This window comes from Mycobacterium asiaticum DSM 44297, from assembly GCF_000613245.1.
In the GTDB taxonomy this organism is placed as follows: Bacteria; Actinomycetota; Actinomycetes; order Mycobacteriales; family Mycobacteriaceae; genus Mycobacterium; species Mycobacterium asiaticum.
This window is the reverse complement of the sequence record NZ_HG964938.1, coordinates 1,536-114,711: the sequence shown is the minus strand read 5'-3', so window position 1 is coordinate 114,711 and position 113,176 is coordinate 1,536. Positions and strand designations below refer to the sequence as shown.

General features: G+C 65.4%; 93 protein-coding genes and 5 pseudogenes. 56 read left to right on the top strand and 42 right to left on the bottom strand.

All coding sequences use genetic code 11. The annotated features are described in order from the left end of the window. The first annotated feature begins 129 nt into the window (after positions 1-129). Positions 130-642 (top strand): P27 family phage terminase small subunit, encoded by a 513-nt coding sequence (locus BN972_RS19400; RefSeq protein WP_158086301.1) that lies wholly within the window; start codon positions 130-132, stop codon positions 640-642. 89 nt (positions 643-731) lie between these two features. Here BN972_RS19400 and BN972_RS19395 read toward each other — a convergent pair whose 3' ends face one another. The 11 genes from BN972_RS19395 to BN972_RS27825 form a co-directional block, all read right to left on the bottom strand. Further along, positions 732-1,802: a PDDEXK family nuclease gene (locus BN972_RS19395; protein WP_235192521.1), complete on the bottom strand. Its 1,071-nt coding sequence runs from the start codon at positions 1,800-1,802 to the stop codon at positions 732-734. A gap of 250 nt (positions 1,803-2,052) precedes the next feature. Next, positions 2,053-2,505, bottom strand: coding sequence for a hypothetical protein (locus tag BN972_RS19390; protein ID WP_051545676.1), 453 nt, complete (start codon positions 2,503-2,505; stop codon positions 2,053-2,055). Between the two features lie 44 nt (positions 2,506-2,549). Then, positions 2,550-3,953, bottom strand: a complete 1,404-nt coding sequence (locus BN972_RS27835) for a hypothetical protein (protein ID WP_051545675.1) — start codon at positions 3,951-3,953, stop codon at positions 2,550-2,552. Between the two features lie 49 nt (positions 3,954-4,002). After that, a complete protein-coding gene (locus tag BN972_RS19375; protein WP_158086302.1) occupies positions 4,003-6,282 on the bottom strand; it encodes a DEAD/DEAH box helicase in 2,280 nt (759 codons plus the stop codon). An 80-nt stretch (positions 6,283-6,362) separates the two neighbouring features. Further along, complete coding sequence (locus tag BN972_RS19370; protein WP_036361493.1) at positions 6,363-7,628, bottom strand: hypothetical protein; 1,266 nt, start codon at positions 7,626-7,628, stop codon at positions 6,363-6,365. Positions 7,629-7,762: 134 nt separating this feature from the next. After that, entirely contained in the window at positions 7,763-8,875 is a 1,113-nt protein-coding gene (locus BN972_RS19365; RefSeq protein ID WP_051545673.1) for a DUF3320 domain-containing protein, read from the bottom strand. Positions 8,876-8,966: 91 nt separating this feature from the next. Next, positions 8,967-9,992 (bottom strand): PD-(D/E)XK nuclease family protein, encoded by a 1,026-nt coding sequence (locus BN972_RS19360; protein WP_036361491.1) that lies wholly within the window; start codon positions 9,990-9,992, stop codon positions 8,967-8,969. Further along, entirely contained in the window at positions 9,989-12,532 is a 2,544-nt protein-coding gene (locus BN972_RS19355; RefSeq protein ID WP_080697019.1) for a UvrD-helicase domain-containing protein, read from the bottom strand. Before BN972_RS19355 ends, BN972_RS19360 begins: the two co-directional genes overlap by 4 nt. A 193-nt stretch (positions 12,533-12,725) precedes the next feature. Next, positions 12,726-13,778: a hypothetical protein gene (locus BN972_RS19350; RefSeq protein WP_235192520.1), complete on the bottom strand. Its 1,053-nt coding sequence runs from the start codon at positions 13,776-13,778 to the stop codon at positions 12,726-12,728. Continuing rightward, a complete protein-coding gene (locus BN972_RS27830; protein WP_051545672.1) occupies positions 13,778-14,395 on the bottom strand; it encodes a protein-tyrosine phosphatase family protein in 618 nt (205 codons plus the stop codon). Before BN972_RS27830 ends, BN972_RS19350 begins: the two co-directional genes overlap by 1 nt. A 160-nt stretch (positions 14,396-14,555) precedes the next feature. Beyond that, a complete protein-coding gene (locus BN972_RS27825) occupies positions 14,556-15,353 on the bottom strand; it encodes a DUF7229 domain-containing protein (RefSeq protein ID WP_051545671.1) in 798 nt (265 codons plus the stop codon). A gap of 150 nt (positions 15,354-15,503) precedes the next feature. Here BN972_RS27825 and BN972_RS19330 point away from each other — a divergent pair, with 150 nt between their 5' ends. Next, positions 15,504-17,636: an N-6 DNA methylase gene (locus BN972_RS19330; RefSeq protein WP_036361487.1), complete on the top strand. Its 2,133-nt coding sequence runs from the start codon at positions 15,504-15,506 to the stop codon at positions 17,634-17,636. Positions 17,637-18,275: 639 nt separating this feature from the next. Here BN972_RS19330 and BN972_RS19325 read toward each other — a convergent pair. The 6 genes from BN972_RS19325 to BN972_RS19300 form a co-directional block, all read right to left on the bottom strand. Further along, entirely contained in the window at positions 18,276-18,713 is a 438-nt protein-coding gene (locus tag BN972_RS19325) for a hypothetical protein (protein ID WP_200869750.1), read from the bottom strand. A gap of 216 nt (positions 18,714-18,929) precedes the next feature. Continuing rightward, complete coding sequence (locus tag BN972_RS19320; protein ID WP_142277051.1) at positions 18,930-19,343, bottom strand: hypothetical protein; 414 nt, start codon at positions 19,341-19,343, stop codon at positions 18,930-18,932. Between the two features lie 811 nt (positions 19,344-20,154). Then, positions 20,155-23,310: a CHAT domain-containing protein gene (locus BN972_RS19315; RefSeq protein ID WP_080697016.1), complete on the bottom strand. Its 3,156-nt coding sequence runs from the start codon at positions 23,308-23,310 to the stop codon at positions 20,155-20,157. A 29-nt stretch (positions 23,311-23,339) separates the two neighbouring features. Next, positions 23,340-26,468 carry a CHAT domain-containing protein gene (locus BN972_RS19310; RefSeq protein WP_142277052.1) on the bottom strand — a complete coding sequence of 1,043 codons (3,129 nt, stop codon included), beginning with the start codon at positions 26,466-26,468 and terminating at the stop codon, positions 23,340-23,342. Further along, positions 26,465-27,229, bottom strand: a complete 765-nt coding sequence (locus BN972_RS19305; RefSeq protein ID WP_036361479.1) for a hypothetical protein — start codon at positions 27,227-27,229, stop codon at positions 26,465-26,467. Before BN972_RS19305 ends, BN972_RS19310 begins: the two co-directional genes overlap by 4 nt. Before the next feature lie 74 nt (positions 27,230-27,303). Continuing rightward, positions 27,304-27,888, bottom strand: coding sequence for an RNA polymerase sigma factor (locus tag BN972_RS19300; RefSeq protein WP_158086304.1), 585 nt, complete (start codon positions 27,886-27,888; stop codon positions 27,304-27,306). A 416-nt stretch (positions 27,889-28,304) separates the two neighbouring features. Between BN972_RS19300 and BN972_RS19295 the strand changes: the two genes are divergently transcribed. Next, positions 28,305-29,294, top strand: coding sequence for a TauD/TfdA family dioxygenase (locus tag BN972_RS19295; protein ID WP_080697015.1), 990 nt, complete (start codon positions 28,305-28,307; stop codon positions 29,292-29,294). A gap of 300 nt (positions 29,295-29,594) precedes the next feature. Here the strand turns inward: BN972_RS19295 and BN972_RS30875 are convergent, their stop codons facing one another. The 3 genes from BN972_RS30875 to BN972_RS19280 form a co-directional block, all read right to left on the bottom strand. Next, positions 29,595-29,720 (bottom strand): hypothetical protein, encoded by a 126-nt coding sequence (locus tag BN972_RS30875; RefSeq protein ID WP_261785922.1) that lies wholly within the window; start codon positions 29,718-29,720, stop codon positions 29,595-29,597. Between the two features lie 309 nt (positions 29,721-30,029). Then, the gene (locus BN972_RS19285) at positions 30,030-30,503 is read right to left on the bottom strand and encodes a hypothetical protein (protein WP_142277053.1); all 474 of its coding nucleotides are present in this window, start codon (positions 30,501-30,503) and stop codon (positions 30,030-30,032) included. Between the two features lie 143 nt (positions 30,504-30,646). Next, entirely contained in the window at positions 30,647-30,955 is a 309-nt protein-coding gene (locus BN972_RS19280; protein ID WP_036361470.1) for a hypothetical protein, read from the bottom strand. Positions 30,956-32,083: 1,128 nt separating this feature from the next. On the opposite strand from BN972_RS19280, the gene BN972_RS19275 reads away from it, so the two are divergent. From BN972_RS19275 to BN972_RS27820, 3 genes are all read left to right on the top strand, one after another. Beyond that, positions 32,084-33,115: an MBL fold metallo-hydrolase gene (locus tag BN972_RS19275; protein WP_142277054.1), complete on the top strand. Its 1,032-nt coding sequence runs from the start codon at positions 32,084-32,086 to the stop codon at positions 33,113-33,115. A 132-nt stretch (positions 33,116-33,247) separates the two neighbouring features. After that, a complete protein-coding gene (locus BN972_RS19270) occupies positions 33,248-33,832 on the top strand; it encodes a hypothetical protein (RefSeq protein ID WP_083041857.1) in 585 nt (194 codons plus the stop codon). A gap of 52 nt (positions 33,833-33,884) precedes the next feature. Continuing rightward, positions 33,885-35,075, top strand: a complete 1,191-nt coding sequence (locus BN972_RS27820) for a helix-turn-helix domain-containing protein (RefSeq protein ID WP_080697011.1) — start codon at positions 33,885-33,887, stop codon at positions 35,073-35,075. 480 nt (positions 35,076-35,555) lie between these two features. On the opposite strand, the pseudogene BN972_RS19260 reads toward BN972_RS27820, so the two are convergent. From BN972_RS19260 to BN972_RS29630, 3 genes and pseudogenes are all read right to left on the bottom strand, one after another. Further along, positions 35,556-35,693 (bottom strand): annotated as a pseudogene (locus tag BN972_RS19260) (adenylate/guanylate cyclase domain-containing protein); the annotation flags it as partial. A 128-nt stretch (positions 35,694-35,821) separates the two neighbouring features. Next, on the bottom strand, positions 35,822-37,171 hold the full coding sequence (locus BN972_RS19255) for a ParB N-terminal domain-containing protein (protein ID WP_036361461.1): 1,350 nt from the start codon (positions 37,169-37,171) through the stop codon (positions 35,822-35,824). Beyond that, the gene (locus BN972_RS29630) at positions 37,168-37,665 is read right to left on the bottom strand and encodes a hypothetical protein (RefSeq protein ID WP_158086306.1); all 498 of its coding nucleotides are present in this window, start codon (positions 37,663-37,665) and stop codon (positions 37,168-37,170) included. Before BN972_RS29630 ends, BN972_RS19255 begins: the two co-directional genes overlap by 4 nt. 449 nt (positions 37,666-38,114) lie before the next feature. On the opposite strand from BN972_RS29630, the gene BN972_RS19240 reads away from it, so the two are divergent. The 13 genes and pseudogenes from BN972_RS19240 (at position 38,115) to BN972_RS19180 (ending at position 47,753) form a co-directional block, all read left to right on the top strand. After that, positions 38,115-38,504 carry a hypothetical protein gene (locus BN972_RS19240; protein WP_036361454.1) on the top strand — a complete coding sequence of 130 codons (390 nt, stop codon included), beginning with the start codon at positions 38,115-38,117 and terminating at the stop codon, positions 38,502-38,504. 122 nt (positions 38,505-38,626) lie between these two features. Beyond that, entirely contained in the window at positions 38,627-38,917 is a 291-nt protein-coding gene (locus tag BN972_RS19235; protein ID WP_142277056.1) for a hypothetical protein, read from the top strand. Between the two features lie 334 nt (positions 38,918-39,251). After that, positions 39,252-39,683, top strand: coding sequence for a hypothetical protein (locus BN972_RS19230; protein WP_142277057.1), 432 nt, complete (start codon positions 39,252-39,254; stop codon positions 39,681-39,683). Between the two features lie 128 nt (positions 39,684-39,811). Continuing rightward, positions 39,812-40,276, top strand: a pseudogene (locus BN972_RS19225) (HNH endonuclease signature motif containing protein); the annotation flags it as partial. Between the two features lie 21 nt (positions 40,277-40,297). Continuing rightward, positions 40,298-41,467 (top strand): CaiB/BaiF CoA transferase family protein, encoded by a 1,170-nt coding sequence (locus BN972_RS19220; RefSeq protein ID WP_036361445.1) that lies wholly within the window; start codon positions 40,298-40,300, stop codon positions 41,465-41,467. An 80-nt stretch (positions 41,468-41,547) separates the two neighbouring features. Then, complete coding sequence (locus BN972_RS19215) at positions 41,548-42,111, top strand: hypothetical protein (protein WP_036361443.1); 564 nt, start codon at positions 41,548-41,550, stop codon at positions 42,109-42,111. A gap of 9 nt (positions 42,112-42,120) precedes the next feature. Then, positions 42,121-42,825 (top strand): hypothetical protein, encoded by a 705-nt coding sequence (locus tag BN972_RS19210; protein WP_036361441.1) that lies wholly within the window; start codon positions 42,121-42,123, stop codon positions 42,823-42,825. Next, on the top strand, positions 42,822-44,030 hold the full coding sequence (locus BN972_RS19205) for a cytochrome P450 (RefSeq protein WP_036361439.1): 1,209 nt from the start codon (positions 42,822-42,824) through the stop codon (positions 44,028-44,030). The genes BN972_RS19210 and BN972_RS19205 overlap by 4 nt, the downstream gene beginning before the upstream one ends. A 1-nt stretch (position 44,031) precedes the next feature. Next, positions 44,032-45,000 carry a zinc-binding dehydrogenase gene (locus BN972_RS19200; RefSeq protein ID WP_036361437.1) on the top strand — a complete coding sequence of 323 codons (969 nt, stop codon included), beginning with the start codon at positions 44,032-44,034 and terminating at the stop codon, positions 44,998-45,000. Next, positions 44,997-45,737, top strand: a complete 741-nt coding sequence (locus BN972_RS19195) for an HpcH/HpaI aldolase family protein (RefSeq protein WP_036361435.1) — start codon at positions 44,997-44,999, stop codon at positions 45,735-45,737. Before BN972_RS19200 ends, BN972_RS19195 begins: the two co-directional genes overlap by 4 nt. Next, positions 45,734-46,123: a nuclear transport factor 2 family protein gene (locus BN972_RS19190; RefSeq protein ID WP_036361433.1), complete on the top strand. Its 390-nt coding sequence runs from the start codon at positions 45,734-45,736 to the stop codon at positions 46,121-46,123. The genes BN972_RS19195 and BN972_RS19190 overlap by 4 nt, the downstream gene beginning before the upstream one ends. Positions 46,124-46,125: 2 nt before the next feature. Further along, on the top strand, positions 46,126-46,845 hold the full coding sequence (locus BN972_RS19185) for an SDR family NAD(P)-dependent oxidoreductase (RefSeq protein ID WP_036361431.1): 720 nt from the start codon (positions 46,126-46,128) through the stop codon (positions 46,843-46,845). Beyond that, positions 46,827-47,753, top strand: coding sequence for an alpha/beta hydrolase (locus tag BN972_RS19180; RefSeq protein WP_036361429.1), 927 nt, complete (start codon positions 46,827-46,829; stop codon positions 47,751-47,753). The genes BN972_RS19185 and BN972_RS19180 overlap by 19 nt, the downstream gene beginning before the upstream one ends. Here BN972_RS19180 and BN972_RS19175 read toward each other — a convergent pair. Next, entirely contained in the window at positions 47,743-48,843 is a 1,101-nt protein-coding gene (locus tag BN972_RS19175; RefSeq protein WP_036363368.1) for an alcohol dehydrogenase catalytic domain-containing protein, read from the bottom strand. The genes BN972_RS19180 and BN972_RS19175 overlap by 11 nt on opposite strands. 14 nt (positions 48,844-48,857) lie before the next feature. Between BN972_RS19175 and BN972_RS19170 the strand changes: the two genes are divergently transcribed. Then, positions 48,858-49,319 carry an acyl-CoA thioesterase gene (locus tag BN972_RS19170; RefSeq protein ID WP_036361428.1) on the top strand — a complete coding sequence of 154 codons (462 nt, stop codon included), beginning with the start codon at positions 48,858-48,860 and terminating at the stop codon, positions 49,317-49,319. Between the two features lie 29 nt (positions 49,320-49,348). Next, positions 49,349-49,786 (top strand): SRPBCC family protein, encoded by a 438-nt coding sequence (locus BN972_RS19165; protein ID WP_036361427.1) that lies wholly within the window; start codon positions 49,349-49,351, stop codon positions 49,784-49,786. Here the strand turns inward: BN972_RS19165 and BN972_RS19160 are convergent, their stop codons facing one another. After that, positions 49,787-50,494: a GntR family transcriptional regulator gene (locus tag BN972_RS19160; protein ID WP_036361425.1), complete on the bottom strand. Its 708-nt coding sequence runs from the start codon at positions 50,492-50,494 to the stop codon at positions 49,787-49,789. A 168-nt stretch (positions 50,495-50,662) separates the two neighbouring features. On the opposite strand from BN972_RS19160, the gene fadD5 reads away from it, so the two are divergent. From fadD5 to BN972_RS19090, 14 genes are all read left to right on the top strand, one after another. Next, positions 50,663-52,327 carry a fatty-acid--CoA ligase FadD5 gene (fadD5, locus tag BN972_RS19155; RefSeq protein ID WP_036361423.1) on the top strand — a complete coding sequence of 555 codons (1,665 nt, stop codon included), beginning with the start codon at positions 50,663-50,665 and terminating at the stop codon, positions 52,325-52,327. A gap of 298 nt (positions 52,328-52,625) precedes the next feature. Continuing rightward, entirely contained in the window at positions 52,626-53,363 is a 738-nt protein-coding gene (locus tag BN972_RS19150) for an MlaE family ABC transporter permease (RefSeq protein WP_390176232.1), read from the top strand. Between the two features lies 1 nt (position 53,364). Continuing rightward, a complete protein-coding gene (locus tag BN972_RS19145) occupies positions 53,365-54,234 on the top strand; it encodes an MlaE family ABC transporter permease (RefSeq protein ID WP_036361419.1) in 870 nt (289 codons plus the stop codon). A gap of 4 nt (positions 54,235-54,238) precedes the next feature. Continuing rightward, positions 54,239-55,567 (top strand): MCE family protein, encoded by a 1,329-nt coding sequence (locus BN972_RS19140; protein WP_036361417.1) that lies wholly within the window; start codon positions 54,239-54,241, stop codon positions 55,565-55,567. Then, positions 55,564-56,604 (top strand): virulence factor Mce family protein, encoded by a 1,041-nt coding sequence (locus BN972_RS19135; RefSeq protein WP_036361415.1) that lies wholly within the window; start codon positions 55,564-55,566, stop codon positions 56,602-56,604. Before BN972_RS19140 ends, BN972_RS19135 begins: the two co-directional genes overlap by 4 nt. After that, positions 56,601-58,163: a virulence factor Mce family protein gene (locus BN972_RS19130; RefSeq protein ID WP_036361413.1), complete on the top strand. Its 1,563-nt coding sequence runs from the start codon at positions 56,601-56,603 to the stop codon at positions 58,161-58,163. Before BN972_RS19135 ends, BN972_RS19130 begins: the two co-directional genes overlap by 4 nt. Continuing rightward, positions 58,160-59,770, top strand: coding sequence for a virulence factor Mce family protein (locus BN972_RS19125; protein WP_036361412.1), 1,611 nt, complete (start codon positions 58,160-58,162; stop codon positions 59,768-59,770). Before BN972_RS19130 ends, BN972_RS19125 begins: the two co-directional genes overlap by 4 nt. Continuing rightward, positions 59,770-60,930, top strand: coding sequence for a virulence factor Mce family protein (locus BN972_RS19120; RefSeq protein ID WP_036361409.1), 1,161 nt, complete (start codon positions 59,770-59,772; stop codon positions 60,928-60,930). Before BN972_RS19125 ends, BN972_RS19120 begins: the two co-directional genes overlap by 1 nt. After that, positions 60,924-62,483 (top strand): virulence factor Mce family protein, encoded by a 1,560-nt coding sequence (locus BN972_RS19115; protein ID WP_036361407.1) that lies wholly within the window; start codon positions 60,924-60,926, stop codon positions 62,481-62,483. The genes BN972_RS19120 and BN972_RS19115 overlap by 7 nt, the downstream gene beginning before the upstream one ends. After that, complete coding sequence (locus BN972_RS19110; RefSeq protein WP_036361405.1) at positions 62,453-63,169, top strand: Mce associated membrane protein; 717 nt, start codon at positions 62,453-62,455, stop codon at positions 63,167-63,169. Before BN972_RS19115 ends, BN972_RS19110 begins: the two co-directional genes overlap by 31 nt. Continuing rightward, the gene (locus BN972_RS19105) at positions 63,166-64,143 is read left to right on the top strand and encodes an RDD family protein (RefSeq protein ID WP_036361403.1); all 978 of its coding nucleotides are present in this window, start codon (positions 63,166-63,168) and stop codon (positions 64,141-64,143) included. The genes BN972_RS19110 and BN972_RS19105 overlap by 4 nt, the downstream gene beginning before the upstream one ends. Then, entirely contained in the window at positions 64,140-64,691 is a 552-nt protein-coding gene (locus tag BN972_RS19100; protein WP_036361401.1) for a mammalian cell entry protein, read from the top strand. The genes BN972_RS19105 and BN972_RS19100 overlap by 4 nt, the downstream gene beginning before the upstream one ends. Next, complete coding sequence (locus BN972_RS19095) at positions 64,658-65,374, top strand: hypothetical protein (protein WP_036361399.1); 717 nt, start codon at positions 64,658-64,660, stop codon at positions 65,372-65,374. Before BN972_RS19100 ends, BN972_RS19095 begins: the two co-directional genes overlap by 34 nt. 16 nt (positions 65,375-65,390) lie before the next feature. Continuing rightward, a complete protein-coding gene (locus BN972_RS19090; protein WP_036361398.1) occupies positions 65,391-66,086 on the top strand; it encodes a YoaK family protein in 696 nt (231 codons plus the stop codon). Here BN972_RS19090 and BN972_RS19085 read toward each other — a convergent pair. The 4 genes from BN972_RS19085 to BN972_RS19070 form a co-directional block, all read right to left on the bottom strand. Further along, a complete protein-coding gene (locus BN972_RS19085) occupies positions 66,060-67,166 on the bottom strand; it encodes a phosphodiester glycosidase family protein (protein WP_172831270.1) in 1,107 nt (368 codons plus the stop codon). The genes BN972_RS19090 and BN972_RS19085 overlap by 27 nt on opposite strands. A gap of 84 nt (positions 67,167-67,250) precedes the next feature. After that, complete coding sequence (locus BN972_RS19080; protein WP_036361394.1) at positions 67,251-68,744, bottom strand: YhgE/Pip domain-containing protein; 1,494 nt, start codon at positions 68,742-68,744, stop codon at positions 67,251-67,253. Between the two features lie 53 nt (positions 68,745-68,797). Then, positions 68,798-69,523 carry a pirin family protein gene (locus BN972_RS19075; protein WP_036361392.1) on the bottom strand — a complete coding sequence of 242 codons (726 nt, stop codon included), beginning with the start codon at positions 69,521-69,523 and terminating at the stop codon, positions 68,798-68,800. A 20-nt stretch (positions 69,524-69,543) separates the two neighbouring features. Continuing rightward, positions 69,544-70,365 (bottom strand): MarR family transcriptional regulator, encoded by an 822-nt coding sequence (locus BN972_RS19070; protein WP_051545669.1) that lies wholly within the window; start codon positions 70,363-70,365, stop codon positions 69,544-69,546. Positions 70,366-70,467: 102 nt separating this feature from the next. Here BN972_RS19070 and BN972_RS19065 point away from each other — a divergent pair, with 102 nt between their 5' ends. Continuing rightward, positions 70,468-71,610 (top strand): NAD(P)H-dependent amine dehydrogenase family protein, encoded by a 1,143-nt coding sequence (locus BN972_RS19065; RefSeq protein ID WP_080697004.1) that lies wholly within the window; start codon positions 70,468-70,470, stop codon positions 71,608-71,610. On the opposite strand, the gene BN972_RS19060 is transcribed toward BN972_RS19065, so the two are convergent. Together BN972_RS19060 and BN972_RS19055 are read right to left on the bottom strand one after the other, a co-directional pair. Further along, positions 71,607-73,022 (bottom strand): alpha/beta hydrolase domain-containing protein, encoded by a 1,416-nt coding sequence (locus BN972_RS19060; protein ID WP_036361387.1) that lies wholly within the window; start codon positions 73,020-73,022, stop codon positions 71,607-71,609. The genes BN972_RS19065 and BN972_RS19060 overlap by 4 nt on opposite strands. After that, a pseudogene (locus BN972_RS19055) lies at positions 73,019-74,133 on the bottom strand (sigma-70 family RNA polymerase sigma factor). Before BN972_RS19055 ends, BN972_RS19060 begins: the two are co-directional and overlap by 4 nt. Here BN972_RS19055 and BN972_RS19050 point away from each other — a divergent pair. Genes BN972_RS19050 through BN972_RS19035 form a run of 4 tightly spaced genes read left to right on the top strand, consistent with a single transcriptional unit; the run spans position 74,081 to position 78,324 of the window. Next, the gene (locus BN972_RS19050) at positions 74,081-74,920 is read left to right on the top strand and encodes an alpha/beta hydrolase (RefSeq protein ID WP_036361386.1); all 840 of its coding nucleotides are present in this window, start codon (positions 74,081-74,083) and stop codon (positions 74,918-74,920) included. The pseudogene BN972_RS19055 and the gene BN972_RS19050 sit on opposite strands and share 53 nt — an antisense overlap. A gap of 43 nt (positions 74,921-74,963) precedes the next feature. Next, complete coding sequence (locus tag BN972_RS19045) at positions 74,964-75,713, top strand: DUF2786 domain-containing protein (protein WP_036361384.1); 750 nt, start codon at positions 74,964-74,966, stop codon at positions 75,711-75,713. Then, positions 75,710-76,222 (top strand): TIGR04338 family metallohydrolase, encoded by a 513-nt coding sequence (locus BN972_RS19040; protein WP_036361382.1) that lies wholly within the window; start codon positions 75,710-75,712, stop codon positions 76,220-76,222. The genes BN972_RS19045 and BN972_RS19040 overlap by 4 nt, the downstream gene beginning before the upstream one ends. A 5-nt stretch (positions 76,223-76,227) precedes the next feature. Continuing rightward, positions 76,228-78,324, top strand: coding sequence for a beta-glucosidase (locus tag BN972_RS19035; protein WP_036363362.1), 2,097 nt, complete (start codon positions 76,228-76,230; stop codon positions 78,322-78,324). A gap of 34 nt (positions 78,325-78,358) precedes the next feature. Here the strand turns inward: BN972_RS19035 and mymT are convergent, their stop codons facing one another. Both mymT and ilvD read right to left on the bottom strand, forming a co-directional pair. Next, on the bottom strand, positions 78,359-78,514 hold the full coding sequence (gene mymT, locus BN972_RS30550; RefSeq protein ID WP_280513775.1) for a copper-binding metallothionein MymT: 156 nt from the start codon (positions 78,512-78,514) through the stop codon (positions 78,359-78,361). A 105-nt stretch (positions 78,515-78,619) separates the two neighbouring features. Beyond that, on the bottom strand, positions 78,620-80,326 hold the full coding sequence (gene ilvD, locus BN972_RS19030) for a dihydroxy-acid dehydratase (protein ID WP_036361380.1): 1,707 nt from the start codon (positions 80,324-80,326) through the stop codon (positions 78,620-78,622). A gap of 123 nt (positions 80,327-80,449) precedes the next feature. On the opposite strand from ilvD, the gene ricR reads away from it, so the two are divergent. From ricR to BN972_RS19010, 4 genes are all read left to right on the top strand, one after another. Continuing rightward, positions 80,450-80,740 carry a copper-sensing transcriptional repressor RicR gene (gene ricR, locus BN972_RS19025; protein ID WP_036361378.1) on the top strand — a complete coding sequence of 97 codons (291 nt, stop codon included), beginning with the start codon at positions 80,450-80,452 and terminating at the stop codon, positions 80,738-80,740. Between the two features lie 82 nt (positions 80,741-80,822). Continuing rightward, complete coding sequence (locus BN972_RS19020) at positions 80,823-82,070, top strand: MFS transporter (protein ID WP_036361376.1); 1,248 nt, start codon at positions 80,823-80,825, stop codon at positions 82,068-82,070. A gap of 118 nt (positions 82,071-82,188) precedes the next feature. After that, positions 82,189-83,250, top strand: coding sequence for a L,D-transpeptidase (locus BN972_RS19015; RefSeq protein WP_036361375.1), 1,062 nt, complete (start codon positions 82,189-82,191; stop codon positions 83,248-83,250). Positions 83,251-83,264: 14 nt separating this feature from the next. Then, entirely contained in the window at positions 83,265-84,182 is a 918-nt protein-coding gene (locus BN972_RS19010) for a L,D-transpeptidase (RefSeq protein ID WP_036361373.1), read from the top strand. A 6-nt stretch (positions 84,183-84,188) separates the two neighbouring features. Here BN972_RS19010 and BN972_RS19005 read toward each other — a convergent pair whose 3' ends face one another. Next, positions 84,189-85,964, bottom strand: coding sequence for a hydroxysqualene dehydroxylase (locus tag BN972_RS19005; RefSeq protein ID WP_235192518.1), 1,776 nt, complete (start codon positions 85,962-85,964; stop codon positions 84,189-84,191). A gap of 189 nt (positions 85,965-86,153) precedes the next feature. Here BN972_RS19005 and BN972_RS19000 point away from each other — a divergent pair, with 189 nt between their 5' ends. Both BN972_RS19000 and BN972_RS18995 read left to right on the top strand, forming a co-directional pair. Beyond that, a complete protein-coding gene (locus BN972_RS19000) occupies positions 86,154-86,735 on the top strand; it encodes a TetR/AcrR family transcriptional regulator (RefSeq protein WP_036361372.1) in 582 nt (193 codons plus the stop codon). Next, entirely contained in the window at positions 86,725-88,971 is a 2,247-nt protein-coding gene (locus tag BN972_RS18995) for a molybdopterin-dependent oxidoreductase (protein WP_036361371.1), read from the top strand. The genes BN972_RS19000 and BN972_RS18995 overlap by 11 nt, the downstream gene beginning before the upstream one ends. 72 nt (positions 88,972-89,043) lie before the next feature. Here the strand turns inward: BN972_RS18995 and BN972_RS18990 are convergent, their stop codons facing one another. After that, entirely contained in the window at positions 89,044-91,029 is a 1,986-nt protein-coding gene (locus tag BN972_RS18990) for a M13 family metallopeptidase (RefSeq protein WP_036361369.1), read from the bottom strand. A gap of 42 nt (positions 91,030-91,071) precedes the next feature. Here BN972_RS18990 and BN972_RS18985 point away from each other — a divergent pair. Both BN972_RS18985 and BN972_RS18980 read left to right on the top strand, forming a co-directional pair. Beyond that, positions 91,072-91,730: pseudogene (locus BN972_RS18985) on the top strand (hypothetical protein). Beyond that, positions 91,727-92,413, top strand: a complete 687-nt coding sequence (locus tag BN972_RS18980; protein ID WP_036361366.1) for a hypothetical protein — start codon at positions 91,727-91,729, stop codon at positions 92,411-92,413. The pseudogene BN972_RS18985 and the gene BN972_RS18980 overlap by 4 nt, the downstream one beginning before the upstream one ends. 11 nt (positions 92,414-92,424) lie before the next feature. Here BN972_RS18980 and BN972_RS18975 read toward each other — a convergent pair whose 3' ends face one another. After that, positions 92,425-92,940, bottom strand: coding sequence for a hypothetical protein (locus BN972_RS18975; protein WP_036361364.1), 516 nt, complete (start codon positions 92,938-92,940; stop codon positions 92,425-92,427). Beyond that, entirely contained in the window at positions 92,937-95,912 is a 2,976-nt protein-coding gene (locus tag BN972_RS18970; protein WP_036363356.1) for an MMPL family transporter, read from the bottom strand. The genes BN972_RS18975 and BN972_RS18970 overlap by 4 nt, the downstream gene beginning before the upstream one ends. A 245-nt stretch (positions 95,913-96,157) precedes the next feature. Between BN972_RS18970 and BN972_RS18965 the strand changes: the two genes are divergently transcribed. After that, positions 96,158-96,682, top strand: coding sequence for a hemophore (locus BN972_RS18965; protein ID WP_036361362.1), 525 nt, complete (start codon positions 96,158-96,160; stop codon positions 96,680-96,682). 9 nt (positions 96,683-96,691) lie between these two features. On the opposite strand, the pseudogene BN972_RS18960 reads toward BN972_RS18965, so the two are convergent. Then, positions 96,692-97,757 (bottom strand): annotated as a pseudogene (locus BN972_RS18960) (lysylphosphatidylglycerol synthase transmembrane domain-containing protein). A 174-nt stretch (positions 97,758-97,931) separates the two neighbouring features. Here BN972_RS18960 and BN972_RS18955 point away from each other — a divergent pair. Next, a complete protein-coding gene (locus tag BN972_RS18955) occupies positions 97,932-99,098 on the top strand; it encodes an AI-2E family transporter (RefSeq protein WP_036361360.1) in 1,167 nt (388 codons plus the stop codon). Between the two features lie 109 nt (positions 99,099-99,207). Here BN972_RS18955 and BN972_RS18950 read toward each other — a convergent pair whose 3' ends face one another. From BN972_RS18950 to trmB, 3 genes are all read right to left on the bottom strand, one after another. Continuing rightward, a complete protein-coding gene (locus BN972_RS18950) occupies positions 99,208-102,048 on the bottom strand; it encodes an MMPL family transporter (protein WP_036361358.1) in 2,841 nt (946 codons plus the stop codon). Between the two features lie 66 nt (positions 102,049-102,114). Further along, the gene (locus tag BN972_RS18945; protein ID WP_036361356.1) at positions 102,115-102,837 is read right to left on the bottom strand and encodes an NYN domain-containing protein; all 723 of its coding nucleotides are present in this window, start codon (positions 102,835-102,837) and stop codon (positions 102,115-102,117) included. Beyond that, complete coding sequence (gene trmB / locus BN972_RS18940; protein ID WP_036361355.1) at positions 102,838-103,563, bottom strand: tRNA (guanosine(46)-N7)-methyltransferase TrmB; 726 nt, start codon at positions 103,561-103,563, stop codon at positions 102,838-102,840. A gap of 127 nt (positions 103,564-103,690) precedes the next feature. On the opposite strand from trmB, the gene BN972_RS18935 reads away from it, so the two are divergent. The 5 genes from BN972_RS18935 to BN972_RS18915 all read left to right on the top strand — a co-directional run bounded on the left by BN972_RS18935 (position 103,691) and on the right by BN972_RS18915 (position 110,799). Further along, positions 103,691-104,689, top strand: a complete 999-nt coding sequence (locus BN972_RS18935) for a hypothetical protein (protein ID WP_036361354.1) — start codon at positions 103,691-103,693, stop codon at positions 104,687-104,689. A 35-nt stretch (positions 104,690-104,724) separates the two neighbouring features. After that, positions 104,725-106,227 carry a hypothetical protein gene (locus BN972_RS18930; protein WP_051545749.1) on the top strand — a complete coding sequence of 501 codons (1,503 nt, stop codon included), beginning with the start codon at positions 104,725-104,727 and terminating at the stop codon, positions 106,225-106,227. Between the two features lie 200 nt (positions 106,228-106,427). Next, positions 106,428-108,248 carry a phosphoenolpyruvate carboxykinase (GTP) gene (locus BN972_RS18925; protein ID WP_036361349.1) on the top strand — a complete coding sequence of 607 codons (1,821 nt, stop codon included), beginning with the start codon at positions 106,428-106,430 and terminating at the stop codon, positions 108,246-108,248. A gap of 88 nt (positions 108,249-108,336) precedes the next feature. Then, a complete protein-coding gene (gene fadD4, locus BN972_RS18920; protein WP_036361347.1) occupies positions 108,337-109,860 on the top strand; it encodes a fatty-acid--CoA ligase FadD4 in 1,524 nt (507 codons plus the stop codon). Between the two features lie 3 nt (positions 109,861-109,863). Continuing rightward, positions 109,864-110,799, top strand: a complete 936-nt coding sequence (locus tag BN972_RS18915) for an enoyl-CoA hydratase/isomerase family protein (protein ID WP_036361346.1) — start codon at positions 109,864-109,866, stop codon at positions 110,797-110,799. Between the two features lie 23 nt (positions 110,800-110,822). Here BN972_RS18915 and BN972_RS18910 read toward each other — a convergent pair whose 3' ends face one another. Continuing rightward, complete coding sequence (locus BN972_RS18910) at positions 110,823-111,950, bottom strand: acyl-CoA dehydrogenase family protein (RefSeq protein WP_167659597.1); 1,128 nt, start codon at positions 111,948-111,950, stop codon at positions 110,823-110,825. Positions 111,951-112,109: 159 nt separating this feature from the next. On the opposite strand from BN972_RS18910, the gene BN972_RS18905 reads away from it, so the two are divergent. Continuing rightward, positions 112,110-113,108 (top strand): MaoC family dehydratase, encoded by a 999-nt coding sequence (locus BN972_RS18905; RefSeq protein WP_036361344.1) that lies wholly within the window; start codon positions 112,110-112,112, stop codon positions 113,106-113,108. Positions 113,109-113,176 lie beyond the last annotated feature (68 nt).

The following is a 113,176-nucleotide window of genomic DNA, read 5'->3' as shown; positions in this document are numbered from 1 at the left end:
GCCGCCGCCGCGGCGGGGGGGGGGGGTTAATCACGGCCCCCACACCACAGCGACCGCCTTGCCAAGGCATCTCGCGCCCGTCAGCGTTTTGCCGTTGTTTTCCCGGATACAGACTGAAAGGAGCTAATTGTGGGCAGAAGAGGGCCGAAACCGGCGCCGACGCACTTGAAGGTGCTGCGGGGTGACCGGGAGCGCAATCTGAACCGTGCCGCGCCGATACCGGCCAACACTGAGGGCATCGATCTGAAAGCACCGCCTCGCGGCATTGGCGCGAAGGCTGCGAAGGTGTGGCGTCAATTGGCGCCGGATCTGGTCGACAAGCACGTACTAACGGAGTGGGATGTGCCGTTGTTCACTGCGTTGTGCCGCGTGGTTGCCCACGTCGAAACGCTGGAGACCAAGGTGCGCAACCCACCGTTCGGTTACTGCCCGGTCGACGGATATACCTGCGTGGGCAGCCAGAAGCAGCTCGTAAAAAGCCCGTACTGGTCGGCTTTGAACGACGCCTACAACCAGCTGGCGAAGCTGGGCAGCCGATTCGGGCTGTCGCCGGGCGACCGGGCGAATCTGGTGGCCGAGGTCGTGCCCGGCCGGCTTGCTCAGGGGCGGCCAATCCTTGGCCCAGAGCGACTTCTGACGTGATAATGGCAATGACGACCCGACATGGCTCAAATTAGTGCGCACCTCGCGCGGATTCAGTGAGCGAAGCTCAGAGGTCGTCGCGTAATGGGTCACTCAGCAAGGGTGGCAAGAGCCGCCAGCGATTGACCCTGGTAGCGCCAGACGTCTGCGCCTGGGATCGCGTCGAGCCCGATGCCGGTGGCTTCTTGCACGATCTTTTTGGCCAAGGTGGTCGGTGTGAACGTGGTGCCGTCTCCTGGATCGGCTGCCCATTGGAGCGGCCGGTCGCGGTGCTTGACCCAGGTGGCACGGCCTCGCCGTGGATCCCCTGCGACCCACTTGTCGACCGCGTGGGCGAGCTCGGCGTTGATCCAGGTGTGCAGATCGAGGTCGACCTGCGCCCCTTCGGGGATGGTGTTCGATTCGTAGAGCAGGAATGTAGAGCGGATGCGGCGCTTCTTTTCGGCGATCTTGGTTGCGACGGAATCGGCTGAGGCAGAGGCGATCCCAGGGGTTAACACGCGGGTGGTCGGGTCAACTGCGGGGTAAAGTCGTCGAAACACGATGCAGGTCTGTGGTGATGTCGGTCCGTTCATGAGGAACGCGTTGACCGTGTGCATCTCGATGGTGAGGTTCGGGGCGAGATCCGATAGCCACGACACAGTGGTGTATGTCTGCGCAGTGAAATCCTCAGCAAGCAAGATGATCTTTGGAACGGTGAGGATGTCGTTGTCCCAAGTACCATCAACGTGGTTTTCGAGCTGCTCTAGGGCCTCTGCGGTCGAAACCGGCTCGGTGGCAACACGGTTGAGATAGTTCGCGTGGGCGTCGGCCAGGGTTTCTTTGCTGAAACCGGCCACGAGTGCCGCGTATGTGATGGCCTGCAGGTGGATACGAGAATCAATGCCTCGTTTGAGTTCGACGACGACCAGTTGGCCGGAGCTGTCCAGTCCGAGGATGTCGAGGCGCTCCCTGGCCAGATCACCGGAATCCGATGACCACTTGTCGTACTGCGTCGTGACGATCTTCACTTGGTCACCCAGCACCTCAGGGTGGTCGATGATCCAGCGTTCAAGGTGGACCGGCTCGAGAATCCCCAATTCGGCAAGTCGTCGCGATGGCATCGGCGCACACTCCGCATCCAGGCTCGCCACCGTAAACATCAACATGTCGGACTGCATGCCGTCAGTCTGGCACTTCGGGCAAACACTGCGGTTGGGGCGCCCCTGCACAGCGCCGTAGGCCACCAGGGCAGACGATCGGTTAGTGCGCAAATCCCCGCCAGCAAGACCGAAAACAGGAGGTCAAATCGCTGTGACTATCGCGAAAAGGGAATCGTGAGCCAAGTCAGGTCTGACGTGATAATGGCAGCTACGACACCGGGAGTGACCTGGGTGGCCTTGTCATCAATGGGTGTTTCTCGCCCCGGTGCTATAAGCACTCGCCGTTGTGGATCATGAAGCACCTGTTGCACCGTGGTTCGGGCTTCTGTGGCCGCGGTGCGTCGTTGGCACCGAGACGGATATCGCCCAGCGGTGTGAGCTTGATGGATGGATCGAGTTGCTGAAGTTGAGCCAAACGGGTGTTAGTGTGCCGCCGTAGTTCGGGGGAGCGGGGGTAGTTGAGCAGTTCTCGGTATAGCCCGGCCTGCATCTCGGCTTCAGAGGGCGTGGCGAGCGTGTCATCAAGCGCCCGTTGGACGTTCCTGCGGACCTCGGTGATTCGGTCGGGCTGCACGGGCTCGCCTGCGGCGGCCGCAGCGGCGGCCATTTCGGTGTCGGTCAGATTCTGCTTCATGCCGATGAGCACCTTGGCGCAGCGCGTGCGCGGGTGTTTGAGAAGGATCTGCTCGATCTCTTCTCGGAAGGGATTCGATTCGATCACTTGCTTACTCCAGAACTAAACGTCGTGTTTGAACATCGTCGATGTCATGCATAATTGAAACGTCCGTCGGCGTCCTGCCAGAGCACCTGAATGTTGTTGGCACGCAGCATCTCAAGAAGCCCTTGTGCTGGCTCTGAAGGGACGAGGATGGTGCGGAACTTTGGTTTGACGATGTGTGCGTAATCGAGAATCTGTCCTAGCGCGAGTCTAATTGTGTTTCGGTCCACGGATGCCTTGACCTCTATGAGCTCGTCCGTGGTCCGGTCGTAAAGATCTACTCTCAAAAGTTGGCCATCGACGGGGATCTCGAGTGAAAAGACTTCATGGTTGCGATTCTCTAAATACTCCTTATATTCGTTCTGCAGCAAGGCTTCACGTCGGGCGCGTTGAGCGTCCTTCATTGCGGGGCCGACTGTGAATGTCTCGGCCGTGTTGTTCTCGACTGGGATCAGTCGATAAGAGGGAAGATTGGACAGTTGCAACCTCTGCAGCAGGTCATCGAGACGAGGGGAGTCTCCGATGATCGCGCGGATGGCGTGGACTGCTCGTCCTGCAAACGTCGGATCTCTTTCGAGAAGATCGATGATCTGCTTGCTCAGGCCGGCCGCCACGTTGGCGTTCGATATCTCAGAATAACGTGTAACCCGCTGTGAGACAGTCCACCACGGTGATTGGTCGAGTGCAAACCATGGGTTCGCTGGGTCTGGGGCCGTATCGGCTATCGCAAAGTCACTTAGTATGCGGGCGACCTCAACCTTTACGTCTTGGAAGGGCACCGGTTCACGATGGCCCGACCGTTGCCGACTGATGGCCCATAGCAAAACCAGGTACTGGTACGGTGCACGCTGACCATCGGTGTGTGTATAAACGCGGATATCTCGGAGCACGGCCAGTGCGGTGTCAGCATCGATGATCTCCTCCGACCAACTGGTTCCCGCTGGCTCGTCATCTTTCTTTGCGCCATCCGTTTTGATGCCTGAGTCTTGCTCCTCCCTGAGTTCGCGCAGGCGAAATACAATGACGTCCCGTTCTTGTTGGTTTATGTCGGGTGCCCGGCGGATTCTGTAAGGCTCGGCTTCGTCGATTTCGAATCGGCCGACGTATCGCTGGATCACCTCGTCACTGTTGGGCTTCGTTCCGGCAGCCTCAAACAGGCGTAGTGCTTTGCCATCTCGCTTGTGGTGCAGGATGGCGGCGTTACCTGTGCTGGTTAGTTGCTGATCACCTTCCTGGCCGTCACCCGTGTAGTTGTAGACCCCGGTGACGTGATCCCAACCGTCGTAGTTGTAGCCGAACTCTTCGGCTGCCGACGGGTCGGAGTAGATGAATACGTTCAGCGTTTGGGCAGAGGGGGCGATTCCGGAGTATTGGCTGCCACCGAAGCGCCGCCGCCGGTCTTCGCGGCTAAGGGTATCGCCGGGTGCGATATCCCAATTCGCGGAATTCATATGCTGCAGTGCTCCTTTCGTGAATCACCGGTTTGCTGGGCAGACGCGATTAGGTGTTGTCCACGCGCTGCCGGTCAAGTCGAAGTAGATGCCGATCCAGTCGCTCGGACCGCAAAAGCTGATGCAGGTGATCGAGTATCCGTACTGGAATTGGGCTTTCAGCTAGCCCTGATCGCCAGGCCGACAGAGCGTCGAGGCGAGCGGACCGCTCCGTCTTCTGGAGTTGTTCGACTAGCTGTTCGTGTTCCCTGAGCAACCACTCGCCTTGTCCCTCGTCCAATAGGAAGCCTTGTGATCCGAACACGGGTATCTCGAGCCTAAGTGCGACTGACCAATGACCTGGTCGTGCGATGTAAGCGGAGAGAAGTTCGTCGCGGTTGTAGGCGTCCGCTAACAAGGTATCTAGGTCGATGGGCACTGTGGGACGGAACTCAAAAGTGACGTACTTCAGCCAACTCGTGGCGCGTCCGATTGTGTAGTTACGGCTATCGTCACCGTGGTAGGGCGTGTTGTGGATCTCGCGGCGCGCGAACTCCATCGCAGCGATCATCACGCCGTACGATTTCCATAGGCTTCCCGCGGAAAGGTCCTGCCGCAGTTGCGCTCCGAGGTAAGCCCGCACGTCCTTGATGTCTTCAACGTAACCTGAAACGTCATTGAAGATGCGCAGGAACCGATCTCGTTCACGAGGGTGGACCAGCACGGCATTCCATGGTGCATCCGTGTCGAATCCGTCGACTGGCCCGTAGTAGTTAAGGCCGGAAAGCAGAATGTTGACTCTGTCACCTGGTTCAACTTCGCTCAGTTCGACGGTGATGCGTTGACGTATCGAGTGGGAAACGTTGTGTCGCTCGAGGAGTCGCTGAACCTTAGCAGCTAGATCGTCGGCTGATGCGTACGCGTAATCGAGCAAATCGGGACGAAGTTCGTCGGATATGTCTTGATAGAGCCAGCGCTGTTCGAAGTGGTACTCGAGTGGCGACCGCCGCACCTGGATGATGTGCGCAGTGACTTTGTTCGGCGTCCATCGAAGCGCACGGCCAGCGACCTGCATTAAATGGCCAATGCTGGACGACGGATAGGTGATGACTGCCGCGTCCAGAGACGGATCGTCGAACCCTTCGCCCACGAGTTGACTGGTTGCGACGAGGATTCCAGCCGGCTTGGCACTGAACTCATCAAGGAACTCACCGCTGTCTGCAAGTCCACGACTGTTAGATCCGCCGTGAACGTATCCGATGTCCTCTGCAGTTAGCGGATGCGACTGCCGTTGGTCGAGTTGATCTTGAAGAGCTTTATAAAGGGATTCAGCGTTTGCCTGCAACGACACGGCAACGAGCGGTTTCGAAAAATCGCTCTCGGTGCGGTCGAGGAGGTAATCAGCGAGTTCGTGTAACCCGGCAGGTGAGGACCAGTCAAGGGTCGGCATTTCCTCGGGCGGGTCGAAGATGGGTTCGATGACGCAGCCACGCTCAATTAGTTGGCGGTAACTGGTCGTGTAGGCGATCTCGTCAATGCCAATAGGAAGCGCATCGGCCCGGTTTGGTGTGGCCGTCAGAAATAAAACGGGCAGATCGCCCTGCTCGACGACCGGGCGATAGCTGGGAGCCGCCGCGTGGTGCGCCTCGTCGACGATAATTAACGATGTCTCAGAAAGCTTTCCCACCGTCTCTGTCAGATCGTGGGCCATGGTGAACTGCACACGTTCGAAGAGTGCGGCCGCTTGTTCGGCAGATAGGTCAGTCGCTCGAATCAAAGCCTGCAACGTACGCCTGGCTTGACGTCGAAGATGGTGCCGATGAGTCACCCACAGCACCATCGCGCTGTTGTCATTCAGCCAGTCCAGCGCAACACGTAGGGCAACTGTTGTCTTGCCAGCACCAGTGGGCAGCACCAGCCCCACCTTGCGACCGGTGCTCAGTCGGAGTCCTTCGAGGCTCTGCTTCACTGCGACTTCTTGCCATGACCAGTCAGGCTTGATCGGCTGATGGTGAGGCTCTGCTCCTGCGACGGTCGTTGTGGTAACTCCCGTTTCGGCTGCGACCCCCTGAACGACGCCGATGGGCACGCCAAACTCGTCCGCGACCCGTTGGAGTCGGCGCGGATCATCAGCGGGGAACATCTCCACTGCTCTTTGAACCGCTTTGGGATCCATAGCCCAATCCGTCGGCTCGTCGACGGCGGCTATCGCGGCCTCTAGTGCTGCCAGGGTTGCACTGTTCACTCCGCGGGACTCATCGTTGGTAAGTAACCCGTGTATGCGATTTGGATAAATGCGCGGAGCGCCCTCGCCGAGAGCTTCGGAAAGCTTCTCAGCCAGAGCGTTCACGCTGCCAAACCTGAGCACCAAGCGCGCCAACTCGGAGGTCGCCGTCTGCACTCTTGGGTCGTGTCGTCCGTGCCGAGGCATCAGTCCTCCGATGCGTCGATCATCTTGATGAACTTCTCGGCCAGGTCATGTACCTGTACGAGTTGTCCTTTCAGGAACGAGCCCTCGGCGGCAAGTTGCTCAGCTTTGAACTCTGAGAGGCGCCGTAGCAGGTCATCAAGCACTGCATGAGGTTTCTTAGTCGCCTTATGCATCAAGTACTCAGCCTCGACCGCATGCATGGTCGGAGCATCTTCTGGATTCTCAACGTCGAAGCGCGATGCGAAACTCGTAGGAGGCGTCTGTGACTCGTCATACCGGTTGATTTGATCCCACAACAGGATGTTCTCATGGCGGAAGAATTTGTTCGGATTGGTGTCCCCATTACCCCGTCCCGGCTCCTTGAAGACCCAGGCGAACAGTGCCTTCTCACCCTGTTCAGGAATCGCAAGGTCGTCCTCTCCGACGCCTAACTTCCCGCGTACCCACGGCTTCTTGCCGATATTTTCGAATAGGTAGTAGTCCGTCTTTCCGAAGGATTCTCCCTCGGGAAGTTCGTCTTCCCACTCCGCCATGAAGTGTGAGAACCATTTGGCTGCGCGGATTTTGCGCTTCGTCACGGTCTCGCCGAGCGACGCCTCCTGGGCAATTTTCTTGATCGTCGCCGAATCCCAGAACAGTTCCGTGCCGGCGCCGTGGGTGTCGGCGAACAAGTGCTCGAACCGGCGCAGCAGCCAGATGTCCTCGGCGTAGTTGCCCCACTCTCGCGCATGAACGATGTGGCGCACGGCCAATACGCGCGGTAACTTCCGCAGCAACTCCGCGGGAGTTGTCGCATCAATCGGCACCACGTCCAGTTTTTCGGTGTCGGCAATGATCTGATTGATCCTCTCGACGACGTCCTCCGCCGTTTCGAGGTCGCGCTTCGAATACGCCGTCGGCTTGGCCTGCATCCTCTGGAGTTTCTTGACGGCCTTATCGAGTTCGGTGGTGCGAATCCGATTGAGTGATACAAGTCGTCGATTGCCTTCGACGACGACGTAGTGGTCGGGATCATCGGGATGCTGCCAGACGACGATCCGGTCGATTGGCATCCAACCCTGACCGCGGATGGCCTCGACGAGGTCATCGATCCCGTAAGACTTCTCGCCGATTTCGTCCAGGATCTCTTTTCGAGTCGCTGGGTCAAACAGCGCATCCGCATCCGCATAGCCGGGAGCGTCTTCGAGTGCCAACCGGGGGTTGTTCGGGTCAGGGAACAGGTTGGCGATCGGCACCTGCACTGGATCCCGCAAGTACTTCTCCATCGGGCGTCCTTTCTTTAGGAGGGTTCACTGCTAGTAAGCATACCATAAAAGTGGAATATCTTAAGTATCAGTCAAAATTATGGAACAGCCAGTCCACGCGCCAGGGTAGCTTCGGACCTACCGTGAGAGACTCGTCAGTGGCCCGATGCGACGCGACTGCCGTCATCCTTCGCGACGATCCCGGCGGACCGGGCGTAGTCGAGCGCCTTCTTCAAGTGGGCCTTAATTGCCTTGGTCCGGCGTGAGCGACCGAACGTTCGCAGCATCCGGTCCTCGAGGTTCTCGAGATCCAGTGGACCTTCGCGGAGTAGGAGTCTCGCAGCATTTGCGATCTCGACCGGGCTCACCTCCTCGAATGGGCGGTCGGTCGAACTCGGGTTTGGTCGAAACTCTGTCCACGTCGACCTGTCGATGGTCGGTGGCCAAACAAACTTGTCGTTGTCGATGTCGTATCCGAGTCCTTTTATCTGCTGCACAATCCGTTTGCTCCGCGCGTGGTGAAGGCGCGTGACACCAAAGGACTGGGCGATCAGGCGCGCCAGCCGATCGAGCTGGATGGGACCTTCGTATTCGACGATGTCGGTGGCAACTGCACGAACTTCCTCCTTTGCGCGTTTGTTGGGAAGCTCGTCGAGCACTGCACTGTCGCCGACATGCACGACGGTCCACGGTTCGAACTGAAAGCGGCTATCGCCGATAACCGGTGTGGCTGCCGTATCGGCCCGCTCAAGAACGGCCGCCTCCGGCGTCACCTCTTGTGCCTCCGAAACGTGCGCCGGAGTTGGCACACGATCGGGGACAAACAGGTGCGACTCTTCGACCACTCGTCCGAGAGAGGCCGAGCGCATCCGTTCCGCTTCGGCTCTTCCTTCTTGATCGCCGATGTGGCTAAGGAGTCGCACCACAAAGTCGTGTGTTCGCCACGCATCGAGTGCTGTGAATTCATCGTTGTGGGCCCAGCGATTTCGAACGATGCGAAGCTCGCCTCCCAGCACGGAGAGGGTTCTTGTTGGGTCACTGAACGGGTATCCAAGCCCGCCCAACCTTTCGGTCAAGATCCGCAGTTGCGCCTGCAGGTCACCTGTTGAGTAGTTCTTGGGTAAGTGGCCCTTGGCGCGGTCAAGTTCGGAGAGCACCGTGGTCCACGGCAGTCCGCCCAGCTCTGGTGCTAGCACCGCGGCGATGTATTGATCAAGCCTCGATGCAAGGTAGTCAAGGGCTGCCTGGACGGAAGCGCGATTGTCCATCGGAACTCCTGTCGTCGTTGCTGGTTACGAATCGTCCCTCGACCGAACCCGAGGTTGTCAACGTCTGACAACCACGGTCGTCGGCGATCGGTCAGTTCTTGAATATGTTGCGGAGGTCAATGTCGGGATTCGTCGTTCCGCCGACGAGGTGTGTCGTGTACTCCGGGCAGTCGAATCGGAATGTGCACGTTGTGCATTGGGCGGTTGTCTCTGCGGTCAGCCGCTGGCCGACGGGGTGGTTGTCACGGGCGATTTCTCCGGCCTGTACGGCGACTGGATCGGCTTCGAAGATGTCGGCGGTAGCTCGCAGGGCCCGGACCTGCTCATAAGTCCAGGCGAGGGCCGCGTCGACGATGGATTCGTTGACGTCGATGGCGAGTAGCCGTCGCTCGCGCCGAGGTTCGTTGATGAAGAACAGGACGCAGCGTGCCGGCAGCGTCCCGGTTCGATCTCGATAAAGTGCCGCATAGGTGAGTAGTTGGCGAACGTAGTCGTCTACGAACGGACTGGTGGCGCGGGTGCCCTTGTAATCCCAGATCTCGATATCGCCGGTTTCGGCGGTCATGGTTGTGGTTTCGACGTGGCCGCGCAGTTCCGCCGTATCATCCCATTCCCAGGTGCGGTGATAGGTGAGCGGCTCCCGCTGCTGAACGACGAGGTCGAGGATTCCGGTAAGCAGGATGCGCGACCTACCGGAAAACATCCCCGGGAGTACTTTCTTGACCGCGCGAAGCTCGTATTCGGTGTGCTGTGCGCCCTCGATAACGGCCTTCACCACCGCATCGATGCGGCCATTGGGGTAGAGATTGCCAATGACGCGGTCGATCGTGCCGGCTTTGGAGAGGAATGCAGTCCTTATGCCGCGCGCCCACAGCACCCGGAAGTAATGGTCGAGCTGCGCGCGGAGTTCGGCTTCGGTGGCGTGTCGTCGGCGGTTGAAAGTTTCGTGGTGCTGGCGGGTCAGCCACTCCATGGCGTGATGGACGAGCCGACCCTCCATGGCCTGCACGACCTCGTAAGGGTGGAAGCCGGCACGCTTCTCGTAGGCCCATGCGCGGCGGCACCTGCGGTGGGCTAGCAGATCACCGGTGTAGGACACCTCGATGACGTCACTCATGGAGTCCACCTCCGTTCGTTGATGTCGCCCCGCAGCGTTCGGCGCGGCGCTGTATCGAAAAGGCTCGCGAGGGCCGGGTTGAGCGCGGTCATCGGCCGCGTGTCGGACGGGTCGTGCAGGAAGGTGAGGCGCTCCTTGGCCCGAGTCATCGCGACGTAAAGCTCGCGTTCCCGGTCCGCCAGCGAGAGTTCGTTGACAGTCCGGTCGGTGCACACCGGTTGTCCGTCTGCGTCGACGCGGTACTGCACCGACTGGCCGCTGAAGAGCATCGTCTGCAGCACCGTGTGCGGCGTGGGGTCGCGGCCGGTGAGTCCGACGTATACGTGGTCGAATTCGAGGCCCTTCGCCTGGTGGAAGGTGAGCAGCATGACGGCATGCTCGGCGAACGCATCGTCCTCGATGTCATCGAGGGCAGTCTCCTCGACGATGGTGCCGAATACGTTGAGAAAGCTCCACATTTCATCCGGCCAGATGATCTTGCCGGCGGTGTTGCGGGTCGGAGCGAGCGGCTGATCGAGAGAGAAGCGACTGCGTCGCGTTGGCGCGATATTCGCCTCGAGCAGCTGCGTGAAAAGCGCCTCGCGGAATAGCGCCGGTGTGAATCCGACGCTGCGGAACGTCGGGAAGGACAGCAACCGTGCCACGACCCCGCTGAGGGTTAGACGGGTAGCGCGCCCATTGCCTCGCTGGTGGGCCTCTGTGGCGCGGACCAAATCGGAGCGCAGCTGGTCAAGGTAGGCAAGCAGCGCGGCAATGTCGGCGCTCGGCCTGCGGATACCGGCCGTACTGCCCCGGAAGCCTTTCTGGATGCCTGCATGCGCCGGACTGACGGCGAAACCTGGCGGGGCGGCCTGCGCGAAACCGGCTTTATGGGCGTCGTTGCAGGATGCCCAAACCATGATTTCTCGACCGCCGGACCCAGCCGGTGCGATGTCGACCGGGTCGATGAGATAGGAAAGCAACGCGGCGAGATCGTAGACGGGGCTGCCTCGTCGGGCCGCTGTCTTATTGCGTGGGTTGTACACGCGCAACCCGCGGTTCTGTAGCGCCCGGCGCAGATCGAGCCCAGGGGTGCCACCGCGCTGACCCTCTCGCTCTGAGGTCGAGAAGAGCAGGACGGCGACCGACGGGGAAACGGTAGGCGCATCAGGTCGGCGGCCTGCACCCAGCACGTCGATCTCGGCGGCCACCTGATCACACACGGACGACCATGGTCCTTGCAGGAGGCGTGGTGCTTCACCCTTCGCCGTGGTGCGCGGGGAGCGCATTCTCTTGGGCATCGAAACGGCAGACAAGACAGTGACGTCGCGGAAAGCGGCGCTGAATGCGGTGATGCTTTTCGTGCTGCGCCAGTTTTCCTCGAGCTTCTCCCGCCGGTATGCGAAGTCGTTCGCCCGGCAGCAGCCCTCGAGTCCGATGAAGCACGCGATGTCGGACCCGCGGAACCGATACAGTGCCTGGTCGTCGTCGCCGACCACGGTGAGCCGGGCTTGCGGCCTGTCCAGCCACCGCAGATGGATCGCCAACTGTATTGGATTGGTGTCCTGAAACTCGTCGACGAAGATGTGGTCAACATGCGGTAGCACGGCGTTCTGCCTGTCGTGGAAGCGCCGCTGGATGGTTGCAAAGTCGAGGATCTGGTGACTGTCGAGGTAGTCCTCCCAGCGCTGCTGAAGCGTCACCAGGTCGTTCGTGAGCCCCGGGGCCACGGCCTCGAGCCCATTGTCGACGCCGGTCGTGCCGCAGCGCGGTATCCAGGTTTCGGTGTGCTGCGCAAGGACCGCCTGCAGAAACGAGATGCGGTCAAAAGTGTTACCCGGCCACCGACCGCCGTCCCACGGGGGCCGAAACACCGCCACCAAGTCGTCGGTGCTGAGCAGTCGGTCCACGACCCGTTGCTGGGCGGTGCCGCTGTATCCCAGCACCATGCGGAGTGCCCGAGTCAGGCGCACCCGCGTCTCCAGTTCGTCGATGACCTGTGTGCCCGCAGTCATATGCGCCGCGTCAAACTCTGCCAGCAACGAGTCACAAAGGCTGTGCAGCGTGCCGATCCGCAGATCGTGAACGTGCGGGTCGGCGGGGTCGAGGCCACGCTTGCGCGCCTGCTCCAGTAGGGCGTCGCTGCGTTCGACGATGCGCACCGACAGTTCTGTCGCCGCCTTGTTGGTGAAGGTTGTCACAACCACCCTGCTGGCCGCGGTGCCGAGCACCATTAGTTCGTACAGCACCCGCCACACCAGCATTTCGGTCTTGCCTGACCCCGCTCCAGCAAGGATTTGTAAAACCCGGTCATCGGGGCGAACCGTGATGATTCGACGCTGTGGTCCTGCAGGGTCCAGGGGCTCTCGGCCGACTTCAACGAGAACCTCGTCCACCAGTTCGAAGAACACGTCTGCGGGAACTAGACCGTTCGAGTCTGATTCTGTAGTCCCCAGGACATGCTTCGCGCTGCGGCCGTCATCAGCAGCGGGACCTCGGTCCCGCGGCGAGGAAACACCGCCGGCGCCGCGAGCCCGCCTCGGACCGTTCCTGCCAGCCATTTCACCTCACTGATCCAATATTACGGCCATAGTAGCAGACTGATCCACTATTTTGGAATTCGCACGCGGCGACCTGGCCGTGTGGACCACTTCGCCGCTTGCCCGATCGAGAGCACTCGCGTCCTTACGGTGAAGGTGGGATCGCGATCCTTTCAGCCACAGCGAGCGGTGGTGCTGGCCCTCGGTGCAACCGTCAACCCCACCGGTCGACGATTGCGCGGACTGCAGAGGTGACGTGCCCTCGGCTGACGATGCGAATATCTAGGCCCCTGCATTCGACGACGGCCAAGGCGCGTTCGATGGCGGTGTCGATCCAGTTGTCTTCGTTGCCGAAGGCGCCACCTCCCAAGCGGGTCAACAGAACGGTGTTGGAGCCGCCTTTGCTGGCCTGGTCGGCCGCGGCCAGTAGCGTCGCTTCATAGGCGGCCTCTAAGACCAAGCGCGCGAACAACTCCCAGTTGGCCCGCGGCAGCTGCGAATAGGCGATCGGAAGTGCCGAGCAGAAGGCCTGCGAGACACGCCGGCGCGGCCCGTCGGCCACGTCGGTGACCTCGACGTCGCGGTGCAGTCCGATCGCTAAGTGGCCGCGCAGCATATCGAGCAGGTCTGCCGAGGCCGTGCTCAGCAGTTCGGTGATCGCCGCGAGACCCTCTCTACTGCACAGGGCGTAGCCGTTTTGCATCCGCCATAGCCTGCTGACCGGCATCCCCACCGCGTCCGACAACGCCGCGCCGAGCCCGGCCAGCGCGTCGACCTGACGCTCGCGCGTTTGACCGATCCCCTCGCCGACCGGAACGCGGTAGTTGCGGTAGATCGTCGCCGCGCCCGCCGCGATCGCGCATGCCGGCCCCTGGGTGGGGTCGTAGGCGTAGCGCGACACCCCCTGCTCGGGAGTGATGTCTTGGGAGGTCATCTCCAGGAGGTTGAACTGCGAGGCGACCTGAAACAGGGCGCCCTGCAATGCGGAATCGCAATGCAGGGCACGGACGTCTCCGACCACGATGCCCACCGAACTGCGTTGCTGTCCGGTCGGATTCACCCGGCCACGAAGCTGCGCCAGCGTCGGCAACGTCAGCTCCCCGATCCCGTAACGGTGTCCGTTGACCGTGGACACCAACTCGTCGCCTTCCACGAGCAGCCGACCCTGGGTGGCGTCATATCCCGCCTCTTCGCGGAATCCCATTAGGCGTTCGAACCAGTCGCCGGAGGCGTAGGGACGTGACGCTGCCCGGTATCCCGGCATCATCACGCCCTGCCTCGTGCGGCCCGGCGCCGAAGAACATCATGCTGCACTGGCTCGTCGGGAACCTGGTGGTCGGCTTCGCAAGTTCCTCGCCGCAGTTCCTGCAGGCGCCGCAAGGTGGAGTCGTAGTCCAGGCCTTCGGTACCGATGAGCCAGGCCCCGATCACGGTGCCGGTGCGGCCCTTGCCGCCCCAGCAGTGGACGTAAACGACTCGGCGGGCGTCGAGTTCGGCCCGGATGTGCCCGAGTATCCGGTCGTATCCCGCATCCTCGATGACGTTAGTGTCGGGAATGGGGTGGCGGCTGTGCCTGGGCAGTGTCAGGCCGCGGGATTCGGCGTCCGCGCGCAGCAGCTCTTCGTAGGGAATCAATCTCTTTCCGCCGCGGCCCCTTTCGCCAGGTTCGGTGAGGTCCACGATGGAGTCCACACCGGCGTCGAGTAAAACCTCCCGCTTGCGGGCGCTGTGGACCGGATCAAGCGCGCCGGGGTACTGGCCGGCCAGCAGGCGTCCCGGCTGCACCCACCAGGCGTGCAGGATCTGGTCGTGCGGCCAGGACGGGGTCTGAAGGTGCGCGACGTTGAGTGTCGGGGTTTCAGAGAGACGGGGTTCGAATGACATTGATGCTTCCTTTCGCTGAATGAGTTGGGTATGCGGTTGTGAATGCGGTCGTGACACCACCCCCGAGCTGGGCTTCAGGGATGCCGTCTACCGCGTCCACGTTGCGCACGCGCTAGACGGCATCTGGTGAAGCAGAGTGCTCGGCGTGATCAGGCCGGGCTCACCCGCGCTCAGCGCGGGACACCTTCGCCAGTACCGCCTTGAGCTGGTCTTGGCTCAAGGTGCCCCGCCGGTAGCACGACCGGGCCATCTCGCGCAGGACCGGTACGCTGAACCGGCGTCGACCGCCGCCCTTGCCGATGCGGATCGGTTCGATGGGTGAACCGTCCACGTGGGTGAAGACCTTCTCGCGCAATCCCCAATAGACCCACTGCACCGACTTGCCGAAAAGCTTCGCGACCTCGCTGGTGCTGAAAAACTTCTCTTCGACGCCGGCCTCATCGGCTGGCTCACCGCTTGATCCGGCGGGCGATGCCGGTGACTGTTCGGCCAGTGCCAGCTCGATCTCGTCGCTCAGCGTCACCATGCCCGCGCTGGCCAGGGCCGCGTGGTCGAGGGAGTCGACCGCACGGACCTCGGACCGCAGGGCGTAGTCGATCTCGTTGTACCCGCCGGTCGTCGGGCACGGCGCAAGGTCGCGGCCCAATAACAGGTCGACTCCGTGGCGCTGCAGAACCAGGCTGAGCCGGCGAAGATGCTGCTCGCGGCCCAAATCCGGCAGCGGGAACGGGACCCAAATGTCGGTCCGGGTGCTGATGGCGCTACGCAGTGCCCCGACCACCGCCTCAACTTGGGTCAGGTCGTCGCGCGAGGCCGCCTCGCCCAAGTCGAAGGCATGCGTCTCGGCGATCACCGCTCCGTGTTCGGCCGCCTTCTCGCTCAGCGTCTCCGCCCGCTTCGCGGTGTCGCGATCCCCCAGGACGATGACGGCCTTGCTGGCGTGGATGGATTGTGTCATGGTTCTGACCTCCCTCTCGATACTGTGTATCGGATATTGACAAGTTACTACTGTGTATCTGATTAACAGATGATATTGACAGATTATTCCCCGTTGATGCAGACTGTCAACTGTGAATCGGGTACACTCATCCCAGGAAGGAGGCCGGCTGTGAATTGGGAGTCCCCCGACGGGGGGGATCTGGTCGCACCGAGTGACATCGCCGACCTCGCCGGAGTCACCCGCGCCGCGGTGAGTAACTGGCGAAAACGGCACGCCGACTTCCCGAAGCCGGTCGGAGGGACGGTCGCTCAGCCCCTGTTCAGTCGCGCCGAGGTCGAAGATTGGCTCCAAACCCACAGACCTGCGCGCCAGCCCCGGGATGCCGGTGGGCTGCAGGTGTGGGCTGTGGTGAATCGCTTCCGCGACGAGGTCTCCCCGTCGGCGGCGCGCTCGCTGGCGCTGGCGTTGTTGTGTGCCCGGAAGCTCGCCGACCGAACACCGGACCTGGAGACCTTGCGCCACGCGGCAGAAGAGGCGCGCCTCATGCCGGCGCTTGACGTCGTCGCCGCGCGCCACGATGAGGACTGGCGGGAGCTGGTCAGTGCAGCGCTACACGATGTCACCCGCCGCGCTTCGCCGCGCACGGACACCGGCGCTACCGAGCGCCTTGCCGAAGCGCTGTTTGACGTGATCATCCCCATCGCAGTCAAAGACCTCGCAGCCGTCAGCGACTTGGTGCTGGAACGCGCGGCGGGAAATGCGGGTCGACTCGCCGCCGTCCACGGGGCGGTGGGAACACGACTGGCGCAACTGCTCGCGCAAGCCGGTGCCACCGCCACCGGAATCGTCTATGACCCGGCCTGCGGAATCGGCGAGGCCCTCGTGAGGTCGTGGCAGCAGAACCCCAACCGCGCCGGTCTGCAGCTAATAGGTGCCGACATCGAGAGTGAGTACGTACGCATCTGCCGGCAGCGCTGCTTCCTTTACGGCGCTAAGGCGACGATCACGGAGGCCGACATCTTGTACCGCGATCCCCACCCGGGGCTACTCGCGGACGTCGTCATCGCCGAACCACCGTTCGGGGACAAGATGCCAGGCGGCTTCAGCGTCACCGATCCACGCTGGGCTCTGGCCGGACCGCCGCCGCCGAACAACTCCGAGACCGCATGGCTGCAGCACGCGATCGCCCACCTGAAGGAGCCCGACGGCCGTGGTTATGTCCTGACTTCGGCCGCCACCACCGCCGCCACGAGTGCGGCCGACACCCGCCGTGCACTGGCCGAGCAGGGCTGCGTGGAAGCCGTGGTGGCGCTTCCCCGCCGATTCCTCACACAAACGGCGGTACCCACGGCACTGTGGGTGCTGCGCACACCGCAGCGAACGTCGTCGTCGGACACGGTGACCTTCCTTGACGCCTCGGCACTGAACCCGCGTCGCAAGGAAAACTTCGAACTGCTCTGCTGGCTCAGATGCCCGGAAAGCCGGCTCGACCCCCAGCTGCGGCGCCGTCACACCTCGATCGGGGACATCCTGTCCGACGACCGGGTCACCTTGGACCCCCGGCATTGGACTCAGACCGTCGACCCCGCGGCGCTCGCCGAGCGTTATCACCGCGCCGCAGCAACGCTCAGCCAAGAAATCGCCACCCTGCACTATCCGAAAAGCCTGACTTACCCGCAGATCCCAGCCTCCGCGCGTCCGGTCACCATGCGTGTGCTCGAACGACAAGGAGCGCTGAACATCGTGCGCACCCGCAGGACACGCCGCCGTGACGCCGGCACCGGCGACGACATCGACGACCCGCGGCTGGTCACGCCCGCGATGATCATCGACGGACTGCTGCAACCGACGGAACTTTCCGACCTGCACACATCTGCTGTCGGCAGCGCCGGAGGCGACGACCGTACAGCGATCGATGACGGGGTCACCCACCCGGGCGACATACTGGTGGCCACGCGCCCCAGCGTCACCGCGGTCGTCGACGAGACCGGCGGGCGCGTGCCGGGGCCGGGGGTGAGCCGGGTGCGGGTCGACCAGCACCAGTTCAACGCACACTATGTCGCGGAATGCCTTGGAGGCAGCTGGAATCAGCGGGCCGACACCACCGCTGACGGCGTGAGCATCCAAGACCTGGAAATCCCGCTTCTTCCGCTCGACGAGCAGGGACGCCTCGTCGCGGCGGTGGCTCACGCGCGCCGACTCGCGGCCGCGGGCCGGCGCATGGCCACCGCCGCGGATGACCTGGCCGCAGCGCGACTCGACGCAATTCGGTTCGGAGTCAACCTGACTGAAGACCGGTAAGCGGCGCCTCATAATCAATACTGTGACGCGGCAGAGATCGCAGAAAACACGACGGAGACGGGGGCGCCGCCGCCAAGATTGCCAAGATTGCTTTGCGGGATTGCAGGAAAAGTTGCCAACGCGAGGCGCCATGTCGGCTGCGATTCTTATTGGGCTGGCGGCACTTTGGACGAATGGGACAAGTGCAGCGAGTGCGGGACGGTCGTAGGAGTGACTCGTGGGTGCGGACGCCGAGGGTGCTGGCTACGGCGCATGCCTTTCGGCCGATGCTGTAACCTCTCGGCCCGGTAAACCGATGTCCGGCGACGGTCGCGCGCAGCACTCGTGGTCGCGCCTCGCATTGATGGGGTCACCACGATCTCAGGCCCGTACGGTCCACTAACCGGATGCTTCCATCACCTGCGCGCCGACAACGTGAAGATCGCACGTCCCGTAGTCACGTGCCGAACGACGAAACCGGCCGGCGCCTATTTTCAGTGGAAAGTCCATTCACGCTTGCCGCTGGTAGTGCGCTCGTGTCTGCAAGTTGCTGGGTCGACTGCAGGTCATGCCTTCAATCGAAGACCAACTTCCCGCGGTCGCCGCGTGATAACACGGGATACCCGGCGACAAGCGTGGTCAACATCCACGGCAGTTCTTTTACGCTTCTCGGCGGCGGCGTCGCCGAGGCCGCCCGTAGTACTCGTGGACCGTTTTGACCTGGCCGGCCCAGAAAGCTAACTTCTGGTCAGTAGTCGCGTCCGTGGGTAGCAACCTCAGCAATTGGGCCAGCTTGTAAAAGCCAGCGCCGGCGTCGTTTCGGTCAATGTAGACGACAATCGCAGACAGCATCGCTCCGCACTCACTCAAGTTCTCCCGAGAGATGTCGCCAAGAATGATGCCCATTGCATCGCGGTCGCGATCTAGCTCGAAGTCAAAAGCAGGTAAGCCCGAGCGCCGCGCGATCGCCCAGTTGACCTCGCTATAAGAGGTGAGGCGGCCTCGTTTCGCCTGCTCCTTGAGGAAGTCGGTTGCCTGGGCCAACAGTTCATCCCAGTCCTCTACCGTGCGTCCGAAACGTTGTGGATCACGGCTCATCAATTACTACGTAAACATCGGTAGTTCGGCGCGCGGGGCGGCGTAGTCCGCCTCAACGACGTCGCGCTTTCAGCGTTCGCCACTTGACGATTCAACGATCCCGGCCCACAGCCGGGGACACCCCCGTAGAGTATGGAACATACCGTGGTCATCGAAACCGGATGACCGGAACGGGGTTCAAAACCGCCGCACATCATGGTCTTGACACGACACCTGCTAGGCGGTCGGCGGCGCATTGTCCGGCGGCGAGCTCTTCGCTTTGCCGAAAATCGCGCCGACCAAGTCACCCATTGCCCGGACGAGGTCGGCGACTGCCTTTAAGACCTCACCGACCGCCGACAGCGGCGTTCCAGGATTGTGCTTGCCGTATACGTCGAGGAACACGGCGGCGCTGGACCCACCGTGCATGTACATCGTGGTGGCCATCCGGTTCGCCATCCTTCGGTCCACGAGCCACCCGATCGTTATCAGGCTGACGATCGCCAGGCTCGCTAGGGCGATGATCAGCACCCCAGTTAGTAGAGGAGGCCAGGATGATTCGGCCGGTGGTGTCTGGGCCAAGGCCCCCTGAGCGGTGCACACCGCGTTTGTGACCGCCGCGTCGGCGATCGGCATCAATTTCGTTGGCATGTCTTCTCCCAGCTACTTGGTGAGTCCAGTAGTGGGATTGGGCTGGTTCGAATCGACCATCAGTCGAAAGCCGAAAGCCTAGCCGGCTCAGGCCAATCCCGGAATAAACCAGCTCGATCGGATCTGCCGACGGCTGGTGTCAGGTAGTGGAAAGCCGGCGGACAGTGTCCTGTCCGGCGGCCGGGTCAGCGGGACTGTCATCCCAACCCGGTGCTGGGCGCAGGCCCGAGTTTTCCGGTGCCTAATCGCGCCATGTATGCGGAAGCGTGACGTCGAGGGTGCTCACCCGGCGGCGCTTCCGCGATTCGAGCTAAGTGCCGGTCTGCCGCTGCTTCATACGTGACGGTTGCATCTTGTGCTGCCCTACGGCCGACCCGCAGTGTGAAGGGTCGGGGGGGTTGTGCTCCACGAACCTTGTGTCAAAGAAGTCGACCCGCGCTGCTCGAATGTTCATTTTTGGCCGGTTGCCTGTCCTCGGGGTGTGGAGAGTCAATGTCGCTATGCGGCTAGCACCCCAACTGGTCGGCGGTATCGCACCAGTGCGGTTTCCGGATTTGGGCACTACTCGATTAATTGCGGGTCCGGCCAAGTCGGTTGAGGAGGTCGGGCGGGTGCTCGTGCTGCCTCTTGAAGCGAGCCATGTCTGGGAGGGGCCTGTCAGCGCCTGTGACCCCGACTTGCCGGCAGTGGACCCCGCCGAGACGCTATTGCAGCGCGCGACTCAAGAACACCATATTTGCTCTTGGCTCTGGGTCGCGATTCGCCGCTTCGCCACGCCAGTATTCCGGCAAACAAAAACGTACAGCATGTGTCACATGCATGCCGATCCGTAAGTTATCAGCCCCGCCCAAGATCGAGGACTGTGTCTATGCTCATCTCGCCAGGCCAATTTGGCGCCACGTAATGCGGTGACCGGGACGGGGTTCTCGGCCAGCTGCTCCCAGAAATACGCCATTACCTCACCGGTGGATTCGTCTTCGATGTTGTACATGCCACCGATGACCGTGGTAGCTCCTCGGGTCATCAACGCCAACGGGAATCCTCCCAGCTCTATACCGTCTGGGCTTTCGATCGCGCTAAAACAAGAGGCGAGCACACACAACTTGGGGACTGCTTTCCAGCAGAGCGCGTCGGCGGCAGTCACGACACTCCCGTCAGGCATGAGTTTCGCCTGCCCCCAACCTTTTTCATCACCTTGACCGTGTACACCCATAGCTAGGACAGCAGTCGTGTACGCCTTTTTCGAGGTCAACGCGGAGTGAAGTTCGGCCGCCGAGAGTACCGGAGTTATCCTGGCCAACTGCTTGCGCATCGCCGCGTAATCTATTGCCGCATGGGGTAACCGCGCGCCGTCGTACACGGCGAACGACGGTTCGGTTGCGGGCGGGATTCGCTCGGAGCGGATCAACGAAAGGGTGCTGGCAAGGGATCCATGCAAACTGATCACCGCCTTATCGATCAACATGTGGTTCGCGCTGATCGGCAGCGCATCGAATGGTACATGGAAGAACCCGGTCGGGACGATCAGCAGGCGGATAGGAGCGTCATCTCCTGCTGCAGCAGCGAGTTTCTGAAGTGGTTCTGGCAGTAAAGCATCCGTGTAGCTACTCGCCCATTGAAAAGTTTCTGGATCACCAGCGCCCGCGCTGATGAGCCGTGAGGAGCACCTCCCTAAGTCGGTGAACTCTGCGACTTGGCCGTTGGAATCTGTTGAGCTGATTGTCAGGCGGCGAAAGACCGTGACGCTGGAATTCTTTCCGCCGGGTGAATCAGGCGAGGCGAACAACTGCAGTAGCGCGGTGGCCGAGGTCTTCTGCGGACCGGGTACCACAGCACGCGCAGCTTCCAGCACCGTGCCGGCGGTCAGCGTCTTGAGTATCTGCGGGTCGGCTAACAGGCTTAAAGGTCCAAGGATCGCTTCCGCTTTTGTCGCGGCGGCCTGGCGGTCGACGAGAATCTGCGCGGAGCGTTCACGCAACGTCGTGGGATCAATATCCTCACCGCCATCTTCATCGGATTCCTCGCCCGAGTCCAGAACCGATGCGGGTGTCGCGCGGCTTGCTGCAAGGACCTCCTGGCCCGCCGAAACGACGTCGTCGTCGCTAGCGCGGGCGACGAGTTCGGTGAGGATCAGACCAATGCGATCACGGCGCGCCGACTCCATGATGATGTCGGCTGATCGGTGATCGCCCAGCGCCGTGGCGAGACCCGCAGCATCGGCAAACAGTGCCGAGAAATCCTTGCTGGCGCTGATCCGGTCCTCGGCGCCAGCAATCACAATCATGTGTTCTGCTACGCATTCGACAGCGCGTAAATAGCGTTGAAGCCGTTCGTCGTCGCGGTCGGGATCGATACTTAGTGACTCGGCGGCGGCCCACCAGACTCTGGCCTCCAGACGAGGATTCAGACTGACGTTGGCCGGTCGCAGCAACGGAACCGCCTTAAGCGCCGCAGCTTCGGCGGTGGCCCATGGCGGTGTTCGTCCGGCCGCCTTCTCGGTCTGGCATACGCGCAACCAGTATTCAGCCAAAAGCCCATGCAAATAGGCATACTCGGGGCTGACTCCCTCATGTGGCGAAAGCGCATCGATGCAGTTGCTGAGTCGATTAAGGACCCCTTCGTGTCCTGGGCTGCCGTGTCGCACAGCATGTTCCAAGGATCGCCGCCGCGTTGTGTAGCGGCGCGCGGCGGCGTTGGCGTCGAGCAATCGATCCGTGATCGCGCGGACATCGGGCGCCTCAGCGAGCAGTTCGATCATTGCCCGCAAAATGGTCACCGACTGAACGCCATTGGTCGTGAAAGTGCGCCATGCCTTTTCCGTTGCGTCTAGGTACGCCAACGCTTCCGCGCGCAGCGTCGCGCCAGTCTCTAACGCGCCGGAGTTGTAGAGGTTCAGGGCGATCTCATACGCGTCGTTTCCGTGGTTAATCAACTGGTTGTTTGAGCCGACGCGATCGTATTCGCCGATCAGCCAACCCAGCGTTGCCGGTGTCACGTCTTCGGCTGCGATCTCATGTCCAAGAAGACGTTTGGCTCGCACGCTAATGCGCTGCTTGAGTAGCGCATTAGAGCGGGCATGATCCCCGAGTCGCTGGGCGTTTATCGCTGCACAGCCCAACGCGTAGTAGGTGTATTGATTGAACTCGTTTCTGGCCGCCAACTCTGCCAGTTCACCTTCGGTGGCTTTGAATGCCCGAACATCGAACTGCTCACGCTCCACCCGCGAGCGCTGCGACAGCGCCCACCCATGGTCGCCGGGATAGTCGCCTTTCAGCGGAGCAGCCAACTCCACTAGTTCGTTCGCTGCTTCAAGGGCGGCCTCGACGTCGTGCATATCGAGGTGGCGCGATTTGATGTACAGCAAGACCCGGAAGGCCATTCGGTAGCCAAACCCTGGCTTACAGTTGGCTGCGAGGAAAGGGGCTACCTCGTGCAGCCAGTGGTCCGCGGAAAACAAGTCGCACCCGTCGAGGTGCTGTTTCGCTCGGGTGTACGCGGCGAGCGCAGCGGAGTGATCCTTCGACAACGAATACCCTCGCCCGAGTTGAAAGTACGCCAACCCGCGCATCAACGCGTCGGCATTTGCCGCAGCTTCCACGGCCGCTACAAGGTTGGTGAGCGCCTGAGGCAATTCGCCACCCGCAGGATCGTCGGGATCAGCCAGCGGCTGGTAGAGCAAATGTGTCAGTGCAAGGATTTTGAGTCCGGCCGCTTGCTGAACTGAATCTGTGGTCGCATCGCATTGCAAGAGCCCGGCCGCGGCCTCGCGAATGATCTCCTTACATGGGCGCCCACGCGGATAGCCGCCAACACGGTCGTCTCGCAGCGATTCTTTGCACATCGGCAAAGCCGCAATACAGATGCACGCTAGGATATTTCGGCGCGTGGATGCGTCTGCAGCTTGTGCATCGGCGAGGACCGATTCCCAATCCGCCCACCTGGCAGGCATTGTCGGCGATGTAGTCATTGGGGTGCTCCCTCGTAAGAATGTGAAAGTCAGTCGCTGATTGCACCGTAAGCGATTAGGCCGGCCCACAGACGGGGGCGCCGGCGTCGGGTCGGATCGTCGCGCAACCAGGCCTGTTTGGCATACCGTAGAGCGGCAAGCGGTGTTTGGCCGCCCGCCAATGCCGGCCAGTAGTAGCGCATGATCTGCGTGGTGGCGAGGTCGTCGATCTCGTATAGGCCTCCGATGACGGTGACGGCACCGCGGAGCATCAGTGCGAGCGGAAAGCCCCCTAGCTCGACACCATCGGCCGCTGTGATCGCCGAATGACACGATGCCAACACGCACAATCGCGGAACATTCCAACCCAATACTTGAGCGGCGGTAATCGCGGTGCCGTCCGGCATCTCCTTTGCTTGGCCCCAGCCTTGCTCGTCGCCACTCCCGTGCACACCCATCGCCAGCACCGCCACCGGTTCGGCCCCGGAACCCGCACGACGCGTGAGATGCGCCGAAAGTTCCGTTGCCGTGTGCACCCGCACCACGCCGTCGAGGTGCTCGGCTAGTGCGCTGTACTCTTCGGCGGCGTACTTGACCCCACCCTTTTCACGCGTGTCATAGACAGCTATCGACGGTGCAGTTGCCGCGACCGATTCGATAGCAGTCAGGGCCGACATGCTCGTCAAAGAGGCGTGCACGGTGACCTCCGCGCGATCAATCAACAACTGCTCGTGGTCGATTGGCAGCGCGTCGAACGGCACGTGAAAGAATCCCGTGGGAACAACAAGTAGCCGCACAGAAGTAATGGCCCGGTCCGCCAACAGTTGACGCAGTGGCGGCGGCAGCACTGCATCAGCAAAGGCGCCGGCCCAGGCAAATATTGCCGGGTCTCCTGCCGCCCGAGTAAGAAGCTGCGCCGGGATGTTGACGGAGTCCTGAAATTCCTGGATGGGCGCATCCATGTTGAGCGCCCACGTCATGCGCCGATACACCTGCACCATATGCGCGGACTTGCCAGAGTCCAGCAGCAGCGGCGCGGTCGAAGGCAATAACTGGAGGAGGACCGCGGGCGTGGTGCTGTTGGGGCGGTTCGCCAGCACAGAGGCGGCCGAAATCTCCTGTAGCAGGTGCGGATTACACAAGTGCGCAAGTGGTCCGAGCACGTGCTCGACCTGCGTTGTCGCGCGTCGCCGGTCATCCAGGATGGCCATCGATCTATGCCGCACCGCCGAGTCACTGTCGTCGTCGGGGCTTTCGGAATCGTCTGAGTCATTGTTCTCCGAGACCGGCGTGGCCGCGGAGCTATCAGCGATAGCTAAAGCTGCAGAACGTATTTCGGCGTCCACTTGCGGGTTGCGCGCGAGCTCGGCCAGGATCAAACCAACTCTGTCGCGTCGAGCGGCTTCCATGATGATGTCGGCTGCCGCATGATCGCCGAGTTGTTCGGCCAAATCGGCGGCGGTGGTGAAAACGTGGGCGAAACGGGTGGCGTGACGGGCTCGATCAGTGGTTGTCGACACGGTCACCATTAGTTCGGCAATAGCCCGTACTGCATGCAGCAGCCGTTGGAGTTTCAGATGCGAGGAACCGCCGTATTCCGTTAGGGATGCCGCCGCGCTTTCCCACACAATGGCCTCAAGCTCGGGGTCCAGACTTACTCCTGCCGGGCGCAACAGTAGCGCGGCCTGCAACGCGGCTGCCTCGCCGGCGCTCCAATCAACCGGCTGGGTCGCGGTGCCGCCGTTTGCATTCACGCGATACCACCATTCCGCAAGTAGCCCGTGCAGAAGCGCATTGTCGCCCGCGGACCGCCGAGGATCGATTGTGGACAACAGTTCGAGCAAGCGGCTATATACGGCGCGACTGCCAACGACCCCGTGCCGGACAGCCAAGATGAGCGCGTTGAACCCGGTGTACCTCTGCAGCGCCTGCGCTTGCACGGAAAGCAAGGTCTCGGTCAGATCAACCAAGGGCGGGTCCGGGTCGAGCAGAGCGATACGTGCTCGGGACAGCCTCAACGCTTCTGCGCCATTGACTGCGAAGCCGGTCCACGCGTCCTCGATGGTATCTAGCAACCGGAGCCCCTGGTGGCGCGCGTCTGCGTTGTCGTCGAACACGCCGCCAAATTGGCGGCCACGCACGATCTCGTAGACCACATTGCCGATATTTGTCAGCGTCTTTTTGCTATCTCGGCGCCGGGCAAGCCGAATTAGGTCAGTGACGGTGTCCGGCGTGATGTCGTCCTCGAAAATCGAAGTGTTAAGCGACGCCGCGGCGCGGGCCACCAGTCGACGCTTGTTCACACGCTCGAGCAACCCGAAGTCCCGTAGCTTCCAGGCGTTGGCACCCGTCACCTGCCACCAGTAACGGTGAACGACACCATTCGGATCCTCTTCGCGGGCGGCCATTTCCTCAAGAACGGCCTGGGTCCCCAGGAACGCCCTCGTGTCGTACGCCGCGCGCTCCGCAGCCGAACGGACCGACAGCGCCCATGCGTACTTGTCCGGGAACGCGTAAACCCCTGGGTCAGCGGCGGCTCGTTTGCCAACGAATTCCACCGCTTCATCTGCAAACTTCAGCGCGTTGGGCACGTCGCCAATGGCTCGAGATTTACGTGAAAGTTGCACGAGGCACCGAAACTTGATCGTGAAGCCAAGACCTGGCGCGGTGGCCGCCCGCAGAAACGGAACATCGTTGTGTAGCCAGTGGTTTGCGCCGATAAGGTCCACGCCGCCGAGGTGCTGTAGCGCATTGCGGTGCGCCTCCAGCGACTGCAGTGACTGCTGTGTGGCCCCGTAAGCCGTACCCAGGCGATGATAGGCCAACGCCGTCACCACGGCGTCGCCACTACTGCGCGCATAATCCAGGGCGGACAGCGACTCGGCCACCACAATCTGCATCTCCCCGTCCTCCCTTAGTGGCTGATCGGTGAGCGCCATCAGCGCAACCGCCCGCCGCCCGAGCGTCTGCGGGTCTATGCTGCCGTCGGTCAAACCGAGCAGTTCTCGGGCGGCCGCACGGACGATTTCTTTTGGAGGACGGCCGCTGGGATAGCCACCCGGTCGCGCTTCGTTGAGTGACTCCTCGACGATCGGCCGCGCGGCGATGCATATCGACACCAATGCACGCAGCGAGCCATCATCTAATACGGATTGCCAGTTTGCATATGGCGCATTCACAGCGTCTCCTCTGGGGTGGAGGGCGCGACCTCAAGATGTATCGAGGTGACCGCGTCCATAGTTTGTAGGTCCCTGTACAACACGCTGGCACTGCCCACAAGGGCATACATCGGTTCACCCCCGGGCAACGCGTAGTTTCTCAGCGCCAGCGGCATGCGGATCGGCGTGGAGCTGCCGCTGACCGCGACCGCTGACACAATCACGACATCAGAGCGCGGCGTTTGAGTTGGGCTGAGGACGATTTCGGCGACCACCCGAGTGATCTCCGGTTCCGGATGCTCCAATGCGACCTTTGCCCATAGTTCCGACATCTCACCCGGTTGCACCCCGAAGATGGCGACAGGGACCGAAGCAATCCGAAAGATCTTCGCCGATGTCGCCGAAGCCGCGGCGCCGCGATGTCCTGCCGGCGTCAGATGGTTTGCTTCGGTCTGTGCCCAGTCGTCGATGACCCCACTTAGCGCCTTGTCGGACAGGGTCGTTTTCATATTCGTCGGCCGCAGACCAAGATTGTCGACAATGCGGTTTATTGCTGCCCGACGCTGTTCCGCGGCAGTGTTGACGCCCTCATCGGAATCGTCGTCGTCATCGGGTTCTTCCCTGGACGCAGCGGTGGCGGTGGTGCCGGTGTTGTCGAGTACATCACTATCGTCTCCGTCGTCATCGGTAATGTGCTCGAGCGCTCGTGAAAGCGCTTCAATCCGCACCCGCAGTTCGTTCTCCGTGAGGTCGCGATCGGGTCGATCAAAATCGTCATGCATTGTCCTTGAAGTCCTTTCAAGATCAGCGCTCACCCAGTCTGGTTGATGCGCTTTAAAGTGGTTGTGCAGCAGGACTATTCAGTTCGTTGTCTAAGTTGGGCCTCAAAGTCACCGAGGCGGTCTCGCCACCCTTCTATGCAGCGGTTGTAGGTCTTCGTTACGGTGACGCGAGGGATTCCAAGGAGTTCCGCTACCTCGTTGTGTGTTAAGCCTTTGAAGTCGAATTCGACCGGGTCCCACAGCAGACGCATGATGCTGCGCGCCTTCGGTCGAAGTTTGTCGATCAGAGATTCGATGACGTCGATGTACTCTTGCTCCCGCCTTAAGCGCGCCACCCAGTCGACGTGCTGAGTTGATGCGGCGGCACGTCTGTGATGTAGGTCATTGAATTCGTCGATAAGTTGCCGACGCTTATCGAGGCGAATGGTGCGGCGCCAGAAGTCCGTAATCACACGCCCCGCCATTGTCTTTAGCAACGCGACGCCGCACCGCACGGGCTCACGGTTAGGTTGGGAGCAATAGTGCAAAGCCTTGACCATGGTCTCCTGGGTAAGGTCCTCGACATCGGCGTAGGTCATGGAGCCCCTACGTTTGTTGATGAAGTCGAACACGACGCTGATCGCCGCGGTGGCGTCGAGGCCCCAAACCTCCTCGAACAACTGGTCACGATATTCCCCGCTCATGGGCACCGGCCTCGGATGCGCGCGGCTTTGCGTCTACGCATGATCGCGTTCCCTTCCAATCCCGATCTCCCCAGCGGCCCCGTGCCGACTGGGCTGGTCAATGTGGTAGTCGACGGTGCTGCCCGCGATGTTCACTTTTGGCGATAGAAGTTTTGTACCCATCCCAGGCGGGGGGTCCACCAGGTCGAGCGATGAAGACGTTCATGCTCCCTGGCGGCTTCGTAGCGATGGCGACCCCGGGACGACGGACATCTGCTCCTGCCCGTATGGACGCATGCATGCACAGGCGATCGCGCCCGCAGGCGAACTGAACATTCCGCCGCACATCGGCGACCTGATGGATGCACACCTCTGCTAGTTCTGGCAGAGCCTCCACACAGAAAGAGGCCAACATGACGCTGGAATTTTCAGCTGAACAGCCCTGGTCGACCGTACATATCCAGTCGGTCGGCAACTTCAAAAACGAGATCGCCCACACAGCTTCGACGATCGCTGCCGACGCCACGTGCGATCCGGCCGGCTTTGCCCGGCAGGCTCGACTGGCCGCGGGTCTGTTGCCCCTGTTTGTTCGAGAAACGATGGAAGACTTCATCGTCAGCGGCGACGGAGCATTACTGTGGACTGACTTGATCGTCGGTCCGATACCGGAAACACCGTCGGATTCGGTCAATGACGCCACGCGCTACACGCTGATGGCAAAACAGACTGCAGCGTTGTTGTCCAGCGTCTGTCACCTCGTCGGCTATCGGGCGGAGTCAAAGGGCGAGATAGTTCAGTCGGTGGTCCCGACCGAAGCCGATCAACAAGAGCAGACCTCGACAGGGAGTCGCAAGGACTTGCTCCCGCACACCGAGCAGGCGTTCAACCGGTTGCGTCCGGACTTCCTAGCTCTGGGAAGCCTTCGCGGGGACCCGAACGCCGTCACGTACGCCATGTCGGCAAGGACATTGGTAAGACAGCTTCCGGGTTACCTCGTCGATCTGCTACGGCAACCTCGGTTTTATTGCGGGGTCGATACATCCTTCGTCCGCGGGGGCGCCTCCGCCGAGATCCGGGGGCCAACGGCCGTGCTGTCGGGCCCGACGTCAGATCCCGTTTTTACGTTCGATGGCGAACTCATGTTCAGCGATAGTTCCGACCACCGAAATGCGCTGGAAGCTGTTACGGCGGTTTGGGCGGAAAACCGCAGCGGGGTCGTGCTCAAGCCGGGTGACGTCTTGATCATCGACAACACTCGCACGATCCACGGGCGCAGCGCTTTCCGGCCACAATTCGATGGCGGAGATCGGTGGCTATGCCGGCTGCAAGGGCGGTGCAACCCGGCAGCCACTCGGCACGCCCGTCCGCCCGGGTCTCCGATCATCGAGATCGCGGGCTGCTGAAGCCATGGTCTTCACACCGGCGGGGGTAGGCAGGAGAAATGCCGACCTCCGCCGGAGCCCTCACCGTATGTCAGTTTCATTTGGTCGCGACCGAACTAACGCGGCACGATTTTGCACTGCCGGCCCCAGACCGGCATCAAGGACAAGTGCACCGTTGGCCGTGCGATCCCCTTCCACCACATAACGGTCGCGCGAGCGGCGCTGCGTTCACGCGGGATCGACAATTCCTGCCGCAACAACAAGTTTCCCGGTGGGGCCGGCGCTCCCCGGCTTAGTCGTCGATTATGTCCGCTGCGGCGTTCAGATCGACGGCCAGTCGGCGCGCTGCCGCCGCGTCCAGGCCGTCAACGGGTCGAGGATCCCGATCTCCGGGGAACTGCGGTACCACTCCCCGTCCTCGATGGTGTCCTCGCACTTGATCGTCACATCTTCGCCGACTCCCTGGAGCCAGAGCAGCGCGGTGCCGTCAGAGGTGGGCCCTTCCATTCGGGTTGGGCGTCGGGCGGTATCCACGGCGGCGGGGTGGGGCCGATGTCGGCGAGGTCGTCGATAACCGCCTATCCGATCACACTGGCCGGCACTGTTCGCAGCTCTGGCAACGACTCCCTCGGGGAATTAGTAGCGGCAGGCGCAACGTCCAAAAACGTTGGACGTCGCGCCAGCGGTCGCGGTTCTAATCAACGACAGAGTTGTGCCGACGCCGCTCGGTCACCCTGATCACCACATCGACTGGTATTACGGGCACTCGCCCGCGTGGACGCAAAAGCATTCTGGGCACATGGCGCTGCGGATATCAGCCTGCTCACGCTCCCGGCGGCCGTCATCGTCAGCCTCGATGGGCCAACTCGGTGGTGCCTGGCGTTCGTACCAGGCCAGGTCGGGGAATGTGTTGTACTCCCCTAGGTGGCTCCCGGTGCGACACCGTGCAACTTCGACTCCCTTCGTTTTAACCACACGCTCGACTGCGGCGGCGTCGCTGGGGTCGATGTCAGGCTCACCCACCGCCTCCTGGAGCAGCGCGTAGTGCGCCCAGATCGCGCGGCGGGCAGCCCCGCGCTTGACGCCGCGGTCCTCGCTGACCACCTCGTCGGGGTACAGTGCCAGCACCCTCCCCAGCGTCCACCCCTTGATGTAGAGGAGCCGGGCGGCCTCAGCGCGAGTCTTTGCGTTGGGCCACAGCGCCAATCGGCGTTCAACTACTTGGTTCACGGTCGCTCCCTTTTGCGCTTACGGGCACACCCCGGATTGCCTTTCGACGGACAGGACGAGAGCGAGACCGGACTGCACAAGCCTCGCGTGGCCTAATGCGTGGCCGCGTTCTATGGCAAGGCTGTTCGGTCGTGCATGTATACCTAGCTGGGGACCATCGCGATGGCACCCGAGGTTTGCGCCATCCCGTCGGGGTCCAATTCGAACGCTTCGATCAGCTTGCTAATCAAAACCGGAGGCTTGGTATTCGGGCTGTTGGGGCACAGGCCCATATGGAACGCCACCACCCAGGCTTGTAGGTAGACGGCTTGTTTGGTTCGGGTGGGGATAAGGCCTTCGTAGTGATCCTCTGGGTGCGCGGGAGCTGGCCCGTTCCAGCGCAGTCCTCGGTGAACCACCACATCATTGATTAGCGGAATGGCCTCGTAAGCCGACCAGGCGTGGTTGGTCATACCTTTCCTATCGAATAGGGATGGGGGCATTGACGAACGCGCGCTCGCTATCTGCCGTTTGAGAGTCCCCCCGGGAACCAGTGTTCGCTACGTTGCCGTGTCCCGAGCAGGTGAGGCGGACGTTAACAGATGACCCCTGGATGACGCTGCGGAATCGAGGGAGCCGTGGCGGCCGGCGCCGCGTCCAACCCAGGTATGGACGATGAAGAACGGTCGGCTCTGTGGGCTGAAGGATTCGACCCCGACGACCCGGCTGTCGTCAGCGCCATAGATATGGTGCGGCGGGAACGGTCGCTTCGGTCGCAACGGTGGCCGCGTTCAGTTGGTGCTGCCCAACGGTGTTACCCTGCCCCGCCACGGCGTGCTGCTCGAAGTTCGGAAGGTCTGTTCCGTCAAGAACAGACCTGGACCGGCTAGACCCCGCGGCGCCCACTGCAGCGCCTGATCGAGCCGTTAATCCACCGCCGGTAAGCTCGCGGTGACGCCGCGGGATAAGGCGCGCGGCCGTCAAACACCATGCTCGCCAAGCTGTTCACGATCTAACTGTCAACGGCGGGCCACTCGTCTCCGACGGCGACTGGGCGTATCTCCCATTTGGGCCGACGCGCCTGAGGATGGGGAGCAATGGCGGATCAGACATCGGCCGCATGGAACCCGCTCGTTGAGCGGACCACTAAGGCCTGGTTTGGCCCGAGGAAGCGCGCACGGGAATTGCTCTCCGTTGAGTCGCGCCCTTCCCCATTGCCTGCGGCCGGGTTCCTCGACACGGTCTGGAAGCTCTTCGGCCAACCAGCGTCCAACATCACAGGGGTTCGCTTCATCGATTTTGTCCACGGCGACGACGGGTTTCGGTACACGATCGCCCTCTGCTCCACCCTCTCGGACCCAGTCCTACGGGACGTGCTACACCATCGTGCATCAGACGTCGTTGCTAAGACTGGGTGGTACCCCTTGGTGACCGGCGAACGCTTAGGGAGTGCTAGGTGGGTTCGCAGCCGCGTGGCAAGGTCAGTCCGCCTCAAGATAGACGGCCCCTCGTCGATCGTATCGGTCGAGTCCGCAGGGTCCGGCGCTGAGGCCGGGACCGCAATCCGGGTGCGATTCGACACAGGGTCAGCACTCCTCGACGTGGGCTTCGGACCCGGACTCGTCAGGGACGCGGACGACGTAGCAGTCCTGCTTTCGCACGGGCACCGCGATCATGCCGGCGCCGTTTTGGAGGGTTTCATTGGTGACCTGCCCATCGTCATGTCGAAGATCACTTGCCTCCTTCTCGGCTCGCGTGTCGACGGGATCGGCCCCCTAACACTGGTCGAACCTGGCCTCGGTTTCCGGATCGGCGTCATCCAGGTTGAGGCGGTCTCGGTGCCGCATGTTCCAGGTTCGGTCGGGTACCTGCTCGACGATGGGCAGCGTGCTCTGCTCTACACAGGCGATGTTGTATTGCGGACCGCGCGTCATTCGGTGGAGCCGGAGCTCCTCAACGTTTTGCCGCAGGATCGTCAATGCACAGTTCTGCTTGACGCCACGATGGCCGGCCGGCCGGCTGGTGCAAGCAACCACGAAGTGGCTAGAGAGGTGTTGTCACTTGGGGCTTCCGACATCGTATTGGTCGGCGCACCAGATCAGCTGACGTACGCGCTCGCTGACCTCTTCCACATCGGGAAGGATGGTCCTCTACGGGGCACGGTCAGTTACCTCGCCTCCGGGACAGTCCGCAACGTCGTAAAAGCCATGCACGACGCCTTCATCCGCCGAGATCATCCGTCCCTTGATCCGCTACTGCGTGCTCAGTACGGCACATCCATGTCAGCGTGGGCAGAGTCTGTTTGGCTCTATTGGCTCGACCACACTCAAGCCCTACCAGCGGGTCGTCGGATTTGGCTCGTCGATCCAAGCGCCTCAGGCGATCGATTCGCCGCGCCACCCGAGGCGCAAGTGCTGTTGATCGGGCGACGTGCAGACCTAGCCGGGCAAGGCATCGATACAAGTCCCTGGACCGCGCATTCCAGCGAGGAGACGCTGATTGACTTCGTTCGCCTCCTTGAGAAACGAGGCGTCCAAGTCGTGCTCTTCCACAACTTCTCCCGTCGGTTGAAAAAGTTCGCCCGCTCGCATGCGCTTGCGGCGAAGGCCCTACAAGGGTCGATCCAGCTCTGATACGAGGTAGCGCGCGACCAGTGGGCGACGTGGGCGGCCGGCGCGGATGGGTTATTGAAGTCGGTGACCCGCCGGTGTGACAAATAGTTGAAACGGTTTCAGGCTTATGTCACACTCACTACCGTGATTCGTATGCACAACCTAGCGGATGAGATTCGCGAAACTTTCGAAGATCGCGGCTGGAAGATCGAGAAGGCCGTGAGATTGGATGACGCGTTCACCCAGTCGCGCAGACCTCAGTCATCCCTGAGCCGGGCTCTTGTCCTCGACGCGATCGAGGAGGCGACCAGCCGAATTGGGCTGGGCTTTAGGACGGTGAGCGGTGGGGGATGCGACGTCATTGACCTCGTGGACGCTTCCGACCGTCGCTTCCGTGTCCGCAAGGCAGAGACCGACCCCGAGACCGGCGACTACATAATCATCGCCGGGTCGGACGCCATCATGACCATTGACGCGGAGCCCGACTCGCTAATCGTCCCGGAGCGATGGGTTCTCGGCTACACGGTCAATGACGAGGGCCTGGTCGCTGACATCTTCGCCGCGAGGATCTATGGAATCACCGACGACGCCGTTCCGCTTCTCGAGCTTGGTCCCGCGACTGCGCTCGGCGGCGGTTTCGCACCTCCGCCGTCCGGTGGCGGCTTTCGGCCCGCCGATGAAGACGACCTGGGCGACGAGGACCTGGGCAACGAGACCGGCGAATCCAACGCCAGCTAGCCGCATCTAGCGGCAAAATCAGCCGACCATTCCCTCCACATCCCACGCTGTCGTGGGGCGCGCCAAGCGAAACGGACGCCTAGTTGTGAACGTTTACCCGAACTACACGCGCATACAACGCCTTCGCACCGCCCGCGGTCTGACGCAAGCTGAACTCGCAGAGCGATTAGACCTACCCGCCAGCGCCTTCTCCCGGGTGCTCAGTGGGCAGCTGTCACTCGACAGCGTTAACGCTCAACGGTTGGCGGACGCACTCGAATGCAGCACCGACTTGTTGAGCCGGCCCCCGTCTGACCCGCTCCATACGCGGCCGTGGCTACGCGCGTACGCCGATGCGCCGAAGAAGACCGTGGAGCAGTATGTTGCCGACACCTTGCTCGCGTTGGAGTTCATCAATGACCTGCGCCTCAAGCGGCTTCCAGAACGACTTCCGGCCTTCGCCGGCGACCTGAACGACGACAACGAGATTGAGGAATTCGCCGCCGCTGTGCGCGAGGCTGCCGACGTGCAGCCCACGGAGGCCGTTCCGAACGCAACGCGCGCTGCAGAGCGGCTTGGATGCGTGGTCTTGCCGATGGAAAACGAGTTGGGTAGGCACCTGGGCATGTCGCTCTCCGTCGACGGTGTTCCTGTGATTCGAGTCAGCCGGCCTTCTGGCAGCGGAGGCGTTCCTGGTGATCGGCAGCGTTTCACGCTGTCCCACGAACTCGGACACGTGACCCTCCACGGCTCGTCCGCCGCGCCCGAGACGGCGGACCAAGCCAAGGCATTCGAGAAACATGCGAACCGTTTCGCGGGTGCTTTCCTACTTCCCGGTGAGTCTTTCCTTGAAGACCTGGACGAAGTAGGAGGAAGAGTCACCCTTGCCACGCTGGCACGGCTGAAGGAGCGGTGGGGGGTGGCGATCAAGGCGATGGTGATCCGATTGCAGCAACTGCATCGCATCGACATGGAGCATGCGCGAAGCCTGTACAAGCAAATCTCTGCTCGTGGCTGGAGGAAGGAAGAACCGGTGGAGGTCGGGAACGAGCGCGCAATTTGGCTCGCTCGGGCACTGTCGCAGCGATTTCCGGGCGACGACCCAAATGCACAGGTTGCCGAACGCACCGGACTGCACCGGTCATACTTCGACTCGTGGACGGACTGGGAGCCGAAGGCGGACGCGACGGTCATCCACCTCCACCCGCGGACCGGTGGTCAAACCTCCAGGGCTCGCGGCTCACGCAGTGTCACTCGCCTATAGGTCTAACGCCGCCCGCGTGGGTGGGCGTATTGCGCCTACCGCCGCGGCCGATCGAGGACGGCGCGTGCAAGCAGTCGGCGGCCGGGCCGCGCAGGCTCGAACCAAAAAGTGCCCGGACTACGCGGAAACCGTCCTCGCCGATGCCAAGATTTGCAGTCGCACGAATTTGGCAGCAGCGCAAGTCGGGCTGAATTCGAAGCCTTCAAGTTTCGGCGGTGAAGGCGCGATAACGGTGGCTGCGCAACCAGAACGAACGCCATGTTGGTAGTGCTGGCTTCGTGCACCACCATCCCGAATGCGGCACGAAGCGAACCGCCGACTTGTCCACAGTCCGAAGTTCAATCACAACCAAGGGCCACACATCCCTGCGGAAGGTGGATACCGCGAAGCAATTCGAATCTGCCCACGTCGCCGCGAGACTTCTGCGAGCGGACGCAGCCCCGGGAAGTCGCGTCAGTTCGACCGAGCACCGTTGCGTGGTTACGACACGACGGCGAGCAAGTGCCATTCACCGGGAACGCCTTTGAGTTCATAGGCGCCGCGCTCCTCGAGCACCAACCCTGACCCGATCACCAGGTCGCGCAGGGTGCTGGACACCAGCACGTCGTTGGGTCCGACTGTGCGCTTAGGCGCGCCGCCGATCCCGCTGATGTCGGCGAGGTCCACGCACAGAGCGAACAGGGGCTTCGTCCACCGCTCGAATGCGGTTCCGCGACCTGCCTGCCTCACCTAGACCAACAACGACACTACTTGGCGGTGCCCTTATCGATAAATGGACCGACTTTCGCCTGTTCAACGAGGTAGCTGTACGCGGTCTCGCGAGTCTGACGTGTGTTGCTGAGCGATGTTCCGGTCACTCCCGCAGGGCCATATTGTTCGATGAGGATCTTGCCCACCCACTGTGGATTGTTCCGACTCATGAAGCCGTACTTGACCTTCTTATCTTTCCCGGTGACCTTATCTTTCTCGGTGACCTCCACTGTGCCAGCAAGGCGTGCAATGGCGTCCTTCCACTCAGTGCGGGTCTTCCAGTCCTGCTTTTGCGCCCGATAGCTAATCCAAAGGTCTTTCGCCAGGCGGAACAACGGGTGGAACATTATGTTCGATACGGCGAACGTCTTCGCGCGCGCCTCCTGCCGGACTTCCTGAGTCGCACCGGCTTTGGCGGCGGGGAAATGGTTGGCGTACTCGTTAAAGAACGCCGCGAAGAACGCCAGGAAATCATCGTAGGCTCCCGTTTTCTCGTTCTCCTTCTCGAGGTTGACCAGGAGCTTCTTGAAGTTGTCAGCGGCGGAGATCAGCGTGTTGTTGGTGACGAGCTTGCGTGAGTCGGAACCGATGTTGTTCGCGCGCATCTCGACCTCTTTGTCGCCGAAGACCGGACTGACGCGCATCAGTCCGCCGAGTACGAACCGGCGCGCCGGTGTCTTCGTCGGGTTGAGCGTGTTGCCCACGGCCTTCTGCGGCGGACGCGCGTCGAAGTTGAATTGGTCGTACAGCCAACCTTCCTTTTCGGGCGAGAGTGAATAGATCTCCAAGAACAGCGAAGCCTTCTTCGGATCGAAGTCGATGAGCATCTTCTGGATCTCGTTCTTCTCCACCGGCACGTCGTTCACCGTCACCCTGGTAGGAATCGTCTTCTCGTCGCGCTTCCATTCGGTGAGCAAGTAATAGGCGAGGTGTCGGTGCGCGGTGTCGGGAATGACGATGTCGCCGAAAAGGCGCAATTCCTCCGTCGTCGGGTCATACTCCGGCGCGGGGTCGTCCTCCTCGATGCGCGCGTTCCAGATCACAGTGCCGGAGAACAGGTCGCCGCGCAGATACTTCACGGCCATCTCCTCGGCCCGATGACGGCTCACCTGCAAGGTCGGGTCGGTCAGCGGAAGCAGGACGCTGTACGTGTTGGGGTCGTCCTGCACCTTCTTGAAGCCGCGCTGGTACTCGGGTGCGTATCGTACGACCGACCTCTTTAGGAGGCGCGCCAGCATGGACACGGGGATGACCGCGCGGTAGATCCGGCCGATCCCCGGCATGTCGACGTAGTCGTGCACGTTCTTGACGACTGCTGTGGTGTCGATTTCGGTTTGGATGCTCATTTCGCTCCTACTCCTGTTCGTTGTGTTCGTTGTGCTGCCAGCGTGTGTGCGTGGCTGAGTTGCTCGAACGACCATCGTTCGATTCGGTGCCTCACCGATGCGAGGTGCCCGTCGATATGGGCATGTGTGCGTGCGAGGTATGCCTGCACGTCGGCGCGCGATGCGCCGTCGCGGACAAGACGACGCGCTATCTCGTCCTCCTGTACCAGGACGATTCCCAAGGCGGCCCCAACACGTTCGAGCGTCGCGATCGACCCGAGAATCGTTTTCGGCGACTCACTCGCTACGACCTCGATCGCGACTACCGGGAGCTCCCCAAAGGCCGGACCGTAGCAGCTGCCCAGCAGCCAAACGCCGTCTGCGGGAAACCCACGGCTGTGCTGCCGGCGCGGCTCAAACCCGTACCACCGACCCAATTCCTCGAACATCCGCTGTGCCTCGTTATGTCCCGCTAACATCTCATCCCTTGGTCGTTCGTCGAACTCCTGATACATCAATATACACTTTTGATGCATCATTATCTTCAGATGATGTGTGGCTTCGCTCGAAGTTGGTACTGGAGACCGCGGGTCGGGACGGCGAGGGTGATCATCGCCTGTCTCTCGATCGCGGCGAGCAGCGACGGGAAGACGTTCGGGGGAGGGTCGCGCTATTTCAAGACGCCGCCGATGCGGCAGCCTTGGACGCTGCGGGGACCGGGTCGCAGATCGGCCTCCACGACTGCAATGGCTGACGTCGCTCGGACCAGGCCGACCGACGGCCTGAGATCACGTGGCCGATGGGCAACGACGTCGGAGCTTTAAATGTTCTTTAGCCAGTCGACGACACCAACGACCCAACACCGCAAAGCAAGTTCGATCCTCAATGCGCCGATTGACGGCGGCCACTGTCATCGCGCTAGGTTGGCGGCCATGGACTCAGACTTAGCTTCGATCCGACGCAAATGACCCCCAACCAAGGCGACTACGGCCTTTGGATGAGTTGCCAGCACTACAGTGGCTGCGGTCGCGACCGCCGCGAACGCGAGCAGAATCTCTCTAGCCGCTGGCCAGGGCAGCGCCCCCGTTACGTCGCGGCCGAAATCGCCACGCTGGTTGCGCTTTGCGACGAGCTGCCCCCGCATCGGGGCCACCCGTTCGTCGCCAGATGGAACGGCGACAGCTGGGAGACCGTTGGCATGGTCTGGCCTGACGGCCACGTCGAGATCAAGGACAAATCGCGACCGGACAAGTACGACCGGTTGCGCCGCGGCGAAGGCAAGTCCGGCTATCCGGCGAGCTATCCCTCTTTCGATTCCATTGCCAGAGATGACGCACCCACCAAGTACGTCTGACTGTCGCGTAGACCGAACGCGGGCACGCAGCGCAGTCGATTCTGATGTGTCCACGCGGAAGCGCTGCCAACACCAAGCTAGCCTTCGGCGTTGGCACCGGCGAGACCCTGAAAGCTGTAACCATGGAACGCATTAAGTGGCACACCACGGAGCTGAACACTCCGGTGGCGGGAATGAAGTCGCAGACCGCCGCTACCACCAACGGCCCGGTGAAGTGGGGCACCACCTCGGTCGGAACCTTCGTCATCATCTGCGACAGCGGCGCGCCAGAGGGGCAGGAGCGCACGGGGCGCGATTACGCGGTCGTACTGCATGAGCGCGGAGGCAAATTGCGGATCATCGCAGAGCGAGTCAGCCTTAACGCTGCCGCCGAGGAGTGTCGCGCAGAGATAAAGCGGCTGCGAGGCCACTGATCGTCCTCGCCTGCTATCCGCGTAATGGCCTGGCCGCGTCGGAAAATGATCTAGAAGGTTCTGAAGCATTTCGCAACAGCTGATCGATAGGCACTTTGACCTTCGTTATATGCCATACGCTCTGGAAGGGCAAAACCGAGAGGTCAGATCACATGAGTGAGCGCCGACGGCGAACAATGGGTGACCGCGGCGCGCTACCCGACCCCATACGCAACATCCGCTACGGGTTTGAAGAGCCGCCCGGCGACATACCCGCGTGGCGGCAGGTCAGATCGGCACTGCCGCCGCCGCCCAAACAACTCAGCTTGTGGGACCGGATTGGAAGTTGGTTCGCATGAGGGCCGACAGGCCATCTCCCGAACCGCGCGTCGTCTACGGGTACAACCTGCTCGTAGACCAGAACGGCGAAAAAACTACCTACAAGGACATGTACGTTGACATGGCGTCGGCGCTTGGATGGCCCGCATGGAAGCCCGGTCATGCGTGGTTCAAGCTGCTGCCGCTCGCGGAGATCGGCACGCTGTGCGGGCTACGGAACGAGCCGTGCCTGTCCGCGCTGGTGCGTGAGCAGGACCGCATCCGCATCGGCAAGGGCTACCAGACGGCGCACTTCAACTGCCACGGCGTGAGCCTGGTGGGCCACACCGTTGGCGGCGACTTCGATTGCCCGCGCTGTGTGGAGGGCGGCCCGCATTGGGAGATCATTCAGAAAGCCGCGAAGGCCGAGACCCGGCTGGTCCGGGCCCACACGTACCGACACTGGTGAACGGCGCATAGGCAGGTAGCGACCCAACCCCACGCCCGAACTGGAGACAGGTCCGCCGTCGCAGCGTCCAACAGGTATGGACAGTATGGCCTCAACCGATTTGGCTTGCAGAGTGTTCTTCGGCCAATCGATGCCACCATTTACTCAAGACCTTCGGCGGCTGGCGTGATCGACAGCTCCCTGACGGAACCGTGATCTGGACTTCGCCGACCGGTCACGTCTACACCACCCAGCCGGCCGGCGCAGATCTGTTTCCGGAATTGAGCGCACCGGTGCGCGCGCTGCCGGTAGGCAACCGATGCAACAGATCCCAACAACGGGCCAGCCGAATCAATCAGGCGCGCAAGCACAATCGCGAGCAGCGCCCGCTCAACGAGCGGCGGCGCCGGCTGGAGGAAGCCCGAAAACGCGAGTTGGAAAAGCGTCGCTTCCGAAACCGCATGCGCGACATGCTGGTCATCTTCAAGGGTGCGCCGAGCACCAGCCCGTTCTGCAAGTGGGTGAACGATCCCCACGAACCCGAGGTACTGCCGGATGACTGGGAGCCGGAATTTCCGACACCGGATCCGCTGCCGGACGATCCACCTTTCTAGTGCGCGGTTAGGGTTTGATTCATGGCCGGACCGGTGGAAGGCATCAAGGTCGTCGAACTCGGGGTTTGGGTGGCGGGGCCGGCGACGGGCGGCATCCTGGCCGACTGGGGCGCGGACGTCATCAAGATCGAGCCGCCGAGCGGTGATCCCGGGCGCCTGTTCGGGCGGATGCTGGGTTGCGACCTGGGCGTGAACCCGCCGTTCGAAATGGACAACCGCTCCAAGCGCAGCATCGTGCTGGACGTCACCACCGAGGCCGGTCACGGTACCGCCCTCGAATTGCTCTCCGACGCGGACGTTTTCATCACCAACGTGCGACCGGGCGCGCTGCAGCGGCTGGGACTGGACTACGAGTCGGTAGCCGCCACGAACCCCCGCCTGGTCTACGGACTGATCACCGGCTACGGCGACAGCGGACCCGACGCCGACCGCGCCGCCTACGACGTGGCGGCCTTCTGGTCGCGGGGCGGCATCGCGCACCTGCTCACCAGGCCCGGTGACACGCCGCCATTCCAGCGCGGCGGCATGGGCGACCATTCGGCCGGCATGACCCTGGCGGCGGCGGTCTGCGCGGCGTTGCTCGCCCGCGAGCGCACCGGCTCCGGCCAACTGGTGACCACGTCCCTGTACCGCCAGGGCGCTTACACCGTGAGCTTCGACCTCAACACCTACCTGCTCACCGGCCAACCCATCGCGATCGGACAGCGCGCGACAATGGGAAATCCGTGCATGAACAACTACGCCGCCGGGGACGGGCGGCGTTTCTGGATCGTCGGCCTCGAGGTCGACCGGCACTGGCCCGCCTTATGCCGGGTGGTGGGCCGGACCGAGTGGCTGGACGACCCCCGGTATGCCGAGGCCCGCGGCCGTGCCGTCAACGCGGCGCAACTGATCGCCGAACTGGACGCAATCTTCGCGACCAAGCCGCTGGCCGAGTGGTCGGAACTCTTCGCGGCCGAACCGGATTTCTTCTGGTCACCGATTAACGCCATCGAGGACGTAGTCGCCGACGAGCAGTTCCACGCCGCCGGCGGGATCGTCGACGTGCCGGACGGCGATGCCAGCGTGCCGATGGTGGCAACCCCGGCGGATTTTCGCGGAACGCCCTGCTCACCGCGGTCCGTGGCGCCGAAACTCGGTCAGCACACCGACGAGGTCCTCGCCGAACTGGCCGCCCGGCGCCGGCCCTGAGCGCCCCGCAATAGCTTTACAAATCTCCCTAAAACTGTCACGCTGTCCAATGCCCTGACAGCGCGGCGAGGAAGGGATCGATGGGCACTCCAACGTTCGACATCAGCGGGCACCCTGCGAACCGTGCTCGCCGGACCTCCGCCGACGGCGAGATTCAGCGGCATCGGCTGGACGTTTTCGCAGTCAGGCCGGATGACGTCCTACAGACAACCGGCGGCTGGCTCTTCGACCGGGCGATGGCGGGCTGGCAGGTGAACGTGATGCTCCCAGGCGGCAGCGGCGACGGCGGCGGCAGTGACGACCGGTCGCTGCGCATCCTCGGCGTGCAGGTGCTGGACCTGGAATCGGAATTGGACCCGTCGGCACCGCTGAGCCAGAGTCTCGCCGTCAGCGGCGAGGCGTTCATCGCCCACGAGTGCCTGCGCGAAAAGATGCGCAAGGCCATGGGCAACCGGCTGGTCGAAGTCGCGCTGTGGGGCCAAGGCTGGCCCCTCGGAATCGACCGCGCCCTCGTCCGCACCGAGTACCAGCTCAGCGCGGCGGCCCGGGCCTTCAAGGGGCAGGCGTTGCGGGCAGCCGGAATCGCCTTCCGGGCAATCGATCCCATCGAAACCTTGTTCACCGACTCAGCCTGGCTGGGCTGACGCATTGCGATGAAGAAGTATTTCGGCCACACCCTGCTCTACCTGCACGAGACGATCGAGCTGGGCTCCGGGCGAAGCGACCGCTTCACCGAGGTCTTCGTTGACACCTATCAGCCCTTGATGGAAGAACTGGGCGCCAGGCTCTTCTCGATCTGGGAAAGCACTCCCTACAACGGGCATTGGCCGCAGGTGACGATCATCTGGGAGATCGACGCGTTCGCCGATTATGCGCGGATCGGCGCCGCGCAGGCGCGCGGCGGCAGCCACGAGGCCGCGGCCGGCAAGTGGTCGGCGTTTCTGGCCGACATCGGCGCCAAGGGCGAGGGCCGGATCATGTACGCCGGACCGAGCAATAGGACCTTGGCTCAGCTGCGCGAAACCAATTTCGATGCGTCGCTGGTGATTCAGGAGATCATGCAGACCAAGCCGGGCCGGCAGGACGACTACATCCGCGAACTGGAACGGCTGTATGTGCCGTGGTCGGAGCGCACCGGCAAACATTGGCTCGGTTCCTTCACCACGACCTTCCGCTTCAACGAAGTGATCCACTACTGGGCGTTGGAGGGAGGTTGGGAATGTTTCGCCAACCACTACCCGTCCTGGAAGGACAGCCCGCCCGCCGAGATCGTCACCTGGATGAGCATGGCCCCGGCGCTACGTGACGGTTGGGAGGACTCCATCCTGCAGGCGCTACCGCCGTCGCCACTGCAGTGAGTTTCTCCTACGACCCGTTCGACGCGCAGGTGATGGCCGATCCGCTGCCGTACTACCGCACGCTGCGCGACGAGCATCCGGTGTACTACATGCCGCAGTGGGACACCTACGCGTTGTCTCGCTTCGATGACATCTGGCGGGTGCTGGAAGTCAACGATGGCACCTTCGTCGCCTCGGAAGGAACGCTACCGGCGGCATCTGTTCTGGCCCAGCATAATTCCGGACCGGTACCCGACCCGCCGCTGCATCCGCTGCCGTTCCATGCGATGTTCGACGCGGACCTGTACGGGGAGATCCGGCGTGCCCACTCACAACCGCTGCGGCCCAAGTCGGTCGGGTCGCTGGAGAGCAGGATCCGTGCGCTGGCCAACGAACGCCTCGACGAGCTGATCCCACGAGGTTCCTTCGATCTGACCCAGGACTACGGCGGCATCGTGGTCGCCTCGATCGTCTGTGAACTCCTGGGTATCGCAACAGATCTCGCCCCGCAGGTATTGGCCGCCGTCAATGCCGGCAGCCTGGCCGAACCCGGCGAAGGGGTCGACACCGCCGAGGCGCGGCCGAATTATCTGGGATTCCTGGTTCCAGTGGTCGAGCGGCGTCGCGCGGCGAAGGACGGCGCCTTGCCCGTCGTCGATGGCCTGCTCGCCTACCGGCTGCCCGACGGCAGCGCACTCGACGACACCGAAGTGGCCACCCAGATGCTCTGTATCTTCATCGGCGGCACCGAAACCGTGCCCAAGATCGTCGCGCACGGGCTGTGGGAACTCAGCCGCCGGCCCGAGCAGCTGGCGGCGGTCCGCGCGGATCCGGCGGCCAACGTGCCGGTCGCCCGCGAAGAGATGATCCGCTATTGCGCACCGGCGCAATGGTTCGCTCGAACCGCCCGCAAGCCGTTGACCCTGCACGGCCACACCATCGAACCGGGACAACGCATCATCACCCTGCTGGCATCGGCCAACCGCGACGAGCGGGAGTACCCCGACCCCGACCAGTTCATCTGGAACCGGCCGATCAAACGCTCCCTGGCCTTCGGACGCGGACAGCACTTCTGCATCGGCTACCATCTGGCCAGACTGGAAGTCGCCGTCCTGATCCAGGAATGGCTGCGCCGGGTTCCAGAGTTCGGCGTACGCGCCCGCGACGCCACCCGGTTGCCCTCCAGCTTCCAGTGGGGCTGGAACAACATTCCGGTGGAGGTGTGACGTGTGGTCCTACCGGATCATCGCTCCCTACCTGTTCGAGCGGCACTCAATTCCGGACAAGACGCCCCAGGGCCTGACGGACGGTCAAGTGCTGCTGAAGTTTCAGGCCGCCGGCATCTGCGGTAGCGACCTGCCCGGGTTCCGCGGCGCCAAGGGAAGGTTGCCCGGCGACGACGGCCGCAGCGCCGCGGACAAGGACGGCTTCCCCATTCACGAAGTGGCCGGCGAAGTCATCGCCAGCCGGCATCCCGAGCACCGGCCGGGTGACCTCGTGGTGGGCTGGGCATCGGGCTTCGACGGCCTGATGGAGCGGGTGATCAGTGACGGCGACGGGCTGGCCCGCTACGACACCGCCCTCACCCCCGCCCAGGCGGTCGGTCTGCAACCGCTGGCCTGCGTGCTGTACGCATGCGAGCAGCTGCCGGACTTCTCCGGACGCCACGTGGCAATCATCGGCCAGGGCTCCATCGGACTGCTCTTCTCCTACGTCGCCAAGGCCGCCGGCGCCCGGAAGGTGACCGGAGTCGATCCGGTGGACCGCGAAAAGCTCTCGTACACTTACGGTGTCGATGACGCGGTGCGCGCCACCAGCGACAGGTGGGTGAGTCAACTGGCAACCGAGGACCGGCCCGATGTGGTGGTCGAGGCGGTCGGCCACCAGGTGGCAACCCTGGGGCACGCCATCGAAGCCGTCGCACCGGGTGGGACCGTGTTCTATTTCGGGGTCGCCGACGACCCGACGTATCCGATCGACATGCGGGCGATGCTGCGCAAGAGTTTGACGCTGAAATCCGGTGTCACGCTGGACCGCCGGCGCGTTCTTGAAGCCGCGGGCCGGTTCGCGGCCGAACACCCGGGCCTGCTCGAGAATTACCTCACCCACACCTTCCCGGTCGACCAGGTCCAGCAGGCGTTCGAGCTGGCCTGCCAACCGGTCCCGGAGCGGGTGAAGATCGCGGTCACGGTATGAGTGTGTTCCGCAATATCTCCAAGTCACCGATCTGGGGCGGTTGGGTGACCGGGCCGACCGAGCTCGGACCGCGGGAATTCGCCCGTGCTGGTTACGATTACGTCGGATTCGACACCCAGCACGGATATCTTGACGATGCCGACGTTGCGAGCCTGCTGCGCCACCTCGAACACGTTCCGATTGCGACCGCGGTTCGGCTGCCCAACGCGGACCCGGCACCCATCGGGCGCGTGCTGGACGCCGGTGCCGACGCCGTGATCATCGCCATGATCGAGTCGGCCGAGCAGGCCGCGGCCGCGGTGGCCGCCACCCGCTACCCCCCGGCCGGCGTGCGCAGCTTCGGTCCGCTGCGGGCCGACCTGGGCCTCGATCCCGCCGCACTCGAATCCCGGGCGAGCGTGTTCGCCATGATAGAGACCAGCGCGGCGGTGGCCGATATCGAAAACATTTGCGCGGTAGCTGGTTTGACCGGTATCTATATTGGACCCGCGGATTTGGCCAGCTCTGTCGGTGCGAATGTCCTAGGGGCTACCAACGATGAACGGGTGCTCAAGGCCATTACCCGTACCCGCGAGGTGGCCACCGCCGCCGGACTGGTCACCGGCATCCATGCCAGCGACGGCAAGACCGGAAACACGATGGCGCGACTCGGCTTTCAGATGATCACCCTGGCATCTGAGTCGCAGGCTCTGCGTCGGGGAGCGGCCGAACACCTACGCGAGGCGACCGGCAAATGAGTGACGTCGAAGCAATCCGCAGCCTGTTGTCCGAGTACGCGCTCGCCCTCGACGCGGGCGACTTCGACGGGGCCCTGCAATTGTTCGCTGCCGACGGCGAATTCCAGGTGTACGGGCAAACCTTCAAAGGCCTCGACGACATCGGCGCGATGTTTCGCGCGGCACCCCATGGTTTGCATCTGACCGGGGCGTCGCGTCTCGAAATCGCCCACGACACCGCCAGGGCACGGTCCCAGGTGTTGTTCGTCAATGCCGTTACCCAGCAACTTCGTTCGGCTCTCTACGACGACGAACTGGTACGCCACGACGGCCGGTGGTTGTTCGGCCGCCGGCGGTGCCGGTTCGTCACGGGCACCGGACTCAGCGACACACCGGAGGCACCGTAACGATGACGCGCGTCGCATTGGTCACCGGAGCCGCCGGGGGACAGGGCCGGGCGATCGTGCAACGGCTGCGGGCCCGCGGCTATTTCGTCGCGGCGGCTGACCTGCGGGCCGACGAACTGAGCGCAGCGGTCACAGGGTCAGCGGACGACGCGGTGCTTGGCATCCCACTGGACGTCACTGATCAGCGGCAGTGGGAGGCCGCCGTCGCCGCTACCGTCGACCGATTCGACGGCCTAACGACACTGGTCAACAATGCCGGCCTGCTGCACCGCGCCGCACTGGCCGACGAGACGGCCGCGGATTTCGAAAACTCCTGGCGGGTGAACTGTTTCGGCGCGTTCTTGGGCATGCAAACTGCGCTACCACATCTGCAGCGGGGGGCGGCGATCGTCAACATTTGCAGCACCGGCGCGGTGCGCCCGTTCCCGCAGCACTGCGCCTATGGTTCGGCGAAGTGGGCGCTGCGCGGCCTGACCCAGACCGCCGCCGCCGAGCTCGGCCCGGCCGGCATCCGCGTCAACGCCGTCCTACCCGGACCGATCGCCACCCCGATGCTTGACGACGACGTCCAGCAGCGGCTGGCCGCGGTGGCGATGTTTGGCCGGCTGGGCCGTCCCGCCGAAGTCGCCGACGCCGTCGCCTTCCTGGTATCTGAAGACGCGTCGTTCATCACCGGGGCTGAACTGGTCGTCGACGGTGGGCAATGCCTCCAGATCCGTTGAGCGTCAGGCAAGTCGACCGGCTGGACCCGGAGCTGCGCCAAGTGGCCTTGACCCGCACCCTCTTCACCGCCGACGCGATCCCGCTGATCCGTGAGTCGATGAATCAGCGGCGCGCGCAGGCGCACCACGACGTCGCCGGTGTGAGCGTTGAACACGAGGTTGCCGCCAATGTGCCGGTGCGTATCTACCGAAGCGGTGACACGGAGGCGCCGGCGGTCGTCTACTGCCACGCGGGCGGGTTCGCGCTAGGCAATTTGGATACCGACCACCGGCAGTGCCTGGAACTGGCCCGCCGCGCGCGGTGCTGCGTGGTGTCCGTCGACTACCGGCTGGCACCCGAGCACCCCTTCCCGGCGGCGCTGGACGACGCGGCCACGGTGCTGAACTGGCTGGCGGACAACGCAGATCGCCTGGTTGTCGACGCAGCAAGGATCGCGGTGGCCGGCAGCAGCGCGGGTGGCGCCCTCGCCGCGGGCCTGGCCCACCGGGCTGCGGACGGCCAGTCACCGCCGGTGGTATTTCAGCTGCTCCATCAACCCGTGCTCGACGATCGCCCCACCTCGTCCAAGACCGAGTTCAGGACAACTCCGGCGTTCGATGGCGAAGGCGCCGAGTTGATGTGGGGCCATTATCTGGCCGGGCAGTCACCGAATGCGCAGTCGGTGCCGGCTCGTCGATCCCAATTGACCGGCATGGCATCGGCGTTGATCACCTGCGCCGAGATCGACCCGTTTCGCGACGAAGCGGTGGAGTACGCGTGCCGCCTGCTGCGCGCCGGTGTTTCCGTCGAACTGCACGTCTTCCCCGCCGCCTGCCACGGGTTCGATTCGCTGCTGCCGCAATGGCATGCGTCGCACCGCCTGTTCGCGCTGCAAGGCGACGCCCTGTCGCGGGCGTTCAGAACGTGATGAGCTGACGCACGGCGATGCCGTCGGCCAAGTGGTCCATTGCCTGATTGATGTCATCGAGGCGGATCGTCGACGACACCAGGGATTCCACCGGCAGCCGGCCCGACCGCCACAGCGCGACGAACCGCGGGATATCGCGACTGGGCACCGCCGATCCCAGATAGCTGCCGATCAATGACCGGCCCTCGGCGACAAAACCCAATGGCGACAAGCTGATCCGGGCGTCCGGCCGGGGCAGGCCCACGGTGATCGTCCGCCCACCTGGCGCAGTGAGCGCGACCGCGGTCTCAAGCGCCAGCGGGTGCCCGACGGCTTCCACCACCACATCGGCCTTGATACCCGCCGCCTGTTCCGGAGTGTAAGTTTCGTGCGCGCCTAAATTGGTCGCGGTGAGCAGCTTTTCGGGCAACTGGTCGACGCCGATGACTCGCACGCCATCGTAGGTGAGTGCGGTCAGCACCGCTGCCATGCCGACGCCGCCCAACCCGACGACCGCCACGGACTGGCCCGGCCGGGGATTGCCCACGTTGAGCACCGCGCCCCCGCCGGTCAGTACCGCACAGCCCAGCAGCGCCGCGACGCCGGGTGGCACGTCGGGCGGCACCGGCACCGCGCTGGCCCGATTGACCACGGCGTGCGTCGCGAAGCCGGACACCCCGAGATGGTGATACACCGGGTGGCCCTCCCGGCCCAGCCGGATTCCGCCGCCGAGCAGCGTGCCGGCGTTGTTGGCGGCGCTACCCGGTTCGCAAGGCGTCATGCCCTCGGTCGCACAGCCCGCGCACCGGCCGCACCGCGGCAGGAACACCAGCACCACCCGCTGACCGACGGCCAGGTCCGCAACGCCCTCGCCGAGGACCTCTACGATCCCCGCCGCCTCGTGGCCCAACAGCATCGGCACCGGCCGCACCCGATTGCCGTCTACCACCGACAGATCCGAATGGCAGATGCCGGCGGCCTCGATGCGGACCGCGACTTCGCCGGGACCGGGCCCGTCGAGGTCGACGTCGACGATGCTGATCGGCCGCGATTCCGCGTACGGGCGGGGCGCTCCGATGCGCTGCAGCACCGCGCCCCGGATGCCAAACATGTTGGAATACAACCATGACGTCAGTGCCGGACGCGAACGATCTCACCAGCGCCGACTTTCCGGTGCACTGGCCGGTTCTCACCCGCTGGGCCGACAACGACATGTTCGGCCACCTGAACAACGCCGTGTACTACCAGCTCTTCGACACCGCGATCAACGGCTGGATCGCCGGCGGCGCCGGTGTTGACCCGCTGACCATCCCGGAGTTGGGCATCGTCGCGGAATCGGGCTGCCGGTATTTCGCCGAGCTGGCCTTCCCGGAGCGCCTCAGTGTGGGGCTGGCCGTGACGCGACTGGGGCGCAGCAGCGTCACCTACCGCCTGGGGCTGTGGAAGGAACAGGCGGCGACCGAGGACGCGCGGCCGCTCGCCGCGCTGGGTCACTGGGTGCACGTCTACGTCGACAGAGTCGGCCGCAGGCCGGTGCCGATTCCCGACGCCATCCGCTCCCTGCTGGCCACCGCCTGCCTGAATTAGGCGGCGTTTGCCGCACGTATGCTTCGCCAATGCCAGTTATGAGCAAGACGGTCGAGGTCAATGCCGACGCCGGCGCCATCATGGGCATCGTCTCCGACATCGAGCGGTACCCGGAATGGAACGAAGGCGTCAAAGGCGCCTGGGTGTTGGCCCGTTACGACGACGGCCGCGCCAGCCAGGTCCGGCTGGACACCAATCTCAACGGCTTCGAGGGCGTCTACATCCACGCCGTTTACTACCCGGGCGAAAACCAGATCCAGACCGTGATGCAGCAGGGTGATCTGTTCGCCAAGCAGGAGCAGCTGTTCAGCGTGGTGGCCACCGGCGCCAGCAGCCTGTTGACGGTCGACATCGACGTCGAACCCAGCATGCCGGTGCCCGCCCCGATGGCGAAGATGCTGCTGAACCAGGTGCTGGACCAGCTGGCCGCCAACGTCAAGCAGCGGGCCGAGCAACTGGCTAGCTGACTATGAACTAAAGATCCCGGTCCGGTCCAGCGTCTCGGTCAACCGGCGGGCGGCGTCGGTGAACTGCCACACCGTGTGTTCGACCACCGCGACGGCGTCCCGGGCCCGCAGGGCGGCGACGAGCCGGCGATGGTTGTCGATCGCTGACTCACCCCACTGCGGATCGGCGGCGTACAGCTGCGCCGGCATGTAGCGCGCGGCGTTCAGTAGGAACCATGCCAGCTTGATCCGGCCGCTGGCCTGGTTGAACACGCGGTGGAAGGAGAACTCGAGCGACGCGATGGCATCGGTGTCGGCGGCTGCCACCGCCGCCGCGAGCAGGTCGTTGATGCGTTCGAGCTCGGCGATGTCGCGTTCGGTGATGCGGTCGGTGGCGGTGACGGCCAGCTCTCGTGCGATGGTGGCCTGCAGCCAGAAGATGTCCTCGATGTCCTGGCGGGTGAGCGGCAGCACCACATGCCCCCGGTGTGGCTCGAGCTGCACCATCCCCTCACCGCGCAGCTTCAGCAGGGCCTCGCGCACCGGCGTGATGCTCACCCCTAGTTGGGCCGCGGTCTCGTCCAACCGGATGAAGGTGCCGGGGCGCAACGTCCCGGACATGATCGCGGTCCGCAGGTGGCCCGCCACCTCGTCGGACAGCTGAGCCCGGCGCAGCGGACGGCGCTTCCGGGACTTGTGCTCCGGGGCAGCCGAAAGAGGTGCGTTCACGTGGCCTGCCAGGCCTTTCAGCGGCGTATCGGGTCTTTATTCGGCTCTTGTTAAGGACTTCCAGGCCCGTTAATGTGACCCAGACAACACATGTTTTATCAAATATCAGCCTGGCGCAAGCGGTGCGTATGTATACGGAAGACAGCTAAGGGACTTGAGGGGAACTAGTTGACCGCGCAACTGGCCAGCCACCGGACCGAGACGTCCGGCCAGGCTCAGGGCCTCGCTCTCGAGCAGCCCTATCGCGCCCGGCGGCAGAACTGGGTCAATCAGCTCGAGCGGCACGCCATGATGCAGCCGCAGGCACCTGCGCTGAGATTCCTCGGGCGCACGGTGACCTGGGCCGAACTGCGGCAACGGGTGGTGGCGCTGGCCGGCGCGCTGAATCGTCGCGGCGTCGGATTCGGCGATCGGGTGATGATCCTGATGCTGAACCGCACCGAGTTCGTCGAGTCGGTGCTGGCGGCCAACCTGCTCGGCGCAATCGCCGTGCCGCTCAATTTCCGGCTCACCCCCAGCGAGATCGCCTTTCTTGTGGAGGACAGCGGCGCCCGGGTGATCGTCACCGAGGCGGTGCTCGCTCCGGTGGCAGCGGGTGTCCGGGGGATCGCCCCGTTGCTGGAATCGGTGATCGTCGCGGGGCATGCAGCCGGGGCGGTGCGCGACGACGATGTCCTCTTCTATGAAGACCTTATGAATGAGGCGGGCGATGAGCCCGCGCCGGTGGACATCCCCAACGACTCGCCGGCCCTGATCATGTACACCTCCGGCACCACCGGACGGCCCAAGGGTGCGGTGCTTACCCACGCCAATCTGACCGGTCAGACAATGACGATGCTGTACACCAGCGGCGTCGACCTGAATAACGACGTCGGTTTCATCGGTGTCCCGCTTTTCCACATCGCCGGCGTCGGAAACCTGCTCTCCGGGATGCTGCTCGGCGTCCCGACAGTGATCTATCCACTGGGCGCGTTCGATCCCGGGCAGCTTCTCGACGTGCTGGAAGCCGAAAAAGTGACCGGCCTGTTCCTGGTGCCCGCGCAGTGGCAGGCGGTGTGCGCGGAGCAGCAGGCCAAGCCACGGGACCTGCGGCTGCGGGTGATGTCGTGGGGCGCTGCGCCGGCGCCAGATGTGTTGCTGCGGCAGATGTCCGAGCTCTTTCCGGGCACCCAGATCCTGGCTGCCTTCGGCCAGACGGAGATGTCGCCGGTCACCTGCATGCTGCTCGGCGACGATGCCATCCGCAAACGCGGCTCGGTCGGCCGGGTCATCCCGACCGTCGCGGCCCGCGTCGTCGACGACGACATGAACGACGTGGCCATCGGCGAGGTCGGTGAGATCGTCTATCGCGCACCGACACTGATGAGCGGGTACTGGAACAACCCGGAAGCCACCGCGGAAGCTTTCGCCGGTGGCTGGTTCCATTCCGGGGATCTGGTCCGGATGGACTCCGACGGCTACGTGTGGGTCGTCGACCGTAAGAAGGACATGATCATCTCCGGCGGCGAGAACATCTACTGCGCCGAGGTGGAGAACGTGCTCGCCGGTCACCCCCGCATCGTCGAGGTCGCCGTCATCGGCCGGGCCGACGAGAAGTGGGGCGAAGTGCCCATCGCGGTGGCCGCTGTAACGGACGGACCCCTGCCGATCGAAGAGCTAGATGAGTACCTGACCGAGCGGCTTGCGCGCTACAAGCACCCCAAGGCGCTCGAGATCGTAGACGCACTGCCCCGCAACCCCGCCGGGAAGGTCCTCAAAACTGAATTGCGTTTGCGGTACGGGGCCCGTTCCGGTCCCGAATTTCGTTCCGCGGCAACGGATTGCGCATCATGAGAGGGAGTCGACGGGCCAGAAAATGTTTGCCAGGTGCTGACGTGACACCATTTGCCGACTTGGTATACACACCTAGCCGACCATCGGGTACATTCCTGTGGTCTCCGTTACTACCTGTCGGTAGGGAGCCGTTGGTCACACACTTTGGGTCGGGGCAAGGAGGAGGCGTGCGACACCATCCGCCGCAGCGCCGTCGCATTTCTGCTTCCGCTGTGAGGGGGCAATCGTGACGACATCCTCATCCTCGCGTCCCCACCTGGTGGGCTATCTACGCGATCAACTCGAGACACCGCTGACAATGATCGGCGGTTTCTTCCGCATGTGCGTTCTGACCGGCGCGGCACTGTTCCGCCGGCCGTTCCAGTGGCGCGAGCTGATCTTGCAGTGCTGGTTCATCATGCGGGTCGCACTGCTGCCCACCATCATGGTCTCGATCCCGCTGACCGTGCTGCTGATCTTCACGCTGAACGTGCTGCTCGCCCAGTTCGGCGCCGCCGACCTATCCGGTGCCGGCGCGGCGATCGGCGCTGTCACCCAGCTCGGTCCGCTGACCACGGTGCTCGTCGTCGCCGGAGCCGGGTCCACCGCCATCTGCGCCGACCTCGGCGCCCGCACCATCCGCGAAGAGATCGACGCCATGGAGGTGCTGGGGATCGACCCGATCCACCGCCTGGTGGTGCCCCGGGTGATCGCCGCAACGGTGGTCGCCACCCTGCTCAACGCGCTGGTGATCACCGTGGGCCTGGTCGGCGGATACCTGTTCGGCGTGTACCTGCAGAACGTTTCGGGTGGGGCCTACCTGGCCACGCTCACCACCATCACGGGGCTGCCCGAGGTGCTGATCGCCATGATCAAGGCGGCGACGTTCGGCCTGATCGCCGGCCTGGTCGGCTGCTACCGGGGCCTGACCGTGCGCGGCGGGTCCAAGGGTCTGGGGACCGCGGTGAACGAGACCGTGGTGCTGTGCGTGGTCGCGTTGTACGCGGTCAACGTCATCTTGACCACGATCGGGGTTCGATTCGGGACGGGGCGCTGACATGTCGACTTCGGCGGTAGTTCGGGCGCGGTTCCCGCGGGCGGTAGCCAACGTCAACCGCTACGCCGGCGCGGTCACCCGGGGAGTCGACGAATCGGGGCAGCTCGCCTGGTTCTTCATGACCAGCCTCGGCCAGATACCGCACGCGATCAAGAACTACCGCAAGGAGACGCTGCGCCTGATCGCCCAGATCGGCATGGGCACCGGCGCGATGGCGGTCGTCGGCGGCACCGCCGCCATCGTCGGCTTCGTGACCTTGTCCGGTAGCTCGTTGGTAGCCATCCAGGGCTTTGCATCGCTGGGCAACATCGGTGTCGAGGCGTTTACCGGCTTCTTCTCCGCGCTGATCAACGTGCGCATCGCCGGGCCGGTGGTGACGGGCATCGCGCTGGCGGCGACCGTCGGCGCCGGTGCGACGGCGGAACTTGGTGCAATGCGAATCAGTGAGGAGATCGACGCCCTGGAGGTGATGGGCATCAAGTCGATCTCGTATCTGACGTCGACCCGCATCGTCGCCGGGCTGGTCGTGATCATCCCGCTCTACGCGCTGGCGATGATCATGTCGTTCCTGTCCCCGCAGATCGTCACGACCGCGCTCTACGGCCAGTCGACGGGAACCTATGAGCACTACTTCCGAACGTTCCTGCGCCCCGACGACGTCTTCTGGTCGTTCCTGGAGGCGATCATCATCGCGGCGATCGTGATGGTGACCCACTGTTACTACGGGTACAACGCCGGCGGCGGCCCCGTCGGCGTCGGTGAGGCTGTCGGCCGGTCGATGCGTTTCTCGCTGGTGTCGGTACAGGTCGTCGTTCTGTCCGCCGCGTTGGCGCTCTACGGCGTCAACCCCAACTTCGCACTGACGGTGTAGCGCCATGACAGGTCCGTTGAAAACCAACAAGATCAAGTCGCCGCCCTACAAGACGGTAGGCCTGGCAGCCTTCCTGGTGCTGCTGCTCATCTTCACGCTGGTCTACTTCCAGTTCCGCGGTGACTTCACCAAGAAGACCAATTTGACGATGTACTCCGACCGGGCCGGTCTGGTGATGGACCCCGGTTCGAAGGTGACCTACAACGGTGTCCAGGTCGGGCGGGTCGGCGATATCCAAGAGGTCCAGCGCAACGGCAAGCCGGCCGCGAAATTCACCCTGGAGATCTACCCGCAGTACCTGGGTTCCAAGGGCGTCATCCCGGAGAACGTGGACACGCAGATCAAAGCGACCACGGTGTTCGGCGGCAAGTACGTGTCGCTGACCACGCCGAAGGACTCGCAGGGAAACATCATCTCTCGCGGTCACCTCTCCGCTAAGAGCGAATTGCACGCCTCGGCCGTGACGACCGAGATCAACACGGTGTTCCAGACCCTGACCTCGATCTCGGAGAAGGTCGACCCCGTCAAGCTGAACCTCACCCTGAGCGCGGCCGCGCAGGCCCTGACCGGGTTGGGTGACAGGTTCGGGCAGGCGATCGTCAACGGCAACGTGATCCTCGACGACATCAACCCGCAGATGCCGCAGGCCCGCCGCGACATCCAGCAGTTAGCGGCCCTCGGCGACGTCTACGCCAACGCCGCGCCCGACCTGCTGGACTTCCTGAACAACTCGGTGCCCACGGCCCGCACGATCAACGCCCAGCAGCGCGACCTCGACCAGGCGCTGCTCGCTGCGGCCGGCTTCGGCAACACCGGCGCCGACATCTTTGAGCGCGGCGGACCCTACCTGGCCCGGGGTGCGGCCGACCTGGTGCCGACCGCCCAGCTGCTGGACACCTACAGTCCCGAGCTGTTCTGCACGCTGCGCAACTACCACGACATCGAGCCCAAGGCCTTCCAGTTCCTCGGCGGTAACGGCTACTCACTGAACAGCCACTCCCAGATCCTCTCGGCGCTGGGCGCGATGCTGAACCCCATCTCGCTGGTACCGCTGTTGCTGTCGCAGGTCGGCGGGCTTGCGGCGGGCCTCATCGGTGGGGCGCCGAACCCCTACACCTACCCAGAGAACTTGCCGCGGGTCAACGCGCGCGGTGGGCCGGGCGGCGCGCCCGGTTGCTGGCAGCAGATCACCCGTCAACTCTGGCCGGCACCCGAGCTGGTCATGGACACCGGGAACAGCATTGCGCCTTATAACCACTTGGACACCGGTTCGCCCTACGTACTCGAGTACGTCTGGGGCCGTCAAGTAGGGGATAACACGATCAACCCATGAAAATCACCGGTACCCTCGTCAAACTCAGCGCCTTCGCGTTCGTGCTGCTCCTATTCAGCATCATGATCATCATCGTGTTCGGTCAGATTCGCTTCGACCGGACAAACTCCTACACCGCCGAGTTCAGCAACATCAGTGGGTTGCGCAACGGCCAGTTCGTCCGGGCGTCCGGGGTGGAGATCGGCAAGGTAAGCAAGGTCGAGCTCATCGACGGCGGCAAGCGCGTGAAGGTGAACTTCAACGTCGACCGCGCGATCCCCCTCTACCAGTCGACCACCGCGCAGATCCGCTACCTCGACCTGATCGGCAACCGCTACCTGGAGCTCAAGCGTGGCGAGGGCGACGGTTCGGACAAGATCATGCAGCCGGGCGGGATGATCCCGCTGTCGCGCACGTCGCCGGCGCTGGACCTGGACGCGTTGATCGGTGGCTTCAAGCCCGTGTTCCGGGCGCTCAACCCGGACAAGGTGAACACGATCGCCGCCTCGCTCATCACGGTCTTCCAGGGCCAGGGCGGCACGATCAACGACATCCTCAACCAGACCGCCCAGCTCACCTCGCAGCTGGCCGAGCGTGATCAGGCGATCGGCGAAGTGATCAAGAACCTGAACACGGTGCTGGACACGACGGTTCGGCACCGCAAGGACTTCGACCAGACCGTCAACAACCTCGAGGTGCTGATCACCGGTCTGAAGGACCACGCCGACCCGCTCGCGGCGGGAACTGCGAACATCAGCAACGCCGCGGGGACGGTGGCCGACCTGTTGTCCGAGGACCGCGCCCTGCTGCACAAGGCGATCAACTACCTCGACGCAGTCCAGCAGCCGCTGATCGACCAGCGTCAGGAGCTGAACGACTTCCTGCACAAGGTCCCGACCGCGCTGAACCTGATCGGACGCGGCATTGGCTCCTACGGCGACTTCGTGAACTTCTACTCCTGTGACATCAGCCTCCGGATCAATGGCCTACAGCCCGGTGGGCCGGTCCGCACCGTCCGGCTCTTCCACCAGCCGACTGGAAGGTGCGCGCCCCAATGAGAACCCTGGAACCACCCAACCGGCTGAAGATCGGCCTCATGGGCATCGTGGTCACCCTGTTGGTCATCGGCGTGGGCCAGAGCTTCACCAGCGTGCCGATGTTGATGGCCAAGCCTTACTACTACGGGCAGTTCACCGACACCGGCGGCATCAACAAGGGCGACAAGGTCCGCATCGCCGGCATGGACGTCGGCAAGGTCGAGGCCATCAAGATCGACGGTGACCACATCGTGATGAAGTTTCAGATCGGCACCGAGAGCATCGGCACGGAGAGCCGGCTGAACATCCGCACCGACACCCTGCTCGGCAAGAAGGTGCTCGAGATCGAGGCTCGCGGCAACCAACCGTTGCGGCCGAACGGCGTGCTGCCGCTAGGCCAGAGCACCACGCCCTATCAGATCTACGACGCCTTCCTGGACGTCACCAAGGCGGCCACCGGCTGGGACATCGACACCGTCAAGAAGTCGCTGCATGTGCTGTCGGAAACCATCGACCAGACCTACCCGCAACTGAGCCCGGCGCTCGAGGGCGTTTCCAGGTTCTCCGACACGCTCGGCAAGCGCGACGAGGAGATCAAGCACCTGCTCGCCCAGGCCAACCAGGTGGCCAGCGTCCTCGGTGACCGCAGCCAGCAGGTGGACCGGCTGCTGGTCAACGCCAAGACCCTGCTGGCCGCGTTCAACGAGCGCGGCCGCGCGATCGACGCGCTGCTGAGCAACGTCGCCTCGTTCTCCACGCAGGTGCAGGGCCTGATCAACGACAACCCGAATCTCAACCACGTGCTCGAGCAGCTACGCACGGTCAGCGACTTGCTGGTCGAGCGCAAAGAAGACCTGGCGAACGGGCTGCTCATGGTCGGCGGCTTCCTGCCGTCACTCAACGAGGCGATCGGTTCGGGACCGTTCTTCAAGGTCGTCATCCACAACCTGGTGCCCGGCCAGATCATCCAGCCGTTCATCGACGCCGCTTTCAAGAAGCGTGGCCTGGACCCCGAGCAGTTCTGGCGCAGCGCCGGGCTGCCGGCCTACCGGTTCCCCGACCCGAACGGCACCCGGTTCCCCAACGGCGCGCCGCCACCGGCACCGCCGGTGCTGGAAGGCACGCCGGAGCACCCAGGACCGGCCGTCCCGCCGGGCACGCCCTGCTCCTACACGCCGCCCGCCGACGGGCTGCCGCGGCCGGAGAACCCGCTGCCATGCCTCGGGCTCAACATCGGGCCGTTCGGTGGCCAGGGCTTCCCGGCACCGCTGGACGTCCAGGCCTCGCCGCCGAACCCCAACGGTGTCCAGCCGGCACCGGGCATCCCGATCGCCGGACGGCCGGGCGATCCCGCACCGGACGTCCCGGGTACGCCCGTTCCGCTGCCGCCGAACTCACCCCCGGGCTCGCGCACCGAGCCGCTTGGCCCGGCGGGACCGGTGGGACCACCGTCGACATTCGCGCCCGGGCTGCCCCCGGGACCGCCGGCACCGCCCGGACCCGGCAACCAGTTGCCGGCACCGTTCATCAACCCCGGTGGCACCGGCGGTAGCGGCGCAGCGGGAGGTAGCGAGAATTGAGCACCATCTTTGACGTCCGCAACATCCGGCTTCCCCGGATGTCCCGGACCACGGTGGTCATCGGATCACTGGTGTTGGTACTGGCGCTGCTCGCCGCTTACTTCGGCTGGCAGCTGTACCAGAAGCTGACCAACAACACCGTGGTGGCGTACTTCTCCCAGGCGCAGGCGCTCTACGCCGGGGACAAGGTCCAGATCATGGGCATGAAGGTGGGCCGGATCGACAAGATCGAACCGGCCGGCGACAAGATGAAGGTCACCTTCCACTACGAGAACAAGTACAAGGTGCCGGCCAACGCCTCGGCGGTGATCCTGAACCCGACCCTGGTCGCCTCGCGGGCCATTCAGCTGGAGCCGCCCTACAAGGGTGGCCCGGCGCTGGCCAACAACGCGGTGATCCCGCTCGAGCGCACCCAGGTGCCGGTGGAGTGGGACGAGCTGCGCAACAGCATCACCAACATCATCTCTAAGCTGGGGCCCACCGAGGCGCAGCCCAAGGGGCCGTTCGGTGAGGTCATCGAGTCGTTCGCGAACGGCCTGTCCGGCAAGGGCAGGCAGCTCAACTCCACGCTGGACAACCTGTCGAAGGCACTGACCGCGTTGAACGAGGGTCGCGGCGACTTCTTCGCGGTCGTCAAGAGCCTGGCGTTGTTCGTCAATGCGCTGCATCAGGACGACAAGCAGTTCGTGGCGCTCAACCAGAACCTGGCGGACGTCACCGGCCGGCTGGCGAGTTCGGACCAGGCGCTGGCCAGCGCACTGCGACAGTTGGACAGCCTGCTGACCACCGTGCGTCCGTTCCTGGACAAGAACCGCGAGGTGTTGGCGCACGACATCAACAACCTCGCGACGGTGACGAACACGCTCCTGCAGCCCGAACCGCTGAACGGGCTGGAGACCGCGTTGCACGTCCTGCCTACGGCCGCGGCGAACGTCAACATGATCTACCACCCCTCGCACGGCTCAGTGGTGGCCGTCCCGGAGATCACCAGCTTCGCCAACCCGATGCAGTTCGTCTGCAGCTCGGTGCAGGCCGGTAGCCGGCTGGGGTACCAGGAGTCGGCAGAACTGTGTGCGCAATACCTGGCGCCGGTTCTCGACGCGATCAAGTTCAACTATTTCCCGTTCGGGTTGAACACGTTCAGCACGGCCGAGATCCTGCCGAAGATGGTCGCGTACTCCGAGCCGCGGCTGCAGCCGCCCAACGGCTACAAGGACACCACCGTGCCCGGTATCTGGGTGCCGGACACCCCGTTGTCGCACCGCAACACCCAGCACGGCTGGATCGTGGCACCCGGCATGCAGGGCACGCAGGTGGGCCCGATCACCGCCGGTCTGCTCACGCCGGAGTCACTGGCCGAGCTGATGGGTGGACCCGACATCGAGCCCGTCCAGTCCACGCTGCAAACGCCGCCGGGACCGCCCAACGCCTACGACGAGTACCCCGTGGTGCCGCCGGTCGCGCTGAACGCGCAAGTTCCGGTACCGCCGCCGGCGCCGGGACCGAACGTGATCCCCGGGCCGGTCGCACCGACACCCGCCGCGCCGGGACCGCCGCCCCCAGCACCGGTCGGCGCACCGCTGCCCGCTGAGGCAGGAGGTCAGTAATGGGCTTGCTAGGTAAGTTCCGCTACCGCAGCTGGCAGGTGCTGGTGCTGTTGGTGTGCGCGGTGCTGCTGAGTTCCTGTGGGTGGAAAGGCATCTCGCAGGTCGCGATCCCGGGCGCACCGGGCAGCGGCGACGGCGCCTACGTCGTGTACGCGCAGGTTCCCGACACCCTGGCGATCAACGGCAACAGCAAGGTGATGGTCGCCGACGTCGAGGTGGGCTCCATCCGCAAGATCGAGCTGAAGAACTGGATTGCGACGCTGACACTGGGCTTGAAGAAGGACGTCAAGCTCCCCAAGAACGCGCTGCTGAAGATCGGCCAGACCAGTTTGCTGGGCTCGCAGCATGTCGAGCTGATCTCGCCCCAGCAACCGCAAGGACAGCTCAAGAACGGCGACACGATCCCGCTGAAGAACTCGTCGGTATACCCCAATATCGAGCAGACGCTGGCCGTTGTCTCGCTGATCCTGCGCGGCGGCGGCATTCCCAACCTGGAAGTGCTGCAGAACGAGATCTACGCGATCTTCAAGGGGCGTGGCGAGCAGATCCGCGGCTTCCTGAACAAGCTCGACACCTTCACCCGCCAGCTCAACGAGCAGCGTGACGACATCACCCATGCCATCGACTCGACCAACCGGCTGCTCAGCTACGTCGGCAACCGCAACGATGTGCTGGAACGGGTGCTGACCGACTTCCCGCCGTTGCTCAAGCACTTCGCCGACACGAAGAACCTGCTGATCAACGCGGTGGACTCGGTGGGCCGGTTGAGCGCGGCGGCCGACCAGTACCTAGGCGAGGCGCGCGGGAACCTGCACACCGACCTGGAGTTGCTGCAGTGCCCGCTGCGGGAACTCGGTAAGGGTTCGCCGTACCTGATCGGCGCACTGAAGCTGATCCTGACGCAGCCGTTCGACATCGACGCGGTGCCGAAGATCTTCCGCGGTGACTACCAGAACGTGAACGCCACGATCGACGTCACGCTCAGCGCGGTTGACAACGCGGTCCTGACGGGCACCGGGTTCAGCGGGGTGCTGCGCGCGATCGAGCAGTCGTTCGGCCGCGACCCCGAGTCGATGATCCCGGACGTCCGCTACACGTCGAACCCCAACGACGCGCCGGGTGGACCGCTGGTGGAAAGGGCGGAGCGAGGCCAATGCTGACACCGTTCATCAAGCGCCAGCTATGGATCTTCCTGGCCCTGACCGTGGTTGCCCTGTCCGTGCTGGGCATCTACTACCTGCAGGTGCCGACGCTGGTCGGGATCGGGCGCTACGACCTGAAGGCCGACCTGCCGGCCTCGGGCGGCCTGTACCCGACGGCGAATGTGACCTACCGCGGCATCACGATCGGCAAGGTCACCGAGGTCGAGCCGACACCTACCGGTGCCCGGGCGATCCTGAGCATCGACAGCCGGTACAAGATTCCGATCGACGCCACGGCCAACGTGCACTCGGTGTCGGCGGTCGGTGAGCAGTACCTCGACCTGGTGTCGGAAGGCAACCCCGGGCAGTTCTTCCGTTCGGGCCAGACGATCACGAAGGGCACGGTTCCCAGCGAGATCGGTCCGGCGCTGGATACCGCGAACCGCGGGCTGGAAGTGCTGCCCAAGGAGAAGATCCCGCAGCTGCTCGACGAAACCGCGCTGGCCGTTGGTGGACTGGGCCCGGCGCTACAGCGGTTGACCGACGCCACTCAGGCGCTGGTCGGCGACTTCCACAACCAGATCGGTGACATCAACGACATCATCCAGCACTCTGGTCCGATCCTGCAGAGCCAGGTCGACTCGGGCAGCTCCATCGAGCGGTGGGCGCGCAACCTCAACACGCTGGCGGCCCAGAGCGCGGCCGAGGATCAGCACCTGCGCAGCGTGCTGACGCAGGCCGCTCCGACGGCTGACCAGGTCAACGAGGTGTTCACCGATGTGCGGGATTCGCTGCCGCAGACGCTGGCGAATCTCGAGGTGGTGTTCGACCTGCTGAAGCGCTACCACAAGGGCCTCGAGCAGGTGCTGGTGTTCCTGCCGCAGGGCGCCTCGATCGCGCAGACGGTAGCCGCGCCGTTCCCGAACATGGCCGCGCTGGACCTGGCGCTGGCGATCAACCAGCCGCCGCCGTGCCTGACCGGTTTCATCCCGGCCGAGCAGTGGCGGTCGTTCGCCGACACCAGCCCGCAGCCGTTGCCGGTGGGGACGTATTGCAAGATCCCGATGGATACCCCGGCCAACAGCGTGCGCGGCTCGCGCAACATCCCGTGTGTCGACGTGCCCGGTAAGCGCGCCGCCACACCGCGGGAGTGCCGCAGCACCAAGCCGTACGAACCCGCGGGCACCAACCCGTGGTACGGCGACCCGAACCAGCTGCTCAGCTGCCCGGCGCCGGCGGCTCGCTGTGACCAGCCGGTGAAGCCCGGCCTGGTGGCCCCGGCGCCGTCGGTGAACAACGGGTTGAACCCCCTGCCGGCCGACCGGCTGCCACCGGGCGGGTTGACACCACCGCCGATTAGCGACCCGTTGACCCGCCCCGGCACCGGGGCAGTGCAGTGCAACGGCCAACAGCCCAACCCCTGCGTCTACACTCCGGGCGGACCTCCTTCGGCGGTCTACAGCCCACAGAGTGGCGAGCTGGTGGGGCCCGACGGCGTTAAATACTCCGTCGAAAACTCAACCAAAACAGGAGACGACGGATGGAAGGAGATGCTGGCGCCAGCCGGCTGAACCCCATCGACGAGGACGATTCACTGACGGCCACGGCGACGGACGAGGATTCGGCGACCACAGCGGCCGAGGCTGAGCCCGACGCTTCGGAGACCGAAGCGTCCGAGGAGACCGAAGCGTCCGAGGAGACCGAGGAATCGCCCGACGAGCAAGCTCCGGCTGAGGAACCGGCTGTGGAACGCCGTCCCTCGCGGGTGAATCGCACCTGGCTGGCGGGAGCGGCGGCGCTGCTCCTGCTGGCCGCCGGCGGGATCGGGGCCGGCGGATATTTCGCGTTGCGGTCACACCAGGAGATCCAGACGTTTGCGCGCAACGATGCGCAGGCGTTGCAGATAGCAAAGGACTGCGTCGCCGCGACGCAGGCGCCCGACACCAGCAGCATGGCCGCCAGTGAACAGAAGATCATCGACTGCGGCACCGACCAGTACCGCACCCAGGCGCTGCTGTACAGCAGCATGCTGGTGCAGGCCTACCAGGCCGCCAACGTGCATCTTCAGGTGTCGGATATGCGCGCGGCCGTCGAGCGCAACAACCCGGACGGCAGCGTCGACATCCTCGTCGCGCTGCGCGTGAAGGTGTCCAACGACGAGGCGCAGAACCAGGAGACTGGCTACCGGTTGCGGGTGAAGATGACGCCGACGGAGGGTAGTTACAAGATCTCCAAGCTCGACCAGGTGACCAAGTGACGGTGGTGGTCGAAGACATCCCGACCACGGACACCGCGCAGGACCTACCCGAGAAGGCCGCGGCGCCGTGGCGGTTGCGGGCCGCCGCGTTCTGCGTGGACGCCCTGCCCGGCCTCGCCGTGATCGCCACCCTGGCGCTGACCTCGTTCGCGCTGCCGGCCCGCAGCCCCTGGTGGTGGACATGCGTGTCGGTCCTGGCGGCCATCGTGCTGCTGGTGCTGGTCAACCGGTTGCTGCTGCCCACCATTACCGGCTGGAGTTTGGGACGCGCATTGTTCGGCATCGCGGTGGTGCGGCGCGACGGCACGCAGATCGGCCCATGGCGGTTGCTGGTCCGCGAGTTCGCGCACCTGATCGACACCGCGGCGCTGCTGATCGGCTGGCTGTGGCCGCTGTGGGATTCCGAGCGCCGCACCTTCGCCGACATGCTCACCCGCACCGAGGTGCTTCGGGTGGTCCCGCACGAGCGGCCCGCGAAGGTTCGGCAGTGGACCGCCGTGACGCTCCTGGTCGCAGCCACGCTGTGCCTGGACGCCACCGGGATTGGGTACCAGGCGGTCTACGCCCAGGCGCAGGCCGGTGACCGCGCCCGCGCCGAGATCTCGACTCAGGGCCCCAAGCTGGTCGCCCAAATGCTGACCTATGACCCGGCCACGTTGCACGCTGATTTCGCCCGCGCGCTGGCATTGACCACCGATCGATACCGTCCCGAGCTGGCCGCCCAGCAGCGGGCCGTGGAGAAGGGCCATCCGGTCATCAACGAGTACTGGGTCTCGGCCAGCTCGGTGCTGTCCGCGACGGCGGATCGGGCCGCGATGCTGCTGTTCATGCAGGGCCGGCGCGGCTCCGGGAACGACGTCCGCTACATCACCGCCAGCGTCCGGGTGAAATTCGCCAGAGATTCCCAGCAGCACTGGCGGGTGGACGATCTCACCGTCCTGGCCAAGCCGAAGCCGCCGGAGAATCCAAAATGAGCCCGCGCCGCAAGTTCAGACCCGGCGAGGAATCGCTGCTTGTCGCCCAGCCGATCCCGCGGCGGCGATGGGAACTGCCGCTTGTCTCGACGTTCGCCGCGTTGGTGATGGTCGCGGCGATCACGGTATCGACCCTGATGTTGGTCGACCATGTCGTGCGGGACCGTACCGCCGAGCGGGAGACCTCGGCGGTCAATTACGTGAAGTGGTTCATGACCGGCTTCACCTCCATCGACCCGTTCCACGCGAACGACTACATCGATCGGGTGCTGGCCCAGGCCACCGGCGACTTCCACAAGCAGTACGAGGAGAAGGCCAACGAGATCCTGCTCCAGGTGGCGCGCGCGGAACGGGCCACCGGCACGGTGCTGGAGGCCGGCGTAGAACGATGGAACGACGACGGCAGCGTCACCGTGCTGGTCGCCACCGACGTAACCTCCAAGTCGCCGGACGGCAAGCAGGTCTTCGAGAACACCAACCGTTGGTCGGCAACAGCTAAGCAGGAAGGGAATCAGTGGAAGATCAGCAACCTGCAGCAGGTGATCTGACCGTCGACAAGGCCACGGAAGCCGAGCCCACGGAAGCCGAGGCCACGGAAGCCGAGCCCACGGAAACCGAGCCCACGGAGGACGGTGCCACCGAAGAGACCACCGACGAGTCTGACGAGGCCGCGGCTACCGAGGCAGCTCCCAAGGAAAAGAAAACTAAGAAGAAGCGGACCGGGCGGCGGCTGGCCGCCGTGTTCGCCCTGATCGCGGCGCTGTTCGTCGGCTCTGCGGCCTTCGCCGGGGCGACCGTCCAGCCATACCTGGCCGAGCGGGCCACCATCGAGGTCAAGCTGAAGGTGGCGCGTGCAGCGGCGAGCGCGATCACCACATTGTGGAGCTACACGCCGGAGAACATGGACAGCCTGGCCGATCGCGCCGCGAACTACCTCGCCGGCGACTTCGGTGCTCAGTACCGCAAGTTCGTCGACCAGATCGCCGCGCCCAACAAGCAGGCGAAGGTCACCAACTCCACTGAGGTGACGGGGGTGGCGGTCGAGTCGCTGGACGGCCCGAATGCCGTCGCGATCGTGTACACCAACACCACCACGACCAGCCCGCTGACCAAGAACATCCCGGCACTGAAATACCTGTCCTACCGGTTGGTGATGAAGCGCGACGACGACCGCTGGAAGGTGACCCGGATGACCACCGTCACCCAGCTGGATGTGACCCCGCACCTGTAGCGATATCGGTTCCGCAATGGTCGTCGCATCCCCGGTGTCCAACCGGTTGACCGTGACGGCGCTGCTGTTGCTGACCTTCTCGACCGGACTCGCCGACGCGATCAGTGTGCTGGTACTCGGGCATGTGTTCGTCGCCAACATGACCGGCAATGTGATCTTCCTGGGCTTCTGGTTCGCCCCGAACACCACCGTCGACCTCACCGCCGCCGTCGTGGCGTTCCCCAGCTTCGTCACCGGCACCATCGTCGGCGGACGGTTGATGCGGCACTTCGGCGAGCGCACCAGGCCGTGGCTGACCGCCGCGTTGGGCACCGAGGTGGTGCTGCTCGCGGCTTTGTCGGTGCTCGCGGGCACCGGGGTGCTGCGCTATCACGACAACACCAAACTCGTCCTGATCGGCGGCATGGCGATCGCGTACGGCGTGCAGCATTCCACCGCCCGGCAGTTCGGCATTCAGGAGCTCACCACCACCGTGCTGACCTCGACGATCGTCGGCCTCGGCGTAGACAGCCGGCTGGCCGGGGGAACCGGACAGCGCGAGAAGCTGCGCTACAGCGTGGTGTGCACAATGTGCGCGGGGGCGGTGGTGGGTGCCACGCTCACCTGGATCACCGTCGCACCGGTGCTGGCGCTGGCGGCGGCCGTCGTGGCGACCAGTCTGCTGATCTTCCGGTACGGGCCGGACTCAGTTGAACGCGAGCCAACTCGGTAGCGCCCGCTCGCGCGAGTCGCACAGCACCTGACGGGTGTCGCACGAGCCCTTCGGTGATCCTGCGCCGGCCCACATCCCACCGGTGTCGCGACGCAGCACGATCGCCGACGAGCCACCGCCGTCGAGCAGCACCGCGGTGTCGCTGCCCAGGCCGCGGAACAGATCCTGGATGTTGTCGGGGGTGTAGCTGCCGCCTTCGAAGACGTACATCTCGTCGCGCTGCTTGGCGTAGGCCAGCGCCGTCCGCGCCGCACTGGGACCACCGTCATGCAGTTGCCCGGTATTGCCCGGCGACAGCAGGCCGATTCCGGCCACCGCGACGAACTTGGCGTTCTTGTTCAGCAGGTCCTCGACGACCGGTGTGGCCAGGTCGTAGTCTTCTCTGCCCTTGGGACGCAACACGTATGGCGCACCACCGACCGGCAGGATCATCGTCGTCAGCGAGGTCCAGGACTCGTTGCCGCCGGACAGACCCTGCTTGCCCGGGTAGGCGGCGGTTCCGGTGACGGCCTGGTTCGCGCGGCCCTGGCCGTTGGTGTTGTCCACGAAGGCGCCCAGCGGGGAACTGCAGCCGGTGCTGCGCCAGGAACCGCCCTTCTGCCCACGGACATCGAAGAAGTTGGCGTTGATGGCGATCGTGGGTTGTCCCATGCGCTGCCACGCCTGCAGCGGCGGATAGATCTCGGATGCCTGGTAGAGCCCTTCGCCGGTACGGGCGCCCGGGTTGTTCTCGCAGCGGGCCTGGTCACCCCGGTGGGTGTCGACCAACAGGTGCGGCTGCAACCGCGACGACGCGTTCTTGATGATCATCAGGTGGCCACCGTTGTTCATCTCGTACCAGTGGCCGGACCCGTCGAGCAGCGGCATCGGGTGGCCGCCGCCGAAGTTGTACACCAGGTAGGAACCCTTGGTGGTGGCAATGGCCTGCTCGAGCAGCTCCCGGGCGTCGGCGGCGTGGGCGACCGGTTGCCCGGTGGTGACGGCCACGGCAACGCAGATTGTCAGCGCGGCGAAGCTCGCCGTCAGCCTGCGCAAGACCGCGGATGGGGTCGGCACGGGGAGCCCTTTCGGCCGCAAAATCCGGAACTACCATCCAAGGATTAGTCACATCTGTCACACTGTCAACTTTAGTAACAGGTGCGTGACGGTTGGGCCGCGCCGGAATTACGTTTGCTTGCTTGAGGATTCGGGCTTAGGGCCGGTTTCGGGTGCCGGTTCGGGCTCGGTTTCCAGCTTGCTCTCGGGCTCCGGCTTGCTCGCGGGCTCCGGCTCGGGCTCGGGCTCCGGCTCGGGCTCGGGCTCGGGCGCCTGGTCGGCTTGCGCCTCCTTGCGCTTGCGCGCCTGATGCTGAGCCTGGTGTTCGGCGGCGATCGCCAGCGCGACTGCTCCCTGGATCCGGTGGAAACCCTTGCGGTCGTACATCACGGTGACGATGCCCCCCAACAGCAGGCCGATGACCAGCCCGATCGCCGTCATGAGCAGCGCCTGCGACAGACCGGCTTCGGCATGGCCATTGAGATACAGCAGCGACCGCACCCCCAGGAACACCTGATGCATCGGCTCGAACTCGGCCAGCCAGCGGAAGAAGGACGGAGTGGCTTCCAGGGGCACCGTCGCGCCCGCCGACGGCAGGCCCAGGATCACGAAGATCAGCATGCTGACCAGCAGGCCCATCGAACCCAGCACCGCGATCAGCGAACTGGACGTGATGCCCACCGCGCTGATCGCGAACACTCCGAACAGCCACAGCTGCCAGCCCTGGGGAATGGGCATGCCGAGCTTGTGGGCGATCGCCATATAACCCCCGGATGTCAGCAACGCCAGGGTCACCATCAGCCCCCACTTGACGAGCAGGGTGCGGAATCGGGAGATGTGCACCTGCTCGGCGAACCGGTAGACCGGACCGAATTCGGCTGGTACGTAACCGAGCATCGAATCGACGAGCGTGCTCACCACGATGCTGCCGGTGAACCCGGCCAGCAACAGCAGGAGGGCATAGTAGAAAGCCGACAAGCCGTTACCGGTGCCGTTGGGTAGCGGGTTGTACACGTTGACCTTGACATCGATCGGATTGGCCAGGGCCAGCATCGATGCGCCGGCCAGTGGCGCACCGCCGGTCTGGGCAGCCACATCCGCCGTAAGCCGTTCGCCCACTTTGCCGTTCGCCACGCCCACGGCCTGAGTGAAGGTCTGGCTTGCGATGCTTGAGCCCAACGTGCCGGCCCGTGGGTTGGTCGAGATGGTGATGAAGGGCCGCTCGGCGCGATTGGCGGTCACCGCGCTCTCGCCGAGATCTCGCAACTGCGACGAGAATCCGGGCGGAATGACCAGCTCGCCGTACACCTGGGCCCGGTCCAGCAGTTGCTTGGCCTCGGCCTGCGTCACCAACCGGACGTCGAACTTCTCCTTGTCCAGGCTGCCCACCATGCCGTCGGCGATCTGTTTGCCGTAGGGGCCGGCGTCCTGGTTGACGATCGCGATCGGGAAATGCCGCAGGTTCGTGGTCGGATTCAAGATGCCGCCCAGGTACAGCGCGGACAGCGCGGACATCAAGGCCAGGGTGATAACGATCGGCGCCAGCCAGAACCGGACCGTGCGAAGCGCCTTGGTGCTCCGGTTGGGTTTGGGCGCCGCGTGCCGGGCGTGTTTCTGAGACATGCGGGGCTCCTGTCTGTCGTGCCCACTCTAATGTCGGTCCGCTCTAGTGTCGGTCAGCCGCCCAGCCTCGCGTGCATCTCCCATGCCAGCACCTCAGCGGGCTCCGTTGCGATCAGGCGTCGCCCGTCGGCGTCGGTCAGTCGGACCGCGTCGCCCGGTCCGAGGTCACCGACGCCCTCGCACGTCACTGTGCCGCGAGCCGCGAACACATGCAGATACGGTGCCGCCGGCAGGTCGACGGTGTCGCCGGTGTCCAGTCGGGCGACGTGCAGCGCCGCGCCCCGCTGGTGAAGTTTGATGGCGGCGTCGTGCCGGGCGATGCCCGAGGCGATGGTGACCAGCCCACCGCGCAGCAGGTGGTCGTCGATCTGCTGTTGCTGATAGCCCGGCGCGATGTCGTACTCGTCGGGCTGGATCCACATCTGCACGAAATGCACTGGCCGCGTGGCTGAATCGTTCTTCTCCGAGTGCAGGATCCCGCTGCCGGCCGACATCCGCTGTGCCAGCCCGGGATAGATCACGCCCTGATGGCCGGCGGAATCCCGATGCGCTAGTTCACCTTCCAATACCCAGGTGACGATCTCCATATCGCGGTGCGGGTGGGTGTCGAAGCCGGTGGCCGGTGCCACGACGTCGTCGTTGTTCACCAGTAACAGCCCGTGGTGAGTGTTGTCCGGGTCGTAGTGGTCGCCGAAAGAGAACGAGTGTCTGGACTCCAGCCATGGTGTTCTGGTGACGGCCCGGTCGGCGGCGCGCCGAATATCCCCGGTGGCAGTCATGGCTCTCACAGTAATGACTGCTACGTCGGCGCGGTCAGTAGCCGCTGGGCATGCCGCAGTGTGGTCTCGAGCTCGACCAGCGTCATGCCGGCGGCGCCGCCGAGGTGGATCTCGATCTGATACTCCGGCTGGCCGTCCCGACCGAAGATCGGCAGCACCACGAATTCCGTTGCGTTCAGCTCGGTTTCGAGTACATCGGTGACCGACCGCAGCGTCATCATCGTCATCAGCGTCCTGAGTTGCCGGGTCACCCACTCGGTAGGCCCCAGCGACGCCAGCACGGCGGCCAGCCGGTCGTGCAGCGATTGGTGGGTGTCGTCGAACCGCCACGCGCCGTAGCCGCGGGCCCGGATGTCGGCCAGCACGCGACGGTGCCCGGCGATCTCGACGGGCGTCGGCGGTGGTGTCACCCTGCGCAACCATGCCTGCACGGAGTCGTCGTCACGCCATGCCATGGCGACCAGCCCGAACGGCGGGTCGATTCCAAAGCGCTGACCGACGGCGTGTTCCCCGTCGGTGCCGTGGCCGACGGTGTCGACGGTGACCAGGTGTCGTTCGCCGATCTTGGACATCGAGCACCCCGAGCCGAGCGTTTCGTGCAGGAAGTTCAGTGCAGCACGGCCCCGGTCCAACAGCGGAAACTGCCGCCGTAACCCATGCACAAGTCCGAACAGTCCACTGCCCAAGGTGTAGCGCCGGTCGTCGCGGCGGGCCACCCAGCCGCGTCCTTCCAGCTCGCTCAGTATCAACGAGCAGGTGGAGGTGCTGATCCGGCAGTGCTTGGCAAGCTCGGCCGAGGACCGGGGCGCGGGCGAATCCGCCAGCGCGGCAAGCACATTCATCACCCTGGTCGTCGGCGGCGATTTCACGGTTGACGTCACCGGTGCCGGCTCCCTACCATCCGTCCAAAATATTGCATTATCAATCCTAATAATAGGAGAACAATGTTGAAGGTGGGGGTGTGGGGGCCGGGCTCGATGGGCCTGATCGCGCTGCGTGGGGTCATCGACCACCCGCAACTGCAATTGGTCGACTTGGTGGTGCACAGCGATGCCAAATCCGGTCGGGACGCCGGCGAGCTCTGTGGCGTGCCGGCCGTGGGCGTGGTGGCGACCCAGGATCCCGCGGCGATGCTGGCCGGCGACGCCGACGTGGTGGTGTATGCCGCCGCCGCCAACCTGCGCCCGGTGGAGGCCATTGCGGACATGGCATCGATCCTGCGGGCCGGCAAGAACGTGGTGTCGTGCTCGGTGGTGCCGCTGGTGTTCCCGGACGCACCGGAACCGGAGCGTCAGGCGCTCACCGAGCCATTACGAGAGGCCGCCCTGGCCGGCGGTGCCTCGTTCTTCACCACCGGCATCGACTCAGGATTTGCCAACGATGTTCTCCCACTTGTGCTTACGGGTGTGTCGCGGGTGATCCAGTCCGTGCGGGTGACGGAGATCTTCAACTACGCCACCTACCCCGACCGGGCCGCGGTGTATGAGATTCTCGGCTTCGGCCAGCCGCCGGAGGTCACGCCGTTCGCCGCCACGCCCGGGATCTTCACCTTCGGCTGGGGTCCGGTGCTGCATCAGTTGGCCGCCGGACTGGATGTCCAGATCGACCGCATCGAGGAAAGCGTCGAACGCCTCGCCAGCCCGACAGCCTTCGATACGCCCACCGGCCACATCGCTGCGGGCACCATCGCCGCGATGCGCTCCACCCTGACCGGGTACGTCGGCGAAACGCCGACACTGGTTGTCGACCATGTGACCCGGATGCGCGACGACATCGCCCCGGACTGGCCCCAGCCGCGCATCAGCATCGAGCCCAAAGACCTGGGCTTCGGGCCGGCCTCCGGGCGCGGCCTGTATCGCGTGGAGATCGACGGATCGCCCAGCATGCGGTGCGAATTCGAGATGGCCGAGGACCATGACCACGATCTCGGTGCCCGCATTGCGGGTGCGTCGCGCATGGTCAACGCGATCCCCGCGGTGTGTGCGGCCAAGCCCGGGCTACTGTCCGCCCTCGACCTGCCGTTGGTCACCGGCGCGGGCCTGGTGCGCGCGGTGGCCGGCCCCCCGCCGGACAGCCGGCTGTTCTAGTTAGTGGGGTAGGCCGCCGCCGCGAGCTGCAGGATCTCCTCGCGGTCTGCGGCCAGGATGAAGCCAGCTTCGATAGCCCGGTCGAGTGCGGCGGTGAAGCCCGCGACGTAGTCCTGAGCTCCGCCCGGGTAGAGGCGTTGCAGTGTCGCGTCGTCGAAGGGTTCACCCGAGCCGAAGATGGCCGCCATGATGTTCTCGTCGGTGGTGACCCCGGTGGTGCGGGCGATCGGGACATCCACCCACGGGGTCCGCACGCCGCCGTCGGCGATGCCGTGGCCATCGAGCACCGGCTCAGGATGTCCGTCGGGATGGCCATCGCGCACGGTGAGCGGCGGGCCGCTCGGCGGCGGGGTGCCGGTGCGCACCCAGGTGTCGAGGGCGGACACCGATGCCTGGACGACGTAGTGGTGTTGCGGGCCGAAGTTGATGAAGTGCCCGAGCTGCTGACCCATCAGGTTGTCGGTCGGCGCCCACGCGGCCACCAGCGCTTCGAGCGGTGCGGAGCCGGAATCGATGGCTGCGACCTGGATCGTGTAGTTGTCGGCGTGCGCCGCGCCGGCGATCTCCCACACCCGCAGCAGGTCGTGGTCGGGTTGGCGGGCCCCGTAATAGCCCTGACGTCCGGCACCGTACAGGTCGGTTTCGGTGATGATCGCCATCAGCGGCACCCGCAGATCCGGCCGGAACCTCACCGCCGGCGCCGCGCTGGCGTTTTGCAGCTCTTCGAAGATCGAGCTGTTGTCGAGCGGCCCGACGGGGCCCAGGCGGGAATGCACCAAGAAGCCGTCGTACGCCTTGGCCAGCGGGTCGACCGCATTGATGTAGGTGGTGAGGAACATGGCCGACTGGGATTCGCCCAGCGCGATTACGCGTTCGGCCCTCAGCCCGCCCAGCACGCCGTCGGCTGCACTGTCCCGGACCAGGCCGCCGATCTGGGAGAAGATGTCGTACGCGAACGCGTCACCGGGATGGCTCAGGGCGGCGTAACGCGTCGGGTTCTGGCTCTTGAGGGAGAGATCGAATCCGAGCAGGTTCTGCCCGCCGTCCACGCCGACCTTCTGCGCGGAAACGGTGATGTAGGTGTAGCCCGTGCGCAGCACCTCGCGGTGAGCCATCATCCACACCGCGGGAGCGTCGATGCCGCCGCTGACGTTGAGCCATTCCACCAGCGCCGTCCCGTTGAACCGGGCCGGATCGGCCGGCGTGAGAACCACCATCCGGGTGGTGTATTCGGCTGTGTCCGTGGCGGTTACGCTCCACCGGCCGTCTTGGCCCGGTTCGGACGCCAGGGCGAAGGACGAGGCGGTCCCGGACACGAAGAACTCCTGCGCGACGTAGCCCACCTCCCCGATGTCGAAGGCGCCCAACAGCAGCGTCGGAGCACCTGCCACCGGCGTAACCTCCGGCTTCACAGCGACTCCGGCAGGCCGAATTTGGCGAACAGGGATCCGTCGAGAAAAGCCACCACGTGGGAGACCCCGTCCGGCCTGATGTCGAGCACGTGCAGCTGGAACGGCACGTGGTGCTCGCCCGAGCGCATGTACATGGCGGCGCCGGGCTGCCCGTTGGCTTCGAACGGGATCATGCGCATGTCGCCGGGCAGCTCGGCCGGGCATTGCTGATGGATGAGCGCGATGATGTCCCGTGCACCCTGGTACCAGCCCGTGTAGGGCGGCATCTCCCAGATCGCCTCGGCGGTGAACAGATCGACCAGCTTGTCGATGTCATAGGACTCGAAGGCGGCGATGTAGCGGGCCAGCAGGTCCTGCGCCTCGGCCGAATCCGGCGCCACTAACCGATCGTCGGCGCTGGGCGCGACAGCGTCCATCTGGGTGCGCGCCCGCTGCAGCAGGCTGTTGACGGCGACCGTGGAGGTGCCGATCGCTTCGGCGACCTCAGCCGCCTTCCACTGCAGCACGTCGCGCAGCAACAGCACCGCGCGCTGCCGCGGCGACAGATGCTGCAGCGCGGCGACGAATGCCAGTCGCACCGATTCCCGGGAGCCGACGATGTCCGACGGGTCCGCTGCCGCTTGCGGAAGTGGTTCCAGCCAGGGCACTTCGGCGCGCTCCACCAACTCGTCCTTGGGGTCCGAGCTGGGTGCGCCGAGCCCCGTCGGCAACGGCCGCCGCTGCCGTCCCTCCAGCGCGGTGAGGCAGGTGTTGGTGGCGATGCGGTGCAGCCAGGTGCGCACCGAGGACTTCCCTTCGAACCGGTCGAAGGATTTCCAGGCCCGCAGCAGCGTCTCCTGCACCAAATCCTCCGCGTCGTGCAAGGAACCGGTCATCCGGTAGCAGTGCGCCAGCAGTTCACGGCGGTAGGGCTCGGCATGGGCGGAGAAATCCCCACCGGCCCCCCCGGGCTTTCGCCAATCGGATTCTCAGCGAGGACACTCACCCGTCTGAGGTTACGCAGCATCTCTGACAAACACAGCGAGAGGAGCGTTCGGCAAACCCGTAAGCTGCCCGTGATGACTACCACCCGTTCTGAACGGACCTTCGATGGCGTCGGTGGCGTGCGCATCGTCTACGACGTTTGGACCCCGGATGTTCCGGCGCGTGCAGTGGTGATCCTTGCGCACGGATTCGGTGAACACGCCCGCCGCTACGACCACGTCACGCAGCGGTTGGGCGCGGCCGGCCTGGTCACCTACGCCCTCGATCACCGCGGCCACGGCCGCTCGGGCGGCAAGCGGGTGCTGGTAAGGGACGTCGCGGAATTCACCGCCGACTTCGACACCCTGGTAGGTATCGCCACCCGGGAGAACCCGGGCGCCAAGCGCATCGTGCTCGGGCACAGCATGGGCGGCGCCATCGTGTTCGCATACGGAGTGGAGCGGCCGGACAACTACGACCTGATGGTGCTCTCGGCGCCGGCGATCGCCGCCCAGGAGATGGTGCCGGGGGTGGTGGCGCTGGCCGCCAAGGTGCTCGGCGTGCTGGCGCCCGGCCTACCGGTACAGGCCTTGGACTTCAACGCGATCTCGCGGGACCCCGACGTGGTGAGCGCCTACAACAACGACCCGCTCGTCTACCACGGCAAGGTGCCCGCCGGGACCGGTCGCGCGTTGCTTCAGGTGGGCGAGACGATGCCGCAGCGGGCCCCGGCGTTGACGGCCCCGATGCTGGTGGTGCACGGCACCGGGGACACGCTGATCCCTATCGAGGGCAGCCGCCGCCTGGTGCAGTGCGTGGGTTCGGCCGACGCCGCACTGAAGGAATACCCCGGGCTGTACCACGAGGTGTTCAACGAGCCCGAGCAGAACCAGGTGCTCGACGACGTGGTGTCGTGGATCAATCTGCGCCTGTGAATAGCGAACTCGAGATGTCCGGGGGCTGCGTTAGTTTGGCGACATGACCGACGACAAGATGTTGTCCCGTATCGCGGCGTTGCTGCGTCAGGCCGAAGGCACCGACAATCCCCACGAGGCGGACGCATTCCTGAGTGCCGCCCAGCGGTTGGCCACCGCCTCGTCCATCGACCTGGCGGTGGCGCGCTCCCATTCGGCGAACCGGTCCGCTGCCCAGGCCCCCACCCACCGCACCATCACCATCGGCGAGGCGGGCACTCGTGGCCTGCGCACCTATGTGCAGCTGTTCGTCCTGATCGCCGCCGCCAACGATGTGCGCTGCGACATCGCGTCGAACTCGACCTTCCTCTATGCATACGGGTTCGCTGAGGACATTGACGCGACGCATGCCCTGTACGCCAGCCTGGTGGTGCAGATGGTCCGGGCCTCGGATGCCTACCTGGCGACGGGTGCGCACCGGCCCACCCCGACCATCACCGCGCGGCTCAATTTCCAGCTGGCCTTTGGGGCCCGTGTCGGCCAGCGGCTGGCCGAGGCTCGCGAGCAGACCCGCCAGGAGGTGACCAAGGACCGTAGTCGCGCGCCCGGCACCGCGATCGCGTTGCGGGACAAGGAACTCGAGCTGCGGGATTACTACAGCAGCGCATCGAAGGCCCGCGGTACGTGGCAGGCGCATCGGGCCTCGGCCGGATATTCGTCGGCGGCGCGCCGCGCGGGCGACCGAGCCGGCCGCCGGGCCCGGCTGGGCGACAGTCCCGAACTGCCCGGAGCGCGCACCGCGCTGGGCCGGTGACGCGGGCCGAACCATCCGGGCGCGACTCGCAGCGCGCCAAGGTCTACGCGGCCGAGGAATTCGTGCGACTCATGTTCGACCGTGCCGCCGAGCGTGGGTCGCCCAGCGTGGAGTTCTTCGGCACCCAGCTGACGTTGCCGCCCGAGGGCCGGTTCGCCTCGGTGGCCTCGGCGCAGCGGTACGTCGACGAGGTGCTGGATTTGCCGGCGGTGCGCGACCAGTGGCCCGCCGTCTCGGCGCTGCGGGTGCGGGCACGGCGGGCCGCCACCGCCGCGCACTACGAAAACCGCGGCGGCGCAGGCGTTATCGCCGTCCCCGACCGGGTGACCGCCCGCTGGGCGATGCGCGAGCTGGTGATCCTGCATGAGGTGGCGCATCATCTGTGCCAGGAACCCCCGCCGCACGGACCGGCCTTCGCGGCGACCATGTGCACGCTGACCGAGCTGGTGATGGGGCCCGAGGTGGGCCATGTGTTGCGCGTCGTCTACGCGAAGGAAGGGGTGCGGTGAACGACCTGGCCGATCCTGATGCGCGGGCGCGCGAGGTGGAAGCCGAGCTGACCGACGACGAGCGCCTGTCCCTGCTGGTCGGCGTGATGGGCGCCGGAGACTTCTGGCCGCTGCGCGACGAGCGGATACCGCCGGACGTCCCGATGAGCGCCGCATACGTGCCCGGGGTTCCTCGGCTGGGGGTGCCCGCGCTGCGGATGAGCGACGCCGGCCTGGGCGTGACCAATCCCGGTTTCCGCCCCGGCGATACCGCCACCGCGCTGCCGGCGGGGTTGGCGCTGGCGGCCACCTTCAATCCGGGCCTGGCGCGGGCCGCCGGGGCGGTGATCGGCGCGGAGGCACGCAGTCGCGGGCTCAACGTACAGCTGGCCGGCGCCATGAACCTGGCCCGTGACCCGCGCAACGGACGCAACTTCGAGTACTTCTCCGAGGACCCGTGGCTGACCGGGCTGCTGGCCGCCGAGCAGATCATCGGGATCCAGCGGCATGGGGTCATCTCCACGGTCAAGCACTTCTCGCTGAACTGCAATGAGACCAACCGGCACTGGCTGGACGCGGTGATCGATCCCGACGCGCATCGCGAATCCGACCTGCTGGCCTTCGAAATCGCCATCGAGCGCGGTGATCCCGGCGCCGTGATGGCGGCCTACAACAAGGTCAACGGAAAGTACGCCGCCGCGAATGACGTCCTGCTGAATCAGATACTCAAGGGGGCCTGGGGATTTCGCGGCTGGGTGATGTCGGACTGGGGCGGGACACCGGGCTGGGAGTGTGCGCTGCGCGGATTGGACCAGGAGTGCGGCGCACAGATCGATGCGATCCTGTGGCAGGGCGAGGCGTTCAGTGAGCCGCTGCGCGGCGCCCTGGGCGATGGCCGGTTGCCCAGGGAGCGGTTATCGGACATGGTCCGGCGGATCCTGCGGTCGATCTACGCGGTGGGACTCGACCGGTGGGATGCCGCGCCCGAACCGGATGTGCAGGCGCACAACGGCATTGCCTTGGAGATCGCGCGGCAGGGCACTGTGCTGCTGCAGAATCGTGGCGTGCTGCCCCTGGCGTCTGCCGGGCGCATCGCCGTCATCGGTGGCTATGCGCAGCGCGGGGTGCCGGCCGGCTACGGTTCCAGCACGGTGCTGCCCGCGGGCGGGTACGCCGACGTGATTCCGATCGGCGGGGCAGGCTTGGAGGCCGGCTTCCGCAATCTGTATCTGCTGCCGTCTAGTCCGCTCGACGAACTGCGAAAATTGTTCGGCCAGGCCGAGATCGACTTCGACCCCGGCATCAGCCCCGCGGAGGCGGTACCGGTCGCGCGGCGGGCCGACGCGGCGATTGTCTTCGCGGTCCGGGCCGAAGGTGAGGGCTTCGACGGCGCCGACCTGTCGCTGCCCTGGGGGCAGGATGCTTTGATCGCCGCGGTCGCCGCGGCCAACCCGAACACCGTGGTGGTGCTCGAGACCGGCAACCCGGTGGCGATGCCGTGGCGGGACTCCGTCAACGCGATCGTCCAGGCCTGGTACCCCGGGCAGCAGGGTGGCCGGGCGATTGCGGAAATCATTGCCGGACGGGTCAATCCGTCCGGGCGGCTGCCACTGACCTTTCCCGTCGACCTGGACCAGACACCGCGACCGGAGTTGGGGACACCGACCACCATCGAGTACTCCGAGGGCGCCGAGGTCGGGCATCGCTGGTTCGCCGCAACGGGCCGGACCCCGTTGTTCGCGTTCGGACACGGGTTGTCCTACACCAGCTTCGAGTATCGCGACCTCGAGGTGACCGGCGGCGGCACCGTCACGGCCACCTTCAGCGTCGTCAACACCGGTGACCGCAGCGGCAGCGATGTGCCACAGGTCTATCTGACCGACGCGCCGGACGGGCGACGACTGCGGTTGCTCGGGTTCGAACGGGTCGAGCTGGAGCCCGGCGAATCGCGGCGGGTGCGCATCGAGGCCGACCCGCGCCTACTGGCTCGCTACGACGGCCGGGCGCACTGCTGGCGGATCAGCCAGGGCCGCTACGCCGTAGCGGTCGGCGCGTCCGCGGTATCGAAGGATTTGGTTGCCGAAGTAGAAGTAGAGGTGGCCGGCCGTACGTTCGGACGCTGAGGGGCGCATCCGTACGAACGACCGGCCGACCGGCCTACTGGACGGGAACGAGTTCCGCGCCGCAGGTGCAGCGGTACGGTTCGGAGGCGTTGGAGCAGTGGCAGGGGACCTCGACGCGGACGCGACAGCCACAGCCCTCGTGGCCACAGCTCAGCAGGGTGCCGGCTTCGTTGGTTGCCATTCGAATCACCTTCATTTTGTCGTCGGTTGCTTGCCCCGTCAGTATATACCCCTCGGGGGTAAGGGTAAATAGACCGCGGCGGGGCTCCGACGGAATCGCGATGGCGCTGGTGCGCTAGCCGCAGACCGCGCCGATCGCCGCCGACCCGACCAGCTTGACGTACTTGGCCAGAACACCGGTCTTGTAGCGCGTCGGCGGGGGAGTAAATCCCTCCCGCCGCGAGGCGAATTCATCGGGATCCACCAGCACATCCAGGGTGTGGTTGGCCACGTCGAGCCGGATTCGGTCGCCGTCGGCCAGGAACGCGATGGGGCCGGCGTCCACCGCCTCCGGCGCGACGTGGCCCACGCACAGGCCGGTCGTCCCACCGGAGAAGCGACCGTCGGTGAGCAGCAGCACATCCTTGCCCAGCCCGGCGCCCTTGATGGCACCGGTGATGGCCAGCATCTCGCGCATGCCGGGGCCGCCCTTGGGTCCCTCGTAGCGGATCACCACGGCGTCACCATGAGTGATGGTGCCGTCTTCGAGCGCGTCCAGCGCTGCCCGCTCACCGTCGAAAACCCTTGCGGTGCCCTCGAAGACGTCGGAATCGAAGCCGGCGGACTTGACCACAGCTCCCTCCGGCGCCAGCGATCCGCGCAAAATGGTGATGCCGCCGGTCGGGTGGATCGGGTTGTTCAGCGCGCGCAGCACCTTGCCGTCCGGGTCCGGTGGCGCGATGTCGGCGAGATTCTCGGCCAGGGTCTTGCCGGTCACCGTCAGGCATTCGCCGTGCAGCAGGCCGGCGTCCAGCAGAGCTTTCATCACCACCGGCACCCCGCCGATGTGGTCGACATGCGACATCACGTGCCGGCCGAACGGCTTGACGTCGGCCAGATGCGGCACCTTCGAGCCGATCCGGCTGAAATCGTCCAGGGTCAGCTCGACTTCGGCTTCGTATGCGATGGCCAGCAGGTGCAACACCGCGTTGGTCGACCCGCCGAACGCCATCACCACCGCGATGGCGTTCTCGAACGCCTCCCGGGTCAGGATGTCGCGGGCGGTGATGCCCTGGCGCAGCAGCTCCACGACGGCCTGGCCGCTGCGCCGGGCGAACCCGTCGCGGCGGCGGTCGGTGGCCGGCGGGGCGGCGCTGCCCGGTAACGACATGCCCAAAGCCTCGGCGGCGCTGGCCATCGTGTTGGCCGTGTACATGCCGCCACAGGCGCCTTCGCCGGGACAGATGGCCCGCTCGATGGCGTCGACGTCTTCGCGGCTCATCAGCCCGCGCGCGCACGCGCCGACCGCCTCGAAGGCGTCGATGATGGTGACCTCGCGCTCGCTGCCGTCGGAGAGCTTGGCCACGCCGGGCAGGATCGAGCCGGCGTAGAGGAACACTGAGGCGAGGTCCAGGCGGGCCGCGGCCATCAGCATCCCGGGCAGCGACTTGTCGCAGCCGGCCAGCAACACCGAGCCGTCGAGCCGCTCGGCCTGCATGACCGTCTCGACGCTGTCCGCGATCACCTCACGCGACACCAGTGAGAAGTGCATCCCCTCGTGACCCATCGAGATGCCGTCGGACACCGAGATGGTGCCGAACTCCAGCGGGTAGCCGCCGGCGGCGAACACGCCTTCCTTGACGGCCTTGGCCAGCCGGTCCAGGGGGAGGTTGCACGGCGTGATCTCGTTCCAGGACGAGGCGACGCCGATCTGCGCCTTGGCGAAGTCCTCGTCGCCCATGCCTACCGCCCGCAACATCCCACGCGCGGCGGCCTTCTCCAGACCGTCGGTAACGTCGCGACTGCGGGGTTTGATGTCAGCTTGCTCGACGGGAGGGGTCATGGTGCAAGTATGCGGTGCGGCGCGATCCCGCCAAAATCAATTAACCGCGCGGCCTGATACCCTAGCGGGGTATAGAATAGTACGGCAACCCACCTGTCCACCCGGTATTCGTTTGGAGAGCAGATGACCACACCACACGGATACACGCAGCAGAAGGACAACTACGCCAAGAGGCTGCGTCGCATCGAGGGTCAGGTGCGCGGTATCGCGCGCATGATCGATGAGGACAAGTACTGCATCGACGTGCTCACCCAGATCAGCGCCGTCAACAGCGCGCTGCGATCGGTGGCGCTGAATCTGCTCGACGAGCACCTCAACCACTGTGTCACCCGGGCCGTGGCCGAAGGCGGTGACGACGCCGACGGCAAGATCGCCGAAGCGTCAGCGGCGATTGCGCGCCTCGTTCGTTCCTGATCGGGCGTGTTGGCGGGGTAAAGCGGGGTAAAGCCCCGCTGGGTGCGTACCGTGAGGACAACGCGCACCCGCGTCTCACACTATGACTGCCATGACTGCCGAACCCGGAACCACCGCGCGAACGTGGACGCCACGGATCGCGGTGCAGCTGGTGGTGCTGGCCGCGGCGGCCTTCATCTACGTCACCGCCGAATTGCTGCCGGTCGGCGCGCTGTCGGCGATTGCCCGCAACCTCAACGTCAGCGTGGTGTGGGTGGGCACGCTGCTGTCCTGGTACGCCCTGGTCGCGGCGGTGACGACGGTGCCGCTGGTGCGCTGGACCGCGCACTGGCCGCGGCGCCGGACGCTATTGCTCAGCCTGGTCTGCCTGACCCTGTCGCAGCTCATCTCGGCAGTGGCCCCCAACTTCACGGTGCTGGCCGCCGGACGGGTGCTTTGCGCGGTGACGCACGGCCTGCTGTGGTCGGTGATCGCGCCGATCGCCACCCGGCTGGTGCCGCCCAGCCACGCCGGCCGGGCGACCATGTCGATCTATATCGGAACCAGTCTGGCGCTGGTGATCGGCAGTCCGCTGACCGCGGCGCTGAGCCTGATGTGGGGCTGGCGGCTGGCGGTTGTCTGTGTGACCCTCGCGGCCGTGCTGGTCACAGTGGCGGCCCGGGTGGTGCTGCCAGAAATGGTGCTGACTGACGACCAGCTGCAATTCGTCGGCCGGCGTTCCAACCATCACCGCAACCGGGGGCTGATCCTGGTCAGCCTGATCACCATGGTGGGCGTCACCGGTCACTTCGTCTCCTACACCTACATCGTGGTGATCATCCGCCAGATCGTCGGTGTCCGCGGACCCAATGTGGCGTGGCTGCTGGCGGCGTACGGCATCGCCGGGGTGCTGGCGGTGGCCCTGGTGGCGCGGCCGCTGGACCGGCGGCCCAAGGGCGCGATCATCTTCTGCATGGCCGGGCTGACGGCGGCCTTCGCGCTGCTCAGTGCGCTGGCCTTCGGTTGGCACCGGTCTGCGGTGACGGCGTTGGTGGTGGGGACGGGCGCCATCGTGCTGTGGGGTGCGATGGCTACTGCGGTGTCGCCGATGCTGCAGTCCGCGGCGATGCGCGCGGGTGCCGACGACCCGGATGGGGCCTCCGGGCTGTATGTGACGGCGTTCCAGGTGGGCATCATGGCCGGATCACTGGCCGGCGGTTTGCTGTACGAGCGCAGTGTGGCGATGATGCTCACCGCGTCGGCGGGCCTGATGGGTGTCGCGCTGGTGGCGATGACGGCGATCCGACCGATCGTCGAGGCCGCGTCCGTCGAGGATTCTGAGGGCGGGTAACGCCGCTGGTCAGAGCCGCGAACCGCGGTCCGTAACGGTTTGCCGGCTGTTGCCGAATGGCTAACGGGGGGTTCCGTTGTGCCACACTGGGGCGAGAATTTGACCGGAGGGAATCGATATGGCGCGCGGGATCACAGGCCGCCCGAAGTGGCGGCGGACCGCCAGAATCGCCGCTGCTGTCAATGCTTGCGGCGTGGTCGCCGTGCTGATGTTGGGTGCCGGGCCTGCCCTGGCGGACCCCGAGGACGCTCCGGCCGATCCCGGCCCCGTGGGCGGCCCCGCCGAGCCCGCGCCCGGCCCGTTGGCGCTGCCTCCGCTGCCCGACCCGCTCGCGCTGCCGCCGCTCCCGGGCGGTGACCCGGCCGCCATCCCGGGCGGTGTCCCAGCCCCCATTCCCGGCGGTGACCCGGCAGCGGTGCCGGTCGCTTCCGGACCGGCGGCGGGTCAGGACCCGACCCCCTTCGTCGGCGACCCGCCCTTCCGCCCGCCGTCGTTCAACCCGGTGAACGGTGCGATGGTCGGTGTGGCCAAGCCGATCATCATCAACTTCCAGGTGCCCATCGCCGACCGGCCGATGGCCGAGCGGGCCATCCACATCTCGTCGATCCCGCCGGTGCCGGGCAAGTTCTACTGGATGACCCCGAGCCAGCTGCGGTGGCGTCCGCTCAGCTTTTGGCCGGCCAACACCGCGGTCAACATCGATGCGGCCGGCACCAAGTCCAGCTTCCGGACCGGTGACGCGTTGGTGGCCACCGCCGACGACGCCACCCACCAGATGACCATCACCCGCAACGGGACCGTGGTGCAGACCTTCCCGATGTCGATGGGGATGGCCTCCGGCGGCCACCAGACCCCGAACGGCACGTATTACGTCCTCGAGAAGATGGCCTCGGTGGTGATGGACTCCTCCACCTACGGGGTGCCGGTGAATTCGGCCAACGGCTACAAGGTCACGGTGTCCGACGCCGTCCGGATCGACAACAGCGGCAACTTCGTGCATAGCGCGCCGTGGTCGGTGGGTGATCAGGGCAGGCGCGACGTCAGCCACGGCTGCATCAACCTGAGTCCGTCCAACGCCAAGTGGTTCTTCGACAACTTCGGCAGCGGTGACCCCGTTGTGGTGAAGAACTCCGTCGGGATCTACAACAAGCCCGACGGTGCATCAGACTGGCAGTTATAAACACGACCGGAGGGATGCTCATGTGGGGACGCCGTTTCGGGACTCTAGGGGCACTGCGGGCCGCCTTAATCGGCTCCGTGGTCGGCTGCCTGGTGATGCTGAGCGCGGGCACCGCGCTGGCCGACCCCGACCCCGCCCCCGATGATCCCGGGGTGATCGCTCCGCCGGCGGTGCCGGCCGCGGACGCCCCGCCGCCGTTCGCCCCGCCGCCGTTCGTTGGCACGGCTCCGTTCGGGCCGCCGCGGATTGCTCCGGCCAACGGTGCGACGGTGGGCGTGGCCCAGCCGATCATCATCGACTTCCCGGCCCGGGTGGACGACGCGGGCGCCGCCGAAGCCGCGATCCGGGTGACTTCCACGCCGCCGGTCGAGGGCAAGTTCTACTGGCAGACCCCCACCCAGTTGCGCTGGCGTCCGCTGAGCTTCTGGCCCGCCCACACCGACGTGACCGTCGACGCGGGCGGCACCGTGTCCAGCTTCCGCACCGGCGATCAGCTGATCGCCACCGCGGACGACGCCACGCACCAATTGATCGTTGCGCGCAACGGCACTGTGGTGCAGACCTTCCCGATGTCGATGGGCATGGCGTCCGGCGGTCACCAGACCGCCAACGGCACCTATTACGTGCAGGAAAAGATGGCCACGGTGGTGATGGACTCCTCCACCTACGGCGTCCCGGTCAACTCGGCGAACGGCTACAAGATCACGGTTTCCGACGCCGTCCGATTCGACAACAGCGGCAACTTCGTGCACAGCGCGCCGTGGTCGGTTGACGACCAGGGCCGCCGCGACGTCAGCCACGGTTGCATCAACCTGAGCCCGGCCAACGCCAAGTGGTTCTTCACCAACTTCGGTCCCGGTGACCCGATCATCGTGAAGAACTCGGTGGGCACCTACACCAGAAACGACGGATCCAACGACTGGATGAGCTGAGCCGGGTCAACTTCCGGGGCGGCGTGTGTCGAGGAGGTCCAGGACGTTGGGCTTGCCGGCCCGGTAACGGGCCTTGTCGGCCGCTTTCAACGGTTTCCACCACGGCGCCTGGAACAGCGTGACTATCTTGGCCGTTTGACCCGAGTAGCCCGACGCGTGTAGCACCGCGTTGGCGGCCTGGCGTCCGCCTTCGTTGGCGCCTTCCATGGTCGTGACGTTCTGGTCGGTCTGAACCCACTCCCCGGCCAGGAACAGATTGTCAATCCCGGTGCCCGACGTGGGGCGCCGACCCCACGAGCCCGGATCCTGGATGAACAGCGGCTCGTCGTTGCGCACGTTGGGTGTCCCGGAATCGATGATCGCCGGATCCAGGAACCAGGAATGCAGCATCCCGTCGTCGAGCACGTGACCGGTGTCGTTGAGATGAGCCTTGATCTGGGCCCATGCCTCCGCGGCGATCTCGGCGGGGGTGCACTGCCTCGCACTCTTGCCGTTGAAGTTTCCCGGCGTGCTCCAGTCCGAAAGGATCGCCGAGAGACAGTCTTTGACGGTGCCGTCGCCGTAGGTGGTGAGGCTGCGTTTCCAGAACTGCTCCTCACTGATCGACGTGATGCCCCAGCCGGAGTCGACATAGTTGACGTGGCCCTTGGTGACGTCCACGCGCTCCCTGAGATAGAACATCAGCCCGTTCATCCACTCGGTGCGCAACCGGGCTACGTTGGCCAGGCTCGGGTCGGCGGCGATGACATCGTCGGTGAGGACGGCGGCGAGCTTCTCGCATGGGATCGCCGAGACGTACCAGTCCGCAACGACCGGCTGCCGGATGCCGTTGGCATCGACGACGGTCGCCGAGGCGATGTGCCGGCCGGTCGGTGTCAGGCGCGAAAGGGCCTGTCCCACTTTGAATGTCACACCCATCGAGGCGAGGTGGTCCACCCACGGATTCAGCCACTGCGAACTCGTCGGGCCGTTGAGCACGCGGTCGAAGCCCTTGCAGTCGGAGTCGTTGCCGAACAACAGGATCGACCACACCGAGGCCTCGCCCACCAATCCGATCGAATGTGCGCTGGCGTCCCTGGACTTGGATGCGGCGAGATTGCGGATGATCCCGTCGGCGAGGTAGCGGTTGTATTCCACCGACCGCTTGTTGGCGCCGATGTAATCCTCCCACGTCATGTGGTCCCACTGGCCGAGTTTGCGTTCGTCGCAGCTGGTTACGTAGACGGCGAGCTTCTGCGCCGCATACGCCGCCTCCCACAGCGGCAGCCGGAAGAGAGTCTGGAGCACCGTGGTCACCGATTCGATGAAGGACTTCGGCGTGATCGGGTTCGGGATGGTGGGCAGCGGAAACGGCAGCGGAATCGTCAGGTCCGCGCGGCCCAGTCCCGAATGCAAATAGGACGTGGCGCGGGTCAGGTTATTCCAGACACCATTGCGGTTGCCCGGGAACGGGATTCGGCGCATGGTGTCGGTGACGTTGCGGTAGAAGCCGGGAAAGAACCGGAAGCCGTGTTCGGCCGGCAGCGGGGTCGCGCCGGAGTTCGGCACCGGAATCGAGCGGGCCTTTCCGCCGAGGGCCTTGCGTTCGTACACCGTGACGGTGTAGCCGCGATCGGCGAGCTCGTGCGCCGCGGTCAACCCGGCCACGCCCGCTCCGAACACCGCCACCGACTTGCCCGGCGCCGCGTTCGTGACGGGCATGGAACGGGTCAACGCGGCCGCGGTCCCGGCGGCAACAGTCGCGGTGAGCAGGGTACGACGTGACATCGTCGAGCCGGTCACGCCACTAAGTTAATGAAGATTCTGCTGTTGCTGTGGATGTTGACCGGCGTTTCGTGGCATTAAGTGTGGCAAGTGAACCACCAATCACCTTGTTGGAAGCTATGGCGTTCTTGGTTATGGCGTGCGACTATGTAGAGCGTCATACATATTCATCCGGGATGCCTCTAGTCCCGTCAGGCGGGGAGTCTGATGCGTAGTCCACGTGAGCGGATGGTGGTATCCGCTGCGCTTCTTATCAGGGAGCGCGGTGCGCACGCGACGGCCATCTCCGACGTGTTGGCGCACAGCGGCGCGCCGCGCGGATCGGCCTACCACCACTTCCCCGGCGGACGGACCCAACTGCTATGCGAGGCGGTGGATTACGCCGGTGAGTACATTGCCGCGCTGATCGACCAGGCCGGCGGCGGCTTGGATCTGCTGGACGCGATGATCGAGTGGTACCGCGAGCAGTTGCTCAGCACCGACTTCCGGGCGGGTTGCCCGATCGCCGCCGTGGCGGTGGAAGCCGGCGAGCCGCAGAACCGCGAACGGATGGCCCCGGTGGTCGAGCGCGCGGCGGCGGTGTTCGAGCGCTGGTCGGAGTTGATCGCCGCTCGTCTCGTCGTCCACGGAGTGGCCCCGGACCGGGCGGCGGAGTTGGCGACGCTGACCCTCAGCGCACTCGAGGGTGCGCTGCTGCTGGCGCGGGCCCGGCGTGACCTGGCGCCGTTGGACGTCGTGCACCGTCAGTTGCGCGAGGCATTTGAAAGGAGCCTGCCCGATGACCAATGAGTGGCAGCACACCGCCTGCATCCTGTGCGAGTGCAATTGCGGCATCGTCGTCCAGGTCGAAGATCGCAAGCTGGCGCGCATCCGAGGTGACAAAGAGCATCCATGGTCGCAGGGTTATACCTGCAACAAGGCCCTGCGGCTGGACCACTACCAGAACAACCGCGCCCGCCTGACCTCGCCAATGCGTCGACGCCCGGACGGCACCTTCGAGGAAATCGACTGGGACACCGCGATTGTCGAGATCGCCGAAGGGTTCAAGCACATCCGTGACACCTACGGCGGCGACAAGATCTTCTATTACGGCGGCGGCGGGCAGGGCAACCACCTGGGCGGGGCCTACAGCGGCGCGTTCCTGAAGGCGCTGGGCGCCAAGTACCGGTCGAATGCTTTGGCGCAGGAGAAGACCGGCGAGGCCTGGGTCGACGCGCAGCTGTACGGCAGCCACACCCGCGGCGAGTTCGAGCATGCCGAGGTGTCGATATTCGTCGGCAAGAACCCCTGGATGTCGCAAAGTTTCCCGCGGGCCCGGGTGGTGCTCAACGAGATCGCGAAAGACCCCGCGCGGTCGATGATCGTGATCGACCCCGTCGTCACCGACACCGCCAAGATGGCTGACTTCCACCTGCGGGTGCGCCCGGGGACCGACGCCTGGTGCCTCGCGGCGCTGGCCGCCGTGCTGGTTCAGGAAAACCTATGTGACGAAGCGTTTCTCGCTGAGCACGTGCACGGAGTGGAACCCGTTCGTGCGCAGTTGCGTGCGGTTCCCGTCGCGGACTATGCGGGGCGCTGCGGCGTCGACGAGGAGCTGTTGCGGACGGCGGCGCGCCGCATCGCGGGTGCGGCCAGTGTCGCGGTGTTCGAGGACCTGGGCGTCCAGCAGGGCCCCAACAGCACCCTGTGCTCCTACCTCAACAAGCTGTTGTGGATCATGACCGGTAACTTCGCGAAAAAGGGTGCCCAACATCTACATTCGTCGTTCGCGCCGCTGTTCAGCACGGTTTCGGGCAAGACGCCCGTCACCGGTGCGCCGATCATCGCCGGGCTCATACCGGCCAATGCCGTGCCGGAGGAGATTCTGACCGATCACCCGGACCGGTTCCGCGCCATGATCGTCGAGAGCGGCAATCCCGCGCACTCGCTGGCCGATTCGACGGCGTGCCGCAAAGCCTTCGAATCGTTGGAGCTGATGGTCGTGGTCGACGTCGCGATGACCGAGACCGCCAGGCTGGCGCACTACGTGTTGCCCGCGGCTTCCCAATTCGAGAAGCCGGAAGCCACCTTCTTCAATTTCGAATTCCCGGCCAACGGTTTTCAGCTGCGTCGGCCGCTGCTCGAACCGCTGCCGGGGACGCTGCCGGAGCCGGAGATCTGGGCTCGGCTGGTGCGTGCCCTGGGCGTCATCGACGACGCGGAGCTACGGCCGTTGCGCGAGGCCGCGCAGCAGGGCCGCCAGGCGTTCACCGAGGCGTTTCTTCCGACGGTGGCAGGCAACCCCATCATGTCGAAGCTGCTGCCGTACGTCCTCTACGAAACCCTTGGTCCCACCCTGCCCGACGGTATGGCGGGCGCGGCGGCCGTGTGGGGGCTGGCGCAGAAGACGGCAATGACCTACCCCGACGCGGTGCGGCGGGCCGGCCACGCCGATGGCAACGCGTTGTTCGACGCGATTCTTGCGGGGCCGTCGGGCGTGACGTTCACGGTGCACAACTACGAGGATGATTTCGCGCTGATCAGTCACTCCGACCACAAGATCGCGCTGGAGATCCCACAGATGCTGGCCGACCTTGCGGCGCTCACCGCGACACCGGCGCAGCTGACCAGCGTGGAACTGCCGATCGTGCTGTCGGTGGGGGAGCGGCGCGCCTACACCGCCAACGACATCTTCCGGGACCCGTCCTGGCGTAAACGCGACGCCGACGGGGCGCTGCGGGTCAGCGTGGAGGACGCGCAGTTGCTCGGGCTCGTCGATGGCGGCCGGGCCCGGATCACCACGGCGGCCGGCAGCGCCGAGGCGACGGTGGAAATCACCGAGGTGATGCTGCCCGGGCATGCCTCGCTGCCCAACGGCTTCGGGCTGGACTATGTCGACGAGGACGGGCGGACGGTGGTGCCGGGAGTGGCGCCCAATTCGCTCACTTCGACGAGCTGGCGCGACTCGTACGCGGGAACGCCGTGGCACAAGCACGTGCCGGCCCGGATCGAACCCTGCCGAGAAGACGTGAAAGTCCCTTCTTAGCGGTGTGTCAAGGACCGGCTTCTGCGTCTGCTCGACATGGTGGGCTGCGCGCCTAGTTGGCTGCGCGCCTCCCTAATTCCAGATGCGCACGCGGCGTGGGGGTTCCAGGAACAGCTGGTCGTCCTCGGCGACCTCGAACGCCTCGTAGAACGCGTCCAGGTTGCGGATCACGCCGTTGCAGCGGAACTCCGGCGGTGAGTGCGGGTCGACCGCTAACCGCCGGATCGCTTCGGCCGCACGTGATTTCGTCCGCCACACCTGAGCCCAACCGAAGAACACCCGCTGCACGCCGGTCAGGCCGTCGATCACCGGGGCGGGCTCGCCGCCCAACGACAACTGGTAGGCCAGCAGCGCGATGGACAGGCCGCCGAGATCACCGATGTTCTCCCCGACGGTGAAGGCGCCGTTCACGTGGTGGGTGGTGTCCAGTTCGCGTGGCGTATAGTCCTCGTATTGTTCGATCAGCGCCTTGGTGCGGGCGCCGAATTCGGTGCGGTCGTCATCGGTCCACCAGTCCACCAGGTTGCCGTCGCCGTCGTACTTGGCGCCCTGGTCGTCGAACCCGTGCCCGATCTCGTGCCCGATCACCGCGCCGATACCGCCGTAGTTGGCGGCGTCGTCGGCGTCGGCGTCGAAGAACGGCGGCTGCAGAATGGCTGCGGGAAAAACGATTTCGTTCATCCCGGGGTTGTAGTAGGCGTTGACGGTCTGCGGCGTCATGAACCATTCATCCCGGTCGACCGGCCCGCCGAGCTTGGCCAGCTCGCGGTCGTGGTTGACGGCATAGCCACGCTGGTAGTTGCCGTACAGATCGTCGCGGTCGATCACCAGCGCGGAGTAGTCCCGCCACTTCACCGGGTAGCCGACCTTGGCGGTGAACTTGGCCAGCTTCGTCAGCGCCCGTTCCCGGGTCTGGGGCGTCATCCAGTCCAGGTCGCTGATGCTGATCCGGTACGCCTCACGCAGGTTGTCCACCAGCTCGTCGATGCGTGCCTTGGCCCCCGGCGGAAAGTGCTTGTGCACGTACAACTTTCCGACCGCATCACCCATCAACGTCTCCACCAGGGCCACCGCGCGCTTCCAGCGGTCCCGGATCTGCTCGGTACCGGTGAGCCTACGGCCGTAGAAGTCGAAGTCCGCGGCCACCATCGCGTCGGTCAGCCACGGTGAGCGGGCCCGGATCAACCGCCACCGCGCCCAGCTCTTCCAGTCGTCGAGATCCTCGCCGTTCCACAGTGCCGCGAAGGTGGTGAGGTAATCGGGTTGACGCACAACCACTTCCGCGACGGCCTCGGGCGTGGTGCCCAGGCCGGTGACCCAGCCGGCCCAGTCGAAGCCGGCGCCCTCGCTCTGCAGGTCGGCGAAGGTGCGCAGGTTGTAGGTGAGGTCGGCGTCGCGGCGCTTGACCACGTCCCAGTGGGCAGCAGCCAGCTTGCTTTCCAGCGCCACGATGCGGGCGGCGGTGTCGGCGTGGTCGTCGGGCTCGCCGCCGTACACCAACGCGAACATCCGGGCGATGTGGCCGGGGTAGGCCGCCAGGACGGCCGCATGCTGCTCGTCGCGGAAGTAGGACTCGTCGGGCAGCCCGATCCCGGACTGGCTGAAGTGCACCAGGTAACGGTTGGAGTTCTTCGAATCGGTGTCGACGTACAGCCCGACGCCGCCGCCCACCCCGGTGCGTTGCAGGGCCCCAACCACCGCGGCCAGCGTGTCGTGGTCGGCGGCGCCGTCGATGTTGGTCAGCTCGTCGTGCAACGGTTGCAGGCCACGGCGCTCGACGGCGTCCTCGTCGAGAAAGCTGGCGTACAGGTCGCCGATGCGCTGCTCGTCGGTGCCCGTCGCCGCCCCGCTTTCGGATGCCTCGATGATCAGGTCGCGTACCTGCTCCTCGGCGCGATCGAACAGGGTGCGGAAGGCGCCGTCGGTCGCCCGGTCGGCCGGGATCTCGTATTCGGCCAGCCAGCGGCCGTTCACATGGCCGAAAAGGTCGTCCTGGGGGCGGGCGGTGGCGTCGACGTAGCTCAGGTCGATCCCCGAGCGAATGGTCTCTACTGTCACCCCGCCATCCTTCCATCTGTTTTCGGGTGCAACGATCGGGCCATGCCTGACCAGCAGAAAACGAAGGCGGCCAAGGACGACGACGCAGCCGAAGACGAGATCGACGGCGTCGGAGACATCGAAGACATCGACGACGAGGAGGCCACGGACGGCATCTTCTCCAGCTACGGCATCGCATCGACCGTGCTGGGACTGATCGCGGTGGTGGCGGTGGTGCTCGGCGCAATGATCTGGACCACGCACCGCGACGACTCCGCCGAGCGCGTCTACCTGTCGCGGGTGATGCAGGCGGCCACCGACTGGACCGACGTGCTGATCAACATGAACAGCAGCAACATCGACGCCAGCCTGCAGCGCCTGCACGACGGCACGGTGGGCCAGCTGAACACCGACTTCGATGCCGCGGTCCAGCCGTACCGGCAGGTGGTCGCCAAACTGCAGAGCCGCAGCACCGGCCAGATCGAAGCGGTGGCCATCGACACGGTGCACCGCGACCTGGACACCCAGCCGGGCAGCCCCGGCCGGTGGTGACCACGAAGCTGCCCGCGTTCGCCACCCGGACCGACTCGGTGATGCTGATCGCGACCTCGCTCAGCGAGAACGCCGGCGGCAAGCCGCAAACCGTGCACTGGAGCCTGCGCCTGGACGTCTCCAACATCGACAACAAACTGATGATCTCCAAGCTGGAGTCGATCCGATGAGAAACGCGTGGCGACTGTTCGCCTTCGACATCCTGGCCCCGCTGGCGGCGATCACCGCCCTGGTGGCGATCGGCGCGGTGCTCGCGTGGCCGCGCTGGTGGGTGGCCGTCGGTACCGCGCTGGTGTTGCTGGTGGTCCAGGGCGTCGCCATCAACTTCTGGCTGCTGCGCCGGGACGCGGTCACCGTCGGGACCGACGACGACGCGCCGGCGCTGCGGCTGGCGGTCGTTTTCCTGGCGACGGCGGCGCTGGGCGCGGCGGTGGTGACCGGATACACGCACTGGACGACCAAGGACGAGGACTTCAAGCGGGATTCGCTGACGGTCACCCAGGTCGCGACCGGGCTGGCCGAGGCCGTGGCGTCGTTCTCCCCGACGGCGCCGGCGGCCTCCATCGACCGGGCCGCGGGACTGATGGTGCCGGAGCGGGCGGGCAAGTTCAAAGAGGAATTCACCAAGTCCAGCGCCGAGATGGTGCAGCAGAAGGTCTCTGTCCAGGCTGCCACGCTGGCGGCGGGCGTCGAGGCCATCGGACCGTCGGCGGCCAGCGTCGCGGTGGTCCTGCGGGTCACCAAGAACGCGCCCGGCCAACCCACCAGTCAGGCCAACCCGGCGGTGCGGGTGACGCTGACCAAACGCGGCAACGACTGGCTGGTGAACGACTTCGTGCCGATCGGGCGTTGATCAGTCGGAGATCAGTTGGAGTTCGACGACCGCTCGTTCTTCACCCGGACGAAGCGGTCGGACAACCTGCGCATCCGGATCATCAGCGAGGCCGACGGGCTGACACTGCCGTCGAGGTAGGTGGCGAGGTCGTCGGCGGCTACGCCGATGCGCGACGCGAACTCCTGGCGGCCCAGGCCCGAACGGTCCATCAGCAGCTGCACGTGCCGGGCGACTTCGGCGCGCTCGTTGGCCTCGAGGTGAGTGCGGGCGCGCTCCAGTACCTCCCAGAGCGCCTTGGCGATCCCGACCGGGCGGGACCCGCGCAGGATCTCCTCGACCTGGCGGGCGGTACGCCCGTAGGGGTCCCGCTTGAGTGCACCGGCGATGCGCTTCCAGGTGCCGATGTCACCGCCCTGCAGGGCGGCGTTGATAGCGGCGGTAGACCAGAATTCGACGGGCTGGTCCGGGTCGGGCCGCCGAACGGAGTCGTTTCGTGGGGAGGGCGCGGCCGGCACCCCTTTCCAGCGGTCGGCAGCCAACGTCACCTCGCCTCCTCCAACATCGCCACGGCCACGGACAGGCAGCGCTGCCTGACCTCCTCCCAGTTTGCCTCGTCATCCTCGGACCACTCGTCATCGAGGTCAGACGGCTCGGGATCGGCCAGCCGGCGGACCAGTTCGCTGGCCATCCACTGTTGCCGCGCAGCCGATCCGGCAGGTTGACCAGAGTAATACCTGTCCATACCGCCCAGCACCACCGCGGCGGTCTCTGGATCCATGACGTCGACCATGTCTGCAAAATCGGCGTAATCGCGGCTGCTGTTACGGACCATGATCAAGTAGCCCTTGAGCCGCAGCGTTTCGGCGCCGGTGGGGATCAGCAGGCGGTCGCCGGTGGGCAGCTGGACGTTGGTGGTCTCCACCGGGCTGCGACGGCGGTACTTGGGTCGCGCCCGGCCGCCGCTCTCCAAAGCGTCCAGGGCTACCGAGAGGCGCCCGCGCCAGAGCGTGACCGGATGGACCGGCCGGTCGGACCAGGACATCGCCTTGGCGATGCCGTTGCGATAGGCCAGGCCGACCCGTTTGGCCTTGGTGGCCGCGAAGGCCTGACCGACCGGACCGGTGGCCAGCGCCACCGTGTCGGCCTCGGCGCTTTCGGGCTGGAGTTCCCGGTCCGGCTCCTTGCGTTCGCAGCCGGTGAAGGCGAGCGGGTCGGCCACGCAAACGGCGTCGGGCGCAAGGTGTTTGAGTTTCGCCGCGGATTTGATCACCATGCGCAGATCGGCGCTGGGTGCAATGGCCGCGGTGATGTCGTCGGGGATCGTGACGACACCGCCCAGGTCGACGTCGGGCAGCGGCCGGTCGAAGTCGACCGACGGCAGGATGCGGCCCAACCAGCCCGGCAGCCACCAGTTCCACTTGGCGAACATCGCCATCAGCGCCGGAACCAGCACCAACCGCACGACGGTCGCATCGACGGCGATGGCCACGGCACAGGCCACGCCGATCTCGGCGACCAACGGCATGCCCGCGAAGGCGAAGCCGCAGAAAACCGCGATCATGATCAGCGCGGCGCTGGTGATGGTGCGGGCGCTGGTGCTGACGCCGTAGGCGACCGCGTCCCGGGTGTGCCCGGTCTGCAGGAAGCGTTCCCGGATGCGGGTGAGCAGGAAGATCTCGTAGTCCATGGACAGCCCGAAGGTCATCGCCAGGACCAGCGGCGGGACCGTGCTGTCGATCGAGGTCAGGTGCGGGAAGCCGAGCTTGTCCGCCCAGCCCCACTGAAAAACCATCACCAGGCTGCCGTAGGCCGCCGCCACCGACAGCAACGTCATCAGCACACCCTTGACCGCCAGCAGCACCGAGTGCACCGACACCAGCAGCATCAGGAAGGCGATCAGCGCTACGAAGCCGAGTACCAGCGGCTGGGTGGCCGCGACGCGGTCGTCGAAGTCCTTGATCAGCGCCGTCGACCCGCCGATCGCCACTTGCGCGTCGCCGGCGACCCCGGGCACATGGCTACGCATCCAATCGACGGTGTGCCGGGCGCGCAGGTCCTCCGGGTCGACGGACAGCACCGCACCGAGCACCGCGCTGCGGTTGTCGTCGGCATATTCCGGTGGCGTCACGGACGCGACCTCGGGGCCTTCCGCCATCTTCTGCCGGATCGTGCCGAGCAGCTGCGCGCGGTCCGCGGCGGCGTCGGGCCCCTGCGGCGAATCCGGGAAGGTGACCAGCACCTGGACGGGGCCCAGCGCGCCAGGGCCCAGGGCTTGGGAGGCGGCTGCCACGCCACCCCGAATCTCGTGCGAGGAGTCGAACTGGCGTAACAGGCTGTTGCCCAGCACCATCGACGTCGCGGGCGCCGCCATCAGCAGCAACACGGCAGAGGCCGCCACTGCGGAGATCCACGGCCGGCGCATCACCCAGGTGACCCAGCGGGTCCAGAACCGCGACACCGTGCTTTCCGGCCGCCGCGACCAGTGCAACAGGGCCGACCGCTTGGCCGCGGCACGGGCGAACGTGGCCAGCAGCGCCGGGGTGAGCGTGGCCGACGTCAGCATCGCGATGGCGACCGCCAGGATCGCGCCGGTGGCCATCGATCGCAGTGCCGGGGTGTTGATCAGGTAGATGCCGGTGAGCGAGGCGATGACGGTCATGCCGGACAGCACCACCGCGAGCCCGGAGGTGGCCATCGCCGCGTCCACGGCCTCCTGCGGCTGCCGGCCGCTGCGCAGCTCCTCGCGATATCGCATCAGGATGAACAGCGAATAGTCCACCGCCAGCGCGATGCCGAACATCGACACCGTCGAGGTGACGAACACCGACATGGTGGTGTGCATGGACAGGGCGTAGACCAGCCCCATGGTCACCACGACCGTGCAGACACCCAAAGCCAGCGGGATCGCGGCGGCGGCCAGCGAACCGAACACCGCCAGCAGCACGATCAGGATGATCGGCAGGTTCCACTCTTCGGCTTTGGCGATGTCGTGCTTGGTGTTGGCCGCCGCGGCCGCCGACAACGCGCCCTGCCCGATGACGTAGAGCCGTACGCGCCCGTTGGCGGTCTGTCCGGACCGGTCGTCCTCGACGCCGATCCGCTGGCGCAGCTTCTTGGCAACGTCGCTGGTGCCCGGGTTGCGGGCGTCCAGCCGCAGCGTGATCACGTAGGGCCGGTCCGGCTGCGGCGGCCGCTGGGTCGGGTTGGGCGCTTCGGACACCCCGGGAAACTCGCCGGCGATGTGCCGGAGCTGGGCGACGGCTTCGTCGATGTCCTGGTAGGTCGCGTCGGCGCGAGGGGCCGCCACCAGCGCCAACGGCGACGCGCCGAGGTCGGGGTACTGAGCGACGAGCTCGTCGTGCACGGCCAGTGACTGGGAACCGGCAACCTCGAACCCGCCGCCGGTCAGGTTTCCCGACTGCGTCATCGCCAGATACACCGCCGGCACCAGGGCAAGCAACCAGCCCGTGAAGACCAACCAGCGGAATCTGCGCAGGTTGCGGCTCAGCCGCATCATGAACTGCTGGATTTCTATCTCCCCGAATTTCATCGCCAGCGCGTGCCCGCGAGCCTACCCGAGAACACGGATCTCAAGTCTGCTTATCGGTTCCTGAGCTGGGACGACACCGGTTCGGCCGGATTGTTGTTAAGTCGTGATCGCCAGGCGGGGGTCACACGAGTTGGCAGCCGCGCTGCCGGAGATGGCAGGATGAGGACGGCCGCAGTCGGGGGACGTGCAGCGGCGATCGTGAGGAGTATTTGATGAAGCCAAGCAGGGCTGCCGTGCGCCGTGGCCTTTTCGCAGCAGTCACCGTTACGGGTCTGTCGTGTGCCGGCAGCGCGATGGTGGCGACCCCGGCGGCGACGGGCGCGACGGATCCGTGCGCGGCCAGCGAGGTGGCCCGGACGGTCGGCTCGGTGGCCAAGTCGATGGGCGATTACCTGGACTCGCACCCGGAGACCAACCAGGTGATGACCAGCGCTCTGCAGCAGCAGCCCGGGCCGCAGTCGCTGGGCTCGATCAAGGCCTACATGGAGGCCAACCCCAAGGTGGCGCTGGACCTGCAGGGCCTGGCCAACCCGCTGAACAAGCTGGGGACGCAGTGCCGGCTGCCGATCTCGTTGCCGCAGGCGCTGAGCATGGTGCAGGCCGCCCAGGGCGGGGCCCTGCCGAACTTGCCGGCTGGCGGCGCGCCTGCGGGGACGCAACCGCCGGCGCTCTCCCCGGTCTCGGGTGGTGGAGCGTTGCCCGCGCCGCTGCCGGGCCCCAAGCCCAGCAACGGCTGACGCGGCCGCTCAGCCGGCCGCCCGCATCCGCGGATCGGTCGGTGGATCCTCGGAGTCCGCGTCGGACAGCTTCTCGGTGCGGAACACGAAGAAGAACACCACCCAGCCGATCGCTGCGATGAACAACCAGCTGATCAGTCGGTAGATCAACATTGCGGAGATGGCGTTGGGCAGCGCCATGCCACTGGAAACAAGACCCGGCACCAGGACCGCCTCGACGACCAGCAGACCGCCGGGCATCAGCGGAATCGTGCCGACCGCCCGCGCCGCCGCGTAGGCGACCGTCAGACCCGCAACGGAGGCGTGGTCGCCGGCGGCGTAGGCGGCGAAGCCCAGACATGCGACGTCGGCGACCCAGTTGAACAACGACCAACTGAATGCGACGCCCAGGTCCCGGCGGCTCAGACTCACCGATTCGAGCTGCGTCAGGATCTCGCGCCACTTCGCCAGCCCAGTGTCCGCCGGCTTGCCTCGTACCGAGTTGACCGCCGCCAGGACCCGGCCACCAATCCCTTCGATCAGCTCCGGCCTGGAGGCCACCGCCTGGGCCAGCAGCAGCAGCGCGACGAAGCCGCCCAGCGTGAACAGCAGCGAGAATGGGTTGTTCTTGGCGCCCAGGAAAAACGCTCCGCCGAGCCCCAGCACCGCCAGCCCCACCGCTTGCAACGCGCCGGACATGACCAGCTGCCAGGACGCCACCACCGTCGAGGCACCCCAGATCCGTTGCTGACGCAGCAGAAACGTCGCCGAGATCACCGGCCCGCCGGGCAGCGTGGTGCTCAGCGCGTTGGCGGCGTAAAACGCGCCCTCCGAACGTAATTGCTTGACGTGCACCCCGGCCGAGCGCAGCAGCGTGCGTTGAATCTGGGCGAAACTGTGCATCGAGGCGGCCGCGGCCACCATCGCGGCGATCAGCCACCACCATTCGGCCTGGAACAGGCTCGTCCAGGCTTTTGCCAGTTGATCCCAGCCCAAGGCGATCTCGACGCCCAGCACTACCGCGACGGCCCCAAGCACCACCCACCGCAGCCACCAGTACTTGCCCCGCGCGGCCGCCTCCCCGCGCTGCAGGGATACCCCCGCGAGCTTGCGGGCGGCAGCGTCGTACGGCATCGCATTAGGTTAACCGCGCCGGTAACGCTGCCAAAGGTGCACGTCGCCGACGTGTCGGGGTCGTTCCTGGGATGTAACCGGATCGTGCCGCCCGGGTTTGCGGGGCTCGGTCACGCGGCCCCGTTAGAGTGGCCCAATGTCGACAACTCACGACGACGCCGCGGTCAGCCCGCTGGTTCGCAAAACCGCCGCTTGGTCGTGGCGGCTGCTGGTTATCTTGGCGACCGGGGTAGCTCTGTTGTGGGTGGTCGACAAGCTGGAAGTCATCGTGGTCCCGGTGTTGCTGGCGTTGATGCTCAGCGCATTGCTGGTGCCGCTGGTCGACTGGCTGGACAAGAAGGGATTGCCGCGCGGCCTCGCCGTGACGCTGGTGTTGCTCGGCGGCTTCGCGATCCTGGGCGGCATCCTGGCCTTCGTCATCAGTCAGTTCATCGTCGGCCTGCCCGACTTGGTGAAACAGGTCGAGCGCAGCATCGACTCCAGCCGCAAGTGGCTGATCGAGGGGCCGGCGCACATCCGCAACGAGCAGATCGACCATGCGGGCAACGCCGCGATCGAGGCACTGCGCAACAACCAGGCAAAGGTGACCAGCGGAGCGCTCTCGACTGCGGCCACGATCACCGAATTGCTCACGGCGGCGGTATTGGTGCTGTTCACGCTGATCTTCTTCCTCTATGGCGGCCGCAACATCTGGAAGTACGTGCAGCAGATCTTCCCGGGGCACGTCCGGGACCGTGTCCACGAGGCCGGACTTGCCGGATACGGCGCCCTGACCGGATACATCCGGGCGACTTTCCTGGTCGCCCTGACCGACGCGGTCGGGGTGGGCGCCGGTCTGGCGGTCATGGGTGTGCCGCTCGCGTTGCCGCTGGCCTCCATCGTCTTTCTCGGTGCCTTCGTGCCGCTGATCGGTGCGCTGGTGTCGGGCCTGCTGGCCGTGGTGGTGGCGCTACTGGCCAAAGGACTGGTGTACGCGCTGCTCACCCTGGGGTTGCTAATCGTGGTGAACCAGCTCGAGGCGCACGTGTTGCAGCCGCTGGTGATGGGCCGGGCGGTGTCGATCCACCCGCTGGCGGTGGTGCTGGCGATCGCCGCCGGCGGCGTCCTGGCCGGAATCGTCGGTGCCCTGCTGGCGATCCCGACGGTGGCGTTCCTCAACAATGCGCTGCAGGTGCTGTTGGCCAGGGATCCGCAGGCAGCCCAGGAGCAGCAGCGCGAAGACGAAGAGGTGTCCGCAATCGTGCAGGCCAAGCCGGACAACCCGGAGGAACCCGCTAAAACTGGCGAGTCCGACGAGGGCTAGCCGCTAGCCGCCCCGCTGAAGGTGCACGGAATGCCGGCCGCCGCGGCGTGTCGCCGGATATCTGTGCACGCTCGGCCAACCGGGGCACCGGTTGCCGGGGAAACGCAGGTTACATGCGGCCTTCGCGACGGAGCAGATCCTGGGCAGACAGGCCGCCGCCGCCGGTACGGCGTCGCCGCCCGGTGTCCACGCCGCCCTCTTCCTGAATCCCGCGGGCGTCGAGCTTCTCGGTGGCCGTCTCGGAGTCGTCGCCTTCCGGACGCTGGGCGGGGATGGCCGCGGTCTTGTCGGCCGGGTCCCCCTTGACGTCCGATTTGGCGTCGGCTTTGCCGCCCAGGCGACTGCCGGCCGCGGGCATCTTGTTCGTCTCACCGGCTGACGGGGCGGGCGGTGTTGCCCGCGGACGTGTCTTCGCCGTCGACGGGCCGCCCTGCGCGCTCAGCCGCGTCGTCGGCGCCTCGCCTGGCTGGTTGGCCGGCTTCGGCGGCGCCGTTGCCCGAACCGGAACCTGAGGGGCAGCGCCCGGCCCGAGCTCGGGTCTGGCGGCCGGACGGGGACGCTCCAGCGCCGCCGGATGCGTCGGGTCGTGCGGTGCTCGGGGGCCGGTAGTAGCGCCGGCGGCGACCAGGCCTGCCGTGACCGGCGGGCGCACCGTGCTGGCGGGGCGCTTGCGCTCGTCGGGCAGCTGGATCTCGCCGAGGCCGATGCGGTTCTGCAGGCGCCGCATCCAGCGCGGCGCCCACCAGCAGTCGTCACCCAGCAACTTCATCACCGAGGGCACCAGGAACATCCGCACGACGGTCGCGTCAAGCAGCAGCGCCGCCATCAAGCCGAACGCCAGGTACTTCATCATCACCAGGTCGGAGAACACGAACGAGCCGGCGACCACCGCCAGCACCAGCGCCGCCGCGGTGATCAGGCGGCCGGTGGTGGCGGTGCCGATCCGGATCGCCTCCTGGGTGGACATGCCGTTCTCGCGCGCCTCGACCATTCGGGAGACCAGGAACACCTCGTAGTCGGTGGCCAGACCGTAGCCGACCGCTACCACCAACGCGATGATCACCACCATCAACGGCGTCGGCGTGAAATTCAGCAGGCCGGCGCCGTGCCCTTCGATGAAGATCCAGGTCAGGATGCCCATCGTGGACCCGAGCGTCAGCACGCTCATCACCGCCGCCTTGATCGGCAGCACCACCGAGCCGAATGCCAGGAACATCAACAGCATCGTCGTGGTGATCAGCACGAGCACCATCAACGGAGCCTTGTCGACCAGGCTGTGAATCGAGTCCTGTTCCAGCGCGGGCGTCCCGCCGACGTATATCTGCAAGCCTTTCGGCGGGGTGATCGACCGCAGCTCTTCGAGTTTCTTCGCCGAGTCGGCGGTGTTGAGCAGCCCGTTCTGCAGCACTCGTACGGACGGATCCTTCGACCCGCCCGGCGCCTGCGGTCGTTCCTGCCACATGTTCGACGGATCGTTGTCCTGCTCGATGAACCCGGGAATCTGCATGGCTTTGCTGCGGATATCCGCGACCTGCTGGTCGGTGACCGGCTGATGATTGGTGGACTGGATCACCAGGGTCAGCGGGTTGGTGCGATACCCCGGGAAAAGCTTGTCGAAGTGCTCCTGGGACTGGCGCGCCGCGTTGTTCGGCGGCAGGTATTTCTCGCTCATGCCGCCCAGGGACATGTTGCCCAGCGGGATGATCAGCAGAATCATGCCGACGATGATCGGGATGGCGAACGCCAGCGGACGCTTCATCACGAAGTTCGTCAGCTTGCCCCAGAAGCCGGCCTCCACCTCTTCACGGGTCTTCGTCTTCTGCAGCCGGTCGGCCAGCCAATTCAGGTAGGCGCGCGACACCTTCCAATTCCGCAGGAACGGGACCCGGAACGCGGTCCGCACACCGAGCGCGTCCACGTGCTTGCCCAGGATGCCCAGGCAGGCGGGCAGCAGCGTGATGGATAAAATCGCGGCCAGCGAAACCGCCGTGATCAGCGCGTATGTCAGCGATTTCACAAAGCCCTGGGGCAGCAGCAGCAAGCTGGCGCCGGACGCGGCGATCAGCACCGCGGAGAACACCACAGTCCGGCCGGCCGTCATCACGGTGCGGCGCACCGCCACCTCGGTGTCGTAACCCTCGGCGATTTCCTCGCGGAACCGGCTCACCACGAACAGGCCATAGTCCACCGCAATACCCAGGCCGATCAACGACACCACCGGTTGGGCGAAGAAGTGCACCGGCCCGAACACCGCGATCAACCGCAGAATGCCCAGCGAACCGGCAATGCTCAGACCGCCGACCATCACCGGCAGGCAGGCCGCCACCGCGCCGCCGAAAACCAGGAACAGCACCACGGCCACCAGCGGCAGCGCCAGCACCTCCATGCGGCGTTGGTCGGTGGCGATGGTGCCGGTCAACGCACTCGCGATCGGTTGCAGGCCGGCGAGTTGGACGGTGCCGCCGTCCAGCTTCTGCAGGGCCGGCTCGATGGTCTTGTAGTTGGTCAGGATGGTGTCGTCGTCGTCGCCCTTGAGCGGGATCGACACAAAGGTGTAGTGCTTGTCGTCGGTGGCCATGCCCTTGATGACCGGGCTGGTGCTGTCCGGTGCCCGCAGGTAACCGGCCCAGCCGAGCACCTCTTTGGGGTGATCCGCGACGAACTGGTTGAGCTCGTCGTTGATCTTCTTCGACCACTGCGGGTCGTTGACCGTCTTGCCGTCGGGAGCTTTGAAGATGGCGACGATGTGTCCGGTCCGGTCGCGGCCGTAGACCTGGTCGCCGAGGACCGAAGCCTTGACCGACTGACTGCCGTCGTCGTAAAAGCCGCTCTGTGTGACATGCTTGCCCAGGCTGAGCCCGAAGATGCCGCCGAACAAGCACAGAGCCACAGTGACCCCGATTACGATGAACCGGTACCGGTACACCGTTCGACCCCACCAGGCGAACACTTAAGCTCCTTACTGGATCGCTAGCGACCCGCGCATTGCTTTTCGATTGTCGGACACGCGGCTTCGTTACACACGCGAGGTCAACAGCGACGACAGCGGCCGGAACGGCTGCAGCCATGCCCCCTGCTCAGGTAGCGAATCAAGCCCGATTCGCGGCAATGGCTCCCGGAAAACACCTGCGATGTCCTCCAGGTCGACGAACTCCAAGGTATCCGACGCTAGCGCCCAACTGGCGTGTTCACGAAATCCGAGCACTCGCACGGGCACCCCGGCCCGGGCAACCTCCTCTAGCGGCTGGCGGAACGCCTGCCCGTCGGCTGAGGCCACCATCAGGCCCGCCAGGCCCTCCCGGAACCGCTGATCGATGTGTTCGAGCATGTCGCGGTCGACGTCGCTGTCCTCGTCGATCTTGGGTTTGGCGAACACGGCGAACCCGACGTTGCGCAGCGCGTCCACCCAGGGGCGCACCACCTCGGCGCTGCCGGGGGCGATGTTGGTGAAGACGGTGGCCTCGGGTTCCACGCGGATATCCGCTGCATCCCCCGCCGCGACCTCTGCGGTGCGGGCCAGCAGCCAGCGGCCCAGCGCATCGAAGCGGGGCCGTTCCAGCGCGGTGGGACGGCGGCCCAGGATCGAACCCAGGCCCATGTCGAGATTCGGCGCGTCCCAGACCAGCAGGACCCGCTTCATCGGCTCGGGGAATCCGGTCAGGCCGTCCTGGGACAGGTCGTCCGCCAGAATCGACGGGTCAGTCAGGGATTCCGTGGTGGGGGTGGCTACATCAGTCATTCAGCGCCGCTTCCATACGAATTCGCAGACGGTGCTACCCGCTTCTTGGGCCTTCGTCTCGTACTTGGTGGTAGGACGGGTGATCGATATCGGTAGGGATTCGGTGCCCGGGGCGACCCGGACGAGTTGGGGTTCGGCGTCGCCGACCTCGCCGATCTGCTCGGCATAGCCCGGATGGTCGGTCGCGGCGTGCAGCACACCACCGGGGTGTAGCCGGTCAGCGATCAAAGCAACCGTCGCCGGCTGCAGTAACCGGCGTTTGTGGTGCCGGGACTTCGGCCAGGGGTCCGGGAAAAAGACCCGAACGCCGGTCAGCGAGGCGGGGGAGAGCAGGTCTTTGAGCACGTCGATGCCGTTGCCGCGGATCAACCGGATGTTGTTGACCTCGTCGTTGTCGATGCCGCACAGCAACTGCGCGAGTCCCCGCCGGTAGATCTCCACGGCGATTACGTCGACGTCCGGCTCGGCCTTGGCCATCGCCAGGGTGGAGGTGCCGCTGCCGCACCCGATCTCCAGTACCAGCGGAGCCACCCGGCCGAACCACTGCTGGACGTCCAGGGGCGCGCCGGACGGATCGTCGGCCTGCCGGCCCAACGTCGGCCAGAGTCGCTCCCACGTGTCGCGCTGAGAATTGGACAGCGCCGAACGCCGGGAGCGGAAACTCGTGGCAGGGAGATAGCCCCAGGGCGTATCGGGCCGTAACCCCACCCCGGGCTGCGCATGCATCCCCCCATCGTGGCTTATGAAGACCGGGTGTAGCCGCCTCAGGTCCAGATTGATACCCAACAGTTGCCTTCGGCTGGTATCGGCGGACACCTGGCTCGCGTGCTCGGGATGCAAATGACACGATTCGGTGGGGACCGTCGGTCCCGGAGAGGGGCATCGAATTTTCGTCGACGAGCTGACGCGTTTCGCCCAAGAGGTCGCTGACCAGCGACTTCTTACCGTCGCGGAGCGTACCGGGGCGCCGTTGCGGGTGGCCGTGAGCGGTCGCCCGGGGGTGGGACGGCGCACCGTGACCCGCGCGCTGGACCGCGCGGGCGTAGCGGTGACGACGGACACGCTTGCGGCGGAAGTGCACGTCCACGTCGTCGCCGAGGTTGTCAAGCCCGAAGACGCCGGCGCCGGTGCGGCGTTGGCGGTGCTGAACAAGGCGGACCTGACGACCTTCGCAGCGGCGGCGGGCCCGATCGAGGCCGCCCGCGTGCACTGCGGGCGATTTTCCGAACTGCTCGGGGCGCCGGCGGTGCCGATGAGCGGGTTGCTGGCCCTGGCCGCGCTCGAGGGTATGGATCCGGCGTGTTGGACGGCGTTGCGGGCGCTGGCCGCCGACTCGGACGGACTGGCCTGCCTGGACCGTGGCTTCGACGGGTTCCTGGCGGCGCGGCTGACCGTGCCGGTGGCGGCGCGGCGGCGGTTGTTGGCGGTCCTCGATTTGTTCGGCATCGCGCTGGCGGTGGCCGCCCTGCGCCGGGGCGCCGGGCCGGCTGGCGTGCGGGCGGTGCTGCGCCGGGTGAGCGGCGTGGACGCGGTGCTGGACCGGCTCGTCGTCGCGGGCGCACGGCCGCGCTACCTGCGGGTGCTCGACGCCGTCGCCGACCTGGAGGCGCTGGCGGTCTGCGACGCGCGGGTCGCGGTGTTTCTGGCCCGCGACGCCACGGTGGCGGCCCGGATGGCGGTCGCGCTGGAAGCGGCCCGGGCCGACGAGCTGAAACTCGGCCCGGCGGCGCCACTGCAGCGGGCGGCGCATTGGCAGCGTTGCCGCCGGAGCACCACTAACGAACTGCACCGCGCCTGCGCGGCTGACATCGCCCGCGGTTCGCTACGGCTGTGGGCGCGGAGGGCGGGGTGAGTACTCGCGACGATCCAGCCGCCCGGGTTGATGCCATGGTCGCCGCGATCGGACCGGGTCTAACTCCGCCCGCGATCAACCGTCGCGACGTGGTGCTGGTGACCGGTCCCTGGCTGGCCGGGGTCACCAGCGTCGCGACCGCACTGCGGGAACGGTTCCCGGAATACCCGGTGGTGGAGTCCGCTGAGCTCAGTCCCGGTGCTGCGCCGCTGGCGGTGGTGTTCGTGGTCTCCGCGTCCGCACCGATGACCGCATCGGACTGTGCCCTACTCGATGCCGCCGCGGACAGCACCGACGTGGTGGTGGGGGTGGTCGCCAAAATCGACGTGCACCTCGCCTGGCGTGATGTGCTGGCGGCCAACCGGGATCGGCTGGCCGAGCATGCACCGCGCTACGGCAAGGTGCCGTGGATCGGCGTCGCCGCCGCCCCGGAGGTGGGGGAGCCGCACGTCGACGAGTTGGTCGCGACCGTCCAGGGCCAGCTCGCCGACTCGGACGTGGCCCGCCGCAACCGGTTGCGGGCCTGGGAAGCGCGGCTGCAGAAGGTGGCCGCGCGGTTCGACCGGGACGCCGACGGGGCGGGGCGCCGGGCCCGCGTCGACGCCCTACGCGAGGAACGAAGTGCCGCCCTGCGGCAACGCCGACAGTCGCGAACCGAGCGCACCATCACAATGCGCGGCCAGATCCAGCAGGCCCGGGTCCAGCTGTCCTACTTCGCGCGCAACCGCTGCGCCTCGGTGCGCGGCGAACTGCAGGAGGACATCACGACGCTGACCCGCCGCCGCATCCCCGCGTTCGAGGACTACGTCCGGCGACGGCTGGACGAAGTCGTCAGCGAGGTCGCCGAAGGTATCGACGCCCACCTGGCCGATGTCGCGCAGGTGACGGGGGTGGCGCTGGAACTGCCGCCCCCCGACAAGCCGCCCGCCGTCCCGGTTTCGCCGCCGCCGCGGAAGTCGCGACGGCTGGAGACCCGGTTGCTGATGGTGTTCGGCGCCCTGTTCGGCCTCGGGGTGGCGCTGACACTGAGCCGACTGGTGGCCGGCCTGCTCTCGCGGCTGAGCCCAGGGGTGGCGCCCCCGGTGGTGGGCGCCGGGATCGTGGTGTGCGTGGCGGTGGGTCTGGCGACGACGCTGTGGTTGGTCAACGTCCGCAGCCTGCTCAGCGATCGCGCCGTGCTGGACCGCTGGGTGACCGATGTGACGTCGGCACTGCGCTCGGTCACCGAGCAGATGGTCGCCAGCCGGGTGCTGGATGCCGAATCGAGCCTGTCCACCGCGGTCAGCGCACACGACGAGACCGAGAACAGCCGAGTGAACGACCAGGTCAGCCTGATCGACGGCGAACTGCGCGAACACGCCCTGGCCGCGGCACGGGCTGCGGCGGTGCGGGACCGGGAGATGCCGACCATCCTGGCAGCGCTCGACGCGATTCGCGCCGAGCTGGGCGAACCAGGTATATCTGGTACCGCCACCGACCCAGGGATCATCCGGGCAAAGATCTCGCCGCGGTCGGATGCGGGTCACAGCGATTTTTGACCGGACGCGATCTTTCTGAATCGGTCTTGTGAGAAGGCTTATACCCGCCCGTACCTTCCCCGACAAGTGATGCGCGATAATCTGTATAAGAAAGCGCTAAGTGTGAGTACCGCCGCGCGGGCAATACGTAAGCAAGCGCACGCGACCAGAACGAGCCGACAAACCGACGATCGCCAACGCAGCAGATTCAGGAGAGTTCGATGACTTCAGCAACCATTCCCGGTCTGGATACCGCCCCCACGAATCATCAGGGGCTGCTGTCCTGGGTGCAGGAGGTTGCTGAGCTCACCCAGCCCGACCGGGTGGTCTTCACCGATGGGTCGGACGAGGAATTCAAGCGGCTCTCCGACCAGCTGGTCGAGGCCGGCACCTTCACCCGGCTGAACCCGGAGAAGCACCCGAACTCGTTCCTGGCGCTGTCCGACCCCTCCGACGTCGCGCGGGTGGAGTCGCGGACCTTCATCTGCTCCGAACGCGAGGTCGACGCCGGCCCGACCAACAACTGGAAAGACCCCAGCGAGATGCGGTCGATCATGACCGACCTATACCGCGGGTCGATGCGCGGGCGCACCATGTACGTGGTGCCGTTCTGCATGGGTCCGCTGGGTGCTGACGACCCGAAGCTGGGCGTGGAGATCACCGACTCCGAGTATGTCGTCGTCTCCATGCGCACGATGACCCGGATGGGCAAGGCCGCGCTGGACAAGATCGGCGACGACGGGTTCTTCGTCAAGGCGCTGCACTCCGTCGGGGCGCCGCTGGAGGACGGGCAGCAGGACGTCCCGTGGCCGTGCAACGACACCAAATACATCACCCACTTCCCCGAGACCCGCGAGATCTGGAGCTACGGGTCGGGCTACGGCGGCAACGCGCTGCTGGGCAAGAAGTGCTACTCACTGCGTATCGCCTCGGCCATGGCGCACGACGAGGGCTGGCTGGCCGAGCACATGCTGATCCTCAAGCTGATCTCGCCGGAGAACAAGGCGTACTACTTCGCGGCCGCGTTCCCGTCGGCGTGCGGCAAGACCAACCTGGCGATGCTGCAGCCCACCATCCCGGGCTGGCGCGCCGAGACGTTGGGCGACGACATCGCCTGGATGCGGTTCGGCAAGGACGGCCGGCTGTACGCCGTCAACCCGGAGTACGGTTTCTTCGGGGTCGCGCCGGGCACCAACTGGAAGTCCAACCCCAACGCCATGCGCACCATCGAGGGCGGCAACACGGTGTTCACCAACGTGGCGCTCACCGATGACGGCGACGTGTGGTGGGAGGGCCTGGAGGGCGACCCGCAGCACCTGATCGACTGGAAGGGCCGCGACTGGACGCCTGACAACGGCGAGAAGGCCGCGCACCCCAACTCGCGCTACTGCACCCCGATGTCGCAGTGCCCGATCCTGGCCCCCGAGTGGGACGACCCGCAGGGCGTGCCGATCTCCGGCATCCTGTTCGGTGCCCGCCGCAAGACCACGGTGCCGCTGGTCACCGAGGCGCGTGACTGGCAGCACGGCGTGTTCATGGGCGCGACCATGGGTAGCGAACAGACCGCCGCCGCCGAGGGCAAGGTCGGCACGGTGCGCCGCGACCCGATGGCCATGTTGCCGTTCCTGGGCTACAACGTCGGGGACTACTTCCAGCACTGGATCGACCTTGGCAAGCATGCTGACGAGTCCAAGCTGCCGAAGGTGTTCTTCGTCAACTGGTTCCGCCGCGGCGACGAGGGCCAGTTCCTGTGGCCGGGGTTCGGCGAAAACAGCCGGGTGCTGAAGTGGATCGTGGACCGCATCGAGCACAACGCGGGTGGCCAGGACACCGCCATCGGCGTGGTGCCGAGCACGGCGGACCTGTACCTGGACGGCCTGGACGCGGACGCCGCCGACGTCGAGTCGGCGCTGGCCGTCAATGCCGCCGAGTGGCGCGAAGAGCTGCCGCTGATCGAGGAGTGGTTCGAGTTCGTCGGCGACAAGCTGCCGACCGGCATCCGCGACGAGTTCGAGGCGCTGAAGGCCCGCCTGGCCGAGTAGCCGGCGCGAGCAGCCGTAAAAGCACCTGCACGCACGGCGTGTCAGGTGCTTTTTCGTCTGCTCAGCCGTGGCTCGTAGAGTTTCAGCCATGCAGATCCGCCCCTACGCGCAAGCCAATCCCGGCAAGCCTGCCGTCATCCTGTATCCGTCGGGAACGGTGGTGACCTTCGGTGAATTGGAAGCGCGGGCCAACCGGCTGGCGCACAAATTCCGGCAGGCGGGCCTGCGCGAGGGCGACGCCGTCGCGATCCTGCTGGAGAACAACGAACACATGCACGCGGTGATGTGGGCGGCGCGGCGCAGCGGGCTGTACTACGTGCCGATCAACACCCATCTCACCGCGGCGGAGGCCGCATACATCGTCGACAACAGCAGCGCCAAGGCGATCGTCGGGTCGGCGGCGCTGCGCGAGGTCTGCGCCGGCCTGGCCGAACATTTGCCGGGTGGGCTGCCCGAGCTGCTGCTAATCGCCGACGGTGATCTCGACGGCTGGCAGCGCTATCCGGAATGTGTTGCCGATCAACCGGATACCCCGATCGAGGACGAGATCGAGGGCGACCTGCTGCAGTATTCGTCGGGCACCACCGGCCGGCCCAAGGGCATCAAACGCGAACTGACGCACCTCCCGCCGGAGGCGGCGCCCGGCATGATGTCAGCGCTGGTGGACTTCTGGATGGACCCCGACACCGTGTACCTGAGCCCCGCCCCGCTCTATCACACCGCGCCGTCGGTGTGGTCGATGACGGTGCAGGCCGCCGGGCTGACCACCGTGGTCATGGAGAAGTTCGATCCGGAAGGGACGCTGGACGCCATCGCGCGGTACGGCGTGACGCACGGCCAGTTCGTCCCGGCGATGTTCGTGCGGATGCTGAAACTGCCCGATTCGGTTCGTGATTCGTACGACCTGTCCAGCCTGAAGCGGGTGATGCACGCCGCCGCACCCTGCCCGGTGGAGATCAAGAAGCAGATGATCGACTGGTGGGGACCGATCGTCGACGAGTACTACGCGTCCTCAGAGGCGATCGGCTCCACGCTGATCACCGCCGAGGACTGGCTCGCGCATCCGGGTTCGGTGGGCAAGCCGATGATCGGCGCGCTGCACATCCTCGGGGAGGACGGCACCGAGTTGCCGCCCGGCCAGCCGGGGGAGATCTACTTCGAAGGCGGTTACTCGTTCGAGTACCTCAACGATCCGTCCAAAACCGCTGCGTCCCGGGACAAGCGCGGGTGGATGACGGTCGGTGACATCGGCTACCTCGACGAGGAAGGTTACCTCTACCTGACCGACCGCCGGCACCACATGATCATCTCCGGCGGGGTGAACATCTACCCGCAGGAAGCCGAGAACCTGTTGGTCACCCATCCAAAGGTGTTGGACGCGGCCGTGTTCGGCGTTCCCGATGAAGAGATGGGCCAGCGGGTGATGGCGGTGGTACAGACCGTCGACCCGGCCGACGGGACCGACGAATTCGGCGAGGAGCTGCTGGGTTGGCTGCGAGAGCGGTTGTCGCACTTCAAGTGCCCGCGGTCGATCGCGTTCGAAACTGCGCTGCCGCGCACTGACACGGGCAAGTTGTATAAGAACGGTCTGGTCGAGAAGTATTCGGCGTGAACCATGATCCGGCTGGTCGATCTGTCCGCACCGCCGGCTCCGGACGTCCAAACACCGCCGGGTGTGGTCGTCGGCTACGGACCACCGTCGAATGAATCATGGCTGACAACAGCTAGTTTCACCATTACTGAGGAGCCCTGCCTGGATCGTCGGGTCGTCACCGTGGACTCGGTACCCGAGACGCTGGCCGAGCTGACCCGACGCGGCGAGCACTGGCCGCAGGCCAGTGCCGTCTGCGACGACGTGCTGCGCGGCCTGGACCCGGACGGTGGGACGCTGGCCGGCGTGGTCACCGAATCGCTGGCCTATTCGACGCTGCAGGCCGGTCCGGAGTTCGCCAGCTGGCTGTCCGAACGCGGCCCGGCTTCCGTCCCCAAGGTCACCGATCCCGTTGTGGCGCAACGCGACGGCGATCTACTGCGGATCCAGCTCAACCGGCCGCAGCGGCACAACGCGTTCTCCACCGACATGCGGGCCGCGTTGCTGGAGATGTTGTCCGTCGCGCAGCTGGATCCGTCGGTGAGCGGAATAGTGTTGAGCGGCAACGGTCCGTCCTTCTGCAGCGGGGGTGACCTCGCCGAGTTCGGTTCCTTCGCCGACCCCGCCAGCGCCCACCTGGCCCGCACCCGCCACAGCCCGGCGCTGGTGCTCGACGAGCTCACCGCCCGGTTCGGCCGCCGGTGCCGGGCGCGGGTGCACGGCCAAGTGCTGGGCAGCGGCCTGGAGATGGCGGCGTTCTGCGGCTGGGTCGAGGCGAGCCGCGACGCGGTGTTCGGCCTGCCCGAGCTGAGATTGGGCCTGCTTCCCGGCGCCGGTGGCACCGTCAGTGTCACCCGAAGGATCGGCCGTTGGCGCACCGCGTATCTGGTGTTGTCCGGCCGGACCATCACCGCCGAAACCGCGCTGCAGTGGGGGTTGGTGGACGTGATCAGCGACTGATCAGTAGCCGGGTGATCTCGGATTCAGATCCCGCCGCGTGACACCAATTGCGAGGCAATCACATTGCGCTGAATCTCGTTGGTGCCCTCACCGACGATCATCAGGGGCGCATCGCGGAAATAGCGCTCCACGTCGTACTCGGTGGAGTAGCCGTAGCCACCGTGGATACGCACCGCGTTCAGGGCGATTTCCATTGCGACCTCGGAGGCGAACAGCTTGGCCATCCCGGCCTCCATGTCACAGCGCTGGCCGCTGTCGTAGCGTTCGGCGGCATACCGGGTGAGCTGGCGCGCGGCGGTGAGTTTCGTTGCCATGTCAGCCAAGTAGTTGCCGACGGCCTGGTGCTGCCAGATGGGCTTGCCGAAACTCTCGCGTTGCTGCGCGTAGTCCAAAGCGTCCTCCAGAGCCGCGGTGGCCACGCCCAGTGCCCGGGCCGCGACCTGAATCCGGCCGGTCTCGAGGCCCTTCATCATCTGTGAAAAGCCTTGGCCCATCTGGCCGCCGAGCACGGCGGAGGCGGGCGCCCGGAAGCCGTCGAACGAAAGCTCACAGGACTCGACACCCTTGTAGCCCAATTTCGGCAGGTCCCGCGACACCGTCAAACCCGGACCGTGTTCGACCAGCAGCACCGAGATGCCCTTGTGCCGGGGCGTGGCGTTGGGGTCGGTCTTGGCCAGCAGCGCGATCAGACCGGAGCGCCGTGCATTGCTGATCCAGGTCTTGGACCCGTTGACCACCAACGTATCTGGTCCATCCGGTAGTGCGGTGGTGGTCATGTTCTGCAAGTCTGAGCCACCACCGGGCTCGGTGAGCGCCATGGTGGCCCGCAACTCGCCGGTGGCCATCGGCGGCAGATACTTCCGCTTCTGCTCCTGGGTACCGAACAACGTCAGCAGCTTCGCGACCACGGTGTGGCCGCCCATCGCGCCGGCCAGGCTCATCCAGCCGCGCGCAAGTTCCTGGGTCACCTGGACATAGCAGGGCATCGAGACCGGTGAGCCGCCATACGCCTCCTCGATGGCCAGGCCGTAGATGCCGATGCGCTTCATCTGTTCGATCCACGCCTCGGGATAGGTGTTGGCATGCTCGATTTCGCGCACGCTCGGCTTGACGTCACGATCGATGAACGCGCGCACCGTGGCGACCAGCATCGCTTCGTCGTCGTTCAGTTCAGTGCTCACCGTCGGCCGCCTCTCCGTTGGCCGAGCGTGAATATGGCGACGCGCAACCGGCGTGTCGCGTCGTGACTTTCACTCTCGGCTGGGTGGGTGTTTGACCCTCGGTTGGACAGCCTGCCAGCATGAGCCCTTGTGACGAACGGGTACCGGGGCATCCGGGCGGGCGGTCCCTACTTCGACGACCTGTCGCCGGGCCAGGTGTTCGACTGGGCGCCGTCGGTCACCCTGGGCCCCGGCCTGGCCGCCGCCCACCAGGCAATCCTGGGCAACCGGCTGCGGTTGTCACTGGACGCCGGGCTGTGCGGCGCGGTCACCGGCGCGACCGGTGCGCTGGCGCACCCCGGCCTGGTGTGTGATGTGGCGATCGGGCAGTCGACGCTTGCCACCCAGCGGGTCAAGGCGAATCTGTTCTACCGCGGGTTGATTTTCCACCGCTTTCCGGTGCTCGGCGACACGCTGTACACCCGCACCGAAGTGGTGGGCCTGCGGGCCAACTCGGTCAAGCCCGGCCGGCCGCCGACGGGCCTGGCAGCGTTGCGCATGACGACCATCGATCAGGCCGATCAGCTGGTGCTTGACTTCTACCGCTGCGCGATGCTGCCCACCAGTCCGCAGTGGGCCGGCTCGGGGCCGGGCGACGATCTGTCCGCTATCGGCGCGGACGCGGCGGCCCCGGCATTCGATCCGACGCAGGCCTGGGACGCCGAGGCCTTCCGCGCCCGGGTGCCCGGTCCGCACTTCGATCCGGAGCTGACCGGAGCGGTGCTGCACAGTACCGGCGATGTGGTGACCAGCGCCCCAGAACTGGCCCGGCTTACCTTCAATATCGCTGCCACACACCATGATTGGCGGGCCGGGGGACAGCGGCTGGTATACGGCGGGCACACCATCGGGCTGGCCTTCGCCCAAGCCAACCGGCTGTTGCCGAACCTGGTGACGGTGCTGGGATGGCAGTCCTGCGACCACACCGGCCCGGTGCGCGAGGGTGACACCTTGTACAGCGAGCTGCACGTCGAATCCGCCGAGCCGCGGGAGCACGGGGGTGTGCTGGGCCTGCGCTCGCTGGTCTACGCGGTTGGCGAGCCGGACCGGCAGGTCTTGGACTGGCGCTTCAGCGCGCTGCAGTTCTGACGTCCCGGTCCGGCCCGCCCGTCTCAACCCGCGGTGCCCGGGTTGCCCGGAGCACCCACGATGCCGCC

What these genes read in the sequence shown, in the direction of transcription:
- BN972_RS19395 (WP_235192521.1), bottom strand. Translation starts at nt 1,802, where the DNA reads ATGCAGTCCGACATGTTGATGTTTACGGTGGCGAGCCTGGATGCGGAG.
- BN972_RS27835 (WP_051545675.1), bottom strand. Translation starts at nt 3,953, where the DNA reads ATGAATTCCGCGAATTGGGATATCGCACCCGGCGATACCCTTAGCCGC.
- BN972_RS19370 (WP_036361493.1), bottom strand. Translation starts at nt 7,628, where the DNA reads ATGGAGAAGTACTTGCGGGATCCAGTGCAGGTGCCGATCGCCAACCTG.
- BN972_RS19365 (WP_051545673.1), bottom strand. Translation starts at nt 8,875, where the DNA reads ATGGACAATCGCGCTTCCGTCCAGGCAGCCCTTGACTACCTTGCATCG.
- BN972_RS19360 (WP_036361491.1), bottom strand. Translation starts at nt 9,992, where the DNA reads ATGAGTGACGTCATCGAGGTGTCCTACACCGGTGATCTGCTAGCCCAC.
- BN972_RS19355 (WP_080697019.1), bottom strand. Translation starts at nt 12,532, where the DNA reads ATGGCTGGCAGGAACGGTCCGAGGCGGGCTCGCGGCGCCGGCGGTGTT.
- BN972_RS19350 (WP_235192520.1), bottom strand. Translation starts at nt 13,778, where the DNA reads ATGATGCCGGGATACCGGGCAGCGTCACGTCCCTACGCCTCCGGCGAC.
- BN972_RS27830 (WP_051545672.1), bottom strand. Translation starts at nt 14,395, where the DNA reads ATGTCATTCGAACCCCGTCTCTCTGAAACCCCGACACTCAACGTCGCG.
- BN972_RS27825 (WP_051545671.1), bottom strand. Translation starts at nt 15,353, where the DNA reads ATGACACAATCCATCCACGCCAGCAAGGCCGTCATCGTCCTGGGGGAT.
- BN972_RS19325 (WP_200869750.1), bottom strand. Translation starts at nt 18,713, where the DNA reads ATGAGCCGTGATCCACAACGTTTCGGACGCACGGTAGAGGACTGGGAT.
- BN972_RS19320 (WP_142277051.1), bottom strand. Translation starts at nt 19,343, where the DNA reads ATGCCAACGAAATTGATGCCGATCGCCGACGCGGCGGTCACAAACGCG.
- BN972_RS19315 (WP_080697016.1), bottom strand. Translation starts at nt 23,310, where the DNA reads ATGACTACATCGCCGACAATGCCTGCCAGGTGGGCGGATTGGGAATCG.
- BN972_RS19305 (WP_036361479.1), bottom strand. Translation starts at nt 27,229, where the DNA reads ATGCATGACGATTTTGATCGACCCGATCGCGACCTCACGGAGAACGAA.
- BN972_RS19295 (WP_080697015.1), top strand. Translation starts at nt 28,305, where the DNA reads ATGACGCTGGAATTTTCAGCTGAACAGCCCTGGTCGACCGTACATATC.
- BN972_RS19280 (WP_036361470.1), bottom strand. Translation starts at nt 30,955, where the DNA reads ATGACCAACCACGCCTGGTCGGCTTACGAGGCCATTCCGCTAATCAAT.
- BN972_RS19270 (WP_083041857.1), top strand. Translation starts at nt 33,248, where the DNA reads ATGCACAACCTAGCGGATGAGATTCGCGAAACTTTCGAAGATCGCGGC.
- BN972_RS19255 (WP_036361461.1), bottom strand. Translation starts at nt 37,171, where the DNA reads ATGAGCATCCAAACCGAAATCGACACCACAGCAGTCGTCAAGAACGTG.
- BN972_RS29630 (WP_158086306.1), bottom strand. Translation starts at nt 37,665, where the DNA reads ATGTATCAGGAGTTCGACGAACGACCAAGGGATGAGATGTTAGCGGGA.
- BN972_RS19240 (WP_036361454.1), top strand. Translation starts at nt 38,115, where the DNA reads ATGACCCCCAACCAAGGCGACTACGGCCTTTGGATGAGTTGCCAGCAC.
- BN972_RS19235 (WP_142277056.1), top strand. Translation starts at nt 38,627, where the DNA reads ATGGAACGCATTAAGTGGCACACCACGGAGCTGAACACTCCGGTGGCG.
- BN972_RS19230 (WP_142277057.1), top strand. Translation starts at nt 39,252, where the DNA reads ATGAGGGCCGACAGGCCATCTCCCGAACCGCGCGTCGTCTACGGGTAC.
- BN972_RS19220 (WP_036361445.1), top strand. Translation starts at nt 40,298, where the DNA reads ATGGCCGGACCGGTGGAAGGCATCAAGGTCGTCGAACTCGGGGTTTGG.
- BN972_RS19215 (WP_036361443.1), top strand. Translation starts at nt 41,548, where the DNA reads ATGGGCACTCCAACGTTCGACATCAGCGGGCACCCTGCGAACCGTGCT.
- BN972_RS19210 (WP_036361441.1), top strand. Translation starts at nt 42,121, where the DNA reads ATGAAGAAGTATTTCGGCCACACCCTGCTCTACCTGCACGAGACGATC.
- BN972_RS19195 (WP_036361435.1), top strand. Translation starts at nt 44,997, where the DNA reads ATGAGTGTGTTCCGCAATATCTCCAAGTCACCGATCTGGGGCGGTTGG.
- BN972_RS19190 (WP_036361433.1), top strand. Translation starts at nt 45,734, where the DNA reads ATGAGTGACGTCGAAGCAATCCGCAGCCTGTTGTCCGAGTACGCGCTC.
- BN972_RS19185 (WP_036361431.1), top strand. Translation starts at nt 46,126, where the DNA reads ATGACGCGCGTCGCATTGGTCACCGGAGCCGCCGGGGGACAGGGCCGG.
- BN972_RS19180 (WP_036361429.1), top strand. Translation starts at nt 46,827, where the DNA reads ATGCCTCCAGATCCGTTGAGCGTCAGGCAAGTCGACCGGCTGGACCCG.
- BN972_RS19175 (WP_036363368.1), bottom strand. Translation starts at nt 48,843, where the DNA reads ATGTTTGGCATCCGGGGCGCGGTGCTGCAGCGCATCGGAGCGCCCCGC.
- BN972_RS19170 (WP_036361428.1), top strand. Translation starts at nt 48,858, where the DNA reads ATGACGTCAGTGCCGGACGCGAACGATCTCACCAGCGCCGACTTTCCG.
- BN972_RS19165 (WP_036361427.1), top strand. Translation starts at nt 49,349, where the DNA reads ATGCCAGTTATGAGCAAGACGGTCGAGGTCAATGCCGACGCCGGCGCC.
- BN972_RS19150 (WP_390176232.1), top strand. Translation starts at nt 52,626, where the DNA reads ATGATCGGCGGTTTCTTCCGCATGTGCGTTCTGACCGGCGCGGCACTG.
- BN972_RS19145 (WP_036361419.1), top strand. Translation starts at nt 53,365, where the DNA reads ATGTCGACTTCGGCGGTAGTTCGGGCGCGGTTCCCGCGGGCGGTAGCC.
- BN972_RS19140 (WP_036361417.1), top strand. Translation starts at nt 54,239, where the DNA reads ATGACAGGTCCGTTGAAAACCAACAAGATCAAGTCGCCGCCCTACAAG.
- BN972_RS19135 (WP_036361415.1), top strand. Translation starts at nt 55,564, where the DNA reads ATGAAAATCACCGGTACCCTCGTCAAACTCAGCGCCTTCGCGTTCGTG.
- BN972_RS19130 (WP_036361413.1), top strand. Translation starts at nt 56,601, where the DNA reads ATGAGAACCCTGGAACCACCCAACCGGCTGAAGATCGGCCTCATGGGC.
- BN972_RS19120 (WP_036361409.1), top strand. Translation starts at nt 59,770, where the DNA reads ATGGGCTTGCTAGGTAAGTTCCGCTACCGCAGCTGGCAGGTGCTGGTG.
- BN972_RS19115 (WP_036361407.1), top strand. Translation starts at nt 60,924, where the DNA reads ATGCTGACACCGTTCATCAAGCGCCAGCTATGGATCTTCCTGGCCCTG.
- BN972_RS19110 (WP_036361405.1), top strand. Translation starts at nt 62,453, where the DNA reads ATGGAAGGAGATGCTGGCGCCAGCCGGCTGAACCCCATCGACGAGGAC.
- BN972_RS19100 (WP_036361401.1), top strand. Translation starts at nt 64,140, where the DNA reads ATGAGCCCGCGCCGCAAGTTCAGACCCGGCGAGGAATCGCTGCTTGTC.
- BN972_RS19090 (WP_036361398.1), top strand. Translation starts at nt 65,391, where the DNA reads ATGGTCGTCGCATCCCCGGTGTCCAACCGGTTGACCGTGACGGCGCTG.
- BN972_RS19080 (WP_036361394.1), bottom strand. Translation starts at nt 68,744, where the DNA reads ATGTCTCAGAAACACGCCCGGCACGCGGCGCCCAAACCCAACCGGAGC.
- BN972_RS19075 (WP_036361392.1), bottom strand. Translation starts at nt 69,523, where the DNA reads ATGACTGCCACCGGGGATATTCGGCGCGCCGCCGACCGGGCCGTCACC.
- BN972_RS19070 (WP_051545669.1), bottom strand. Translation starts at nt 70,365, where the DNA reads ATGAATGTGCTTGCCGCGCTGGCGGATTCGCCCGCGCCCCGGTCCTCG.
- BN972_RS19065 (WP_080697004.1), top strand. Translation starts at nt 70,468, where the DNA reads ATGTTGAAGGTGGGGGTGTGGGGGCCGGGCTCGATGGGCCTGATCGCG.
- BN972_RS19050 (WP_036361386.1), top strand. Translation starts at nt 74,081, where the DNA reads ATGACTACCACCCGTTCTGAACGGACCTTCGATGGCGTCGGTGGCGTG.
- BN972_RS19045 (WP_036361384.1), top strand. Translation starts at nt 74,964, where the DNA reads ATGACCGACGACAAGATGTTGTCCCGTATCGCGGCGTTGCTGCGTCAG.
- ilvD (WP_036361380.1), bottom strand. Translation starts at nt 80,326, where the DNA reads ATGACCCCTCCCGTCGAGCAAGCTGACATCAAACCCCGCAGTCGCGAC.
- ricR (WP_036361378.1), top strand. Translation starts at nt 80,450, where the DNA reads ATGACCACACCACACGGATACACGCAGCAGAAGGACAACTACGCCAAG.
- BN972_RS19020 (WP_036361376.1), top strand. Translation starts at nt 80,823, where the DNA reads ATGACTGCCATGACTGCCGAACCCGGAACCACCGCGCGAACGTGGACG.
- BN972_RS19015 (WP_036361375.1), top strand. Translation starts at nt 82,189, where the DNA reads ATGGCGCGCGGGATCACAGGCCGCCCGAAGTGGCGGCGGACCGCCAGA.
- BN972_RS19010 (WP_036361373.1), top strand. Translation starts at nt 83,265, where the DNA reads ATGCTCATGTGGGGACGCCGTTTCGGGACTCTAGGGGCACTGCGGGCC.
- BN972_RS19000 (WP_036361372.1), top strand. Translation starts at nt 86,154, where the DNA reads ATGCGTAGTCCACGTGAGCGGATGGTGGTATCCGCTGCGCTTCTTATC.
- BN972_RS18995 (WP_036361371.1), top strand. Translation starts at nt 86,725, where the DNA reads ATGACCAATGAGTGGCAGCACACCGCCTGCATCCTGTGCGAGTGCAAT.
- BN972_RS18980 (WP_036361366.1), top strand. Translation starts at nt 91,727, where the DNA reads ATGAGAAACGCGTGGCGACTGTTCGCCTTCGACATCCTGGCCCCGCTG.
- BN972_RS18970 (WP_036363356.1), bottom strand. Translation starts at nt 95,912, where the DNA reads ATGATGCGGCTGAGCCGCAACCTGCGCAGATTCCGCTGGTTGGTCTTC.
- BN972_RS18965 (WP_036361362.1), top strand. Translation starts at nt 96,158, where the DNA reads ATGAAGCCAAGCAGGGCTGCCGTGCGCCGTGGCCTTTTCGCAGCAGTC.
- BN972_RS18955 (WP_036361360.1), top strand. Translation starts at nt 97,932, where the DNA reads ATGTCGACAACTCACGACGACGCCGCGGTCAGCCCGCTGGTTCGCAAA.
- BN972_RS18945 (WP_036361356.1), bottom strand. Translation starts at nt 102,837, where the DNA reads ATGACTGATGTAGCCACCCCCACCACGGAATCCCTGACTGACCCGTCG.
- trmB (WP_036361355.1), bottom strand. Translation starts at nt 103,563, where the DNA reads ATGCATGCGCAGCCCGGGGTGGGGTTACGGCCCGATACGCCCTGGGGC.
- BN972_RS18930 (WP_051545749.1), top strand. Translation starts at nt 104,725, where the DNA reads ATGGTCGCCGCGATCGGACCGGGTCTAACTCCGCCCGCGATCAACCGT.
- BN972_RS18925 (WP_036361349.1), top strand. Translation starts at nt 106,428, where the DNA reads ATGACTTCAGCAACCATTCCCGGTCTGGATACCGCCCCCACGAATCAT.
- fadD4 (WP_036361347.1), top strand. Translation starts at nt 108,337, where the DNA reads ATGCAGATCCGCCCCTACGCGCAAGCCAATCCCGGCAAGCCTGCCGTC.
- BN972_RS18915 (WP_036361346.1), top strand. Translation starts at nt 109,864, where the DNA reads ATGATCCGGCTGGTCGATCTGTCCGCACCGCCGGCTCCGGACGTCCAA.
- BN972_RS18910 (WP_167659597.1), bottom strand. Translation starts at nt 111,950, where the DNA reads ATGCTGGTCGCCACGGTGCGCGCGTTCATCGATCGTGACGTCAAGCCG.